Genomic DNA, 115,343 nt, shown 5'->3' on the forward strand with positions numbered 1-115,343 from the left:
CTCGGTCAGTGTCAGCTCAGGTTCAGGTATAATGACCGGTGGACGGTATATATATTGTTCCAAGCCGTGGTAACCCCCTTTAAAGCTGGTAAAAACACTGTCGACCGCGCCAATTTGTCGGCGAACAAGCAATTCAAACTGCCAATCAACCCCAGGATTAAACTCGTGCTGAGCCCGCACAATAAACAAGGACATTTCTTTAAAATGCGGCGCGCCGGCAATCATCAAATCGGTCACGCGGTTATGATCTAAATCGCGAAAGGCAAAGGCTTCATTGTTTTGCAAAATTTGAATGCGATCGAAAATACCGCCACGGACATAACCCGAGCCTTTAAAGGAATAACCGTTACCGAACACCGCAATGGCATGCTCGTTCGGTTTAAGCGTTTTCATTAACCACTGGTATTCACTGTCACCAAGCAGGTTACGACCAATGGTTGGGATATCGGCTTGGGCGTAATAAATATCGGCAAACATATCTTTTTTATTATCGATGCTCGCCTTATCAATATCTTCGGCTGGCGTACCAACAAAGGCTTCGTCAACCGCACCGCGGTTTAAATAGAGTTTGCGAATTGAGCCATCGCCCAGCAGCGTTTGCCAGTCACTGGCCTGATAGACATCTGGTAACACCGTCGACATTGGCTGAATAATTTGTTGGCCTTGTTCAATAATGCCCAAGGCTACAGCGACCTTAGTCGCCGATTTGGTAATACCGACATTCATCACCATTACGGTCACTGTCGCACCGGACAGACCATCTAAGTGAATGACACCGTCTTGGCCGTTGCCGCCAACCTTTAAACGCTGCTTAACATCGAGGTTGATATATTGATCGGTAAAGTCCCACAATTTTTTCTCAGGAATGCCCGCTAAGATAATCGGTTCGTGATGCTCAAGCACTTTAGCACCCAAGTAGATGCCTTCAGGGCTAATAGCGACCAGCATATTGACCGGTTCACCAGAATAGGCCGGGATTTTTTTAATATCGTTGGTTTCAAACGCATAACCAATAATATCTTGCTCTTGAAAGACGGTCCAAATAAGGGGCGTGCCAGTCTTGTCGGACACCTTAGTCGCCTGCGGGAAAATCTCATGAATCAGTGGCAATGGATCTCTAGGCTCACTAACAAAAAGCGCATGGGCTGGCAATTGGATTAAGCACAGCAATAATAACGCAAAAAAATTGCGCAACTTTTGGCTGTGAAAACATAAAAATAACATGGTTAGGCAACACCTTGATCTGAACGTTTTGTGTCAATCCAATCGCTGTAATTAAGGTTAAAAAGCGACCCCACTGGTGGGCGATTGGTATGAATTGAGCGGTAATTCTCTCGTGCTAAACTTCACAACTGCGACAATATGTCGCACACAATACGCGCATTTAAATCGCCAGCCTTGACTTATATCAACAGACGGATCAGCGATAGTTGCTTAAAGTCGTTAATTATCTAAGCATTGCTATTGGTTTGATTTGAATCAATTTCAATTAATAATCACTGATAAAAAAGTCGGATAAACAGGTGGGATCATGATTCAACGTTGCTGTTATTGGTGGTGGTATTGGTGTTAGCGTTGGTCAGCTTAATCGCCACAAAAAAAAGCGCTAACTGGGCAGTTAGCGCTTTATCAATCTAAATCAACGGATATTTAAACAGTAAACTGAGCCACAAGGTGCTTGAGGTTACTTGATAGGTCGATCATATTTTCACTACTGGCCGCCGCTTCTCTTGAGCCATTGGCCGTTTCCTCGGCAACCACGCCAATAGTACTTAAGCTCTTACTAAACTCTTCGGACACCGCATGTTGTTGTACCGCCGCGCTCGCCACTTCGGTATTGAGGTCGCTAATATGATTTATCGCCGCTAAAATGCCCTCCAAAGACTCCGCAGCTTGATTAGCCTGTGAAATACTCATGTTGGCTTTTTCTTTGCTTTGCGCCATGACCTGAACCGCCCGCGAAGTACCCGTTTGAATATGCTCAATCATGGTTTGAATTTCACCGGTCGATTGTTGGGTGCGTTGCGCCAAGGTTCGAACCTCGTCAGCAACCACGGCAAAACCACGGCCCTGCTCGCCGGCTCTTGCCGCTTCAATCGCCGCGTTAAGCGCGAGCAAGTTTGTTTGGTCAGCGATGCCGCGAATAACATCTAGAATCGAATGAATATTCTGACTGTCGTTATCAAGTTGTGCAATAACCTTGCCCGCTTCTTGAATTTCATCGGACAACATATTAATCGAACTTGATGTTTGACTAATAATATCTTGCCCTTTGTTGGCTTGCTGTTTAGCGTCAATCGTTGCTTTGGCGGCATTTTCAGCAATTTCTGACACCGACAGCGAGGTTGATGCCATTTCATCAGCAGCCGATGCCAGATTAACGGTTTCTTGCTGTTGTTTATCAACACCACTACGCGTTTGGGAAGCAATCACTGAAGATTGTTCGGCATTGCTAGCAATTTCATTGGACGATAACACCACTTGTTTAATCAATGGCTGGGTTTTGTCTAATAACATATTACAGGCTCGGGCTAACGCCCCGGTTTCATCCACTGTGTTGACTTGTAATCGTGGGGTTAAATCCCCGCCTGCCGCTTGATTGAGAACAGTCACTGTATTAATAATTGGCTTAACGATGCCCTGCGAGACAATCCAGATCAGTGCTAGTGCCAACACAGCAACAATAATACCGACCACAGCTTGCCAAATTCTGTCTTGGGCAGCACTAGCGCTCATCACTTGTTCTAATTTAAGCGTTTGGGCAAGTACGACTGACTTTGGAATACTGACCATCATTGACCAAGGTGTTACTGTTTTACCCAGCTTAATCGGCGCATAACCGTCAATATGATTACTCGCAGTATCAGCATCAACAACCGAAGCCGAGCTTGTCAAACGTTCAATCTTTGTTTGCCAGGTATCAGGAAACAACTGGCGTAAATGTTGACCTATTTTTTTGCCACCAGAATGGGCAACCACCGTGCCGTTAGCACTAACAATAGTCACCTCAGCTTTACCATCGTACATTGACTGGCTCATGTCCATGGCCAAATGCTGTATAAATGTCATCGCAAGATCAACACCGCTTATACCATGAAATTCGCCGTTAATTATTATTGGCACCACCAATGAGGTAATTAATGTATCAACACCGCCAACATTGTAAATATACGGATCAATAATACATTCTTGTAAACTGTCGCGAGAACACAAATAATATTCCCCAGCGCGTACCCCACCACTATCACGCGTTTGATTATCATAATCGACGAGAGGTTCAGAGACCAATTCCCCCGAGGCACTACGACTCCAATAAGGAATAAATCGACCTGAGGCGTCATAACCAGCCTGACCACTATAACTTGCGTCTAAGGTATCTAACTTGCCAGCTTCCCATAACGTATAGGTACCCAAATAATCAGCTTGAGATTGGAGGTTATCGCGTAAGATGCTATTGAAGTTCTCGCGTAATGTTAGCGACTGGCTAATATCGTTGGCTATTTTTAAGGTCGCAAAGCTTTGAGCTAAGGTGCGAGCGCTGCTAAAACCACCGTTAATGACATTTTCTAATTGCGCTACGCTGTATTGAGTCTTTGCCAACACACTTTGTTTAACTTGAGCAATGACTAATTTTTGAGTGCTGTCTTTGACAAAAACTTGCGTTTGGTTCGAGGCGTATAAAGAATAAAAAACTAGAATAGCGGCGACAAACAGAATGGCTCCGCCGGCCATTAGACTTATCCGCATTTGGATTGATTTTAGCTGCACGCTAACTCTCCTATATAATAAAATCCATTTATTGAGATCATTAATCGTGAAAAATCCGTCATTCACTTAAGATTAACAACCACACTTATAGTTAGTTTTGTTATTAAGTATTTTTCTTTTAATCGCTAAGTAAAATAAAAATAACAACAATAGATTATAGCCACTAAAATTCTTGATTAGCAACAGGTATTTTATAACGAGCATCGAGGAAAACACGGCGGGCATTGTTAAATTTTACGCAAAAAAAAGGAGCCCTAAGGCTCCTTTTTGACGCTTACGCGTCCTTAGTCCATCGATTAACGACGTAGACCAAGCTTAGCAATTGTTTCTTGGTACTTAGTAACGTCTTTACGCTTTAGGTAATCAAGAAGCTTACGACGGCTAGAAACCATGCGTAATAGACCACGACGTGAGTGATGATCATGAATGTGCTTTTTGAAGTGGCCTTGAAGGTGGTTGATTTGTGCAGTTAACAAAGCAACTTGAACTTCTGAAGAACCAGTATCGTTTGCATCACGGCCGAAATCAGCGATGATTGCAGCAGTTTGAATAGCGTTTAGTGACATAATAAACTCCAATGTTTATAAGATTTAAAAAAGTATGTAGCCGATCACTAATTCAGCTACATGTCGAGCGCGGTATACTACCAGCAAATTAACAAGATACAAGTAAAAAGTATCAGTAATGTGATTGGTATTACTCGCTGTCGTTGCTTACCACAATGCGTTTTGGCTGAACCCGCAATTGGCTATCAACAAAACCAACACCAATAAAGCGTTGACTATCACCAACGGTCATCCGCACTAACGTGCCTTCACTAAAACTAGCACCTGAACTAACAATAGTGACCGGGTTACCGTGCAGTGCGCCGACAGCCATTTCGTCTGTCATATTCGCCTCTGGAAAATCACTCACCGCGGTATCCATTGGCAATAATAACGGATCAAGGTAAACCGATGGTGCTATTTCTTCACTATTAGCTTGCGCTAGCAGAGCTTCAAGATGCTCAAGCGTGACCATTTTTTCTTGCGGGTAATTAGCCACTTCAAGTCGACGTAACATCGTAATGTGAGCGCCACAGCCAAGCATTTCACCCAAGTCATCAATAATGGTACGAATATACGTACCCTTGCTGACATGGATTTCAAGCTCTAACTCATCATTGTCATGACGAATAAACAACAACTCAAAAACATTAATTTCACGCGCTTGGCGTTCTACTTCAATGCCCTGACGGGCATACCAATATAATGGTTTGCCTTGATGCTTGAGTGCCGAAAACATCGATGGTACTTGCATGGTCTTGCCACGGAATGAATCAAGCTTGGCCATTAAATGGTCGTTACTAAATTCAATCGCGCGAGTTTGAACCACTTCACCGTCGCTGTCGCTCGTATCAGTACGCTGACCAAGTTTAGCGATAACTCGATATCTTTTGTCAGACTCTAATAGATATTGCGAAAATTTAGTCGCCTCGCCTAAACAAACGGGTAACATGCCGGTGGCCAAAGGATCTAGCGCGCCAGTGTGCCCTGCTTTTTGGGCAAAGAATATCCGCTTAACTTTTTGCAAAATATCGTTTGAGCTATGACCAGTTGGCTTGTCAATTAAGATCACGCCATCAATCGCGCGGCCTTTACGTTTTCTAGCCATGCTTAGTCCTCTACAGGATCGTTATTGCTTTTTTCTTTGTCTTCACGTACGGCTTTAGTAACCATTGACGCCATGCGAATACCTTCGCTTAACGACTTGTCATAGTAAAAACGTAGCTCTGGAACAATACGTAACTGCATTTTACTACCCATTAAAGAACGGATATAAGGTGCAGATTCGTTAAGCAGTTCAACCGCTTTTTTAATCAGCTCAGGCTCGTCGTTAAGCAAAGTGAAATACACTTTTGCGTACGATAAGTCACGTGATAAATCTACTTCGTTGATGGTGATCATGCCAAACTCGGTGGCTTTGATTTCACGCATCACGATCATCGCTAATTCTTTTTGTAGCTGCTGTGCAACACGGCGGCTACGGCTAAATTCTCTAGCCATTTTTTATCTCCTAATGCCATTGATGGCACTAATATTTAGAAACAGAGATGGGGGCTAATGCCCCCATCTATTCTTTATGCTTTTAACAATTATAAAGAACGTTGAATTTCAATGATTTCGAATACTTCGATTTGATCGCCAACGCGAACATCGTTGTAATTCTTAACACCGATACCACATTCCATACCGTTACGAACGTCTTGAACATCGTCTTTAAAGCGACGTAATGACTCAAGTTCACCTTCGTAGATAACCACGTTGTCACGTAGTACACGAATAGGTTGAGTACGCTTAATAACACCTTCAGTAACCATACAACCGGCAATTGCGCCAATTTTAGGTGACTTAAATACTTCACGAACTTCAGCAAGACCAATGATCTGTTGCTTAATTTCTGGTGAAAGCATACCGCTCATCGCATCTTTGATTTCGTTAATCAAGTCATAGATTACGCTGTAGTAACGCATGTCCAAGTTTTCATTTTGGATAACTTTACGCGCCGTTGCATCAGCACGAACGTTAAAGCCAAGCATGATAGCGTTAGACGCTGCAGCAAGTGTCGAGTCAGTTTCAGTAATACCACCAACACCACGGCTGATAATGTTCACTTTAACTTCGTCAGTTGATAACTTCGCTAGCGAATCAGCGATTGCGGCTAAAGAACCTTCAACGTCAGTCTTAAGAATAACGTTTAGTTCAGAACACTCACCAGCAGCCATGTTAGCAAACATGTTTTCAAGCTTAGCTTTTTGCTGACGTGCTAGTTTAAGGTCACGGAATTTACCTTGACGGTAAAGAGCAACTTCACGGGCTTTACGCTCGTCAGTAACAACTGTCGCTTCGTCACCGGCTTTAGGCACAGCAGACAAACCAAGAATTTCAACCGGGAAACTTGGACCAGCAGACTTAATGTCGCGGCCATTCTCATCACGCATTGCACGAACACGACCGTATTCAGTACCACACAAAATGATATCGCCGTGGTTTAACGTACCTTCTTTAATAAGAACAGTAGCAACAGGGCCACGGCCTTTATCAAGACGAGATTCGATAACAACACCAGCAGCATGACCTTCAGTCGTTGCTTTAAGTTCAAGTAGTTCAGCCTGCATCACGATAGCTTCGAGTAAATCGTCGATACCAGTACCGGCTTTCGCTGATACGTGAACAAATTGAACGTCTCCGCCCCAATCTTCAGGAATAACATCAACAACAGACAGTTCGTTTTTAACACGATCTGGATCCGCGCCTTCTTTATCCATTTTGTTAACGGCGATAATAATTGGTGCACCAGAAGCTTTAGCGTGAGCAACCGCTTCTTTAGTTTGTGGCATAACGCCATCATCTGCAGCAACAACGATAATAACAATGTCTGTCGCTTGAGCACCACGAGCACGCATTGCAGTAAACGCAGCGTGACCCGGAGTATCTAAGAAGGTGATCATTGAACCGTCAACATCAACATGGTATGCACCAATGTGCTGGGTAATACCACCGGCTTCGCCGTCAGCAACTTTCGCTTTACGGATGTAATCTAGTAATGATGTTTTACCGTGGTCAACGTGACCCATGATAGTAACAACGGGTGCACGAGGCTTAAGGTCGCCCTGATCACCACGTTCAGCTAGTACAGCGTGCTCTAGTTCGTTTTCACGTACTAGCACTACTTTGTAACCCATTTCTTCACAAAGCAGTTGAGCAGTTTCTTGATCAAGTACCTGATTAATGGTCGCCATAACGCCCATTTTCATTAAGGCTCTGATCACTTCAGTTGCCTTAACTGCCATCTTAGATGCCAGTTCAGATACTGAAATTGTTTCGCCTAAACGGATGTCAGATTTAGCAACAACGGCCGTTTTATCAAAGCTTTGCTTAAGTGCTGTTGGAGCAGAAAGTGTACCCTTACGGTTACGACCACCACGTTGTGGTGCGCCTTTTTTGCCACGTGTATCACGCTTTGCTTTTTTCTTAGGACGTTTCTGACCTTCGTCTTGACGATCTTGCTTGTCTTCAGCTTCACGTGCAGCGTTTGAAGAAGTTGTATGGTAATCAGCAGTCTTTTCAGTTGCTTTACGCTTCGTTTCTTCATCAGCCCAACGGCCTGAATTCTCTTCCGCTAATTTTTTAGCATTTTCAGCTTCTAATTTAGCTGCTGCTGCGATATTCGATGCAGCAAGAGATTGCTTACGATCATCTAATTGTTCTTGTTCTTTCTTAAGTTCAGCCACTTTCGCAATCTCTGCAGGATCTAGTTGTATCTCTGCTGCTTTCACAGCGTCGCTCTCGGCTTGTGCTTTTTTAGCGGCCGCAGCGGCGACATCTTTAGCATCACGCTCGGTTTTTGCTTTGGCTTCAAGTTCAACTTTTACCGCAGCGTCTTTTTTCGCTTGCTCTTCAGCTACTTGTGCAGCAACTGCTTGAGCTTCTTGCTCTGCTTGGGCTTGTTCAGCCTGAGCAGCCTGATCTTCAACAGCATCACGTTTAACGTAAGTACGTTTTTTACGTGTTTCAACTGCAACAGTACGGCTTTTTTCACCAGAACCAACTTTTAAGGTTGATTTACTCTTACGTTGTAATGTCATTTTAGACGGTGTAGCTTCACCACCGTGCTGCTTAGCAAGATGAGCCAATAATGACTTTATTTCTTCTAACGATACGTTATCGTTCTGGTCTTTCTTAAAACCAGCACTTGCCAACTGTTCAATGACACGCTCTACTGGCGCGCCAATTTCATCGGCTAGAATTTTAACTGTTAAGTCTGTCATAGTTGATAATTCCCCTTGACCCTAATTACTCTTGCTCGTCGCTAAACCAACAGATATTACGGGCGGCCATAATTAATTCACCAGCTTGTTGCTGGCTTAATTCTTCAATTTCTTCAAGATCGTCAATACCCTGTTCGGCCAGATCTTCAAGCGTGATAACACCTTTGCTTGCAAGCACGAATGCCAAGTGACGTTCTAAGCCTTCAAGCGCTAATAAATCGTCTGCAGGGTGTACATCGTCAAGCGACTCTTCAACTTTAAGTGCTTTAGTTGTTAAGGCACTCTTTGCACGCTCGCGCAATTCATTGACTAAGTCTTCATCGAAACCATCGATAGCGAGCAATTCGTTAACCGGAACATAGGCAACTTCTTCTAACGAAGTAAAGCCTTCTTGAACAAGTACTTGAGCGAAATCTTCTTCAATGTCTAGTGCCAGCGTTAACTCACTAATCACTTTACCGTCTTCGGCTTCGTGCTTAGCTTTAAGTTCTGCCACAGTCATCACGTTTAAGTTCCAGCCAGTTAACTGACTAGCCAAACGGATATTTTGACCATTACGACCAATTGCCTGAGCTAGGTTGTCTTCTTCAACCGCCAAATCCATGCTATTAGTGTCTTCATCAACGATTACGCTAACAACTTCAGCCGGTGCCATTGCATTGATAACGTATTGGGCAATATTGTCATCCCATAATACGATGTCAACACGCTCGCCGCCAAGTTCGCCAGAAACAGCTTGCACACGTGAACCACGCATACCAACACAAGCACCAACAGGATCAATGCGTTTGTCGTTGCTTTTAACTGCAATTTTAGCGCGCGAACCAGGATCACGAGCAGCGCCCATGATGTCTAGCATTTCTTCGCCAATTTCTGGCACTTCAATGCGGAACAGTTCGATTAACATGTCAGGGTGAGTACGGCTAACACATAACTGTGGGCCACGGTTCTCTTCCTTAATGTCATACAGTAAACCACGGATACGGTCACCAGAACGGAACGACTCACGCGGTAAACGATCATCTTTAAAAATGATTGCTTCAGCGTTGTTGCCTAAGTCAATAATCACGCTATCACGATTACTTTTCTTAACCACACCAGTAACAAGTTCACCAAGATGTTCGCGGTATTGGTCAACGACCATTTCGCGCTCAGCTTCACGTACTTTTTGTACGATAACTTGCTTGGCAATTTGAGTCGTAATACGATCGAACGTAATTGAATCAATCTGATCTTCAACAAAATCGCCTAGCTGAACTGATTCATCATCATACTGTGCTGCTGAAAGTGTCATTTCTGCAAAAGCGTTTTCAACGGCATCATCGGCTACTACTAACCAACGACGGAACGTATCGAATTCACCCGTTTTACGGTCAATATCAACACGTACTTCTATCTCTTTTTCGCTTTTCTTTTTAGTTGCACTCGCAAGTGCAATCTCTAAAGCTTCAAAAATCTTTTCGCGTGGCACGCCTTTCTCATTAGAAACGGCCTCTGTCACTAACAATATCTCTTTACTCATCTATATTGCCTCTCACCTTTATCTTAAAACCTAAGATTGAAAAAATAGTGGTTAGAACTGTGGAACTATATTAGCTTTTTTAACGTTAGCTAATGCTAAAGTAAATTCCTGTCCATCAACCTTAACTGTGATCATTTCGCCTTCAACGCTCATGACCTCTCCCTTAAAATTGCGTCGACCATTGCTTGGCATCACTAACTGTAGTGAAATAATTTCGCCAATACGCTCTTCGTAATGGTGAGGTTTAAACAATGGACGATCTAACCCAGGTGAAGACACCTCTAGGTTGTATTCATTTGTAATAGGATCTTCAACATCAAGCACCGCACTACACTGGCGACTAACTTCAACGCAATCATCAACATCGATACCATCTTGGTGATCGATATAGATCCGTAACGTTGAATGTTTCCCGGCTCGGATGTATTCAATTCCTACTAATTCAAAACCAGCAGCTTCAACCGCTGGATTTAGCATTTCTGTTAAGCGATTATCAATTGTAGACAACACTAACTCCTAAAAACAAAAAATGGGCTCGAGGCCCAGTTTAATCGGTGGATAATCAACCCACCCTATGTGAAATACTAATAAGATCAATTAACTAAACAGGTGTGAAATCTGATGATTTAATTAATCCAACTAATATTCTTACAGGTAATAAAAAACCCCGACTCAAAGCGGGGCTTAATCCTGGACCCTGTATATCAATACTACGCTTGATAGCCAATAAACCCGACTACTGTTTACTGGACTTAGCCAAAACTAAATTCGGCCCCGTAAGACATTTAATAATGATTTACGGTTAAATATTGACGCTGATTATACCCTCCAAATCAAAATATTCAAGATATTATCCATTTGTTTTGTAAAAACAGCGCGATTAGTGAGTTAGCGCCCATATTTTTTACCCAGATAAATCACCGCTCGGGTCATCGGGCCAAGCAGCTTAGAATATTGATTAATGGTATCTCTAACTTGTTCCTGCGTAAGGGGAAATATGCCCTTGTGCTGTCAAAGTAACAGTAACGGGTATTTAATACCATAATCTTATACCAATCCCATTAATTAAGTGATCACCTGTGCTTGATAAAACCCATTAATCGAGCGCCTTGTCTAAATTAATTTTCTCCACGCACAGCAAGATCATACATTTAATGTAATTGGTATTATCAATATGCTGACCTGTTATCAATAATCGAAATTGGTGGTATATGAAAATAATTCATTGCCAGCAATCAATAAATCAATTTTTGTCAGGTTACTTTCAAGTTCAGCATGAGTTTCAAACAGTGCACCGACTGCTTCACCCAATTTTTCATTCACTTGTGCTGGTGTGCTTAAATCGGTTTGCCAGATGTTTTGCAATGTGATTTCGCTTGCTTCAGCACTAGGCTCAGCCCACAGCGACGTTAGGGTCCAACCTGTTTGCGCTGCAATTAAAGGAAAAATCTCGCTGCCTAATTGCTTAAACTCAGCTTCATCGCTAACTGGAATAGTGACTTGAGCAATAAGACATATATTTTTATTATTTATTTTCATTATTTTTCCTGTTTTATGTTGATATTTTACAATTTTTTTCTTAACCGTCAGTATTTTAGCAATTACGCAGCATTAAACCAACCGGTGTTGATATTCTCTTAATACTGCCGCTTTAAACTCGTCGAGGCTATTAAACCCACTAAAATAGGCGTATGCGTTAATATCTGCTGGTACGCCCTGATTAAAGTAACAATCAAAGAACCACTGCCACAATTCATTTTGGGTTAATCCCAAACTCTCAACCGTCGCATTAGGCTTAACTAAATCGTTTGTTCTACTGTTAAGCTTTTTTTGATAGTGATTAAAATCACCGTTTAGTTTAAGCAACTCGACAATTTCTTGTTCAACGTTGGGCTCGATACTTTCAATCCAGCCAAGTGCCGCCTGCTTTTCGACTAACGCGTCAAAATCGTCAAGACTAATGCTTTGAGCATCCAGCCATTGGCCTAATTTATCGAAATCAACTTGGTTTGCATTGATACAGCGCTGGCGTTTACTTAAATCAATAAGTGCTTGTTGTTTTAACTGCTGGGGGATCAACGCATGGTGTTTTTTAACCTCTCTTAACGCCGACTGTCTGGTGAGAGCTTGTTCTTTTAATGGCATGTACTGAGCGTTGAGCTTAAGTTGATTGACCAAATCATCAAAGTTAATGCTTAATTTTTGATTAAACTGCTTAGAATCGATGTCTCTAACCAGCATGTCCCACGCGTCGGTTGGGGTAAAAGTATATTCAACTTTTTTCGGCGCGAGTGATCCAAAATCGATATTTTTAGCCAGATGACTTAACAACGCGATGGCGTCTCGTTGCTTAATATTGACCGGGGCAGTCTTAACATTTTCGGTCAACTGTTGAAGCTTTTTCTCATCTAAAATTAAAGCCGCTTGTGTTAGTAATTGCGCATAACTGCGCTTGGGATACCACAGCGACTTTATCTTTTTAATTAACGTTTGGCTTTCAAGCTCGCTAAGCAAGCCTGATTGCTGCGCCGCATCAAGGGTTGCCCGAATATTTACCATCGGCTCAGAAATCCCCTGATATCCTAATTCTTTGGGGGCATGCACCAACGCTACTTCATCATCGTCGTCTAATTTTCCCTGCTTGAAATCATGATAAACTTGACCAAAACCCTCCATTCCAAACACGTCAAGCTCAGCGGCTCGCAAAGCGCCCATGCTAGAACAACCATAAACATGAATGCCTTGCGCCATCGCATACAGTATTTCTTTATGCCAAATAGCCGGAACTCGCTCAAAGTAACCATCGATAATCACGATAGCTTGCGGCGCGTCTAAGCAGGCTAAATAGACATCTCCTTGTTGTGCCGGTGGCAAATAGGTGGCATTAAGGTAGGTGGCTGCTTGCGCTTGCGAAATAGTCGGGCCGGTAAAAACAACAATACTCATCTGCTGATCTCCTTGCTTAACTTGCGAGATAATTCAACCATTCTATGGCCTGCAATAAACCCCGGCATGTCATGAATGCCTTCAAGGCCCGGCACCACCACCCGTACTACCGCGATGCCAAATTCATCTTTGGTCAAGTCCACCACCGCAATTTGTGTTAAGCCCGCTTCAGCTAGCTTGGCGGTGATTAACGCAATGTCAGCGCTAAAGCTGTTATTGTCCCACGATTTAATGTTGGCATAATCAAGCATGGCATTAGCGCCATTGAGTTGATTTAGTTGAGTGTTTATTTCATTTTGAAAATCAATGTTTTGCTTTTCGAGATAGTCATTGGCACTGACATCGTCACGAGAGCCGGAAATAAGCGTGAGCCGAGTTTGAGCCGCTTCAGTTAATGCTCGCAATAAGGCGATAGATTTACACGGATGAGTCCCCGACCCCGCCGATGGATACAGCGTGCGTGAGCTGCTGTGTTGATCATCGCTAATCATGCAGTAAAACGTAGCAATGCCAAGATCGGATGTAATATCCCACACCCCAACGGCAATGCTAGCCGCTTTAAACTGCGCCAATATACCAAGGCAATGTTTATCGGTAATGCTCGACAAATCAACTTGGCGCTGGCCCATGTTGTTACCCAGTGCCCGTTCGGTATGCCACAAAGACATTGCATCGCGCTCTATCACTTCAGATAAACCGTGACTAACGGCTTCTAAATAATTATTGCCAGAAGCAAGACCATTAGTGCTCATTAAAAAATAGCCACTGCCCGCGGGCAATGGCAATGAGAAGTTACAATGGACCATTTCATAAGGCACAAATAGCGCGCTGTGATTAATCAGATCTGTACTTTCAATCCATAAGATCGGCAGGTCGAGACTGAACTCGCTAAATGAGGATTTTGCCAGCTGACTCACATCAACAACTTGATGCTTGGCTTTAAGTTGGTTGTAACTCGCTAAACGCAGTGGTAACTCAATATGTTCGCCATGATAAGTTTCTATCGCTTCCATTACGCCCGAAACTTTGGCTGAAATAAGATCTAAACCTTTACCTTGCGCAACAGAAACAGCGCAAGATTGCGGCCGACAAACGGTGACAACAGGTATGCCAATATGATCCAAGCCGGTGATGTTAGCAACGCGGGTAATGCCCATCGCTTGCATCATCGGGCTTATCTTGTTTAAGGTTTCTATTGGTGAACACTGGCGGTGTGAGCCTTGAAAGTGTTCTTTCTCAAGATTAGTATTCATAGGTTTCCTATAAAAGCTCACCACAAACAAACTTATGGTGAGCCAGATTAGATTATTTAAGGAAACTTTGTAAGTTAGCCACCATGCAGACGGCGCCAACTAAACCGAGCTCTACATGCACATCTTTTGGGTTAACCGCACCGACCTGTACCCCTGAATCACGAAAGTATCGCGCCAGTGACATGCCGGTTAATGACTTAACCTTTTGATGATTAAATTCTAACTTCTCTTTACCTTCATCAGTAATGGTGCGATCGAATTGTTCTTGTTCCAATTCAAAATATTCACGTAATGAAAGCAATTCAACCGCATTTAGATCAATATCACTTGGCGAAGGTTCAAGATTATATTGTTCAAGCTTATCAAGCTGTTCAGCGCTCAAATAAGTAATTTGATAGGGATAAAACTTGTCCACGTCTCGCACCAACAAGGGGTTTTTCCATGACACGATGTAGAGATTTTCTTTACTTAAATCGGTTAATTGACTTACCTTCTCCGGTGGTACATGGCCGTCGAAAGGCTTATGAACCGGGTGTGGCAATAAGTCATCTTTTGTTACAACAACTTGCTCAATCGGCGTATCACGACCTGGGGTTGGAGCGTCATGGTTAAATTTAAACTTTGGCGCATGTAATCGATTAAGTTGTAACAATCTTAAATCGAGTAAGTAACCAGGTTTAAGCATCGAGCGATCGATGCCCGGCGGATAATTAGCCGTATCGAGGTTCCAATCTATGACTTTAGTTAACGCTGGGCCCGTTAGGTTTACCGGGTAGTGACCATTTTTAGTTTCAAAAAATTGATGATTATCGTCCTCACTGCTGTGCCATTCTAATCTTAATGCTTGTTCCGATACTTGGTCGCCAGATGCTGTTACATCAGGCACATAATCATTATAATTAATTAAAGAAGCCCGCTGGCCTCCTTCTCTAATAATATATATATCTTGAGCTTTAAGCGTTAAATTGAAATTTTCATCGATATAAGATGAAGGCAGTTTGATTGACATATTATTTTCCTATTATATTTTTATAGATAACCTAACTGTTTCGCATTAAGCAATGCGTCAGTTAAGCACTTATTTATACGTAGAGTGTCCATATTGTCATCTTGATAAAAACTGTTTAAATGGTCAGTTAGCACCTCCGGTAGTTTTTGCTGCTTTTCGTCCAGTAATATTGCAACGATTTGTTTTAGTCTGGGCATATGTTCCTTATATCCCCCGTTATTGTTAGCCGTGTGTAATAAATCGAGCTCTGTCAGCAACGACAGCCACTGCAACGGAAAAGGAAATTCGTCGGCCAAGGCATTCCAAATGCTGTTGCTTAAGCCAATTAGTCGTAACGACTCAAGAGCATTGTGTTGCTTATATTCAACCCATGCCAAATTGGCATTGGCAACCGCAACATAATCGTCCATGCCAGCGGTGGTCGATATTGCAAATGACTCGCGGGCATATTTTAATGCCTGATCTTTGTTTCCTAACCGGCGATAATTCATCGTGATATAGGTTAAGCAACGCGCTTTTAGGGTGATATCATTTTGTTGTTCTGCCAACACTAATGCATTAAGCAATTCTTTTTGTGCTTGCGGGCGATCGCCATAAAAATATAATGAAAAACCAAGCACAAATGTTGAGTAAGCCTGCAATGCGAGATCGCTGGTATTAAGTGCCGCCGTGCGGGCGTTTTGTGCTAATTCAACATCATCTTTTACTAGTGCAAATCGACGTTGTCTAAATCGTAAATGCAGCACATCATCATAAAAGCGCGCTTGTTGCTCTGGGTTAGCTTTTTGTGAAACGACAGGTTCAATCTTTTCAATCAGTTCGGCCATCGCTGCGACATTGCCTTGCCAGTAATTAACATAAAGTTTGGCGCTTTGAATTTTTAGCCAACCATCCCACCAGTCATCATCTTTGTGCTGCTCATCAATATTATTAAGCAGGTTGTCTGCGTGATTATATTCACCGAGCGCTTGTTGATGGTTATGGTGTGTTTCCCACGATTTGCCTATTTTCAAATGCAACAAAGTGTCTTTAATCGCTGAATCAGCTTGCTCACTTAATGCTTTTTTATAGCAAGCTCTGGCCTCGGGGTGTTGACCTTTTTTTATTAAATTATCAGCGAGTCCAATGTAAGATTGTTCGAATTTACTTTGTTTTAAGCTGTTATTGTCGGTTTGCAGTTCAAGCTGGCTAATTGATTGACGGTAATAACCTATCGACTGGTCAATAACAAATCGCTGTGACGCTTGATCACCCGCCTCAAGGTACCATTTACTCGCTTTATCAGGTCGGTTGGCCAACGCCCAATGCACAGCCGGTATATTAGGAAAACGATTAGACTTGGCAATAAACTGGGTTTCTAACGTTTGCGCCAATTTTAAATGAGTCGATATCTTATTCGTTGGGGTAATGCTGTCATAAGCGACATCTCGAACTAATGCATGTTTGAAGATATAACTATCACCACTGACTTTACGTTGCAGATAAATGAGATCGGCTGCGATTAATTCACTGAGGTTATTTTGCAGCTGACTTTCACTTTGGTTCGAACCTGCGACCAAAAAGTCATAATCAAATTCACGACCAATCGCCGCCGCAAATTGTGCGGTTTCTTTGGCGTAAACGATGGCATCAAGTTTTTGTTGCAGCGAATCCCTTAAACTGTGGGGTAACTGCGATTTTTTATCGGCATCAATAAAATCGATAACGCCGTTAACCTGATGGATTAATTGTTTTTGCTTTAGCATATTAACCAGCTCTTCAATAAAGAGCGGAATGCCGTCGCTGCGACCCACTAACATCTCGAGTAGCTGTTCGCTAATATCTTGCTGGTCGAACAGCGCCTGGATAAAACGCTGGCTGTGAATATATTCGAGCTTGGTTAAGGCTATCGCAATAAAATCAACATCGGCTGTAAGATCTGAAATCGTCTGTCTTGAAGTACTAACACAAATGCTGTCCGACGCTTTAAATACTGCACAATCAACAAACTGACCAATAAATGCCATGCTCGTCTGATCGGCCCAGTGTAAGTCTTCAAAAATATACAAAGCAGCGAGACGCTCTGGCGTTTCTTGCAAGGTTAACAGGTTGAAAAGTATTTCAAATAATACTTGTTGTTGCTCGCTTGGCGCCAGATCAATATTTGATACATCATCGGATATCGGCAAGGTTAACCAAGAAAACAAAATAACCTTAGCCAGATTTTTTGCCTCGTCATTTTTAAAATAGCCCAGCTGGTTAATAACATGGGTTAGCTTGTCGGCAGCGGCTTGAAGTGTTAATTCATCGAGCGAAAATTTGTACTTCAATACATTTAATATCGGGTAAAGCGCATTATTTTTATGCTCAGGCAAACACTGAGAGACATAATGACTATAGCCAGTGGTCTTTTTCCTAAATTCAAATAATAAGCGAGATTTACCGATGCCCGCCTCACCAAATATATGCGCATGCTTAGGCGTTAAGTCACTGTCTTTTTGGCTTTGATTGGGTAATAAACTCAGTAACTGGGTTAGCTGCTCATCACGACCGAAAAAGCGCTTATCACTTTGCGCATTGCGTAAAAAGCCAAACGCTTCAACTTGGCGCTCTGCGGTTAATCTAAATAGCGATCTGTTTTGACGGTCAGCACCAATAATTAACGATGATGAGGGTTCAAATTCCACATAAGTGTCGAGCATATTTTTCAATGCGTCGGTGCATAGGATCTCGTTTTGCGCGGCTTTTCGGGCCAGTACCATCGCAATGCTGGCGGTGTCTCCCTCAGGAGTGGCATCTGCATAGCAGGTAATTAAACCGGTATGCATGCCTAACTGCGCTTTGGCGATAATTCCCTGAGTATGCTGCAGCAACGAGTTATGTTGTTTTAGGTTACTGATAATATCCAACGCGGTACGTGCGCTTAAACGGGTATCGTGGTCAGTGGCGACCGGGTAACCAAAATAAAATAATAGCGTGTCACCCAACGTCCCAACATGAAATGCACCGTAACGAATCGCAATATCCATGCACTGATTAATAATGTCTCGATGTAAAGCGTCCATCACTTCAAAGTCAACCAGCTGATTATTAACGCTCTCGACATTTATGCTAAGACATAAAGCGGTGATCTGCTTGCGCTCGGTTACACCGGTAAAACCAGCACTGCCCATATCTACTTGAGTCCGATCATACTCAAGACAATGATCGGTGTCGGCATGGGATTGGCGGGTCGTTGTAATTTCACCGACTAAATTAGAAAAGTTTATTTTCTTTAATTCAGTGTAAATATCTTCGGCGGTGACCATGCGCTCGTGCGCTTTTTTGACTAAAACCCGACTCAGCAAAGCCGCAACCGGGTGTCCCGCTAACGCCGGCGGCAACGGCACACTCGACTGGCTTAATTGCTTGTGAAAAATCGACGCCAAGGTCGAACCAAAAACAGCAGGCCGGCCAGTTAAGCATTCTAAAAAGACTAACGCCCACACATACAAGTCAGTTTTAGGGGTTGGTGGTTCGCCACGCAATTGCTCAGGGGCACTGTAAGACGGCGTGCCTAAGGTTTCTCGGGTTAACGTTAAGCTTTTATAATCGAATTGACGGGTTTGTTCATCCAAAGCCCCAATGCCAAAATCTAATACCTTGGCGTGGATTTTAGTGCCTGTTTTAGTCAGCATGATATTGTCAGGCTTGATATCGCGGTGGATCACTCCCTGACTGTGCGCATGCGCGAGTGCGTCGAGCACTTGAGACATAATGTCGCTGGTTTGAATGGCCGTTAATGGTCCATCAAGCGCTAGGGTATCTTTAAGGGTTAACCCTTCAACATATTCAAATACCGCATAAAAATCACCTTGACGCGTTTGACCTTTATCGAGCAAATGCACAATATTAGGGTGGTTTAAGCGACTACACAATAACGTTTCCCGTTCGAAACGCTCGACATAGCGATTGCTCTTGGCCAGATCAAATTCAGCGTTAAGCGTTAAAAATTTAATGGCGACGATTTGCGCTGTATTTATTTTTCTGGCGCGATAAACACGGCCAAAACCGCCCTCACCTATTTTTTCAAGTAGGTCATAGTCAGCGATGTCAAAAAGATCAGTTATTGCATCATTACTGATTACTGAATGATTTGTCATGATTATATACTAGTAATTACCGCATCAACTGTGAGGCTATAATTACTATTCCTCATAGTTAACGTAAAATCACTAGAGTGAGAAAAATCGAAATGTGCAATATCAATATTTAAAAACTGCAATAAAAATTAACACTGTAAACATCAAGAAGTTGACTGTAATACGTTGTTCAATAGAACCGTATTACTATCTAAATGATAATGGTTAACAAACACTAAAATCAACTAGTAATCAAAAAAAAAATCAATTACCTAGCTTATCAGTCAAGCTTGCTGTCTAAATTCAAGCTCCTTGCCTTTGTAAATAGTAAATTGATTACAACCTAATCTAATTGAACCCTTTTTTCGCTGGATCAAATCGTCAAAAATAATGCCTTGTTCAAGCGAGTCGACCAGTTGCTTTCTCGCGCGGTGAATTTGGATATTGATATGCAATTGATCAATGCCTAAATCTTGAGATAGCTGTTCTACTTCGACCCAACCTTGATTATATCCATCAATGCCTTTTTTAATATCTGCGGCGCGATATCTCGCCAGTAATAAGGTCAGGTAATGATGATTGCGAATATCTAAATCAATTTGCATGTTCTGAGACTCTAACCTAAGTTGAGTCTTTTCTTCGTCTAGGCTCAGGTAAAATGTAAAAGTATATTGCTCAATATCGGAGTCTATCTCTTGCACTGTGTTAGCTAATGCCAGATGATTTCCAAGATGAACCCGCCACTTCATTCCTGAAAACTCAATAATATCACCGTCTGTTAACGCGTTATTAGCATTATCAAATACACTTTCACAATGCCAATTAGCATTAACTTCGTCGTAAAAAATTGCGTATTCAGGCGATACTTCCGAGGGTAACAAATGGTATTTTTCGAGCTTTATCGCTTCAACAGCCGGATCGACTGCCGTAGTTCCTGCTAATAAGGGCAGCAATAAGTCTTGCGGTGGTGCTAAGTCTTCAACCACAAAGCTGGGACGACTGGTGCCAGGAAACACAATTTGGTCATTGATATTCAAAATGTACCGAGTTTTGGCTATTAGTTTCTCACCGTTGAGCCAAGTGCCATTGGTACTGACATCCCAGATATACCAAGCACCTTGGGTCCATTCGATAATGGCATGCAATTTTGAGATGTTAGAACAATTAATTAGGGTATCTGCGGTATGCTGCAAACGCCCAAATTTATGATACGCACTGAGGTAACATCTGCTTTGAGAATCATTAGAAACAAGATAGGCCATTTTTTATTATCCTTAATTTCCGATATTTCATAAAAAATATCGAATAGATTTATATAACTAGCCGGATCCTATCTAAAAAAAAATACGATTGCCAGCAAGTGCAAACCAACATAACAAATAAACAACAACATCAGACAGAACGATTATTTATACCGCATTGTAATCAACTTATCAGCTCCGTTAATCAGCTTAACCCGGCCAAAGTATCTTTACGGCTATGTCGTGGCTAAATAATCGTTTTTCGGGTTCGTAAGTGATTAAATCGGTCTTTAGAGAACTTCGATTTAATCCCTACTAACCTCTCGTAATTGTCACCAAAATAGACATGTGTAGCAATGCTGGCATCTTTAAAGCTGATGAACGCACCGCCCGCACCAGCGATTTCAATGTTACGCGCTTCACTAATCCAGTCCATCGCTCGATTTGAATCGACAAAAACATCACTGTCCTGAAATTCAATTTTATTTTTAATGCTTTCATTCCACCACGTTTGATATTGAATGGTATAAAGGCATTGCTGATACGGAAAGGCAACACCGATAGCGGACATGCCTTGTGGGTGCTTTTGATAATATTGCCCCGTAATAGCGCCGAGCGTGACATAACTAAACAGCCCAAGGTGTTCATTCTCTGGCTTGAGTAAATTTGAGGTCAAACTTATTAATAACTGTCGATAACCAGCGTCGCTTAAACCGTCTTTTTTAACCAATTTTGAGGTGATTTTATGCGGTGCAGGCGCGTCATAATCGGGTTTAAACGCAGTGCCCTCTAATAAACTTGTGTTACCTCGCCCAGCTCCGGCATAACGGCTTACTTGCGCAATCGCATTACGTGCCCATTGCCCCATTAAATTATGGTCATATTTATCATCGCTGTTACGACCACCAGCAGCAGTAATCCGGATGTTATCCTTGCTAGGCATAACCTTACTAAACCACAAATCGATAAATTCGCGCAAGGCTTTTTCACTACCTTGCCAGTAGCCAAACATGACACTGTGATGATGCAACCTTAATACCTCATCAGCAACAGGTTTGCGCGCTAATGCATTAATTTTTAAGTTGGTGCCAACCAGATCGCGCGATTGAGTCGACTTAATCACGGCTTCCCACGCCTTAAGTAGTTCAATCGTTGGGTATTGCTGCTCTGGCAATGGAATATTGTATTCAGAGTCTGTTTCTTGTGGCTGTGGTTGATTCCACTCTAACTCAAAGCGATGTATTTCTGCCGGTAGCTTAAATGTCTTGAGCCGTAATTGAGTCACTATGCCCCAACTCATGCCTCCGCCGCCGCGCAAAGCCCACAACAGCTCACTATTTTCGGTTTCGCTTACTTCAACCAAGTCACCATTGCCCAAAACCACTGTGGCGCCGACCAAATCTTCACAACACATCCCGTGTTTGCGAGTCCATGGTCCCCAACCGCCGCCCTGAATAAAACCAGCAAGTCCAACTGTGGCACAGGTACCATGAGCTATCATGCGGTCTTTCTGAGCCAGTATTGGGGTTAGTTCGTAAAATCGGTAACCCGTGCCAAGGGTAACAATGTTGGTTTTTTCACAATAAGCAATGTCCTTGATCCCCGAAACATCGATAAGTATTACGTTATTCCCGCTCGACTCCCCTTCATGATCGTGACCACCTGCGCGTACTCTAATCGGCAGATTATACCGAGTGGCCAGCTGGTATGTCATCACAACCTCGTCACTGCTTTGGCACATCACTATCGCAAATGGCTGCGCCTGAAAACGGGTATTAAACACTAAACTTTCAGTTTGGAAATTGTTGAGGCCAGCAACTGTGCTTAGGTCGTTGTTATCGTGAGTAAGTAAACGATCACGACAAAAACCACTGGCGAGCATCAACTGAAAAAACAACTTAAAGTTATTGACGGTATCAGAATATGTATAAAGTACTTCACGACGCTGTTGCAGCGGATCAGGTGTTTTTTCCTGCTCATTTAGGGCCGTTTTAGGCGCGAGAAAACTTGCGGTAATATCCACACGCTTGTTATCTTCTGACATGATGACTAACTCCTGGGCCTGATAAAATTCAGACGTAAAAACTTAAATTAATTCAACGTTGTTATCGGCTGTAACCTCAACAACTAACTGGCTCAAATCTAAGCCTTTCTGGTAACGTTGCTTGCCACCGACCCAGGTCTGCAGTACTTTGATATTTCTTATTTTGGTCGGATCTTTAATCTGTAACGGATCTTGGGCTAAGATAACAAAATCAGCTTGTTTGCCCGGCGCTAGGCTGCCGAGCCATTCATCGACATGGCATTGCCAAGCGGCATCAATAGTAATTGCCCGCAATGCCTGCTCACGGGTTATCTGTTCTGATCGGTTGAGCACCTTATTGGGGGCAGTCTTGGGCGCTCTTTCCATGATCCGAGTGACGGCTTGTTCCATCAAGCGTAATGGCCCTAACGGACTAACAGACAGGTCACTGTGAAAAGTGATTTTGACGTCGCGTTGCAACATTGAATTGCATAAATCGAGCTGCTGCGCTTTTTCTTTAAAGATCACCTCATTGAAAGCCCAGCCCCAATAGCCAACATGACCAATCAGGAAGCTTGGTGATAAACCTAGGCTTTGCACGCGATCTGCACGATAAGAAGTTAATAATGAACAATGCTCGATGCGATGGCGCTTATCTAAACCCGATTGTCCCTTGAGTGCGTTTTGATAAATGTCCAAAGTAAAATCAATTGCTTGATCGCCATTGGCATGGATCATCAACGGCCAACCTTTGGCAATAACATGGTCGACCATGGTTTGATAATCCGGCTTGTCCGAATTATCAAAATCAGCGGCGACTTGCGGGTTAGCAAAATTAAATACGCCATAATTAGCTACCGGCTCACAGCTATATTGTTCTGACTGAAAACCGGTTAAACCTTGATTTGAACCGTCTGAAATTAGCTTAACCGCCCCTTGAAAAAGTTCACCAACGCTCTTTTCATTTAGTGGGCTAAAATCTGCCATTTCCTGAGCATCAGTTACCGATTCGCATAACTGCGCATAACCCACCCGAACATTGTGTTGATTAAATAGCCGATATAGGTTTAGCATTTGTTTCATAATCGGCAACATGCCCGCGTCATACATCAACGTAATACCACGCTCATTGGCGGTACTAAAAATTGACTTAATGTGTTCGAACAGACCAGCTTCCATTTCCACTAATTGAAACTCAGGAATTGCGTTATAGGCAGGCAGCATTTGCGCGAGCTCTTGCAGCGCGCCTTGTTTGGTAATTTTAGCGATAAAGTCTTGTGTTTCTTGGTCGTTAAGGCCTTGTTTTTTCGCAATGAGCTCAAGTGCTTTGGTATTGACGTAGGCCGTGTGCATCGACGCTGCGGTCAAAAACACAGGTTGTTCTAGTGCCAGCTGATCGAGCGTAGTCACATTAATGTCAACCAGTTGCTGTGAGCCATCAAGTGCGGTTTGAAATGGCATCAGCGATGGATCAACGCCCGTTGCCAAAATCCAGCCTGCAGACTGCTTATTGCTGATGTTTTGCAATGTCTCGATAAAACCGTGCAGGTTGTAATCTGTTTTTAGATCTTGACCTTCGAATGCGCCAAAGTTATGCCAGCCCATCGTTAAGGCGGTGGGTACTATATGAACATGGGGCTCAATAAAACCAGGCAGCAGAGTTTCATCTGGTTTTAGAATGAAGTGATTTTCAGGTTGCATGCCCAGCGCTTTCATTTTTGCACTGACATCATATTTTGAACCCACTGCAGCGACCTGGCCATTGGCAAAACCAACGGCTTCAACGTTCGCTGTGTTGCCGCCAATCATCGGCCGAATCGTACCACCAGAATACATAACGCAAGCCGTTAGGATCAAACTTTCTGGTTCGATGACCGGCGCTAGTTGTTCTGCTAATTCAGCGATATTTTGTGGCGTAAATAATCGCTTAGCTAAAGCATTCCAGCCTGGATTGTGACAAGCACACTGTGCACAAGTACCGTGATTGCAATGATTAGTCATTTGGAGCCCCAAATTCAGTTAATATTTATCATCTGACTAATACCAAATGATTTGTTTAAGTAGATAACTCAAACTATAGTATTTAACGAATTTTAGGTATTACACCAATATTACACGAGCACTCACATTTGAGGGCTGACGGGCAATGTAGCCGTCTATGTTGATGATTTTTAAATAAACTAAAGCAAGTTTCTTATAACGTAATAATAAAAATATAATCTGAGTTTGTAGGTGTGTGGCTCACCTTTTTACTTACATTGTTATCACTGTAAAAATACTACGGAGAATACATCGATGAACGACATGATAAAACGAGTGTTAAAACCGATTTAATAACGTACGAAACGTTTAATAAATCACCATGGCTCGTTGCTAAAGGGGAAGAGTTTGTAGGAATATATGGCTAATAATAATCTTGCTAAATATTACGTGATTTCAAGTTGAATTAACTCGGGCAAAAGCCTGATTAAATATGCACAAGAAAGGTCTATTAGCCATGATACAGGCTCGAAATAGACCTTCCTTTGTTATTTATCTATCATTATGCTAATGATTTTTTTGCCTGCGCTTGTTTTGTTTTCGCGTGCTTTTTTGTAATCTCTGCTAGTTTAGCGATAGAAGAGGATTCCACCAATTCTACTTTTTCAAAATCACAATCTTGCCATACGCCGTCCTGTAAATATTGAAAATTAGCAACGCCAGACTGCCAGTCTTCAGAAAGAGACATTCTTAGTTTAGTGTTTTCTGCAGCATCACTGCTTGGGTAAAGACTAACACCATCCAAGACAACAAGAATATTACACGACGACATCGTGCACATATATGACCATTCACCAGATAATTTCGTTGAAACATTTAACGGTGGGCTTATCGCTTGGAACACATGCCCGACACCTGTTATCTGACGATCTGCGTTTACATGTAGATCGACACGAAATGAAACTCCACCTGACAAATGGTTGGTTATCAAATAAGAAACATTAAACACACCTTGAATCTGTTCTTGTGTACCTTGAGTCATACGAAAATCCTTTTTGTATTGTTTGTAAGTGATGATATTTATATATTCATTAACGGCGTACCAACGCCAAAATCGAATATGCATCAATCTTATCTTCAAAAATTACAGAAAGGTATTACATCAATATTACACATGACAAATTTAAACAGATCCCGAATTCATGTTCTAAGTATTAACTTGGGACAGGCATAACTATATAGTTGATTTAACAGCAACCTAACCATGTTGCTGCAAATATTACCGCTGCTTTGATGCAATCGTAGCAACAGAGGTATAAACATGACCATTTGCCGATTTTTTTAGCTGTGTGCTTGGCGTCGTTGCCAAAATGTTGAATTAAACTGCGTCACTTTCTGATATTCACTGTGACGTGTTGTTAGGTAGCTCTTGTAATTTTTATGTATTAAGCTTTGATAAACCTCAAGAAACTCAGGCTGATCATTAAAGGTTTTAACAATGGCTTTGCCGGCATAAAAAGCGCTGCCCATCGCTGATGTAATGCCATAAGAAGACAAGGGATCGTAACTGCAAGCGGCATCGCCCACGGCAAGCCAGTTATGGGCAACGCACTGTGTCAATTGCGACGAATAAGCGGGTACCACTTTAAAGTCATGTTGATTAGCCACACTACTACCGATTAAATACGGTTTTAATTGATCCTGTTGCAGTGCCAAATCCCAGAGCTGCTCCGTTGATTTTGGTAAGGCTAAATCAGGATCGGTGAAATAACATAAACTCGCATACTGCTCGCAATAAGGTGCCAAATACCACCAGCCATGTTCACTGCTTTGGATCACCGCTTGCTGGTTCTTCAGCATGTCGCACTGGTTATGATCAATCCGACAAAAACAAGCGACTAGGTTGTCTGATTTTTGCGTGACAGCGTTAAGCTGCTTGGTAATAATGCGGGAGCGCCCGGTTGCGTCAACGATAAAAGGGACATCTAGCTGCCAAGTGTTATCAGAGCCGGCTATGTCTAATAACCAAGTATTTTGATAACCCGATGTTTGGTGCGCCACCTCGCGTAACGCCGCGACTTTAGATTGCCAGTAAATATCAACCCCAGCCTGATTCGCCGCTTTAACCAGCATGGCATCAAACTTTTCACGGTTAAGCAACCAGCCAGTGCCTGCCGTCGAGGCCAGTAGGTTTCTTTCGTATAAGCCCTGGGCGTCCCAGTGCACTTTATATCCTTGTAATTGAAAATGTTGGTCATGCTCGAACTGCTCTTTTAAGCCCAGCTTTTCAAGCGTACCCAGCACTGACGCCTGAATACACTCGCCCATTTTAGATCGGTGACTATTGTGTTTTTCGATTATCGCGACTTTTAAGCCATGTTGTGCCAGCACCAGTGCCGCAGTTAACCCTGCGACACCCGCCCCCACAATCACCACATGATAATCGGTGTTGGATTTATTCATTAATTACAACAACTCATCCCGTGATCTTATTTTTCTTGGCGGTACATTGCCTTTAGCGGCGGCTAAGTCTTCTTTTTCTAGCTGCTTGATCTTGTCGTTAAACGATTGTTCTGATTTGGTTACTTCATGCACGGTTGCATGTTCAAAGCGCACTAAAGATTCCATATGCAGCATTTGACGATAACTGGGATCATTGACTAAAAATCTTTCATTAACTTCAGACTCAACCCAAAGCGTATCAATGACTGTTTTACCAAGCATTATTGGCGGAATAGTTTGCTTACTCACGATGCCGACTTTGTCCCAGTCGGTGATCATGCCGAGTCTTGGGTTGGTACTGTCTTCGCGTAAAAAACGCAGCCAGTCTTGACGATAATCAAAGTGTTTTAGCCGTTGCAGATCCGGTAATCGGGTGTCTCTGATCCGATCTAACGACCGCTGACTCAAGACCTGATTTGGTACTCTGGCCGACCAATAACTTGGCGTTGGCAAGTAATAAGCAGGATCATAATCTTGCCCAGAACGACAGCTGCCCTCATCGGTTTGCCACGGCACGCCCATAAAGCGCGTTAACGTGCCCGGACCGCTCGCATTAAACATCGACTCTAGCGCGACAGCTGGCGTTAACACTGGGCCATAAAAATCTTGCACTTGTACGCCTTCAGCCAAGATATTTAAGCGCATGGTGTCAAATGGATCTGCTATATCCCACATCGAAATTCGGCGTAAAAACCACGTTAACTCAATGCCGGGATGAAATGGCCCACCCAAACATTCCAATAAGTTAGCTTTGGTTAACGCGTGCGGTTGGCTCGCAAGCTCAATCGCGTCTAGACCCGACACGGGTTCTGGTCGCTCTGCGCAAATGAACTCGCCCTTGGCCCAATTTTCAAGATGGCGATACTGAGTTTGGGTTAAACTGAGCCCCGATAACGGTGAGTTCTCATAATCGCCATAAGCGTCACCATAAAAAGGCGGTAACTGAGCCGCTTGCAGTTGTGTTTGCACCAATTGAACGGCCGCATCAAGCGTTTTAGAAATGGTGCTATTGAGTATGCTAGCCTTAGCGCCATATTGCTCTGGGGTGGTAATTGTTTCTATTTTTTCAATGCGTTGTAGCTGCGTTTCCTCAACTGGCAATCGAAATTGTTCAAACAGTGCATTTCGAAGTGGCGCATTTTCTTGATGTGAACTAGCGAGTCTGGCAAGCAATTCGGGTTCAGTGAAGTTAGCTGGCGCATTATCGCCAAACATCATGTAAAAGCCCGAATTGACCCCCTGATTTTCAACCAAGCTATTAAATATTGGGAAAACATCACGATAAAATTCCGTGCTTGGCGGTTGTTTGATCAGGTTGTTAGCATAGAAAAGATCGGTCACGACATCATACATGGTGACAATACCACGCATGCCCGGCGCAAAATTGGGCGGTGTAACGGCCACCATCGCAGGTTTAGCAGTATACTTTTTATTATTTACCGTAACAGTCGCTCGCACGGTGCCGTCACTAACATCGTCGTGCCAGCCTTCGTTATTAGCAAAAGTAGTGGCTTGGCGACCATCAAAACTATTGGACTCACCTCGCCCGCCTAATACTATCAAACGCCCTTGCTGATCGGTTTGCAATTCACCTAAATAGACATCTCTTTGGTAAGCCGTTCCCGCATAAAACTTGCCGCTATCAAATTGATATTCAGCTTTGTTTTTTTCATTGCAGCCCTCGATTGTTCGAGTGCCCGAGTCGATTAAAAGCTTTTTAGCACGCTCTGACAAGTTCGTCATTTTAGCATTTCTCAGCTGGCAGTCTTTAGACAACTCGCCCATATCCATTGCATTATTAAACTGATAGTTAATCGATTTACGATTAGCTAAATGCACCTGCCATTCAATTTTCACATCCGGAGAATTAGTCATTTCTTGAACAACTTCACCTTGAGCATTTAGGCCATACACCCTAAAACGCGCCGCCTGACGTTTGACCTTGCCAAAGTCATCTTTATATTCAAAGTTGGTCGGGATCTGCTGCTCTGGCGCTTCAGGACCAATATAAAATTCATCGACCGAGTTACCTACTCGGGCAATACCGATCGCAGGATAAATATAATAGTGAGTGATCGTGTTATTCATAATATGCCTTGTGCTAAATGATAATCGAGTGGCGCAACTATAAAAAACAACCAACAGAAAAGGTATTACATCACTATTACAGCAAGCATCAAAACCCACAAAAAATAGACTTAACCACTTGATATTTATCTAAGATCAATTACACCAACCAGCAAACCCGCGTAAACTAACTGCTGGTTTTTTCAACTAAATTTCACGTCATTCAACCAATCAATCAAATGACACCTGCATTTCAAATAGTTAATGCTAAAAGCTGCTCCGTGTAATGGCGCTGTAATATGTATTTATCGCGATATGTTTAATACTTTTTATAGCCCGTTGGCAGTGTCTTTTTACTCTCAACAAGATTATTCGCTAAACACTCACTAACGTTACCCAACATCATTATTAACATACTGATTTTTAGTTATTAAACCTAAAATTCATCTTATGGAGAAGAACTGTATGTCTGACAATAAATATTTTAAATTGGCTGAACAATTACTTTTAGAAACACCAGCCCCAAAAAATGTAAACACAACGATCCCTAACCCGACCATAGAATTTTACGAAGATGTGCTGCGAGACGGCATTCCACAAACCGTGCAACAACAAGCAGCAATTAAAGGTAAAAAAGTGGTGGTGGTCGGTGCGGGGATCGCTGGGTTAATTAGTGCAGGTTTGTTATCTGACGCTGGGGCCGATGTTAAATTGGTTGAGGCTAATACCCGAATAGGCGGTCGAGTAAAAACATTTACTAATCAACAAAAAAGTGTTGATCTTGAGCCGTCAGATCCAAACAACAAACATTTTCACCAAGACGGTTTATACGCCGAAGCGGGTGCTATGCGCATGCCGATGACTCATCAGTTACTAAAATACTTAAGCCATGAAAAGTTAGTGCTGCCTTATCGTACCTTTAAGCTGGTCGGTATTGATCCCAATAAACCACAAGACAGCCCTTCAGTGAAAACAGATCCGGCATGGATCAGTACCAATGGCAATCGAGTACAGAAAAATTCCTATTATAATTCTAGCCAGCAAAGCGATACCTTTGATGGTCGTTTAAAAGTTAATAACGGATTTGAGGTCACCGACACACGTACGGCATCATGCCTAGTCAATCTAGCCTTTGAGCCATTACGAGATATGATCGAAGTCGGTGACACTGTCACCAACAACGATGAGCGCCGTCAGCAGTATTTGGAAAAATGGGCCGACCTCATTGAAAAATTCGATAACTACTCGTTACAGCGTTATTTACGTGAAGAAGCCACTGTACCAACACTATCAGGTACTGGTGTGCAAGTGCCGTTAACCGAAGAGCAAATAGCCCTAATTGGTACCTTGGAAAATCTAACCTCCAGATTACCATTAGCACTGCTGCATAGTTTTCTTGGTCGGTTCGATATTAGCCCGAACAATAGCTATTATGAATTTGTCGGTGGTAGCTGGCGTTTACCAGCGGCGATATATGAGCACTATAACGGTACCACCGACAAGTTAAATCTGCATAGTGGACAACGCGTCATTGCGATTAAGCAGCATGATAATAAAGTCACTGCTATCTCAGTTGACGAGCGACAATCTAGTGATGCCTCGGCCTCCAATGAAGATCTGATTGCTGATGGTCAGCAACATACCGGTGATGCCTTAGTATTAACCATGCCCTTTTCAAGTTTACGCTTTGTTGATATTGCGCCACAATTTAGTTTTGCTAAACGCCGTGCGATCACTGAATTGCATTATGATTCTGCAACCAAGGTGCTGCTTGATTTTGAACAACGTTGGTGGGAATTTGATCATGCTAAATGGCTCGAAGAAATTAACAAAGTATCTGATCCAGTCCAAAAACAAGCTTATTTGGATGAATTAACCACTTTACCGCCAACAAGCATTCAAGGTGGCGGCTCGATCAGCGATGGTCCATCTCGTTTTATCTATTATCCGTCGCATCCTAGTTACGAAAATGATTTGGCCGAACCTTATAATCCAGATGATCGCGGCGCAGAGCTCAGCGGTGGGGTAATTTTAGCCGCCTACACGTGGGCCGACGACGCTGTGCGCTGGGACGCGTTAAATAGCACAGAACGATTACGTTTTGCCTTGCATGAGTTATGTATTTTTCACGGAGAGCGGATCAAATTATTCTTTAATAATACTGGCACCACTCAAAGCTGGGCGCGCAACCCATATGCCTTTGGTGAAGCGGCTATCTTTACTCCCGGGCAAATGGTCAACTTGCACCCACATATCCCAACGCCGGAAGGTAACGTTTTCTTTGCTGGTGAGCATACGTCGCTTAAACATGCGTGGATTGAAGGCGCGATAGAGTCTGCTGTGCGGGTTAGCCTTGAAGTACATAGCGCGTTAGCGACCCAAACAACAGCTACAGCGACTACGAGCAAAAAGGAAGCGACGCTATGAACCAGATAACCGTCGCAAAATACCTCGCTATTCGTTTAAACGAGCAGCGAGTAGGCACCTTTTTTGGGGTGCCGGGCAATTACTTAGGGCCTTGCATTAGCGAATTTGCACAGCACGGCATTCGATGGGTTGGCGGCACCAATGAAATGAATATTGGTTATGCCGCTGACGCGTATGCACGCCGTCATGGTTTTGCCGTCGTTGGCGTCACTTACGGTGTCGGGGCGTTAAGCATTATTAACCCGATTAGTGGCGCCTATGTTGAAGGCGTACCAATTTTGGTTATCAATGCCGCTCCCACCTATGCCCAGCAACTTAGCTTACGTGATATTAATTTATTAACCTCACATATGTCCGATAAACAAACCAGTAATTTAGACGCTTATCATGCGGTCACTGGGGTCGCGCTTAAGATTAATAATGCACGATTAGCGCCCGCGATTATTGATGCAGCTATTGCTGCCTGTTTAACGGAATCTAAACCGGTTTATCTAGAAATTAACGAAAACGTCTTTAGTGAGCTTTGTGCCAGCCCCAAAGGTGAACTGTCAGCACAGGGTCGCCAGTTTAGTATCACTAATGCCCAAGAAGCCGCAAAAGCCACCGCCGCCCTAATTAATGATCGGGTAAATTACCCCAAGGGGCCGGTATTGTGGGTTGGGCATGAAATAAGTCATTATGCGATTCAAGACAAGGTTTCGCAGCTGATCACAAAATATGAATTACCTTTTTGTAGCTCAGTGATGGGCAAAGGGGTTATCGCAGAGAGCTCTAGTTTCTTTAAAGGTGTTTATTCCGGCGCGTCTAGTCAGTTGCCGGTAAGTGACTTTTTTGATGATGAGCAACGATGCCGCATTGGTCTTGGCTCTTGGAGTACTTCCAAAAATGTTGGCGGAACCCGGGTGATGGGCGCTGACTGGGTTATGTCGATGAAACACAGTGTGACGGTTGGGTCGCAATATTTTCCGAATGTCGGACTGGCCGATTTTGTTGAGCAACTCGATATTGAATTGGCGAATAACTTAGCCCCACTGCCTGCAATAGTCGAAGCAGAAAATCATAGCTCACTGGCGTGGAAAGTTGATGAAGACAGAGGGTTTTGTTACGACAACATATTTTCTCGCTTAAACCAATGGTTATGGCAAAGCGAACAACAACCTGACACTATTTCGGCGGATGCACCGGGTTTAGCAGCCAACCTAATATCTGATGCCGGTTTTTCTTTAATCGGCTCTCAAAATACCTATCAGCCGCAACCTAGTCGTTTTTATAGTCAGTCGACTTGGTTGTCTATTGGTTATTCATTAGGTGCGGTCACAGGGTTGCAATATGCCATTAAAGACGCTGCTGTCACGACCAATGCGACTCACCCAGAATTTACCCTTGTTTGCATTGGTGATGGTTCATTTCAAGAAACAGCGCAGGGCTTATCTGACTTAATCCGCAGCCAAACTAATGCCTTGGTGTTAGTCATGAATAACGACAACTTTTATGGCATAGAGCAAATGTTGGTCGACGCCGAATATTATGCCCCGGGCAGCGACAACCCTGGCGATATTTACAATCATGTTCAACCATGGCAATACAGTAAATTGATCGAGGTGTTCCAACAAGGCAGTGGCCCAGTCATGATTAAAGGGCAAGACATTAGCTCGAACGATGCTTTTGCTAGTCTGTTAGACGAGTTTTCAGCCAGCTTGCGACAAAACCCTGAGCAACCGCATACGTGGTTGGTGCAATGTATATTGCACCAAAAGGACTACCCGCGTGGGATGCAAAGCAAAGTAGATCAAGCGCAGCAAAAACGACAACGGCATCTAACATAGCAATTTAACACGCTCTATTTATTGCCTAATCAAACCAGGTATTTAACCATGCCTGGTTTTTTTAAGTGTTGTTATAACGCCTTTCTGTTAGCGCTCAAGTTAGAACTTGCCATTTTCATTGTTCCATTCACTGCGTGGTGGAATGGTTTCACGCGTATCCCAATGCTCGACAATTTTGCCATTCGCGAGCCGATATAAATCGTAAAATGACGTATCACGCTTATCGACAGAGCCCTCGCATACCGACAGCACAAAATTACCTTGAGCCAATACTCGGTGGCGCTTTTTGTATTCAATGCTAACGCCTTGGTCATGACTCTGAACGGTCAGAGCAGCGCGCAATGCTGGCAAGCCATCGGCCACTCGAGCATTGTGCTCGGTGTAAGAGTTTGCACAAACAAAATCCGCCAGCCGATCAATTTGACCATTGATTAGCACGTCAGCGACAAATGCTTGAATAACTCCCCTGTTGATTTCAGTTTGTTCAAGATCACAGACATTAACTTCGCCATCTACCATGCTATGTCCCGACGAGTTTGGCCCTTGGCGTGATTGAATATTGTCCCAGTGCTCAACAGTTTGCTCACCTTCAAATCGAAACACTTCAAACCCAATTTTCGAGCTAGCAAAATCATATTCGGTATGTCCGAACACGTAATCACCATCAGAAAAAATACGCACGATATTGACCTTAGGCGAGCTTTTAGCGATCCGTTTAAAAAGCGCCGCCAACCCTTCACCGCCTTCGTGAGTTAGCGGATTGTGCTGAATATATTTGTTCGGATTAACGACGGCAACAGACGCGGGATCGCCTGTTTCAATTCCTTTTAATAACGTACAGATTTGCGCTTGGCGTTTTGAGGTCATAATTGGCTCCGTTTAATCATTAAGCTGTGACACTAACCTCATCATTAACATCAAACTCAGCACACATCTAAGCATCAATTAAAATTAGACACTAAAAATCGTGCGTGTTTTATTGTTGTTAATGTGGCTTGTTAGGTTACTAAAAGTCAGACGATTAAAGGCTTTCAACCATTTTTTTAATTTTTACTGCTTTTTCAAAGTGATCTAATTTATGAGTCATAATCCACCATTGCGCGGCTTCCATTAACAGCGCTGGATCATCATTTTTGTTGGCGAAAAAAGCGTAAAATGACAAACCAACATTGGTGCCTTTTTTCTCAATTTTTTCATCACAGACTTTAATAACTTTTAATCTCAGACTTGCTCTCATACTACTCCCTCTATTTCGTTAATATCAAGTGAACGTAACTGCTAATTTAGCGGGTAAATGACTGCACTTCGCCCGGGGTTAAATAGCGCCACTGTCCTTGTACAACATCTAGCGTTACTTGGCCAATTTTTTCACGATGTAACGAAATAACCCGATTGCCAACAGCCGCAAACATTCGCTTAACTTGATGAAACTTACCTTGGGTTATGGTTAACAGCACTTCTTTAGCACTGATAATCTCTAAGGTTGCTGGCAAGGTTAATTGCTGCTCACCTTGTAATTTAACGCCCTTGGCAAACCTCGCTGCAACATCGTCGCCAATGGGCTGAGACAAACCAACTCGGTAAACTTTTTGACAATGCTGGCTCGGACGAGTGATATTAAACGACCAACGTCCGTCATCAGTTATTAGCACTAAACCTGTCGTGTCAGCGTCTAAACGCCCTGCTATATGTAATTCAGAGACATTATCAACGTTGATGTAATTAAATAAAGACGGATAAACTTCATCGATGTTTGAACAAATAGTATCGGCTGGTTTATTGAATAAAATGTAACGAAAATCGCGCGTTTTAAGCCGCTGCCCATTAAGCGTTACTTGGTTGTTTTCATGAACCTGAGTTGCTTGCGTTGTCACAACATCGTCATTAACCCTGACTTGGCCAGCATTAATCAGCTCGGTTGCTTCACTTTTGGTTAACTCGGTACTTTTACAAACAAATTTATCTAAGCGCATGGCAAACAACATTATAACGACGGGGAAAAGCAGTCATTATCCCCGCTCTTCGATAATTAGCAACAGCTAGCAAACCAGCAATAAAGCCATGCGACGTTGGATAAATGGGGCTCGTTCTACCGCGACTATGTCTTTGCGCTTGCTACTGCCCAGCTCGCTAGCAAAATGCTAGTCATAAACGCTTTTCTGATTTACCTTACACTGCCCGCCCAGTGGTTAAGAAGTGCACCCAATCTGTTCTCGCTCTTTTATTACATTCAGCCACGGCTAGCTCGACATTGTAGGGCACCTTAATATGCAGAATATTCCAGCTGCCCGACGTATTATCAACGATTGAATACGACGCCATAGGGTTAAAGCTTTCCATTGAATGCACCACAGGTTCATCGTCTGTGTATGCTTGCAGCCCAACGCTGCCAGGGTTTATAACGAGTTGCCCAGTGGTTAAACCAACCGTTCTCGGTGTGTGGGTATGCCCACAGCAAATGAGTTTAGATTGTTGCCCCTTTAACAATTGAATAATCTCACTGTCGCCACGTAAACGCGCATAACCAAGCTCAACGTTTTCGAGTAAATAGATTAAATCGTCGTCGGGTGTGCCATGACATAAATAAACATCGTCCGTTAACTGAGCATCAAAGGGTAAAGACTTCATCCATGCTATAGGTTCAACGCCGAGATCGTCAATAATAAATTTCATCGTTGGGTTTGTAGCAATTTCAGCCGCGGTCGCTTCAAATATTTGCCGATCTTGATTACCACAAATGGTCACCATTTGATGTTGCATTAACAGATCATAAGTTGCTTTAGGCGCAATGGGCCCGTAAAGAATATCTCCGAGGTTTACCATTGTATCGACACAATGTTTTTTTGCGTCGGCAATAACCGCTTCTAAGGCAAACACATTACTGTGAATGTCAGACAATACTGCAATCTTCATGCTTTCCTCTTGAGGCATCAGTGATGCTACGCAGCATCGGCTGCATTGCTATTATTAAATATAAAGTAAAACAATCGACATGGTATGCGCCACTGTCGACTCTTTATCACCGACCGGTGCTACATAATCCATTGCCGACTGTGCTGAAATGGGGCCAGCTAACTAGGGTTTAATAGTTAAAGACCATAATTGAGATTGTTCAGCGGTTCAATCATTAAGTCGCTGATCAGATGAAATATTATTTATGGCAGGTTACAAGATACAGAACGCTCAAAGGATCGCTTTGCAACTAAACGGTGCCTATTAGCCTGCACGGCAGGCAGGCAACTATCTACCGTGTAAGAAAGTCCGAACTCGAATATTCACAGACAATTTTCAGGGCACAGCTAAAACATAAGAATAACAACTTAACTGATTTGTATGCACTGAGCCTGCACATTAGTGTTTAAGCTTAAGATCATTTCATCTGCCCAAAAGACCCCACGAATACTAAAGCCAATAAAAAGAATAATTATCGATGCCAACAAAGCAGAATGTGCTTTAGCTCGCCAGCCGTAGACATATTTTGTCGGTTTAAAGACTTTTTCTCCTGGCAGCGGGCTTTGTCCAACTTTCAATATTGTATAAATTCTTGGGCCGGTAAAGGCTAAAAAACCTAAACCAGCAATGAGCGGTAAACCGACGAAAGAGAAATAAATCACAACCTCGGTCCCTGTTATAGCGCCATAACTATAACAATGGGCATTTTCTGCGTATGTTTCAAACCATGGCAAAAAAACATATTGCACCATCAAAAACAAAACAAAAGACCAAGCTAAGGTTTTTACTAATATGCCAAAGCGTTCTTCTTTGGAATACTCAGGTGCAAATTTATTCATTAGCGTTAACGGCTCTCTAGGCTGAAACATTCCGGATAGTCTGTCGGAACATTTTCAGGATATTTTTAATAAGTGCTTATTAAATACTATCAGCTGTGATTGAAATAACCAGTTAATCCAAGGCTAAGTGATAACGACTTACAGCTTTGTTATCAACGCAATTTGGTACAAAACGCTTTTTGACTTAGGCAGTTTCCATACGATAAAAACAGGCACAAAAGTAAAAATCATCAAAGCTAATTGCTCTGGCGCATTAAGCGGCAATAACTGCAACAAAGACACCACAACGGCCGCCCCGCTCATTTGAATAAATCCTAACAATGCTGACGCAGTACCTGCATTCTCGCCAAAAGGCGACAGCGCTTGCCCGGTGCAAGTGCCCATCAATAACGAAATCCCTAAACAACTAATCATTACTGGCAGCATAAAAGCAAACGGATGTTGCCATTGCAACAACGCTAACATCAGCAAACCCGCGCACAGAATAATAACCATGCCTAGCCCAATGGTTGGTCTAATGCCCAGTTTGGTTAATACCTTTGGTGCCAGAAAATAAGCAATAATATTGAGCGCGGCGTTGCAACTAAACCAAAAAACAAAACCTTGCTGACTCTCGCCTAAATGAATCATTAACCACGCTGGTGAGCTGGTCACAAAAGCCAAAATTATCGACATGGTCAACATAACCACGGTTGCATTAAACACAAATAGCGGGTTTTTAAGCATTGGCATAAATCGATTTATGCTAAGCAATTTTTTATCGAGAAGGGTATTACTTGGCCGTGTTTCAGGTAACGCAAAAACAATAATAACCACAGCAAAGGCGGCATAAAACGCCATTAACTCAAAATTACTGCGCCAACCAAAATGCTCGGTCAGCACACTACCTAACAACGGCGCAAGAGCCGGCACGCAACAAGTAATGCTGCTGAGATAACTGTAAATCACCCCGCTTTGCATTGGGTTATACCTATCTCGGACACTGGCAAAAGCAGCAACCACAATTGCACACGCACCAAAACCTTGCGCTATTCTAAGCATTAACAACATTTCAAGACTGGTTGAAAAAACACAACTCAGTGATGCGACCCCATAAATTACAATGCCGCCAATGGCGACAGGACGCCGGCCATATCGGTCGGCTAATGGCCCACTAATTAACTGCCCCATGCCCATGCTAAGCAAAAATGCGCTAATGCTCCATTGCATTTGGCTAAGCGATACTGAAAAATCTTGCGCCATTAGCGGCAACGCAGGCAAAAACAAATCGACCGCCAGTGGGCTAAAAACAACCATTATCATCAACAATGGCAAAGAACTTCGAATGGTCATCTCTATCTCCTAAAACAAGTGGCAGGAGTATATGGTATTAGCGATATGAGCAGAAATGAATTATCATCACCACGATTATTCCAAAGTGGAATACTGAATGTAACGAGGTCTAGGCGGTTATGAATAAGCTCGATTTAAATTTATTGAAAGTGTTAGAGATTTTACTTGAGGAACTCAATGTTACGGCAACCGCCAATCGTTTAAACTTGTCACAATCGGCAGTAAGCAAACATTTATCACGATTAAGAACCATGTTCGATGACCCGTTGTTTGAACGCACGGCACAAGGCTTAAAACCGACACCACGCACACTAGAACTCGCGCCACAGTTACGCCAGATTATTCAACAATTAGAGCAACTGACTCGCCCTAACGCATTCGAACCAGCGCTAAGTGAACGCCAATTTAGTTTGCATATGTCAGAAGCGGCCTACTCTTTAACGCTGCCTTTCTTTATGCCCAAGTTATTATCACAAGCACCAAACGTGCGCTTAAAAACCCAAACTTGGCACAAAACAAGCTTAAACGAACTGCAGCGATGCGAAGTGGATATGGGCATTGCCTGTCGCGAATGGGATCAGCGTTCGGCGTTACATATTAATCAAATTCCGCCAGATATTAACCACGCCGAACTATTACAAGATCACTCTTTATGCCTTGTCCGAGAAGGCCACCCTGCGTTAAGTAAACCATGGAGTATTGAGACATTTTTGCAATACCGCCATATCCAAGTAACGTTAGGCGGTGTCGAACATTGGTTGCTTGACGAAGTGCTAAAAATAAAACAATTGCACCGCGACATTGCCATAGACATGCCCGACTTTCACAGCGCAATGATCTTATGCGAGCACAGCGATTTAATCTTATGCGCCCCCGCGCGACATGTCGCCAAGCTAGCAGTCGGTTTTAAGTTGCAAGTATTACCAATGCCCATTGAAATGGCCCCAGGCGCCTATGTTTTGCTGTGGCATAAACATTATGAACACGACTCTGGCCATCGCTGGTTACGCGAACTGATTATTAATGGAGTAGCAGAGAAAACATGAGGTTGAACATCTAATACCGTTGCAAGGTGGATTGGCTTCTACACCGGTGTGGATATAAAGCGTCTTAAAAAGAATTGTGCCGATATCAATCATTACTACGGTAATTAGCCACTAAAAAATAAGCCCCGTTTGAAGTGATACCTGACTTTATTTTGTACTGTCTTCTATTTAATAAAAAGAGGTGAAATATCTAACTCATTAATTAACTAGTTATTTGTTAGCTAAATAGTTATCCGTGCCCTTTTTAATATCTTTCTTTTAACATCTTTAGACTAGATTTATTCAACGGTTAATAGCTTTCAATAAGGTAAAATAGTGCAGCTAACGCGACACAAAAGTCAGACTAATGCCTTGACTGCGAGGGAGCGTCCATATAAGTCCCTTTTTACGCTCCTTGTTAAGCCTACGACATCACTTTATAATGACCTAATCAAAGACCGATTAAAGGACTTATTATGACTACTCGAATCTTGGCAGAAATTGCCGCAAGTATCACAGAATTAAAAGCAAACCCTATGAAGGTTGCAGCTAGTGCATTTGGTGAACCTGTTGCCGTTCTAAACAGAAATGAACCTGCCTTTTATTGTGTTCCTGCGGCTGCGTATGAAATACTAATGGATAGATTAGAAGATCTAGAACTTATCGCAATTGCAGCGGAACGAATGAATGAACCAAGCATTTCGGTAAATATAGATGATCTATGATCTCGAGTTTAAAAAGAGTGCTTTAAAAGAATGGAAAAAACTGGGCGCGACTCTGCAGGATCAATTCAAGAAAAAGCTCCAAGAACGGCTTAGTTTCCCTCATGTTGTTTCTGCCAAATTGTCTGGTTCAGATAATATGTATAAAATAAAACTTCGCCAATCAGGCTACCGCCTAGTCTATACCGTCGAAGATAAAATCATCACGGTCACTGTGTTAGCTGTCGGTAAACGCGACAAAAGTGACGTGTATCGTAAAGCAATGCACAGACTCGACTAGTAGGTTTAACGCCCAAATATTGGGTAAATTAAACTTGTTGTCCACCTCAGGGCGTGTTGTTATATGGTAAACCCCAAATAGCTAAAGTTGACCTTTAAATTGCTCTTTTAGTTTTTCAACGCTTATCCAAGGCTTATATCTATGAATAACTCGATGGCAGTTAGCACATAAAAGTGCTAAATCTTCAGTTTTAGTTTTTTCTCCAACTTTAGTATCAGATAGAGGGTTTTTATGGTGACACTCAATATAATCTTTACCTCTAATACCGTATGTTTTAGTAAAATTAAAATCACAAACTTCACAAGCTAAAACCAAGCTAGCAGTCGGTTTTAAGTTGCAAGTATTACCAATGCCCATTGAGATGGCCCCAGGCGCCTATGTTTTGCTGTGGCATAAACATTATGAACACGACTCTGGCCATCGCTGGTTACGCGAACTGATTATTAATGGAGTAGCAGAGCAAACATGAGGTTGAACATCTAATACCGTTGCAAGGTGGATTGGCTTCTACCTCGCTGTGGGTATAAAGCACCTTAGAAATAGTTGTGTCGATGTCTATTTTTAGGGACAAAAAAGCATACTTTTTTAGTCTTTTTGATTGGGTAGCTACTTAGTTGCGTTTACACATTGTAAATTGGGTAAAGTATTGCCGTTATAGCGGCAATACTTGTGCACTTGCTTTGCTTCTTGTTTGAGCTAACGTTGGCATATTGTCTTGGTTAAATTGTTCAACTTCAACGTCTTCACCAAAAACTTCACTTAACATAGCCATCATGCTAGCAGTGTCGGTGTCATGCATTTGGTCGTAGCTATAAAACGGTTTAAGTGATTCTCTGTCAATACCTTTAGCATCAGCTTGTTCTTTTATATTAAGATTAATATCCACATAACCTTTTTCGTTTATGCTACCAACAATTTCACCTCCCACTTTAAATACGGCAGTTTGTGGCGCATGGTTGTATAAAATTCTTTGTTTTTCTAGGTCATCTGCTTTTTGTAAATTAAGGTAGTAACTATTCTCCATATTTAGAACTTCTTCATCAACATAAGAGCTTAAACTATAGCCATTAAAAATTTCAAACGATTCAGCTCCAGTCGGCCCTTTTCCTTGTTCAAAGGTTTCAATCGAAAAGTCTTCCCCGTATTTTTGTGTAAGTAAATTATTTAAAGTATCAATATCCCCATTAGCTTGATTAATTAAATTGCTAAAATTGCTCTTTGAAGTAACGCCGCCTGTATGTTGGAATATAGCAACAACTTCATCGCCAACACGTATTATTGCTTTGGTGTCTTGCTGGTTAGCTACATTAGAAAAATGATCTTTATATTGCTGAATATGTTGTGGTGAACCATCATGGAGAGAGATGTTTTCCATCTCATTTATTCTATCCGCCATTCCCGGTATTTTCGAAAATTCTTCAAAGCTAAGAAAATCATATTTATAAGAAAGCTCAACAGTGCCCTTTATTGAAATGCCTGTTGTTGTATTTTCGCTAGTCGAAAAATCGCTTTTGTCATTCGACGTTGCTTTTGTTTGATGGTTGCTTGTTCCAAATACACTTGAATATCGATTCGTTGAATTAGTTACTTGCATCTTCACACCTTCTCCTGTGGTCCTTTATTAAGAATACATTTCAAAAGCAAAAACTGTACCATTTAAATAAAAAAGGACTCTCAAGTAATTTAGGTGCTAAATATCTAGAAAGCCCCCTATTATTTAATCTAGGAATCCATTTCACACTATTTGTAGTGCCAAAAAATTAATTTGTCGGGAAAATATAAATAGAATGTCAAAATTTGATGCAATAAACCATCACCAGTACTCGTTACGTTATGTTACTGAAGGTAATTTATTATATGTTTACTAAAATCAGCCAACGCCTTTGTAGCAGCGGTAGTGATGTTCATTAGCACGACGAACACAGCGAGATATACCGTGGTAATAAGGCGTGGCTTCCAGTAGGCGCACTTGTTGCACCGTCTCAAGCCTGTAATGTTGTTCGAATAATATTTAAGCTCGACGTTTTTTAAACGCGATTAATCCAATACTTGAAATTGTTTTTATGACAGAGAGCCAAGTGCTCATATTTGGTTTAGGGGCTTTTTTATTGCCTATGCGACTGAGTTGATGTTCGTACCAAGTAATATTTAACATCGCCATAAAGTCTAAGGTTTTAACGCCCGTGGTTAACGTTTTCAACGATATTTTATGACATTCGTTTGCGAGTAATTTATTAGATACATTAGGATCAACCGCTAATGGTCGGGCAATACCAATCATATCTGTGGCACCTGATTTAAGCGCTTCCTCCATTGCGGGGGCCGATCTAAACCCCCCCGTTACTACCAAGGGTATTGTTAACACTTCTTTGGCTTTTTCAGCATATTCCAAAAAGTATGCTTCACGCTTTTCAGTGCTCGATTTTACATTACCGCCCATCATCTTGGGTTTTTCATAATTTCCCCCTGAAATCTCAATCAAGTTTATGCCATCATCTTGTAAGGTTTTCATCACTTGAATTGAGTCTTCAGCACTAAAACCACCTTTTTGAAAATCAGCAGAATTTAGTTTTATACCGATAGGAAAATCATTTCCTACACGTAGCCTAATCGCTTGGTAAACTTCACGAACAAAGCGCATTCTATTTTCTAAACTACCTCCCCACTTATCTTCGCGGCGATTGTGATGAGGCGATAAAAACTGATTGACTAAATAACCATGAGCACCGTGAATTTGCACCCCAGTAAATCCTGTTTCCTGTGCCTTCTCAGCGGCGAATGCAAAATCGTCAATGATAGCCAATATTTGTTTTTCACTAAGCGCTCTAGGCGTATTAAAGCTACTTTGTAAGGCTTTCGCTAGTGGAATAGCCGATGGCGCTACCGGTTCTGTGCTTAAGAACTTTGGGCTTTGTTTTCCTGGATGATTAAGTTGCATCCATATTTGGGTGTTGTTTTGTGTTCCGGCTTGTGCCCATTCTTTGAACAGTGATAATTCAGAATGTTTATCAAGCACGACATTTTTAGGTTCACCTAAAGCTGTTCTATCGATCATCACATTGCCTGTGATCAATACACCTGTCCCACCTTTTGACCAAATATCATAAAGATGCACAAGTTGAGGAGTTGGCGCAAAATTGTTGTCTCCTAGCTGTTCACTCATCGCTGATTTAAATAATCGATTTTTAGCAGAATAATTGCCGGTAATGACAATGGATGAAGTAAGTAGTCTTTTATTAGACATTAAGGTTATCCTTGAAATAATGAGAGCAGGAGGCCATCTTTGTGTGCCCTTGATCTGTTAATAACAGACGAACAAATGTAGCTAAACGATGTAAAACAATATCTGGATTATTGCTCACTTGAAATTCAAGTAAGCTACCTTGCCAATGATTATAAAAAGATGAGGCTAAGTCTTCTGCTTTGAGATCATTGCGAACATCACCTTGTTGTTGAGAACATTTTAATAATAACGTGAGAGTTGATATCCAAGCGGCTTCAACGTTAATTAAAGTACGGCGACATAACTCACTAGACTGTGCGATTTCTGATGCCATAGCACCGATTAAACACGCACCACTTTCACTGGTATTCACTTTCTCTTGAAAACACAACCAAAAAGTAATAATCGCAGATTCGTTTTTAAACGTTTTCAAAAAAGATGAAAACTCTTCGGAAATAACGGTTGAATAATAAGTAATAATTTCTGAAACAAACTGTTCTTTACTGGTAAAAAAATTGTAAAACGACCCTTTAGGTACATTCACGGCATCAAGAATTTGTTTGATGCCTGTGCCATGGTAGCCGTTATCAATTAATAAACGCATGCCTGTCTCTAGTAGCTTTTGTTTTAAATGATCATTTTTTCTAGGTCTTGCCATCGATTAATAACCTGTTGCCTTTTAACTCGAGGCAGTTTAAAGACGGTCGTCTTAAAATGCAATAAAAGATTTAACCAACCAACAATAAACGCATTACTTTGCTCAATCGAATCACAGATTTTCGATAAGAAATGGAAAGTTATTTTTGTTGAGAAATAAGGTGACTATTGATTTTATCAAGTAGTTTATGACCAAAATAGGCTGTGAATTATCACTGATTTTCTTTCATTTTCCGCATTAAAAAACATGTTGGGCTTGGGTTTAGGTGTGTCGTATAGCGAACTAAAACTTACCCACTGTTTAGCCCGCTTAAAGCCTTATTATGTTTTAAACCACGATTTATAGAGGGGGTTTGATTCTTTCATGTCCATGTACAACCAAACCATGCGATCAACGAACCATGCTTTAAATGCCATTACCCACAAGTTACCGAGTATTAAAACCCATAGATCTAAGAAATAAAGGCCATATATAAAAAACGGTAGACCCATTGCTGATAATGATTGAAGAGTACGGCAAGCTTTAAGGTGATGAATTGGTATCACTTCATTTTCACGATTTAAGTATATTCGCTCCCCAAATGTAGCCATTGATGCCCAGTTATTTGTCGTGCTGGGTGCGCCGAATATACGAGGGTTTACCCAAACCCACAAAAAAGACAGAGCAATTAATGCTACCGAATAGGCATCAATCCACTCTCTTGACCAAAAGGCTAAAGAGATCAATGGCAACGTTGTAAATCGGGTGTAGACGCTCCAAGGGTTGGAATGCCTTTTCCATGTTTCATCATCCATCGACATTGCTTTTTCAGCATACTTAATGATATCCACCAAAACCTCTTTGAAACATAACGTGGCTGTAGAATTAACCATTCTTAGCTAAATTTATAATATGTGAGAACAATAATTGAAATTATTCAATATTTCAATTATTTAGTTACTGCTCTGTGATGATTTAATTCGTAGTGGTGTAGAAGATACTGAACGCTAAAAAGGCGGTTTGCGGCTGGCGCTAATCTTTGTTTTTCTCAGTGAACCCCAAACTTTACCTGCATGATAATAAAGCGAGTGAACGAGTTTAAAAAACACCGAAAGCTACCAATTCCACTTTTTATTGTAGAGAATTTGTCGTCAATGTTACGAACTTATACCTGTTTATCTCTGTTATGCATTCCATCATAGTTACCGCCAGATAAACACTCACCTTTAAGAGTTAATTATGTCTATAACAACTGGTTTTAAACATGTCGGTCTTTTGCAAAAGCGAAAGGAAGATACCTTCGAGCAATTCGTCAGTTACTGGGAGCAAGTCCACACTGAAATAGCACTGCAATTACCGGGATTAAAAGGGTATGTACTCAACCCTATCGATCGCCGTAAGTATCCTGATTCGCCTATAGACGGCTTCTCTGAACTTTGGTTTGATTCACTAGCGGATGCCGAAAAGGCCTTTGCTTCACCAGTAGGTAAAAAAGCTTACGACGATGTAAGTAACTTCATTGCTAAGTTAAGCGTCACTTACATCACCGAAATCAAAAAACGCTAATTAGCCCCTTGAAGATCACAATCACATGATTCAATTTTGGATTAAAAATGAAGAGACGTTCCATGAGTAAATTATTAACCCATTTAAACTAGGCAGTCTGCAGCTGGCTAATCGTGTAGTGATGGCCCCAATGACACGAGCGCGTATTGCCAATAACGAAGACGCTGCAGATAGTGATACCGCGTTGTATTATGCGCAAAGAGCCTCAGCTGGGCTAATTATCACTGAAGGTTCACAAATTTCACGCCAAGGACAAGGGTTCTTATTTACACCCGGTATCTATAGTGAACGTCAGGTAAAAGGATGGAAGGCAACGACCAAGGCGATTCATGACAATAATGGCAAGGTGTTTATCCAACTATGGCATGTCGGTAGAATGTCACACACCAGTTTACAACCTAATGGACAAGCCCCAGTAAGCTCAGTGGCAGAAATTGCTGAAAACGGCACTTGCTTTGCACTTAATGAACAAGGGAAACCCGCACAGGTTCCTGTGTCCAAGCCCAAAGCCTTAACGATTGAAGAAATCGCCCTAATAAAACAAGATTTTGTACAAGCCGCGAAAAATGCCATTGAAGCGGGTTTTGATGGTGTTGAAATTCATGGGGCAAATGGCTATTTAATTGAGCAGTTTATCAATGCAACGTTAAATACCCGCAGTGATATTTATGGGGGTAAAAACATTAACAACCGTATCCGTTTAGCGTTAGAAATTGTAGACGAAATTTCTAATGCGATTGGCTCAGAACGTACCAGTATTCGACTCGCTCCTTTGGGGCGTTTTGCTGGTATGTCTGCTTTCGCTCAAGAAGAAGAAACTTGGTTACAGTTAGCCAGTGAGCTTTCTATACGAAACCTGGCTTATGTTCACTTAAGTGATCAAGAGACAATCGGCGCTCAAGCAATACCGAAAGGATTTACTGAAAAGTTTCGCGCTGCATATGATGGCATATTAATGATTGCAGGAGGCTTTGATAAGGAGAAAGCAGATCGATACCTCAATGAAGGTACCGTTGATTTGATCGCATTCGGTCGCCCCTTTATTTCAAATCCTGACCTTGTCAAGCGGATGAAAAACGACTGGCCACTCGCACAAGCCGATCGTGCTATCTTCTATGGGGGCGATCAGCGTGGTTACACCGATTTTCCCAATTATACGGTAGAAACAGCAGCAGTCAGTGAGCAAGCTTCATCAATTTAAATCACTAAATCATTTAACCAAAAGTGCCTTTACGTGCTTCTTGCAATAAGAAATCAACCGTATAGCGAGTCTTCGGCAGAAGATGGCTGCTCTTCGGCCAAAGAAGATGAATTGGCACTTCGTATCCCGCGTGTTGTGTTAACACCTCAACTAACTCACCACGGCTAAGATGATCTTCAATTAACCATCGTGGTAACTGGCTAAGTCCCTGCCCTGCTAATGTCGCTTCAAGTATTGCATCACCATATTCATGCCCAACGGGCGGCGTATACAAACGTGTGCTGCCGTCTGGCTCTTTCAATCGCCACACCACAGCCTGTTCATGACGAAAGCCCAGAACACATTTATGCTGTTGAACGTCTTCTATATTTTTTGGATTACCGTGACGTGCTAGGTAAGTTGGTGCGGCACAAATAACTAATTTTTGCGTAGTGAGCGATCTTACAATTAATTCACTGCTGTCTTTCAATTCACCTATCCGAACCACAAAATCAATGCCGTCTTCGATTAAATCAACAAAACGTTCACTGAATGTAATCGAAAGTGACAGTGATGGATGACGCTCACTAATTTCTAGTAATAAAGGCATAATCAACTTCCGACCAAAGGCGGCAGGAAGATCGACTCGGAGTCGTCCAGACGGACTCTCAATATGCTGCGTTAATACCGACTCAGCATGCTCCATTATATTTAATGCCTCACGACAGCGACTCAAATAAAACTCTCCGTCTGCGGTTAAGCTTAAACGTCGGGTTGAACGATGAAGTAGCTTTAATCCTAATTTTTGTTCCAGACGGCTGACACTTTTTGCTACTGCAGATTTTGTCAGTCCAAGACGCTCGGCAGCAGCGGTAAAACTGCCTAACTGTGCTGTGGTTACAAAGGAGTAGAGGCCATTAAAATTATCTTTCTTTGTCATAATCAATCGCTTCGCTGATGAGTGTCATTGTTTTTAAATGGTGTTTGAATTGGTGTTTGTAAACCCAAATAGCACTGTACTACCGGCTCCCAACAGGTTAAATAAAATAATAACGTTTTCAATAAATATCTGTGGGATTTTATGTTTGTGCTTACCCTCTTTTATTGCATCGGCTAGGCGAGCACAGCCTCTAACCGTGATAGCTGCTGTGGCGTATCTAGCCGTTAGATATTAAAAAACACATGCTAATTTTCTTGTTCGGGTGACATTGTTTCTTTGATTTCATCACTGGTGAAGCCTTTTCGTGACAAGTAAGCATAGGCCTTTGATTTCTCTTTATAGTCAGATAAGTCATAGCTTTTTTTGGCGAATTGATCTTTGCAGCTCTGATAAAAGTCGATATCACCAGCAAGTTCGAGTTGGTATAACGTTTCTTCAAATTCACTGACATCGATAAGGCGCTGTTTTAATTCATTGAGAATTAGCGTTTGCCCTTTACCTTTGCGGTATAGCTTAAAGATTTCCGTTGCTAGTTCGGCTTTTTCAGCTTGTATGACCATTTTGCTGCGCAGCGAATCTTTTTCAGGGTGTTGTGACAGCGCCTGATCTATTTGTGGGCGAGTAAAGCCGCGGGTTGTCATTTGGGCGTACACTTTTTCTTTGCTAATACCGTCGAATGTTATAAACCGAGACAGTAGTCGATTGCTCGCCATTTCATCGAAATTAATATCTTGTTGTTCAATGACTTGCTCTATTGCCGTTTCAATATCACTGGAGGATATTCCGCGCATTTTTAATTTGCGTTGGATGGCTGCTTTTCCTATTTCACTGCTAAATGCAGACTCGCAATAACGGATCGTAAATTCAAGGTCACTCTTTAGATAACCATGTTCGATAACTTGGGCAAGCACCTTTTCTATCCACTCAAGATTGTCTGTTTTACGTTCTAGCTTGGTACGGATTTCAGCAATCGTAAAATCTTGTTGGCTTAAGTGCCAATAAGCACTATTAAATACGTTATCGATGGTTTTTGCTTGTCGAAGTGGCGGGCGTTGCATAGGAAAAGTCTTAATTTAAAGGTCAGCGGCGCTAGTGTAACAGAACCCTAAGAGTATTAATAAATTGGAATGTATTTGTAGCCTTACACGCTTTACACAGATCTGTGCAAAAACACTTGCAAACATCACTCGATTGCCATAACATTTAATTACACCGACCTGTGTAATTATTTAATAAGGTATATTTATGGAAATCTACAGCTTCTCTTACTCACTTCCTTCGTATCGTGCTCGTCTAACGGCATCTATGTTAGGTATTAATTTTAAAATAGTTAATGTTGACCTCATGGCTGGAGAACATAAAAGCAAAGATTTTATGGCGATCAATCCATTAGGAAAAATCCCTGCACTGATCGACACTGTCGACGATAAAAAAGTGACCGTTGCTGATTCAATGGCGATCGTTCGTTACCTAGCTCGCCGTAGCTTGAACAGCGATTGGTATCCGGAAACTAAAATCGATGTCGCTGCAAAAATCGATGTGTATTTATCTCTTGTTGCTAATGAGCTCTTTGATTCTGTCGAAAAAGGACGAATTATCAAAGCTTTCAAAATGATTGATGAAACCGAGTATCCGGCATGTTCGAAGCTTGCTTACGAGCTATTTGAAAACCTCAATACTGATCTTGCTGAGTCAGCATTTTTAGTATCACAAAACATAACCATTGCTGATATTGCCGTGTTGTCGACACTAGTTTATCTGGAAGAAGCAGGACTATCTCTTGACGGCTATTCTCACATAGCACGCTGGATCAAAGACATGAAAGCGACAGCTGGCTTTATTGAACCAACATTGATGTAGCAAACCTGAGTACCGAACAACCAAATTCCCAATAAGATAATTACCCTCACAGAGGGTGATTATCCGTCCATTTGAATATTCGTATTCACGGCGCACCAAATGCCTTCCTGAACAATCGAACGGTCAAAAATCCACGTCTAAGAAGTAATAATATGAACAATGTAATTGAAACTGATGCTGATCATTATGATAGCTCGGTAGCGTATGCCGCATTGGCTGCTGCACTAACGACAGGTCGCGAAGCACTCGCCCGATGTCGAATATTCAGTGCTGTGTGTGCATGTGGGTATATTATGAAGGAGCCGGCATGTATACGTTGCTAGGTGCGATGGTATTCGTCGTGTGGGGTTTGCTGCCGATCTATTTTCATCAGCTTGGCGATTATGATCCGCTGTTAATATTAGCGCATCGAATTTTATGGTCGGGTGTCATCCTTATCATTATTGGCAGCATTAAAACTGAGCTAATACCAAGTCGTCACGAACTGACTGGAAAAAATATCATTCTGGCTGCTCTTGCGGGCATGCTAATGAACATTTCATGGTTGGGCTTTGTGTACGCCACCGTAACGGGCAACCTTATGGCCGCTTCACTTGCTTTCTATATTACTCCAATTTTAGTCTTCACTTTTGGGTTCATGCTGTTTCGTGAGCAAGTGAGTCGTCACCAAATAATCTCGCTGGTGTTAATGATTATTGCTGTCGTGGTATATGGAATAGTAGAAAATAACTTTCCGGCACTGAGTTTGCTTATCGCTTTATGCTTTGCAATGTATTTGGCAGTAAAGAAAGCGATGAATCTAAGCACTTTTAGCAGTATATTTCTTGAAACCATTATATTTCTGCCAATAGCGCTGGTGTATATTTTGTATAACGAACAGACTTTTCATTCGAATGCTGACTTTATGTTATTAGTTGGCACAGCGCCATTACAACTGCTTGCTGTATTTATGCTAACAATTTCACTGCATAAAACACCATTAAGTAAAATTAGCTTATTCCAGTATATTGAGCCGACATTGCATTTCATGTTGGCGATTTATGTTTTTCAAGAGTCAGTATCCAATGGTCAACGATATGCGCTCATCATTATATTGGCCGCTATTATTATCGCCTCTATGAATTGGGATAAGCGCAAATATGCTCACGATTGATACAAGAACTGGCGAACAATTTATTCAGGGGCATATCCCAGGGAGTATATTTGTAGGGCTTTTGGGTGGTAATTTTGAGTTTTGGTTTAAACAGGTTGTACCTGACTTAGAACAACAGTTTAGCGTAGTATCTGCCCTTGCAGATTTACATGGCATCACTGTTAAACTTGTTGAGATGGGATATAGGAATTTTGTTATCGATGAAAAGTCGCCCCACTTGTGCGAGCCATTTGTTAAATCGCATTGGTTGACACAAAGTGTACCTAATATAAAACCATTAGAGCTCAAATCATTAGTTATCAATCCATTATTTTTCAAGACATTTGCTTTAAAAAATGGACTCAAACATTTTTGCATTCTCGATGTCCGTGAAGAAGAGGAAACTAAAAAGATCCGTTGGAATGGCTCTGAAAATTTACCGCTGTCTGAGATCTTGATGGGTGCCGTGCCATCAGAAAATAGAGATTACTACGTCCACTGCGCTGGAGGTTATCGTTCCCTGATCGCGATATCTTATCTTAACTATCGTCAATTATTTAGACTGACCAACATTGAAAATGGTATGGATGCGTAGATAAAAGCCAATGTTTCAATAGCGTAATTTTGGACAGCCATCTAATAATTTCACGCGTGAACTAGTTTGACAAACACCAGTACCAGAGCAATATATAATGGCACGGCGAACAATAGCGTTATCAACAACAAGGTTAAATGATTCTCCCGCTACCGAAAGAATAGCGGGCAAAGCAGTAAGTGCCCTTACATTTAGCCTAGTTTTTCATCGATAACGCTGTAGAGTGAGTGGTACCGTGAATGAATACACAATCTCTAGGATTACTTTTGGAAGCTAGCGGTCAATAGCTCAACATTCGTTGGGTATTGTTCAAGTAGCTCAGCAAGTTTCCTTGCACCATCGGCAGGTTTAAGCGTGGTAAGTGCCCTTCGCAAGCTTCTTATATTTTCGAGCTCTTTCGAATTAAGCAGAAGCTCTTCACGGCGCGTGCTACTTTTAGCAATATCGATTGCGGGGAAAACCCGCTCATTTGCAGCTTCGCGAGATAAAACGATTTCCATATTACCCGTGCCCTTGAACTCCTCGAATATTACCTGATCCATCCGGCTTCCAGTATCAACGAGTATTGTCGCTAAGATGGTAAGTGAACCACCGTTCTCTATCTTTCTCGCCGCACCAAACAGTTTTCGTGGTATTTCGAGCGCTCTGGCGTCAATACCGCCCGACATGGTACGGCCGCTGCTTTTTTGTGTTGCATTATATACTCGTGAGAGCCTGGTAAGAGAGTCAATCACGATCATTACATCGTGACCTTCGCCAGCTTCTTTGCGAGCAATGTTAAGCACGTTGTTGGCGACACGAACATGGTGCTCATAACTTTCATCCGTGGATGAAGCGTGTACTTGGGCCGGCACGCTGCGTTTAAAATCGGTTACTTCTTCTGGGCGCTCATCGATGAGTAACGCATAAAGTTTTATCTCGGGATACGCTTTTCCAACCGCCTGACAAATATGTTTTAACATGGTCGTTTTTCCGGAACCTGGCGGAGCAACAATCAAACCTCGCTGCCCCATTCCGATTGGCGTGAACAAATCCATCGCGCGTGCAGACAGTTGCTCAGAACCTAATTCTAGGCGAATACACTGATAAGGATTGATGGCTACGCCATTTAAAAAACGTTTTTGAGGATCTTCTTCAGAGACAACCTTGGCAACCTTGATCTCTTCATCAACTGGTTTGGGGACCTTTGTTGCTTTCACCTTCAATTTTAATATTTTTCTTGTCATGATATCGGTTTGTAACCCTAGAGAATTTAGTGTTTATTGACGTATTTACAGCAAAATAACGCTGTTAGCAGCTTGTTATATGACCGTGCAAGCTTACAGCTTATGTAAAGATAGATAATAACGTATTAGAAAAACTATAGATAAGTTTTTACGCTAATTCCCCACTGCATTTTTCAAAACATAAATAGCCATGTATTATCGGTAAAGTTATGCAATGTTTTTAACCAAAAGCTCTACTAAATCCGATTTGTCACTGTCGGTCAGTGGTTCATTGTGTTTTTTAGAAATTAAAAATACGTTTTCTGAGCATTCTCCCAACGTACTAATGATGGCTGAGTGGATCGTTAGCTCCTCATTTTTAAACACACTACAAATCTTCCCTATAAACAAAGGGTCATCCAACGCGTTAATGCGTAATAACGTTTTGTTTAGCTTGGGCGTCGCTAAAAATTCCACGGTAGGGTCATTTTCAAAATTATTAACAAACCGGGGCTTTACCGGTTTTGGAACCGATTTTTGGCTAAGTAGCATGTCGTTAATCCGTTTAGTGATACGCTTTAATCGAAATGCATCGCTGATAGACTCACCGGTATGATCTAGGATCTTTATTATTTCTAAGACGTGCTCACTTTTAGTTTTTAATATTTGAGCTTCTTTAACTCTAATTTTTAAAGAAACCAGCGTATTAAACAGATCAACAAATAGCATACTTCTATCTTTTACATAAACGAGTAAGTTCGTGCAGCCATGGTTTGAGTCTTCACTTAATGATACGATCGGTTTATCACCGTCAGAGCTCAAGATTGTCATAGAAAACTCAATCAGTTCTTCAACGTGGTTCGAACTAAAAAAACTACTAGGCAGACTAACCCAAAGACTTTTGATCGTTGCTTCAGAAAACCCCTTGGATAACAGGGCTGTTAATGCCTCGGCTTTGTTTTCTCTGATGATTGTTCTCAGTTCAAAAACCTTTTCTATACCTTGTTTTAGTGCTTTTCTCAGTGAAAAATAAAGGTCGTCTAATAAGCTCTCTTGCCACTCGTTCCACAGTTGATCATTAGTCGCTTTTAAATCGGCAACAGTAAAGCAATACAGGGCATTTAGTTTTGACTCGGTGCCCACTGCTTTGGCTATTTTCTTTATAATCTCTGGATCTTTAATGTCTTGTGTTTGGGTCGTACTAATCAACAAGTCTTGGTTTTTAACCAGCCATGTGACTAATTCATTTTCAGATTTTTTAAGTTGGTGTAGCGATGAAAATTCTTGTGCGTGTATCGCGCTTAGTTCATTTGCTTCATGTGACTGCTTGCCAGATAAGTCATGGCACAACCCAGCAATGACTAAGACGTGTTTAAAAGAACTTGCTCTATAAAGACTATTTACAAGCACTTTATTTTCTTGGGCAGAGTTAAAACTATTGAGGAAATGAATTAGCTTACATGCGTGTTCGTCAACTGTATAAGCGTTATGCATATCAAACTGCATTTGCCCTTCAATCGTTTTCCACTGCGGAAAGTACGACGCTAAGATCCCGTATCGGTGCATTAAACTGAACGCGAGTTTTAACCCATTTGGGTGTTTTATTATTGCTAAAAATTCTGTTCTGCACTCTTGGTAGTCCTGAAACTCTCCAAGTAAACGCCTGCGGGTTTGTCTGATCAATCTCAAGGTCTCAGGGGCAATGCTTTTTATTTGTTCGTTTTCAGCAATTAATCGAAAGAGCTTAATAACATTTGCTTTGTTATAGAATACTTCATCGTAATTTACTTGGATCATATCGTTGCAAATTGAAAATTTGTCATCAATGTTAACCGTGGTATTTTTGTTATCCGCCTGAAGTATTTCTCTTTTAAATATATCAGTCATCATTTGATTTAACTCACGAACCTGCGCCATTGCCCTAAAGAGCTGACGCATCATTTTTTCAACCGCGAGTTGGCCATTGTCGCCATGTCCAAACTTCATGAATTTGGCAACAGCTAATTGATGATCGAACAGTAGTCGCTCTTCTGGCCGTTTGGATACCGTGTGCAGTGCCCATCTTATGCGACAGATAAAGTCGTGAGATTCAATAAGTTCTGAATATTCGTCTGGTTTTAAGAAACCTAACGATTTTAGCGACCGGACATCAGAAACATTAAAGTGCTTACTGGCAATCCAAACAATAGTCTGAAAATCGCGCATACCGCCTGGATTATTCTTAATATTAGGCTCGAGGTATAAGGTTGTGTTGTTCGCTTTTAAATGACGATTTTCTTGCTCTTCTATTTTGTGTTCAAAAAAGGTTCTACTGGTCCAAATATCACTGCTATATAAAGTAACTAAAATGTTGTCGGCATGACTGCTGGCGCCCGACAATGTTCTAATGTCGAGTAAATTGGTTGCAATGGTAATGTCATCACGTGCGGCATTAATATTGTCTTTTTCCGATCGGACGGCGTAGCCAATATCAACACCGAAATCCCACAAATGGGTCAAAAATGTCGATAAGTTTGTTTCTTGTACTGGGGTTAACTGCTCAGTAAATATTATACAAATATCAATGTCAGATTTCGGGTGTAAAGTAGAGCGACCATAACCACCCACGGCATTAAGTGAAATGTTAGGGGCTTCAAGATTATAAAAAGACCACAACCGAGCGAGTAACTCGTCGAACAGAGCTGCTCGCTGATTTAGTAATTCCTCAATTGAAGTTTCAAAAAACTGAGAATTAAGGAAGGCCTCGTTGTATTCCACATATGCTTTAATTTCTGACAAATTAGATAACTCTAACTCTTTGATATTCATTTGGTTCCCTACCGTTTTTTAACTCTTATTTAGTGTTAGATCCATTTAATCTATGGTCTACTTTAGCATGGTGTATCGACTAAAAACTTTGATGCTAGCCGTGTTTAGCATCAAGAAACTATTTACTTTTTTTAACGTCCGCTACGATTAATAATAATTCAAAATCGAAGATCCAATTAGGCTAAGCGCCATAATATTTACACGAATAACGAAGTATTACTGTGCCGTTAAATTATGTGTTTCGGCTTTAAATCGGTATGAATGAATAGGAGGGCTGTAACAATGCAATGATACTAGAGGTGAGTCTTTTTAGAACTTTGAACACAAAGTTAACCCTGTATTTTGTCAGAAGAAAAACAACACTATACTTTGTACTCTAACTAATTAAAAGGTCTTCTTAAGATAGATTGGAGTTAACTGAGTATTGCGGCTTTAATTTCCCTTGCTTTAAACGTTGATGTAAAAAACACTAAACCGATCTACCACACTACCCCGCAGGCCTTATGTGCTGCTGTTTTATTTACGTTACCTATGTTTTATGGGTGATGTGAAACGCTATCAAAGACCTAGTTTAGGTGCGGATCATGGTATTAACACAAAATTAAACGTTGAGATAAAAGTAACTATAATTGTTCGATCACGAAGTAATATTTCTCGGGTTTATGTTCTAATACGAACAGGATCGCGATTATTATAGATAAATTACTTTACCTACTTTTTTGATACAACCGAGAATAATGAAGTGATAGTTTACGTCGTAGCCTAGCAATCAAGAGGATTTACGAGTACCAAAATGAACGGTTTAGCAAAGGTGGGACTCTCATAAAAACCAAAGATGGCACACGCATAAAAATACAATTTATATTCAATTGGTTGTAGTTTTAAACGCATTTTATTACCTGAAAATATCCGCCTAATACAGACTAATTTCTTTTGGTTTTAATCATAATAAAACTGACCATCAAGGTTATCGTTATCACGTTGTGGGCACATGATTTGATTATCAGGAATAATATCTATATTTAGTCGGCTATTTCACTATAAAGCTTGCCTATAACAGCGTAGGATCAAGCTACTTTAGATAAACACTAGGTTTGCACTCACGTGCACTAACATAAAAAATTATGCAACTAACAGAAAAACCATCACTTAGTCACGCTTTACTTATTTCTATTAGCACTCCACAGTTTAAAGGTGATGAGGCCACTGAATCACTTGCAGAACTTGCGCGTTTAGTGACTACCCTAGGTTTTAAAGTCGTAGGCACGCAATCGCAAAAGCAAAATTCAACCCAAAAAGTTAACGTATTGGGTGAAGGAAAGCTGGTTGAAATAGCGCGCCTCACGGGTAATAAAGGGGTGGTTGATGACGAATCTGACGGTCAATACACATTAGATGACACGCCATTATCCCAAATCCCTTCTGACAACCTGCCGTTTGACTGTGCTGATGTGGTAGTGTTTGATTGTGATTTAACTCCCTCTCAACTACGTAATCTCGAGAACCAGTTAGGCGTAGAAGTGTTTGATCGTACTGGTATTATCATTGAAATATTTAGTCGTCATGCCCGCACTAAAACAGCGAAATTACAAGTTGAAATTGCTCGCCTTAATTATGTAGCGCCACGACTTCGTGAAACATCATGTGGTGACAGAGAGCGTCAAATGGGTAAAGGCGCGGGCGAAACAACGCTAGAGCTAAACCGCCGTAAAGTACGCGACCAATTAGCCGAACTAAAACGCGAGTTGGTGAGTGTTCAAGACGAAATGAAAGGACGACGTACCCTACGTTCGGATCTTTTTAGCGTCGCTTTAGTTGGTTATACCAATGCGGGCAAGTCATCTATGATGCGAGCGATTACCGGTAGCGATGTTGAGGGCGAAAACAAACTTTTTGCGACGCTTGATACCACTGTTCGTGCGCTGTATCCAGCCACTCAACCTCGAGTATTAGTGTCAGACACCGTCGGTTTTATTAAAAAATTACCGCACGACTTAGTTGCCTCATTTCATTCAACCTTAGCTGAAGCGCAAGATGCTTCATTACTGTTATATGTAGTAGATGCCTCGGATCCTTCGTTTCGTGCGCAACTCGATGTAGTTCATGAAGTATTGGGTGAAGTTGGTGTTCAGGACAGTAAAAAATTATTGGTACTGAACAAATCAGATCAACTTAGTGTTGAGCAACAACAAGCATTAATGGAAGAATTTCCTGATGCCATGATGACATCAACGCGTAATCCGGCTGATGTCCGTAAATTGCATCAATATATTATTGAGGTGACACAGCAGGATATGATCGAAGAAGAGATTCTTGTTCCTTATACTGCCAAAGGTATCGTTGGTGAAATTAGATCGAGCATGAGTGTCACTAAAGAAGAATATGAATATGAGCATGTGAAACTCACGGTACGCGCTAACGCAATTGATTTACAAAAATTGAAAAAGCGGATGCTAGCTTTATAAAACGGTATGTTAGGTCCATCACTTTTGAGATGCACCTGCATGTTGAATTAGTCGGTTAATTCAATTAACCTGTGTTTTTATTCATTCGATCTATTTTACTGTCGCAACTCATACTAAGTGGTTATTAACGACCTTCTTAGTATGTGTTACGACATTATTTGAGCCTAAACTGAGCCAACGATGCTTGCATTTTCTTGACTAACTGTTCGAGATTTTCACATTCTTGGGTATTATTCTTCGCATCTTGATATTCCGTGGTGGCGGTTTCAGCAATATTGGCTGAGCTAAGTTGTATTTCATTTAGCACCATAGTTTGCTCTTCGGTTGCTGTCGCTATCTGATCAGAATTTTCCGAAACCACATTGATCGCATTGGTGATTAGCTCTAAAGATTCAGTACTGCGCGCAGTTTGTTCCACACAAATATTGGCGGTCTCTAACCCTTTTCCCATCGCCAACACAGCATCTTTAACCCCTGATTGGATCTCAGTAATAATGTTTTGGATCTCTTGAGTCGAACTTTGAGTCCGCCCCGCGAGAACTCTGACTTCATCTGCGACAACGGCAAAACCTCGACCTTGCTCACCAGCTCGGGCAGCCTCAATAGCCGCATTGAGTGCCAGTAAGTTGGTTTGCTCTGAGATGGCCTGAATAACATCAACAACACTGCCAATACTCTCACTGCTGTCTTGCAGTTTAATTATAATGTCATTAGCACGGGTAATTTCACTGGATAAGTTTTTAATATAATCATTAGCTATCGAGACTTGTTCACTGGCACTCATCGCTTCTTTGTCTGCATCTTCGGCCTTATTTTTAGTTTGCACAATATTTTTCGCTACTTCGGTTAACGACGTGAGTGTTTGAGTAATTGCCGTAGCCATTTCTTCGGTATTTACGCTTTGCTGTTGTGATCTAATTGTTGCCCGTTGAGACGACGCTAATAATAACGCGGTAGTAGTAGAGACATTGTTGGAAGATGCATTAACTTCTATTAATGTATTACCTAAAGATGCCGTAAACTTATTCACACTACGTGAAATTTTCCCAGCTTCGTGTTGCCCCTCTTCTCTTAGTCGGTGAGTTAAATCGCCACTGGCCAATATGGCCGATGATTTAACTATCGCCATTAATCGGTGACTTATCCTTTTTTTGTAAATGATAGATAAGAAAACAACCAAAATAATTGAAGAAATTATAATAATGCCAACAATTTTCAAGCCTAATGCAGAACTAGCAGCTAATTGATTGTCCATGTTTATTTTCACTTCCAAAACGCCACGAACATCACCTAGACGCCAACCTACTTTAGGGGTGTCAGGGTGGGAATTATGGCAATCAACACAACCTTGAGCCACTAATTTGTCGGCAACAGCAACACGGATATAGGTGCCTTTTGGAGTTTCTTCAACTAGAGTAAATGGCTTGTCTGCATTGATATTTAATTGCTTCCATGCCTGTTGTTGAAAGGTGTCTAAACGCCGAGAGGCACGATTTGGAAATGGAAAGGCACTGTAGAGGTTAAGGTTAATATTTTCTCTTGAAAGTAATTTACTCATGTCATGGATCATGGTTGCTGGTAGAGGAATGGCATTTTCGACACCTTCATGTTTTACCATTACTTTCATGCCGCCCGCTAAGGCTTTACTTATCACGTTTTTATTGTAATAACCACGTAACTTGGTGAACTGATTAACGATACTGACACCTGTTTTAATCGCTTCTTGTTCGACATTTTTATTTATCATAGTAGGGATAAGAAAATGTATAACAATAGTTAAAATAACCAAAAAAGAAATTAACGGGATAGTTAACCGCCAGAATAAACTGGCCATAAAATCTTTATTCACAACAAATCCCCTATTTTAAATCTCACGATTTAAATTAAAAAATCATTTTTACTCAAAAAAGTATAGACCAGAAAATAATAATACCTCATACAAAGGTTGTATTATTTGGTGCTAAAAGTTTATTCATTGATAACAATACAAAGATGGGTTACAAATAATTTGTTACTGGCTTTAATAACACTCGCTGCTGCCATTTTCCATAATTCTTTGGGTCTCGCCGCTATTTTTAAATTCGTATAATGCTGTATTGATGTCTTTTAATAATGAACTAACATCTGGATTTTTGGCGCTCAGTGCGTAATAGAGTGCGTTGTATTTGATTGCTGGTTTTACTTCTTCAATGCCTTGCTTCAATCTTGCTTTATCACTCGCTGACAGATCTGAATAGTTAATGGTAAAGCGTAATACTTTAGGATCGCCAATAATTAAGTTAACCCGTTTGGCCATTAACAACTTTACTAGCTGTAAATCATTGACTGCTTTAATTATTTTGAATTCGTTGTTGTCCATCATCGCATCAAATTCGGGGGTGTTTTGATAACCACGAACAACACCGATAGTTTCGCCTTTTAAGTTTTTTAAATTCCCGTTAAATTTATCGTCTTCACCTTGGCGTTTCAAAAACGTGATTTCTCCGCCAGGGTATTCATTAGATAACATTAAGGCATCGCGTCGACGCATTCCTTTCACGTAGTCAGATGGCGCCGAGTCTTCAATGTAATATTCAGGAAATAAAATATCACTAAAACCTAATTCAACATTTCTGACGGCACGAGCCCAAGGTAAAAAATCAATTTGTACTTGATAACCTTTACTGACTAACAACGCGACCGTAAACTTGAATACCCAGCCTTTATTACATAATTTCTCACCGATATATGGCGGCCAGTCTAAGGTGGCTAGTTTTACTACTTTGTCCGATTGCTGATTAAATACGTAACTTGCATTTTCTTTACCTCCGTTTATAACCGTATATTTTCCTTGATAAAAATATCCAACAGAGAGTTTTTCAGTAGCAGGTACCGCAGAGTTAATATTAATGCTGAATAACACAACAGCCGACCAAAACAGAACTTTAAACGATGAAAATTTAAGATGAGACATAAGTAGCACCAATAAGGACTGTGGGTATAGTGTAGTCGTATAAATTCAATAAGTAGTCGATACTAGTGCGGTAAATTACCGACTAAGGCTGAAGCAAAAGAGCAGTATTGTTAAGCTTGAAAATTAAAGACTTTATGCACCATATAGTGGATTGGCCTTAGCGGGTCTTATCTTTACTCTGTATCTGTGCGCTTTATTTTTAGCCTACTGTCGAAGTCTCAAAGACAACAAAGATGGGGCAAAGATGGGACACGCATAAAAATATCATTAAGACGCAACAATTTTAATTTCGACAACTGCAATGTCACTGCACCCCGCACAATGTCTTGTATCTTTACTTAAAATAGCGTCTAATTTAACAACCGACTGACTAGTCGGTTTCTAGGTATTAGGTATTAGGTATTAGGTATTAGGTATTAGGTATTAGGTATTAGGTATTAGGTATTAGGTGTTAGGTGTTAGGTGTTAGGTGTTAGGTGTTAGGTGTTAGGTGTTAGTAGAATGCCGCAGCCAAAAATACACTAGAACAGCAGAACAAAAATGTCGTCAAACTATTCATGGTGGAGTTCCAAATGAGCATGTCAATTGATCCCAATAATATCGCGGTTTCATTACAGTCGATCCTTGCTGCGCAAAGAGCGGCTTATGCCAAGAGTCCGGCCCCAACTTATCAGCAGCGATGCCAACAGTTAACCGCACTTAAACAGGCTTTGATCGACCACCAGCACCAGTTAGTTAGCGCTTTAAATCAAGATTACGGCCAGCGACCTGAACAAGACAGCTTAGTCGGCGACATTATGCCTTGTGTGATCAATATTAATTACACCCTAAAGCGGCTCAAAAAGTGGATGAAACCGCAACGACGCTCAGCAGGCTTATTACTGGCACCCGCCACAGTACGGGTTGAGTATCAACCACTGGGCGTTATTGGCATTATGGTGCCATGGAATTTCCCAATTATGTTATCGATGGGTCCGCTGGTATCGGCGCTTGCCGCTGGTAATCGGGCGATGATAAAATTTTCGGAGTTTACGCCCAATACCAATGCAGCATTAATCAAGATGTTAAGCGACGTATTTGAAAACGATCAAGTGGCCTCTATTGTTGGCGAAGTCGATGTTGCAGCGAAATTTTCAGCACTAGCATTCGACCATCTCATTTTTACCGGCTCAACCACCGTTGGCCGTCATGTAATGCGCGCAGCGGCTGATAATCTAACACCAGTGACTTTGGAGCTGGGCGGTAAGTCGCCAGTAATCATTGCGCCAGATATGCCAATGGCCACCGCGGTTGAGCGTTTAATTTACGGTAAATGTTTAAATGCTGGCCAAATTTGTGTCGCGCCCGATTATATTCTGTGCCCTAAAGACCAAGTAAATCAATTTATCGCGCAGTATCAGCGCCAATTTCAAAAGATGTACGGCACCAGTAATAACCGCCCAGATTATGCCAACATCATCAACGAGGCGCAGCAGCACCGCTTAATCAGCTGGCTCGAAGACGCCAAGCAAAAAGGGGCGCAGGTAGTGTCGGCCAACGGTCAAGATTATGATCCGCAATCAGCCAATTTGGCGACCCAGTTGTTGACCGAGGTTAACGACGACATGTTAGTTATGCAGCAAGAGATATTTGGCCCAATATTACCAATCATTGGTTATGACAATTTAGATCAAGCACTGACTTATGTTAACGACCGCCCTCGCCCATTAGCGCTTTATATCATGAGCTTTGATAAACCGACCCAAACTAAGATTTTGCAACAAACTCACTCAGGCGGCGTTTGCATTAATGACTCTGTATTTCATGTCGCTGCCGACGACGCGCCTTTTGGTGGTGTTGGTGCTTCAGGCATGGGCCATTATCATGGCAAAGAGGGCTTTTTAACCTTCTCGAACGCTAGAACAGTATTGGCGCGTGGCAGCATCCTAAATACCGGTAAACTAGTGCATCCTCCTTACGGTGGTTTGATTGGAAAAATGCTGATTAAGATATTTTTACGCTAACAGGCCAGCCTAAACATAACGACACTTAGCGAACATAATCGACGGTGTCGTTAACAAGGATTTAAAGTGAATACTATGATTAAAGGGTTAAAGGATTAAAGTGAAAACAAGCAAGAAACAACAAATTCTCGACAGTGCCTTAATTTTATTTAGCGAGCATGGCATTGAGGCAACCTCTACCGCGTCAATTGCTAAAGCGGCAAATGTCGCAACAGGCACTTTATTTCATCATTTCCCCAATAAAAAGGCTTTGGTTTATCAATTATATTTAGCGACTAAGCATGATTTATCCCAGCACCTTAGCACCCAGGTGAACGAGCAATCTTCACTTAAAGAGCTAACGCAAGAGCTGTGGAACAATGCGCTGACTTGGGCCATTAAGCACCCTGACAAACTTCGATTTTTCCAACTGGTTAGCGGCTCTAAATTACTCAGTGCACAAGAAAAAGCCAATGCGATGGCGCAAGAGCTGGGCATGATCACCCGCTTAATTAGTGCCGGCCAAGCCAGCGGTATCTTTGCAAAGCACCCGATTGAATTGGTGGCGCTGAACTGTCAGGGTCAGTTTAATGGTGCGGGTATTTTTTATATTGAAAATCCGCAGCACATTAACAATCAATTGTACCGCCAAGCTTCGTTTGCAATGTTTTGGAATGCGCTTTGCCCATTAGGCTAATTACTCCCTGTACGATAGCTATAGGATCATAACCTGCTTATTCAATACCAAACCTGACTTAAGGATTATCCTGATTTGAACAGTGGCTGGTTATTAGATTATACTCAGCTAACTTTATCATTCTAAATAGCAATGACTTATGACCCAATCGTTCATTTCGCTCTCTGATACCAAGCAGCTATACAACGCAGCGCAAGCTTTGCCGTTAATTGTCGTGACAAGCCCAAAGTGTTATGCCGTCATTTCACTTTACGGTGGTCAAATTATTGAGTTTAAGCCAACGGACAAACCGGCCTTGTTATGGTTAAGCCCTCTTGCATTATTTGAACCGGGCAAAGCTATTCGTGGCGGTGTACCTCTTTGTGCGCCTTGGTTTGGCCCTCATCGCAGCAAGCGTGAGAAAAACTCTGATACGGGCAAAGCCTACTCTAATCATGGTTTCGCTCGGACCAGTGTTTGGACTAAAACCAGCGCCCTAGCTAACCAAGACGACAGCGTAACAATCACGTTAGCGTTAAAGCATAGCGAACAAAGTGAGTTAGTTTATCCTCATCAATTTACGATGGAACTCGAGTTTACACTTGGTGACGAACTAGCGATTGAGTTTGCAATCACCAATCATTCAACAGCAACTATCGAATGTGAATGGGCAATGCATAGCTATTTTGCGATAGAAAATATCGCCACTGCCGCCGTTAACGGTTTAGACGGTTATCAATACGTTGATTCGGCAAATAATGCCAACGTTGAACAGTTAAATGGCGCACTAACCTTTAACGGTGAAGTTGACCGTTATTTTATTACTGGTAGCGCCAGTCAAACCATTGAGAATTCCACACCAATCTCAATCAGCGGCACCAATTGTAATAGCGTTATTACTTGGAACCCCGGTGCTGAGCTAGCGGCAAAAATGCCTGATATTAGCGACAGCTTTTACCAGCAGTTTGTTTGTGTGGAGCGTGGTGCTATTTTTGATAATCAATGGCAAATAGCCCCAGCGCAAAAGCAGTCGGCCCGCATGGTGTTAAGTAACTGTACCACTGCAAACTAGAGTACCGAATAAGCGCTGGGTACACGCGCTTTCCCCGCGGATAAGCGCTGATGTTAGATTACTGTAGATCGCGCCACCATGGCGCAGTTTTGTTTACAGTGTTGGCTGACACACTTTGCCCCATCACGGGAGTCAGCAATGGCACACCCGATGCTTGCGCCAATTCGCTAATACGTTCAAGTGGTTCATACCAACTATGAAAAGCTAAGTCGAAGGTGCCGTTATGAATTGGCATCATTTGGCGTCCTTGCAAATCAACATGTGCCTGCAGGCTTTGCTCTGGGGTCATGTGAATGCTCGCCCAGTCTTTATCATAAGCACCAGTTTCAATCATCGTTAAATCAAACGGCCCTAAACGCTCGCCTATTTGTTTAAAACCATCAAAATAGCCAGAATCACCACTAAAGTACACATTGCTGTTCGCTGACTTTATAACGTAAGACGCCCACAGCGTCTCATTTTTGTCAAATAACCCGCGCCCTGAAAAGTGCTGGGTCGGTGTCGCCGTAATGCTAACATTATCTATTGTCACCGACTGCCACCAGTCTAAAACGTGAATGTTTTTTGCGGCAACTTGCCATTTTTTCAAATGTTTATCGACCCCGACAGGCACAACAAAGTGCTTAACCTTGCTCGCCAGATACTCGATAGAAGCTTGGTCGAGATGGTCATAATGATCATGAGATATTATGACACCATCGATTGGTGGCAACGACTCAAGCGCAATCGGTGGTTGATGAAAGCGTTTAGGGCCAGCAAAGCTAAAGGGTGATGCTCGCTCACTAAAAACAGGATCAATCAACCAATTATTACCGCCGGTTTTAATAAAGATGCTCGAATGCCCCAACCGAATAACACTGTCTTCATGTTGCGGTAATTGCTCGAGCTGCTGCGCCGTTATTGCAACAACAGGAATGTCATTAACGGGTGACGAATCAATACGCTTTTCGGTAATGTAACGCATAAGCAGCGGTAAAATACTGGTGTCATCGCTAAAGTCAGCAGCGGTATTAGCAAACTTTCCATCGGATTTATGATGCGATAATCCATTTGGGTCTTGTTTAACCACAGATTCTGATTGTAATGACGTTATTCCCAGCATAATGCCTCCGACGAGTATTGTTAAAACAGTAAGTGTATTTCTTTTCATATATCCAACAGCATAAGTAAACTACACTGTGCAGTCTACTTATCTAATTATGAAAAGTAAACTCGGTAGTGTAAAATAAGCGACATAATTATTAGATAGTCAGAGCAAGAAGCTGAAAATGAAAGAAAAAAACTTATCACGTTCCGAGTTAAAACGAAGCGCTATTATCAATGCTGCGATGCAAGAGTTTCAGTTAAAAGGCTTTAAAACCGCTAGCATGGACGATATTGCTAAACGAGCTGAAGTGTCGAAACGTACTGTTTACAATCATTTTTCTAGTAAAGACGTGCTATTTAGCTCGATTATATCTGAGATGTTTTCCATGCTCTGTACATTTGAACCTGTGCCCTTTTCTCTCGAGATCCCTATCGAGACGCAATTAAAACAACTGGCGGCGCACGAAATTTCATTGCTCAGAAAAGATGGTTTTATCACTACCGCTAAAGTAGTTATCGCTGAGGGTATTCATTCGCCTCATTTACTCACAGATGCAATGGAAAGTTTTAGCAACCAAGAGACACCGTTAACCAGCTGGTTTAAAGCCGCCTGTGCGGCTGGGGTACTAAAAACAGAGCACCCTGAGCTCGTCGCGACCCAGTTTATTGCTGTGATTAAAGCATTTTGTTTTTGGCCGCAAGTGACTCAGTGCATTGAGTTTCCTGATGACACCACCATTGCACTCGTCTCTGATACCGCTGTGCAAATGATCTTAAAGCAATACACTTAGCAAGACACCCAATGATATACCTAGTGAAACTCTTAGTGATACTCCTAGTGAAATTAGGGCGTTAAATTCTTTAATATTTAAGTATCCTCATTAATACCGTGAACACTGACATGCTAACTTGGCAACATATAAGCTCAGCATAAGGTTCACACTACACGTTAGGCAGGCGATAGATCATGCGTAAAACAGATAAAAAAATAGATAACCAACTACGACTCGAATTAACCGAGGTTTGTGACATTGCGTTAAAGGAAATTGATGGTTTTCAATGGTTAACCCACACGGTTAATTATGCCAACTTTCCTAAAAGTTTAAAAATAATCTGCGTATTTGAAACCAACCAACAGCTTGCTAGTTTTACCGCAAGTAGCAGTAAAAAAATGTTGAGTTCTTTAATTCAAAGCATGCTCAGTGGCATGGCTGTTAAGTGTAAAAATGTAGAAAGTTTTATCTTGTATGACACCGAGCAAAACTGTGACCAACAACATAATGGCAATTGGGCGAGCCGCTTGGGTTAACTTCAGCCTTGCGACTGCGGATCACTATTTTAATCTTCGTTTGGTTGAACTAATAAAAATATAACTGGTCAGTCAATTTGTTACATAACAAATTCGCCCATTTGGTTTAATCGTGACACACTCTCATTATTAAAACTGACCAATTATCAGCCGTTAGAGATTACAATATGAAATGGATATCATCGCCCCTTCTAGTACTAATTTTAAGTTTTAGCCAAGTAGCGCAAGCGAGTTGGTTAATGGATTATTATAAAAATCCGACCCCTGACAAGTTTGTTGCCCAAGTTATAAAATTCAGTGAGCAAGGGGTTTTAGCTAACCCGAAACATACGCAAACACTCTCGGTGTTCTTAAGCCGTATTTTGGCCGACAACCCCGAGCGAATCGAAGAATGGATGGCGGGTCTGCAAGGTTTAACCCAACAAGACATGAAAATAGTTTTTCTTGCCGTTTGGTTATCCGATACCGAGCAATCGAAAAAATACCTAAGGTCGATTGGCGCAACAACGTCTTTGGCAACTAAACCAACCGATATTTTACAAGCAACGTTAAATCACCCTGCGGTGTTAGATGGCCTATGGGGTTACTTTTTTGCGACAGGCAGTAAGGAACCCATTCGACGAATTATTACGGCCTTTAATTATGATGGATACCTTGGCTCAATAGATGCGTATAAAACCTCACAACAAACAGAACAAGACAAACAGAATGTCTTAATGGAAGCCGTTTTTGCTGCTGCGCGTTGGTCTTTAGCAAGCAACATAAAAAAACATGCTCGGGTGGCACAATTGTCTAAAACTATCCTCAATGAGCCGGGATTATCAAAATCTGAAAATATTTGGCTAGCAATGGTATTAAGTAAAGAGCCTATTAAACAATAACAACCTCAACAATCGACACGGCTTAATGTAGAACTAATATCAATATCACCAAAGCGCTCTGCTGTTTTGGCCAGCTAATAAAAAAGCCCGTCGTTCATTGAGCGACGGGCTTTATATATTTGGCTTATTGTATTTGGCTAATTGGTTCGTTAGCAACCAATTAATCACAATAAACTTAGCTGTTTTTCCAACGCTTGAAAATTAGCGAAGTATTAATACCACCAAACGCAAAGTTATTGCTCATGACATAATCGGTATTAATTATCCGTGCTTGATCTTTAATGTAATCAAGTGGTGCACATTGTGGGTCAACCTGCTCAAGATTAATCGTTGGCGCAAACCAGTTATCTTGCATCATATGCAACGACGCCCAAGCTTCAATCGCACCACAGGCACCTAATGTATGGCCTAAGTAGCTCTTTAATGAACTAATTGGCTTAGGGCCTAAAGCATCATACGTTGCAATTGATTCGGCGATGTCACCACGTTCGGTTGAAGTACCGTGGGCACAAACATAACCAATCACTTGCGGATCAATATCTGCATCTTTTAGCGCTAATTCAATCGCAATTTGCATGGTCGACGCCGTCGGCTGTGTCACATGTTGACCATCGGAATTACAACCAAAACCAACCAGCTCAGCGATAATATTGGCGCCTCGGGCCTCGGCATGCTCTAATTCTTCAAGAATTAGGGTACAGGCTCCCTCGCCAATCACTAAACCGTCGCGCGACTGGTCAAAGGGTCTTGGCGTCGTTTTCGGCTGATCGTTTTTAGTGCTGGTTGCATAAAGCGTGTCAAACACTGCAGCTTCAGAGACACACAACTCTTCAGCGCCACCAGCAACCATAATTTTTTGACGACCAAACTTTATCGCTTCATAAGCGAACCCGATCCCTTGAGATCCCGAGGTGCAAGCAGAGCTGGTTGGGATAACGCGCCCTTTCAAGCCAAAGAACACTCCAATATTCACGGGTGCGGTATGCGACATCATTTGAATGTAACTGGTTGCTGTAACCCCCGACATATTGCCTGTGTCCATCATCTTGCCAAAAGCAATCAGCGGTGAGGTAGAACCGGTCGATGAACCAAAGCTAACGCCGGTATCACCATTGGTTAAACTTTCATGGCCTAACAAATTGGCTTGTTCTAATGCTAACTCAGTAGTGCGAGTAGACATTAACGAAACTCGGCCCATTGAACGCACTTGTTTACGGCTATAATGTTTCGGCTTCTCGAAATGAGTTACTGGCGCGGCCAAGCGAGTATTAAGATCTGGCAAATAATCCCAAGACGGCATATTTTGCACCGCATTAACACCTTGCTCAAGTGCGGCGCGAAAATCAGGCCATTGGTCGCCAAGCGCCGTGATGGCCGACATACCAGTAACAACAACGCGTTTCATTAAGCAATACCTCCATTAACCGATAACACTTGGCGGGTAATATAGGCTGCGTCATCCGACATTAAAAATGCAACACTGCCAGCAACTTCCTTAACCGAACCCATTCGACGTAGCGGCACCATGTTGAGTACTTCTTTAGGAATATCTTGAGTCATTTCAGTTTCGACCAGCCCAGGAGCAACACAGTTAACCGTAATTTTTCGTTTGGCTAATTCCAGTGCTAACGCCTTGGTGGCACCGATAATTCCAGCTTTAGCGGCACTGTAGTTCACCTGACCACGATTACCAATCACACCAGACACTGAGGCCATAGTAACAATTCGACCACCTTTACGGGCCTGTACCATTGGCATCACCGTTGGGTGAACAACATTATAAAACCCGTTAAGTCCTGTTTGGATCACGCTGTCCCAGTCGTCGCCATCCATCGCAGGAAATGCCATGTCACGGGTAATTCCGGCGTTACAGATCACGCCGTAGTAGGCGCCAAAACTGCTAATGTCGGCTTCTATTTGCGCTTTCGCTAATTCTCGGTCGTTAACATCAAATTGTAAGATATTTACTTCGCGCCCTAGTGCACTAATTTTCTTGGCAACTTCATTTGCTAACTCAATGCCCGAACGGCAATGCAGCGTAATATCAAAACCATCTTTAGCTAAACGTAGCGCGATAGCCGCGCCGATTCCGCGACTAGAACCAGTCACTAATACTCTTTTACTCATGTGTTTTCCTTTAAAAATTGCTCTGGTTCATCGGGCTGAAATACATTAATTTTAGCTTGGGCTACCACTTGTTCTGCACGCTTAATGATGCAATCAAATACGCTAAGCCCTGACTCTTCTTGAATTAACTCAACGACTGTTATTTCTAACTCGTCGCCGAGATCAAATAGTGGCGTAAATGTTTCGTATTTTCGGGTGCCCAGTAAAAAACCGATCTTAACTTGTTTATCGTTGTCTAACGCTAACGCCCCGGCATAAGCGGCAATCGTTTGCGCCATATATTCACTGCCGATATAACTTGCAACACCCTTTGAATCAGTATCATAAAACGCACTTTGCGGTGTAATAGTTACTCGACAACGGCCACCTTTGGCGTGATAGTCTAAGAGTTGATCCACTAAAATCATTGGTGGACGATGTGCAAGCACATCGGCTATTGCATATTGATTCACGTATTTTTTCCTAAAATTAAACTGATATTGTTACCACCAAAAGCAAACGAATTTGAAAGGCAATTGTGCAAGGGTTTATTTAGCGGCTGTTGCACTAACGCAATCTTGGCTAACGACTCGTCGCGCGCAGTAACACTGCTATTAAGCGGCACCATATTGTCCTGATTAAAATCACTGAGCAATAACCAACAAATTCCCGCTTCAATCGCGCCAGCAGCGCCAAGGGTGTGTCCGGTTAAGTGCTTGGTCGAGCTGGCGCTGACTTTATCTTTAACCACTTGATAAACGGCAGTAGACTCCATTTCGTCGTTCTTTGGCGTCGCGGTACCGTGTAAATTGATATAATCGAGCTGCTCGGGCTGTAATTCTGCCTGTGAAAGTGCTGCATTCATCGCACTAATGGCGCCCGCGCCTTGTGGATCTGGCGCTGAAATATGGTGAGCATCTGAGCTCTCACCCGTGCCCTTTAGCGCTATTGCCCCGGCCTGCTTGCTCATGACAAAGAGTGCTGCGCCCTCGCCAATGTTTATGCCATCGCGTTGCGCTAAAAATGGGGTACAAATACCGCGAGAGGTCGACTCTAATGCTTTAAAACCATTAACGGTTAATTGGCATAAACTATCAACCCCACCACAAATGACCACATCGGCTAGGCCACTTTCAATTAAATTACGACCACTGGCTAACGCCTTACCACTTGAACTACAGGCGGTAGAGATACTATAAACCGGACCTTTCGCGCCGCACAGCTGCGCTAAATAGTCGGCTGGGCTGACCATTTCTTGCAACCGATAATGAAAGTTTTCTGGCCAACTGTCTGTTTCGCCATGTACTTTGCGCGCAATCTCGCCTTCACTGATGCCAGACGTGCTGGTGCCAATGATCACCGCTATTCTGCTTGGCTCGACATCCGCCGCTAATTGCAAGTAGCACTGCTCTATTTGTTGATAAGCTGCTAGCGCGAGTTGATTATTACGTGACTGATATTGCGCCTGTAATTGAGTGAGTGGCGGTAGCGCTGAGCTGACCTTGCCAACATAAACATCAAGATCAGCAAAGCCTAGTTGGGTATCTAATGTCAGGGGGCTTGGGCTGGTATCAGCCTGTTGTAAACCTGACATAACTTGTGCCTTGTTGGCCCCTAGCGCACAAATTATGCCTAGATCGATTAAATTAACACTCATCTCTATGCCTTGGTTATCGTCAATTGGTAATCACGTTGCAGGTGATTTAATTGGTAGGTATTCGCTGACGCTTCAATATTAATGACGGCTTCGTTGGCCACCATAATTTGGCGTCGACCTGTTTTTGGTTCAAATTTAAGTGTGGCGCCGTCAAGGTTAGCCATTAGCGTATCTACTGGCCAATGGGTCAGTTGAATGTCGGCAAGAATATAAATAGGGTCAAAGCCTGGTAGCAGCACATAACTTTTGGTTTTTAGCGGCTGCTGATATTGGTATTCTAATTGAAACACCGGGATCCCTTGCACTGTCATTGCCACTAATACCAAGCCATTTTTAGTAAAGGCTAATTGACTAACCAGTACATCTTGTCGTGACGGGGTTTTAATCGTTAATATTTGATTAAAACTTTTACCCACTAACGCTTGTGGCGGTGGCGTTAAGCTTAAACTAACACCTTGTGCAATGCTTACCTGTTGCCAGATCATTGACCCCGTTGTGGTACACCCAGCCAAAATTAGCAGTAATAGGCTGCTGATGTAAATAGCGAGTCGCTTGATTGGCGTTGTTTTAAGCATGATCAGCACAAAGCTCGGCCAAGACATTGAGTCGACGTTCACTCTGGGCAACATAGGGGTTTTTAGTGTCCCATGCGTAACCCGCCAAAATAGAGCTGATCATTTTGGTGACGCTGTCATCTGCTTGCCCTTGGTGAAATACAACGTGTTGAAAACGGGTGTCGTACCATGCCGTTACAAAGGTTTTAAAGCAATTAACGCCTAATTTTAGCGGGTCACTATATTCCAACTCAAAGTCGACGGCTTCATTTTTTAGATACTTGTCGAGCAAGGGTGCAATCAGCGCCGCTGATTTTAGCGCAATGGTAACACCTGAAGAAAACACCGGGTCTAAAAATTCACCAGCATTGCCTAATAGCGCAAAACGCTCACCATGCAAGGTAGTAACATTGGCTGAATAGCCTTTAATTGAACGCGTATCTTCTTTGGGCGTGGCCGACTTTAATAACTCACGCAGGTTCGGATCTTGATTGATAAAATCGAACAATACTTCTTGATCACTGCTGGCGCTATATTGACTAAACTGTTCGGGTTTACCGACCACGCCAATGCTCGCGCTACCATCTGAAAATGGGATCAGCCAATACCAAATATCAGGGTGGTGTGGGTGAACCGTGATCAGTATTTTATTGCGGTCAAACGACAAGTCACTAATATTATCATTAATATGGGTAAAGTAAGCTTGGCGCACCGGAAACGTCGATGGTCGTTCAAGGTTTAATAACCTTGGCAGTACACGACCAAAACCACTGGCGTCTAACACATACTTGCCACGTACCTGATAACTCTTTTTGGCAGGATCGAGTACCGTTAGCGCAACGCCATCAGTCTCAGTAACCATCGCGGTTACCTGATGTCCGTAGCGAATTTCAACGCCTTGCTCGGCAGCGCCGTCGGCTAATAGTTTGTCAAAAACATCGCGTTTTACTTGATAGGTAGTGCCATGACCGGGCGAGAATTTTTCAGTGAAATCAAAATGACTGTCTTTGCCAGCGTGGTGAAATGCCGCACCATTTTTAAATTGAAAACCTAACGCTTGAGCATTTTCGGTTAACACTGGCAATAGGCCGGCTTGTTCAATATATTCCATACATTGTGGTAGCAGACTTTCACCAATTGAAAAACGTGGGAAGTATTCTTTCTCAATGACCAGCACCTTCCAACCACGTTGTACCAACATGGCCGACGCCACGGCACCAGATGGACCAGCGCCAATCACGAGCACGTCAAATTCATTTTCTGTCATTACTACATCCCTATTAAATAAACCTAAAATCTACAATTTGTTTTTATTGATGGTTATCGATAATGGCGCGATAAAATACACTGCAATAATTCCACACATTACGGTGATGCCAAAACTAAATACCGCTGGGGTCTTTGACATTGCAAGCATGCCAAACACCAACATTGAGGAGATTGCCGATAATAAAATTGCCAACACGTTTTTATGGCTCAGACCTTGGCTTTGATAAAAAATAAGATAATCAATGCCCAAGGCTATGACTAACAGCAAGGCCAGCATGTTAAATATATTTAGCGCGCCGCCAATCCAACTGGCGGAAACTAAGGCCACCGCAGCCGCCAGCAACAACACACCAATCTGTTTAAGCGCGATTTTCAATCCATATTTGAGGGTAAATAACACCAAAACCAATAATAACGACAAACACTGTAAACCAATTATTTCACTGCGATACGTTTGTAATGACGCTGAAATGTCTGTGGCCTTATCGATAAAGAACACATTGGGCATCGCGGGATCAACCAGTGCCGCAATATGCGCTGGCGCTAATCCTTCAACACTTAACCAACTAACATAACCTTGCTCAGTTTTGGCAATTTTAGTGACAAATAGCGCGTTAAGCGGCGATGAAAAGGCCAACGTTTCGGTTAATAGCTTGGGGGCTGGAATAGTGACCGGTAAATTCAATACTGCAGAAAGAGGCCCAAATAGCTGGTCTTTTTGTGCTTGGCGTAGCCGCGCGTCGTTAATTTTTTGCTGTTTAATCGACGGCAACCACTGACTTAAGGCGTCAATTTTGGCGCCCGGTTGTAGCTGCTTAATTTGCGCAATCAATTGCTCTTCGCGAACCATCAATTGCTCAAAGTCAGCTGCGGTAATATAAAATCGGCTTTGGTCTATTTTGCCTAAGCGCTGCAAGTTAATCCGTTCATTTTGCATTAGCGCCGCACTGCTGGCATTTAATAGGCGTATATCGTCATTAAAGGTTAACGGCTTAAACCACAACGCGCTGCTGATGAGCGCAATAGTAATAACAATGGTTAACTTACGATGCGCGTTTAACCAGATTAAAGCGCCTTGTACGCGAGCGACTAGCAGTAAGCTAGATTGGGTTGGCTTGATTTTTTCGGTGCTTAAAAACAGTGGCGCTATCACGACCACAAACAACAACGCGCCGACCAAACCAAAAATAACAAATACCGCGACTTGGCTCAGCAGCTCAAGTGGCGAGCCAAGCAGTAACGCATAACCGACCACAGTGGTAACGCATCCGAACAGCAAAGCATTAACCACTGACGGTGATAAATTATTATCACGACCTTGGGCAAAACCGATGTCCGTTAAAATATGAAAACAGTAGTCAATTGCGATGCCGATTAGGGTTACTGCAAACACCAAACTCAGTAAATGAATTGACGAAAACACACTGCATATTGCCGCAAAGCCAAACAACAAGGCATTTAATACGGTTAACGAGGTTAGCACTAAAGGTTTTAATGAACGAAACACTAACCAAACCATTAATGCCAACAGCAACATACTGATGCCGCCAAACACGCTCATTTCAAATTCGGCTTGCTGTGAATTCTCGGCGGTGTGAAACACAAAACCTGAGTGGGTAATGACCACGTCTGGGTATTGGCTGGTTAGCGCTGAAATTTGGTTAATAATTTGTTTACTGACAACTTGCGCGGCTTTAATGCCTAATTGCTCGGGTGGCAAGGTGACAAAAAGCAAATAGACCGACTGGCCATTGCTTTGTGTTACAAACCGCCCTTGCTGCTGGCCAAGTGACGACAAACCAGTGAGCCGCTCTTTAATAAACAGCGCTAAATTTAGGCTTGGATCAAGTGAAAAACTGCTGCTGACAAAAGGATCGGCCGCTTGAGACAACGCTTGCAAGGCATGGTCGAGAATAGCTTGACCATTGGTTAAGTTATTTTGATAAAAATCACTTAAAATTGCGCCATTATGATCATGATAAAACGCGGCGACATCCGCTATCGACGGCGCAATAGCCCCGCCAAGTTGATAGTGTTGTTGCTTAAAAAATTCGACCATTTGATCATGAGCTAAGACACTGTTGCCGCCAGTACTTTTCCCAGTGCTGTTTTTTCCAATGCTTTCTTTCCCAGTGCTGTTTTTTCCAGTGCTGTTTTTTCCAGTGCTGTTGTTTCCAATGCTGATAGTGCTAAAAGACAGCACAATTTGGGAGCGGCTTTGATCAAAGAAATATTTTTCGCCACTGGCCACTAACTGCGACTGTTGCGTTTGAGGTAACAACGCTAAAATGTCGGCATTAAAAGACAAGCGCTGGCTAAACAGCGACAGCGCTATTATTAGCGCGACGGTAATATATTGAGCAATAGCAAAATACCAGCGCGTGCGCTTATGCCAACTCAAGTGAGATAATATCCATTGCCACAAAATAGCTACCTGTCGCTGCAAAATTTATTGGTCACTCGCATAATCAAAGTCGATTTCAGTACGGTTGCCCGTTGCTTCGAATAAGCTCACTTGCGTAATTCGCTGCTGGCCACACAAGGTTACAGCACTAAATAGCTGCTCAATATTGTGATCAAGCGGGCTCATATCCACACAATCAGCTTGCGCGCTAGCACTAAAACTAAATGCCTGACCTAAGCGATTAAAGTCGCCGGTGATCATTGCTTGCAATAATTGCACAAAATATTGTGCTTGTGGTTGTTCAACCTTATTACCGGTCGCATCAACGATAAAAGCAGTGCCCTGTTCAATCACAAAAGCGCTTTTAATCGGCGTTAAGGTTTGCCAAAGAAATTGATTGTCTTTGTATTGATAATGACCCGTCGACTCAAAAGGAGTCGGCAAAATTTTAAAATACTTACGCTGATTGAACCGCGCTTTATTGGGCAGATCATCGGTTAAGTTTAATAACTGCTGAGCTTGCGTCGCTGTTAGTGTTGATTCTTTTATTGCTGCTGCAGTTGATGCTATTAGTGTTGCAGGTTTATCACTGGCGAACGCTGACGCGCCCGACAGTAAACCAGCAGTAACAATAATTAACGCCAGTCTCATGATCATGTAAGTACCTTATCTATTACATTAGGAAGCAGCTTATCAAGCTTTTCAATCAGAATTGGTGGGCTAACAAATTGCATTTCCTGATCGCTAATCTTAACCGCAACCTGCACTGTGCTCGCTTTGGTTAGGATTTTATCAGTAGCAGCATCGCTTATTACATAATCAAGTCGTAACCGTTGTTCGTATTCTTTAAGGTACGCGCTTACTTTAATCTTTTGGCCAAACAACGCCGAGGCAACGTACTTAACTCGCATATCAACAATCGGCCACATGTAACCTGATTCCACCATTTGCGGATAGTCATAATCAAACATCCGTAATAGTTCACAGCGTGCTACCTCTAAATAACGAGGGTAATTACCGTGCCACACCACTTGCATTGGATCGCAATCATGAAATGGGATCTCAATTTCGACCGATTTAGTTAATAAAGCGCCTTTACTATTCATAGAGTGACCAACGTTTTTGCTGAATCGCATGCACGGTAAATCGTAACACTTGTTCCAGTGGGCGATCTTCAGTTAAGTTTTCAAAGTAGCCACTGATATCGTCATACATAGATTTCATGCCAGCAGACAGCGTGTCGTAGTCGAGCTCATTTTGTTTTATCCGAATTCTTAGCGCTTGCACTGTCGCCAGTAAAGTACTTGCTAATACTTGTTCGGTTAATTGCATCACCCGCATTGCGTCACGCGCCGCTATCGTGCCCATACTAACTTTGTCTTGGTTATGACATTCAGTTGAACGAGAGAACACACTCGCTGGCATGGTTAATTTCAATGCTTCGGCCGTGTAGGCAGACGCACCAATTTGTACCGCTTTAAAACCATGATTAATGTAACGACGTTCTGGCGCGCTATCACTTAAATTAGATGGCAAACCGTGGTTGAATTTTGTATCAACCAGTGAAGCTATTTGACGATCGGCCAAATCTGCTAAGTTAGCAACAGCGGTTTTCATGCTGTCCATTGCCATGGCAATGTGACCACCGTAGAAATGACCGCCGTGAAGTACGTGCTCACCTTCACCATCGATAATCGGATTGTCATTTGCCGAATTAAGTTCGTTTTCAATCATCTGTCTAAACCAAGGTAAGCTATCTTGTAATACCCCGATAATGTGCGGAGCACAACGGATAGAATAACGATCTTGTAAACGCGACGAGTTACGAGGATGTTCATGATGGTTTAAGTCATCACGGATCCACGACGCAATTTGTTGCTGGCCTGGGTGTGGTTTAACTGAAAATAAGATTTCATCAAAATGATGGCTATTACCTTTTAAACCAAGGCTCGCCATAGCGGTGATCCGGGTTGATAATTTAGCAATATATTGCGCGCGGTCAAACGCTAAACAAGCTAAAGCTGTCATTACCGCGGTGCCATTCATTATCGCTAGCCCTTCTTTAGGACGCAGTTTTAATGGCTTTATGCCAAGCATGTTCATTACGTCTAAACTATTGCTAATTTCGTCTTTATAGAAAACATCGCGCTCGCCAATCATGGCACCAGCAACATAAGATAATGGGGTTAAATCGCCACTTGCGCCAACAGAGCCTTCTTGAGGTACCACTGGCACAATATTATGGTTTAAAAACTTAACCAGTAACTGCAGCAGATCCCAACTAACGCCAGAATAACCTTGCGCTAACGAGGTTAAACGCGTCGCCAAAATTGCGCGACCTTCGGTAAGTTTAAACACGTCACCCATACCACAGCCATGAAAACGGGTTAAATGTAGCGGCAATTCGTCAACCAAGTTTAAAGGGACGTTAACCGTAACCGAATCGCCATAACCTGTGGTTACGCCATAAATTACGCCATCTTCTTTTAATAAGGCGTCGAGAAACTCAACCGCAGAGTCGATTTTTTTAGCGAAGCTAGGATCTCCACTCAACTTTGCATCACAGTGTTGTCCAGCAATTGCGACAATATCTTCAATGCTGATTTTCTTACTACCAAACTCTAACGGTGCTAACTTAGTCACGATCTCTTCCACTCCAGTATCTTTTATTGCAACAGCCTAAGCTGTCGTTATATATATAACGTTTTAGTCACGCGTGATTTGATCATCGCGGTGCCAAAAATTGAAAAAATTAAACCATTGATAAGGGTAAAGCGCGGCATAATGCGCTAATCTGCTCGCGTATAAATCAATAATTTGTTGTAATTTTTGCTGGCGCTCTTTGCGCGGCAGGCTTAGTTTATGAGATAATAATTCAAATATTATTTTGTATTTGCCCTGATCTTTTAAGCAAAAAAGCATATAAACCGGGCATTCCAGCACCGCAGCAAGAATAAAAGGCCCTTGCGCAAATGAGGCTGTTTGGCCTAAAAACTCACAGTTTACTGAGCGTCCTGATGCACTCGCGCTGGTGCGGTCACCCACAATCACCACAATTTCGCCGTTATCGACTTTCTCTTTAAGCAATATCGCAAGACCAGGCCCCATATCTGTCACCTGAATTAAATTGACACTGGCGTTGGGGTTAATCTTGCGTAACATTTTATTAAATTCAACGGCATGGTGGGTGAATACCAAGACATTAATGACGGTTTTGTAACGCCCTTGGCTGAGCGCGCGGCACACTTCAAGGTTACCTAAGTGCGAGCCAATAAAGACCGCGCCCTGCTTACGCTCGATAAGCTGTTCAAACAATGCGTAATTAACGTATTCAACATTCTCATTATTGATTCGACCTAGCCATGCGTCGATCTTGTCGAACGCTGAATTAGCAAAGGTGCAAAAATGTTTAAAGCCATCCCAGAAACCTGCGATTTTACCGTCTTGATTGGCACGATTAACTCGATTAAGAAAATCCACCGAGGCTTGTCTTGCAACCTTGCCATTGCAATAAATGTAAAGCACCACCGGAAACATAACGATCCATAAACCAGCGCGCCCAAACAAGCGGTAGCTCCATAGCAACGTTTGCATGCCTAGGTAATTGCCACGCTCTTGAATTTTTGACCAATGCGCTGCTTCACTCATGACCGACTCTTAATATTTTGAGAGATTAATTTCGGGGCGCGAATTAACATGCCAAAGAACAAACGGGTATGTAACCAGCTAATGCCGACATTGTCTTTAAAAGGTCTAAAATGAGAAATGCCATTTTCTGGGTAAATTACCTTCGTTGGCACAAATTCAATCGCCATGTTGTTCCAATATAATCGCACCAATATTTCGGTATCAAAATCCATTCGGTTGCCCAAATTAACTTGCGAGATAAGTTCAGTGCAGGCTTTAACTGGATAAACCCGAAAACCACACATTGAGTCTTTAATCGCAAAGCTTAAGGTTTCAACCCACACCCAAAAGTGGGTAATATAACGGCTCCATAAACGGTGAGTAGGCACCGAGTCGTCATAAACTGGCTGGCCACTAAATAATGTATCTGGACGTTGCTGTGACAGCGACAACATGGTGGCAATATCAGTTAAGGTATGCTGACCATCGGCATCAACCTGAATGGCGTGACTAAAGCCAAGTTCGTCGGCCTTAAGTAAACCGGTTTTAACCGCCCCGCCCTTACCTTGATTAACCTCGTGTGTCACCAAAGTTAATGATGCATGCTTTTGCTCAAGCGCCTTAAATACTTTTTTGGCGGCGTCATCACTGCCATCATCCACTAAAATTAGCGGCAGCTTAAATTGCAGTAATTGATCGATCACCGTGTCAATCACCACGGTGTGATTATAATTTGGAATAATAATGCAATAACTCATAATAGCTGTGTCACCACGCGCCCAGAGGCATGAATGCCTCGGTCTGAACTATAAGCAAAACCAAACTTATTTTCCGACTTCTTGGTCAGCGTTAACACCACATCCATGCCGGGGGTCATCACCAGTTTAAATTTCAAAATTTCGACATTTTTTACGCTATGGTCTGCTAATGATAAATATTGCTTGGCGTATTTGACCGCCCAATCTAACTGCACTACCCCCGCAAGAATAGGCGCTTGAGGGAAATGGCCGTTAAAATAATCTAACGTCGCCGGAATATGTAATGAAATACTCACGCCGTCTTCAATATATTCAACACCAGTGACTTGCGCGGTGGTGTTCTTGAGCTTACTCAAATATGTTCTCCAACTCTTTGTACAACAATTTACCTTGTTGATTATAAGGTAACTGTTCGATATATCGCCATTTTCGCGGTAAACACACACGCTCAAAATATTGCAATAAATACTGCTTAAACTGCTCGTTCAGCGCGCGTTTGCCAAGGTTAATCAGCGCATCGTCACCAGCGGCTGTTAAGACCATCGCGACGCATAACGTCTGTCGATGTTTAGCGATGACTTGCGTCCGAGCCTGCTTAACGAACGGGTGACTTATTAATAAATGCTCCATTGCATCTAAATCTAAGCGCTTTTCTTCAAGTTTTATCGTGCGATCGGCCCGCCCCAGCAAGGTGAAATCGCCATTTTCGCCAAGACTTATCCGATCATCTAACAACACGGTTTGGTTATCAAGATAAGGAGAAGTCAGCAATAGACACTGGCTAGCACGGTCAATGTCGACCGATATGCCAGAAAATGGCTGCCAAGGTTGAGCGCCCGGCGTGTGCAGTTGCCGTGTTGCGATGCCGCCAGTTTCAGTGCTGCCATAAACTTGCGTCACGGCTAAGTTAAATTGCTGATACAGCGTTATCGCGTCTTGATCTGGCAGTGGCCCACCCGATGATACAACCAATTCGAGCTGACAATTTGCTTTGGCCACCACGTTATCATCAATCAAACGGCTAAGTTGCGCAGGACTGCTGATAAAAACAACCTGAGCTTGGTTGGCTAAACTAGCGGCCAAATGTTCAGGGTATTTATAGGTATTAAAGTCAATAAAACAGCCTTGCTGTAACGGCCATAACACCCTAAATAGCAAACCATAAATATGCTGATGAGATACGCCAGCATAAACTTTCGAGTCTGTTGTTAAGCCAAAATGAGATTGTAATTGTGTTAGTTCTAAGTTGATCTGACGCCAATTTTTAACAATTTTCTTGGCATCACCGGTGCTACCTGACGTAAAGAAAATTAACTCGCCATCTTGTGGCCAAGTTAGCTGCTGATGACGTTTAAAGTTTTCACCAACGTTACAATCTTCAATGTTATTCGCTGTCGGTACTAATTCAGGTGCTAACTCTGGTACTAAAGGTACTGGTGCTTGACCAAAGTAAGCTGGATATTGGCGCAATAAAGCGTTTAGTGTCTCGGGCTGGCCATTGGCTGGCAACACAACATGCTTACCAGCCAGTGCTAATGCCAACAAACGAACAGTAAACTGATAGCTGTCAGTGTGATATAAAATGACGCCATCGCTGTTATTTCTGCTGCTTAACGTTGCATCACTTAATTCGCTAGTACCAACAAAGTATTGGTCAATTTTAGCTAAAGCTCGTGACACATCTTCGATTAAATCATTGGCAGTTTTATTACCTTGTTCGGTTTTAAACAAGGTGACCTCACTTGCTGCCGTCCAGCCAAAACACCTAACATTAGTTGATGAAGACTTATTTAATAAAGGCATATTTAATGAAGAATTAGTCATTAAGCTTATTTTTCCTTCGTACGATATGACGCACAATAAACTCGCCGCCCATTAACGATCCCATCAAGATGTACGAAATAAATCCGTTGTACAGTGTCCAATCGGCTAACGATGCAAACAGCGCCGTATAAAGGGCTATACTGGCATTAATGATAAAAAACATGCACCACACGATAGTCACTTTACGGGTATAACGCACACCGTGGGCATCTAAATTAGGTTCAGTTAACCGAGCGAACGTTTCAATTACCGACGGTCCTTTAATCAAGGATCCTGCAAACGTCACTAACATCACGCTGCTTATAGCAACGGGATAAAATAATATGCCAAACTGCTGCTCAAAAATAATGGTCAATGCCAAACAACCTACCCCGGCAATCGTCGAAGGCAGCATCCATGGCATTTTTTTTGACAGCTCACGGCTAATCACTAGCCGCAATAAAACAATTGCCATCACAACGATGGCAACATATCTTGGCTCAAATTCACTTAATCCGTAATAAATAATTACCGGATATAGCAGCAGAAATAACCCTACGATTGCCGAAAGTATCAACTTCATTTGGCGATTAAACTAGTTTTTCTACTTCAATAACAACATCTCTGACCGTGCGCACTAATTTAAATGCTTCTGGTTCCATTTTCTTACCGGTTAGTTCTCTTAGCTTCACCATAAGATCAACAGCGTCGATACTGTCTAAGTCCAGTTCTTCATATAAGTGAGTGTCCATTGAAATGTCACCACTGTCTATCTCGAACTCTTCAACTAAAATGTCGGCTAATACTTGGTAAATCTCTTGCTGTGTTTTCATGTTGATCCTTTCGCGCTATTTAGCTTGTTCGATAAATGAAACTAGTGAATTAATCGATGCGAAATGCGCTTTGGTTTGTTCTGAATTTGCATCAATTTTCACTTCGAAGGCTTTCTTAATAGCTAAACCTAGTTCAAGAGCATCAATACTGTCTAAGCCCAAACCATCAACAAACAGTGGCTCATCATCGATAATGTCGTCGACCGAGATATCTTCTAAATCAAGCGATTCAATAATTAGTTTTTTTATTTCGAGTTTTAAATCACTCATTTATCTTCATTTCCTGTGTGTATAAACTTTCTAAATTCTGGGTATATTCTCGGGCCATAATAGCCAACTTGTCCGAACGACCAGCAACAAAATTAGCTTGATTAGTGACGAGCTTCATTTCGAAATTTGCTTTAATTGGTGCAACCTTATACCAAGGCTCGGCCTTAGTTAAGCTTGACGGATTCATTGAGATTAACGCCAAAGTAACGGGTGTATTACAGCGCAGTGCTATGTTTGCAGCGCCGCGCTTAAAAGCAAGCTTCTGCCCTGGCACGCTGCGAGTGCCTTCAGGGAAAACAATCAAATTGTTACCACGTTCAAGCGACTTTTTACAATCTTCGAGCAAGCCATCCGGATCTTGGTTGCTGATATAACCTGTGTTGGTGATGACGCCGCGCATAAAAGGGTTTTTAAACAAATGAGCTTTGACGACACAATCTGCCCGAGGGATCATCGATATCAGCACCACAACATCAATCAGTGATGGATGGTTTGCCAGCACCAGTTGGCCGCTTAAATTTTTAAACTTTTCTTGGTCATGTAAATTGAATGAAAACACGCCTACTGCAGATATCGTTTTGACAAAAAATTTAAAACTGTAATGTACCAAGCGCCGCGCTTTAATTTTTCGTACTTCATTGTCTCGGTAAATTAAACGCTGGAGAGGGAATACGAAAAGCGTGAAAAAAACACCACCTAAACCAAAAATACTAAAACAAAATCCGGTCGCAATGACGCGCCACAAATAATTAATCTTAAGCCACATATTTTTTGACTATCCAATCATGGTGCTGACCAGACAAAATGCACTGCTGAGCATCACCTTGCAATAACCCGATAAAATCAAGTGCCATCGGCCATGCTTTTGGTTGGTTTTCGATACCACGCGCCTGTGGTGAAATAGATATTATTGCTTGAGCGTTATCGTTTTGCTCGTCAACCAGCGATAAAATCATTGCGATACTGTGGTCTATCTGACGCTCGTCGGCAAACTCTTGATAAGGGTTAGGCAGCGCTTGATCGCTATGCACTAATAATATTTTTTCGCACTGGCCCGTTTTTAATTTTGCGTAAGCGTCGATTATGCCCATCATCAAGGTATCTTTACCTGCTGATACCGCATTCATGCTTTGCATATTGTTATGTAATATCGAATATAAGCCAGACACCGCATTGTGTACCGACAAACCAAATGAAGCTGGAGACAACTCTTGTGAGTTAGCAACACAAGCTAATAGTGCTTGGGTCTTATGTAAATCGCCGTGACGAGAGCTAAAAACAGCAGGAATATCAGCGTTAATATCTTGAGTAGTATTGTGAGTAGTATTGTGGGCACAATAAAGAGAAATTTTGGCCAATGGGCTTAAGCGTCGGCGCTGCATTGCGGGCACCCAATCAAGCTTAGGAAACATACTAAGTTCTATTGGTAGCTCAGAATAATCATCGCTAATCACATAATTTGTCTTCGATTGATTAGCGTACCAAACGCTTACATTTTCTACTCTGAATTTCATTAAAACCAATATAATTTATTCGGACTTTAGGATGTCGAAATTAAAAAAGCTAATAGTAAGTAATTACTCAAAACAAATCAATAACTGCGGTTAATGTTTTTTGTTGATTTAGGCTCATAGCTTTGATTTATATATGTTATTACTGAAGGGGTTTGCAATACAGAGATCAATTAGCCATAAGTAGCATAACTATAACGTGACTATAACGTAACTATGGCGTAAAAGAAGACCGTTAACTTTTGATGTGACAAATAATGATTTGTTATGCCTAGCGGCCATAGCGGTAACTTACATCAAGGATATCCCACCGGACACAAGTGCTGGCCCAGTAATCAGAATCAATATGGTAAATTCGTGGATTAAATAGCGGAATCTGTACAGGCGACTTAAACGATAATAACTTATTGTAGTAGCAATAATCACAGTACCGAGACTGCACAAATTAAATTGCTTGGATCAATGTTGCCATGTTTGTTAACTAGTATTTTTGATAAAAACTACTAGTATTAAAGTAGAGCCATTAATAAAAAGTAAACTAACATGGTCAACAGTAAGCTCGGCACATTTACAGTCATATACTCATGTGAAAATACTCTAGAGTTAATGAGTGAGGTGTGTCAATTCCCAATCAGTTCTCACAGTGCCAGAGTTATAATCCCCAATTCATTTAAAAGCGGTAAGATCATCATTGCAGTATGTGATGGTAAAGTTAATGTTCTTAACAAGTTAGGTGACCGAGCCTTTTCAACTAAGTAATACCTATCTCGTTTAAATTTAGTTAAATCTCAGGCGCTATCGCCCAATCTATTTGCGCATTGCTCTTGGCACGAATTGTCTTCGATTCACTCACAAACCATGCAGTTGAATCTTTAAGAACATTGGCTGTAAAAATCCAACTATCCCACCTTATCAAAGTAACTGCAATATCTACGACATGGCAAGTTAAATCCTAATCATTTGAAATATAACCATTTTTATTGCCTACTTAAAATAACCCTGTATAGTCAGGCGCTTACAAAAATACTTGATATACCAATGTTATGTATTCACTTCGTACCTAACCATATTTATAGAAAAGGCTCAATGTTAGTAAATGAATAGATCTAAAGGTTTTACATTAATAGAATTAATAATTGTCATCATCATTTTAGGAATTCTTGCGGTTACAGCAGCCCCTAAATTTATTGATCTAAAAAGAGAGTCCATTATCAGCACTATGCAGGGTATTACTGCTTCGTTAAATAGTGTTGCTACACTGGTACATACTAAAGCGCTTATTAAAGGAATTAATAATCAAGAAGCAGCGACGATTGATGTATTAGGTCAAACGATAAATATTGCCTATGGTTATCCCGATGGAACTGTGGATGGCATTGTAAAACTTATAGAACTCTCTGGTAATTGGAAGCAAAGAAAAAGCTCTTACACAGGAGCTTGGGTTTATTGGCATGGCATTATTCACGAAGATGCACACCCTGCACAATGTTATATTCGTTACGAACGAGCGGTTAATGCGACGACCCGGCCACATATAACATTTCAAGACAATGGCTGCTAATTACCTGCCCGCTGTTTAAGAACGCTAAACTGCTCGCTCTTCTATCTGCTTTACTGCAATAGCTCTGGTGGTAATGAGCTTAACTGATTATTGGATAAATCAAGAATCTCTAAGCGGTTGGCCAATGATAAGATTACTAATGGGAATGACGTTAATTTTTCAGATAAGACCAAGCGTTGAATACCTGCTAATTCGTCAGATTGTAGCTGAGAAAGTGCCTACAAAATAATTAATCCATAGTGAGTGTGGCAGTAAAAGTCAGGCAGAAAGGCAGTTGCGAGCTTACGTTACTGCCTAGCGGCTCAACGCCTTAAAAGATCAATCTTAAGACTTAAATTCTAGATAGCAAAAAGCCCGTTACTCTTTCGAGTAACGGGCTTTTCTAATTTGGTGCGGATGGGGGGACTTGAACCGCCTATAGAGCATCTAAAATCAATAGCTTACAAACAGCAAACTACGCGCCCTATCAAAATAAACCACAATGTCTACGTCCTGTGTAGTCATTTAAAGCTATGCTTACTTATTTATTGTCTGCTTAAAATAACCCTGTATAGTCAGCTAGTTACAATTCGACAGGCCGACAAAGTAGGCATGCTCGTTTTTCCGGCTTACACTACACACGAAAATCAAGTTAATACGTTGTTTTTAAATGTATTATTAAATAAACTTTTGTGATGGTATGACCTGACAAACGGCATGCTTGATATACAAATGTTATGTTTATCTTGAGTTAGGGGTATTATCAAACATGGATTACGTAATTGAAAATATGAATTCGATTTTAGGAGCCATATTATTAGCGTGTTTTTCCGCATGGCTTGCCTATCGGACATATCTTAAAACAAGAAAAATTAGCGCATCAGATAAATTTAAATCTTCGTTACTAACTGAGTTGCAGGAGTTATTCCCTGAAGGTATACAGTCTAAAAGTGGCAGAGAAGTGAAGGTCATACTTCGATCAAAGCATAACCAGCTTCAATCAATCGTTTTTGAGTATGGTGAGTATTTAAGCAACTCCGAGCCGCTAAATAAAGCATGGTATGAATTCTCTGGTGTAGGGGAACTAAGAGAGGTCGGTGAAGAGGCTAAGTACAATCACTATAGTTTTACTGCTTTAACAGATGGAACACCTTTTTCTAAAGATCCAAAGGCGCTATTTATCAATAATGTAAACAGGCTTTTGGTGTGTGCTAAACAAACATAACAAGAAACTGAACGCAGATTCGGTTTACAGTCACGCGTTTTGAAAAAAGACGCAAAAAACGCGCCTACAAACCTCACTGGTTAGTTGGGCGTTAAAACTATTGGAGAGTGTTGTGAAAAAGTTTTTCGCATATTGGATTATTTCTTTAGTATTTTCTTTGTTGGTGGGGTTAATTACCGCTGGTATTGATTATTTATTTGGTACTTTAAAAGAAGGATATTATGGGGAATGCTTAGATACACTTTTGGGTGGTTGTTTTTCTGAACCTACTGATATGCTTGGTATATACCCAGCATCGGCCTTCGGAATGATGATATTAGCCTATCCCATTTTTAGAGCTGTTATTGGCTCGTTTAAGACGGTCTTTTCTAAAAATACAGATAACAACGAGGCTTAACAAGTTTGTCAACAAGGACAAAGGCGTTATGTGTACAGGAGAGTATGGTGAAATTTTTCATTGCTTTAATTTCAATATGTTACATGTTTACTGCTTTAGCTAGTGACCTTCCAAAGTACAAAACGGGAGATTGCATAACCTCCATAGATAAAAATTACTCATGGTTTGATTATGTTGCACGGGTTGAAGCTGTTTCTAAAATTGATGATTTGACTTCAAATAAAAGTTACATACTTTTGTTTCCCAAATACCGCTCTACTACTGTTATCTTTTCAAGAAATATTGAATTTAAAACGGCAAAGGTAGACATGGTTTTGTGTGAAATGTAAACAGAATAAGCCCATAAAGTCCGGTTCGGCAACGCTATCACATTGGTTGCAAAGAGAAAATGCGCAACAAATTGTGCCAACATTGCTCACGACTTATGGCGGCGTTAAATGCCATAGCAACCACACTTTGCCTAACCCATGTAGTCAAAGTGTAGTCATTATTGACAGCCTGAACCTCGACAACCTGCTGATTTAATAGCCAAAAGTGGCCCCTACGGATGGGGTTATGGGCACCCCGTTAAAATACCTGCTTTTGAACCTTATTTACACTATCTCACCCCTAGTCCCTTGAATTTTATACAATAAGCACCATGTCTATTAATAGCTGTGTAATTGTTGTGCAGTACATTTAATTTAAGAAGGAATTGAAATGTTTAAAATTGGCGATGTAGTAAGGCTAAAAAGTGGGGGTCCACTCATGACCGTTCAATCAATTTGGGAAGATGGCCAATATCAGTGCGCATGGTTTGTTGACAGTAAAAGCCCTTTGCTTTCATCAGAGATGTTCCAACCAGAAACCCTTAAGCAAGTAAATTTGAACTAACTACTTGTGACAGAAAAAAGGGACACCCATAAAAATATCATTGATATTTAACAATTTTTGTTATTAACAATTATGGGGGACCAAATTTTCGCTAATTACTTACTCGCTGCTTAAGAACGCTAAACTGCTCGCTGCCCGAATTCATGTTCTAAGTGCACCACTTACTAAATGATTAATTCATAAACACTTCTTCAGCGGTCTGGTAATTTAGTATTTTTCTAGGGCGACGATTGATTGTATTTACAACGTTTTGTAGCTGTTCATTAGTTATAGACGAAAAATCGGTTTTCTTAGGGAAATATCGCCTAATAAGACCGTTAGTGTGTTCATTTGTGCCTCTTTGACACGAACAATAGGGATCTGCAAAGTAAATGTTGAAGCCTAGTGGCTGCTCAAGCGCTTTAAATGCAGAGAACTCTTTCCCATTGTCTAGCGTTAGGGTGAGCTGTTGATGGGCTGGGATGTCTTTAAACATGGATATTGTCGCAGCATTGAATAGTCTAGCTTGTTTTGTTTCAATCATGTGTGCGAGTAAATATCGTGAGGTGCGATCAACATGGGTAACAATAAAACCTGAGCCTTTCTTTCCTTCAATTAGGTCTCCTTCCCAGTCACCAATTCGACTTCTTTCTGCTACGATTAATGGGCGTTCTTTTATGCTTACTCGATCCTTTATTTGACCGCGTAAGTCACCATACTTTCTCTGTTTTTTTCTTTTCTTATGACGCTTAGCTAAGTCCTTATAAATCACACCACCGGCTTTGAAGTCTTTGATTACCCATTGGTAAATAGTCTCATGGCTTACGTGCATATCGTTATTCAAAGGGTTATCTTTCTTCAATCGGCCTGCAATAGCATCCGGTGACCACCCTTGTGAAATTTTATGAACAACGAACTCATAAAGTTGTTTGTTTTCCCACTTTTTAGCATGCCTAGGTTGCGATCTTCTCAGCATTGCTTTTTCGTGTGCTGACTCATCAAAATAATCATAATAAGGCGGTTTATTTCTTCTAATCTCTCGCATGATAGTCGTATGGTGGCGGTTCAGAAGCCTTCCAATAGAACGGCAGCTTTCGCCACTGTTAAAGCGATAATAGATGGCTTTCCTCTCAAAACTGTTAAGATGATCATAAGGCATTCTGAAGTCCCTCGCTAATGAGTTTGGTCGCACTTACTACATTAGCAAATACTTCAGAATGCTTTCATTTAGAATATCTTACTGCTTGTGGTGCACTTGCATGTTGAATTCGGGTACTAGGCTAGAGTCCTACTAAATGAGAGTGGGAGTAGCATCATGGCTAGAGCGGGATTAAAAATTTGGGATGAAAATGGTTAATTATACAGCCTCTTTATATTTTTAATGTTGATCATAGTGCCCGCCGATCGCGAATATATAGATACACTCTTCATCGAACTTATAAATTAACCTATCTTTTTGAGAAAATCGCTTTGACCATAAACCTGCTAAATTATGCTTCAGAAGTTCTGGTTTACCAAGACCCATAGAAGGGTTTGAGCGCAACATTTCTTTTAGAATCTTACAAAGTGCCTTGTGTAATTTGTTATCTTTTTCTCTTAGTTTCTCATAAATGAGCCAAGTATTACCTTCAAAAACTAGTGATCTCATTCAACTGCTCTTCTGTTGGTTTATAGCCGCTTTTTTTGTTGTGAGTTTCCATTGAGTCAGCCAATTGCTTCATCAAACTGGTATTTTGAAGAATGTGCAACGTTTCTTGTTCTCTATCCCAATCTTCAGCACTCATAACGATAAAATCATCACCAGCACGGCGTGTCACTTTAATTGGTTCATGCTCACTCACTGTTTGCTCGACATATGCCTTTAGGTTGTCTCTAAACTGATTTACGCTTATGCTATTCATCATTACGCCTTCACTTATGTACGGTATAGTCGTACTATTGTAGGCTAAAGAATATAACAAGTCCATAGAGTCAGCATTCGCAATGTTGTCACAGATTATGTGGGAGTTGAAGCTGTCAGATTTATCCCAAAAGGACGTTGTTGGGAAGGAAGTTATTGCTCCCAAGCGTTATTAGATGAACAAGTCTTTGCTGAGTTGCATAAACCCTGTTCGTGCCGGTATGTGCGATGACTTAGAACAAACCCCCAGAACAATCCCTTGATCAACCACGCTATCTAATGCCCTTTGGCTCAAGTGAAGACAACAATGCTATCGCGTTTACACTGTACGACTATTTAGAGCTTGCCGATTGAGTGGGCGAGCGATACACCCCAATAAACGTGGTTCGATTGACGATACCACCCCAAAACTTATTGATAGGCTAGGGATTAGTCCAGACGATTGGATAGAAGTGATAAAGAACTTTAGGCGGCAATATGGTCACTTTGCTGGTAGCGAATACGCGTTGCGCCAGTGCGCAAACGACCACGGGCAGTGTTGGCATAAAGGCGTCGGTTAAAATACTAAGATATACACCACAGTAAATACAACCTCCAACAGCCTTAAGGCTGGCTTTGTCATGCCTGCGATTCAACAATTGTGAGTAAATTAGGCATGAGTTACCTAACAAAAAATAAAATCTAGTAAAAACATCAATACAGAGACCAAAAGAGAGCAGTTAGTAATCAATTGACTCAAGACGTTTAGCGGTCTAAGTTATGTGGGTGTCTAGATTTTCGTTAGATTTGTGTTTTAAATTAATGATTTAGTAAGTGGTGTACTTAAAACATGAATTCAGGTTTATCTCCATGCATTAATGATTAGCTTGAAATTTCGGCTGATGTGAATATGGAAAGTCTTTTAAGAAGGATTAAAATGAAAAGGTTATCAGGGAAATCTGCATTAATCACAGGTGCAGCAAGAGGGATAGGTAAGGAGTTCGCTAAAGCATATATAGCCGAAGGCGCATCCGTTAAGATTGGCGATATTAATTTTGAAATGGCTTTGCAAGCAGCTAATGAAATAGGGGCTAACGCGGTACAAATGGATGTTACCTCACAAAGTAGTATCGATGCTGCAATTGCGAAAACTGTCGCAGTGCAAGGCCGTTTAGATATTCTAATTAATAACGCGGCGTTATTTGATTTATCACCTACTGTCGATATCACGCCCGACAGTTACAATCGTCTTTTTTCAGTTAATGTGTCAGGAACGTTGTTTACTTTGCAGGCTGCTGCAAAGCAAATGATTGCACAAGGTCACGGTGGTAAAATTATCAATATGGCATCGCAAGCGGGAAGGCGTGGAGAACCATTAGTTGCTATTTATTGCGCGACAAAAGCGGCGGTAATTAGTCTTAATCAGTCAGTAGGGTTGGATTTAATTAAGCATGGTATCAATGTAAATGCAATTGCTCCAGGTGTTGTTGATGGTGAGCATTGGGAGCATGTTGATGCTATGTTTGCTAAGTATGAAGGTTTAGAGCTAGGAGAGAAAAAGAAAGAGGCAGCTAACTCAGTTCCATTTGGAAGAATGGGGACCGCAAAAGATTTAACTGGAATGGCTGTATTTTTGGCTTCTAGTGAAGCTGATTATATTGTTGCTCAGACATATAATGTTGATGGTGGAAATTGGTTAAATTAATTTTCCCAGAATTGATGTTCTAAGTACACCACTTACTAAGTGACTAATTCGGGTTTGGGTGTCTAGATTTTGCCGTCTTACCGATGCTTATGCGGCTAATATTATGTTCATGAGTTTTCTGGTGATAGCCAGCCACGCCTTATTATCATGTTATTTCTCGCTGTGTTTCGCCTAACTTACTTGTGCAGTGAAGAAAGATAAGGATTGATTCGAGAACAATTTAGACTAAAAAACATTCAAGTTCCTTTGATGCATGCCGTTATTATATAGTTGAGGATTATGACTATATTTCAGTATGCTACGTTATATTTCACAATGTTTTTAGGCTGTTTACAAGGACAGAATTATGGATATCAAGTCTTCCGCAAGTGCAACTATTAAAGCGATGCTTACAAGCGCCAATACAAGCAACCGTGTTACTGCAAGTGGTTTACCAATTCAATCGCAACAAGCTGCCGTTATTACTGAAAAGAGCCAGTTAGTTTTATCGGAAATATTACCTGGGGCAATTTATCATGCCGACGACCCTGTAACCGCGCAAACGGTAGATGTCGATTACTCTAAAATAACCTTAAGCCGCAGCCGATTAAATAAACCAAATCACGATCGCCACGTCATTGATGCCATGGTAAAAGTAAACGACGTTTCGGAGCGAGCAAAACCTTTGTACGCCGACTTTAAGCAGCAATTAGAAAAAGCTATTCCTGAATTGGTAGGAAAGGAGTTTGGCTTTTCGGTTCAACAAAATGGCAATTTTACCATTATTAATAATCATGGCGATCTCTCTGAACCAGAGCAAAAACAACTAACAGAATTTATTAATAATTTTAGTGGGGCAAGTGCCTTAAGCGCACAGTCGTTAAAATTTGCGAAAGCGAGCTTTGAATTACTAGAAGCAGACAGAGGTTATAGAAACGCCAGCAGTGAAATAGGGAAATTTAATCTAACCGTGGCTAATTTTAGTGACTTTATCGATTTGTCGGAGATATTCGGGCGAGCACCAAATGCTAACTGGGCGACTGTCGATCTGGAAAATCAATTGAATGACAGTAAGGCTGATATTAAATATAATCGAGATGAATCAGAGACCTATATCGATGGTGAGTGGGTTAAAGATTTTGACTGGTAATGATTATTTTGAGAGCTTAACTTTTAGGGAAAACAAAAAAGACATTCAACGGTTTTAGACGGCTAATTATCATTTAGTGCTGGGTGTTAATCGTGAAGCAGCATTGGCTTGGTCAACGGATGAAGTGATCTATCGCTGGTATCACTGTAGCACAGTAATCCGATGGTTTATGCGTAACCTAAATGCAACGATAGCTCATGAGGCTAATTTGCAAAGGGCGCTTAAAATCACAAGCACTGCTCGATGAAACCGCCATACTTAGCTGAATAATGTACGTTGATTTAAACCCATTCCTGACATATACGTTCCTCAATAACCACTGCAAGCATCGAAAACACTGATGAAATCACGTTTAGCTAGTTTGATTATTTAGCACTAGCACAATGGATCGAACGGTATATTACAACCCCTCGTCAAATTACAGCAATAGTTCAATTTTTAATCCTTAATATCAACTTGAGTTATAATTGTTTAAAGAGCGTTATTGGGGGAATTCGCTTGTCTGGCACTCAGGATTATTATTTTCAATGACAAAATGGGTTTTAATCATGGCTAAAATACATGAAAAATTAGATTCAATGATTATTTCAAAAGGTTCGCGTTCACGCTTTTTAGTCGAAACTATCTGCATTGTGGTCGTGGCATGTGTTATTTTTGGATTTGCACAGGAATACGACGCTTTTGAGTATTTAGTTGAAATATCTCGTCAACACGAAGATTGGGAGTTAGATGAGGTATTTACCTTATTAATGGTTGGTGCCGTTGCTTTAGCCTTTATCAACTTGCGCAATGCGAAATACTTAAAATTGGAAATCAAGCGGCGACGTAAAGTTGAGAAAAAAATTAACAAATTGGCTTTTTTTGATAGTTTAACGGGGTTACCTAACCGCGACCTTTGTAATAATCGCCTAGAGCATATCTTAGTCCATGCTAAAAGATTCAATACGTTAGCTGCAGTACTATTTATCGATTTAGACCATTTTAAAGCAATTAATGATACCTACGGTCATGATGCGGGTGATGAAGTACTAAAGCAAACAGCCTCTCGATTATTAAGTAGGCTGCGCAAGGACGATACGCTGGCAAGAATTTCGGGTGATGAATTTATTGTCATTTTAGAATCGGTAACCGATCCAAATAATGTCAGTACGCTAGCGGAAGAATTACTGACTACCATTCAAAGCCCATTTATTATTAATGGTCAAGAAGCACATATAAGTTTAAGCGTAGGAATAGCAATTTATCCTAACGATGGCGAACAGCCTACTGTGTTAATGAAAAATGCAGATACTGCGATGTATCACGCTAAAAGTGAAGGTAAGAATACTTTTAGATTTTTTTCTAACGAACTCGATCAACAAGCAAAAAATAAATTAAAAATAACAAATCACTTGCGCCAAGCACTTCAAAGACAAGAATTCACTCTTGATTACCAGCCAATTATTGATCCTAAAACCAATAAAATAAAGGGAGCAGAGGCTTTGCTTAGGTGGGATAATCCTACTTTAGGAAAAATATCACCTGCTGTTTTCATTCCTATTGCCGAAGAAATTGGCATGATTATACAAATTGGCGATTGGGTGTTGTTACAAGCTTGCCATCAAAATAAAGTATGGCAATTAGCGGGCCACCAAAAACTGGTTATGTCCGTTAATATGTCGGCAAAACAATTAGCAGACGACAATTATATTAGCACTGTTGAAAACTGCCTTAAAGAAACAGCATTAACGGCGAACTACCTTGAGTTAGAGTTAACCGAAACCGCTATTATGAAAGATATTAACGTCGGGGTAAAAAAGGTCGCACAATTAAAAAAATTAGGCGTTTCTATTGCACTCGACGACTTTGGTACGGGTTATTCATCAATGAGTTACTTATGTAAACTTAAAATAAATCGTATTAAAATAGATCGTAGTTTTATTCAAAATATCCCTCAAAACAAGGATGATATTATTACGGTTAAGGCAATAATATCCCTAGCTAAAAATCTTGATTTAATGGTTACAGCTGAAGGCGTTGAAACACAAGAGCAGCAAGCGTTTATTGCTGCAACGAGCACCGATTCTGCACAAGGTTTTTATTATTTCCGGCCTATGTCTGCAGATAAATTTGAGTTATTAATCAATAAGCAAAGAGATTAAAACAAAGAAAAGATGAAAATATTAGACAGCCATAACTTTTGAGACTGTAAATAATTTTGTGTAACTACCTTTCAATCAGTACCTAGTTGGGTCAAAGAAGGTAAATCGTGAATAAAAAAGCACTAGAGTCCTATGCTCTTTATCCTTAGAAGAAAACTAGTCACTATAAGCACTGTACTTGCAACAGTTAGTAAATGCATGGGGCCTTACGTAATCTAGAACGAGCCTTGTAAAATCGGAAAGACTCAGCATATGTATACGGACCTGAATCATTTGCAGTTGACGAACTCGTGTAATTGAAGGTTAATCTTAAGTAATACACTAAAATTAACCTCCTTATTGGTCCAAAATTTAGAGCCAGGTTGATTCCGAGTTGGTGTTAATTAGAAATTTTTTAACTTATTGCTATTTCTAATGCCTATCATTCCTATTAATGCTGAGATCAAAAGAATGATAGAAGAAGGCACAGGAACTGGAGTCGCATCTCCTGTGCCAGTTCCGTCTACAGAGTCTAGATCGACATTTTCTGAATCAACTCCGAGCATAAACTTGGTGAATTCCCATTGATTAGCTCCGTTATATATTAGCTCGAGGTGAAAGTCTTTAAACTCCATAAAAATATCACCTGTAGGAATAAGCGCGAAGTCAAACCCGGCTAAAAAATTGCCATTACCACTACCTGGTACTGTTAGTGTTCCTTCAATTGTGTCATCGGTGGTATCTTTTAATACACCTATGTCAACTATAAGGTCGTTACCGTCTTTGTCTTTACCTTCAGTAAACCAAAATTTAAAATCTGCTGCGTTGACTAGTCCCCCTGGCGCTAGGCCTTCAAATCCAAAGTGAATGGATTCTGAATCATCAAAGTTCATATCTCTCAACTGAACATAACCATTTAAGGTCATATCAATAGTTACTTTTTTCTGTTCTTGTGACAATGTTACTGCAGGAAATGTTTTCCAAGGTGACCACCAAATATCATTGGCGATAATATTCTCTTCAATTTGCTCCGGCTTTAGCTCAATGGTCAGATCTACTGAAGCGATCGGACCGGCTTGAGTACTTGAGATTAATAACGATAATAGCGTTGCAGTGATGATTTTTTTCATATTTCGCACCTTTATATTGAAGTTACGTCAGTTTTATGCGAACTCTTCGTTACAGTAAAGTACTTATATAACAATTTGTTATATGTTTTTAATGTGTTGTAGAGTTTTTATGTAAAATAATTGACGATAAAATTAGGTGGGCTGCTTGAATGTGGTAGCTAGTACCTACCTACCACAAACACCTCTCAATAGTATAGCCCACATATATTAAGGGGCTTCTTAGAGCGTCCATATAAATCGACCGAGTTAAGCTACTTTTCCGTTTCTTTTCAATCGATATTGCGGTGTATGTCATCATGAGCAACCAGTAAAATAACGGGACTATTTTACAACAGCTTTAGCTGGCCAGAAGGGCGAAAGGCAGGATGCCTGAAGTATTATCATTTGGTGTTTCGTGTTAGCCGTGAAGCAGGACAGGCTTGGTCAACGGATGGAGTGATTGAGCACTGGAATCGACTGTATCACGGTAACCCGATGGTGGATTTGTATCTTCGTGGGCAAATAAAAGATGAATGTCGATTACAACGTATTGAAGAATATGCCGGACAGTGGCGGCACGCTTATATGACATTAGCTGGTTTATGCACAACCTAAACGAAACGATAGCGAGAGAAGAAAACAAAGAAGATAATTGCAAAGGGTGGTTCAAATCTCAAGAACTAGTCGATGAAATCGCCATACTGGTTTGCATGATTTTCGTACACTTGTAAAAGAGCAGCAGCTACAAAAAATAAAACCATTGAACGTCGCGCATCCAATGATTTTATTGATGATTTACTAAGTATGTGTGCTAAAGAGTATTTTCAGATCGAGCTATTTAATATTATTAAGCAGTAGGTTAGCAACTAACCAACACTTTCACGCTTTTTCAATGTCATGGCACGCCGACTTTGCACTAAGGTATAACCGCCACTAAGAACCACGACTATGCTGCCGATAATAGTCATTTCATCAGGCTGTTCGCCAAATACGGCGATGCCTAAAATCATGGCAAATAGTAGCCGGGTATAGCGAAAAGGAGTGACAACAGACACCTCACCAGTGCGCATGGCAATGGTGAGCGAATAATAAGCAGCAACGCCAAAGATAACCGCGCCCAAAATCTGTAGGCTGGCGCTGGTATTGAGTTCTATTGTATCGCCGCTATACCACAACATCACAAGGCCGGTTGGAATTAAGACAAAAAAGCCATAAACACCCAGTTGCATGTTTGACAATACTGGTGGCGCAGCGCGGGTTGCTAAATCGCGGCCTGCAAAACCTAAAGTACTGACAAGAGCAAACAACGACGCTGCCTCAAAACTGTCAAGGCCAGGGCGGATAATCATTAATACACCCACAAAACCTGCCACAATCGCTAACCAGCGTTTTAATCCTACTTGCTCACCAAAAAATAGCGCAGCGCCGATAACAACCACCAATGGCGTTGCTTGCAGCAGTGCTGAGGCACTCGATAAAGGAGTGAGGGTGATCGCCAGCGCAAAGGTTAAACGCCCCAACACTTCACAGCTTGCACGCAATAAAATGGGCCGAGACAAAATAGCACGATGCAGTACCACTTCGCCGCGTTGCCAGGTAAGCACAATAAAAATTAGCATGCCGCCCAAACCAAAAATCGTTAGCACTAGGCCTATAGCAGCAGTATTTGCAGCGGCTTTGATAAACATGTCTTCAATGGCAAAAGCTGCCATGGCCAGCACCATAAAAAGGCTGCCTCGGGTATTATTTAACACCTGCTTTGATACTCCTGTTGTGATTCCGGCTCTAATGGCGGCGATGAATCGTCACTCATGAATAAGACTAGGCACTATGGCACATTTGTCGTGCTCACACTTGTAAAATCAGCTCGCTAGATCAATGGGCTGGTTAAATTCACTAAAGCAATACTTAACGCAAGCGCCGCCCAGTTGCCATCGTGTTGCTGCTGACAATTTTTTTCGCTGCCCTAAGCGAGATGATTGCTGATGTTATTTTACGATTATTGCTAAATACATTGATCATTCACGTTGTGATCTAAATCGCTTCTCATTACTTTGGTTATGTTATAACATAACACTATGTGAGTTTAATAATAAAATCCCAAACTAAAATGCAATCTATAAACAACAATAAATTACCCGTTACTGTGCTGTCTGGTTTTTTGGGGGCAGGAAAAACCACGGTGCTGCGCCACATTTTAAATAATCGCCAAGGTTTGCGCATCGCGGTTATCGTCAACGATATGAGTGAAGTAAACATTGACTCGGCGACTGTGCGAAATGACGTTACGTTCAATCACAGTGAGCAAAAGCTGGTTGAAATGAGCAATGGTTGTATTTGTTGCACCTTGCGTGAAGACTTACTTATTGAAGTCGCTCAATTGGCCAAACAAGGGCGTTTTGATTATTTATTGATTGAATCAACGGGGATCTCTGAGCCATTACCGGTCGCAGAAACCTTTACCTTTGCCGATGACGATGGCCAATCGCTGGGCGATGTTGCTCTTTTAGACACCATGGTCACTGTGGTTGACGCGGTGAACTTTATTAAAGACTACGATGACGCTGAGTATTTAGCCGATACTGGTGATCAAAGCGATGATGAAGATGAGCGCAGTGTCGCAGATTTGTTAGTTGATCAAGTAGAATTTGCTGATGTGTTGCTGATCAGTAAAACAGACTTGGTCACAGCATCTGAGCTTGCTCGTTTGACTGCTATTTTAAAAACGCTTAATACCACGGCAAAGATCATCCCGATTAGCCAAGGCGAGATTGACGTCAAGCAGGTGTTAAATACTGGGCGTTTTGAGTTTGAGCGGGCGCAGCAAGCTCCAGGTTGGCTAAAGGAGTTACGCGGTGAGCACATTCCTGAAACACTAGAGTACAACATTGCCAGTTTTAGTTACCGCGCACGTCGTCCTTTCGATCCTGCAAAATTTCATCATTTTTTGCACAATACTGAGACCTTTGGCAAATTAATTCGATCGAAAGGCTATTTTTGGTTGGCGACGCGTCCTCAGTTTGCTGGTCAATGGAATCAAGCGGGTGGCATAGCCCGTTATGGTTTTGGCGGCATGTTTTGGCAGGCTGAGCCGAAGACAAACTGGCCGACCGATCAAGAAACCCTAGACTCGATTGCGAAAACTTGGCAAGAACCCTTTGGCGACATGCGTCAAGAGCTGGTGTTTATTGGCCAAGGTCTTGATCAAGACGCGATGACTCGCGCACTTGACGCTTGTTTGCTCGACGATGAAACGTTGCTTAAAGGCCACTCTTTTTGGCGCACACTGCCTGATCCTTTTCCATTATGGGAGGAGGCTGAAGTCGACAGGCAAGAAGAAAATCAAGCAGATTCAGCGCATTTACCAGCAGAGCAGGCACCAGAAGCACAGTTACAACAGGAGGTGCAATCATGAGTAGCGTGATAAGCCCATCGCAGCCAAATATTGTGTCTGAAAACAAGCAAGTAACGCAGGAACTTTATCGTCGCGTGGTTCAAGGTAACAGTCATGAAGTGTTTGGCGACATTTATGATCCGTTGACCAATATGGCCGTGTGGCAGCGTCAGTTAGCGCCATCTTTAGCCCAAGCATGCGATGAACTAATGATGGTGAGTGACAACTCTCTACAACTGGTGATGTCGGTCACGCCAAGTAATGTGCAAGCAGAAGTAGAGCAGCAACTTGGTGGGTTTTCTCACGCAAGCGCGTTAAGTCAAGACATCGCGCTGCTGGTGGAAATGTTTTGCTGCTTGTTTGAACTTAAACGGGTCGGCCTGCGCTTAACCACGTTAGATCGTGCGATGTGCCCGCGATTTCATGTCGACAAGGTGCCGTGCCGTTTGGTAACAACTTATAGTGGTGTTGGCTCCGAGTGGCTCGAACAGCAAGATGTTAACCGCACTAAACTTGGCACTGGCAATCAAGGTTTATCAGATCAGCAATCGGGGTTATATGAGCACGAGCAGCAGATTGGGCAACTGGCCAGTGGTGATGTTGCGCTGCTTAAAGGTGAAAAGTGGTATAACAATGAAGGGGGCGGTTTAGTGCATCGCTCGCCACAAGTTGCACAAAACCGCCGATTATTACTGACGTTAGACTTTATGTAGCCTACCAGAATTTAGTTAGCAGCACTGAATCTACATGGTATTAGCCTGCGCCTTTGTCTTGTTACAAAACTGCTGAGTTAAACTCAGTTTAATAAAGGGCCAACAGTAAAGGACAGTGATGAACAAAGCGGAACAACGTTTGGCCCATACCCAGCAACAACGCCCAAGCTGATTTTCATTTTCTCAGCCCGCAACTAGCAAATCAATGACGTGTGCACCGACTGCATGCAACTGGATTAATGTATTGGGAACGCTAAAAACCGCATTAAATACCAAGCCTACAATTACAGACAAACAAGCAGCTAAATTAACAGCCAAATCAGCACATTAATATACACAGTCAAGGAAGTATCTTCGATGATCAGAAAGAATCCCGCAGGTTACAGCCCGGTGATATCACCGCACGCCTTTGTTGATCCCACCGCGATTATTTGCGGTCATGTCCATATTGAGGCCAATGTTTTTGTTGGCCCCTATGCGGTGATCAGGGCCGATGAAGTCGATGAGCAAGGGCTGATGGAGCCGATTACTATCAAACGTGACTCTAATATTCAAGACGGGGTAGTGATCCACTCTAAAGCGGGAGCCGGGGTGACTATTGGCGCGAGAACATCCATTGCCCATCGGGCTATTGTCCACGGACCGTGCTCGGTCGGCGATGATGTTTTCATTGGCTTTAACAGTGTAGTGTTTCAAACGAACATTGCGTCTGGCTGTGTTATTCGCCATAACTGTGTGATTGACGGCTTATATTTACCCCGCAATTGCCACATTCCACCGATGAGTAATATTAGCGCCGGATTTGATTTAGCATCGATTGAACAGGTGCCGGTAGAGTTTTCACAATTCTCAGAATCGGTGGTCAGCGCTAATCACGACTTAGTTAAAGGATACAAAAGGTTAAGTAATGAACTCTAATGATATATCTGCTGTGCCAACCAATATCATCACTGGCTTTTTAGGGGTAGGTAAAACCTCAGCCATTTTAAATCTGCTTAAACACAAACCCGATAATGAACGTTGGGCTGTTTTGGTCAATGAGTTTGGCGAAATTGGCGTCGATGGCAGTTTATTTCAGGGCCAGAGTCCGGCGCAAGATGAGGTATTTATCACGGAAGTGCCCGGTGGTTGTATGTGCTGCGCGGCAGGGTTGCCGATGCAAATTGCACTCAATCAATTGCTTAAACGTGCAAAGCCTGATCGTTTGTTGATTGAACCAACGGGGTTAGGGCATCCGGTTGAAGTATTACAAGTATTAAGCTCTGAGTATTATCGTGATGTGTTAGCGCTTGAGAAGATTGTAACCTTGGTTGATGGCCGTAAACTCACCGATCCCCGTTATACCGAGCATGCAACCTTTAACCAGCAAATTGAAATTGCCGATCTGGTGGTTGGCAACAAGCGCGATCTGTATCAAGGCGAGGAACAGGGCCTGCTTGAGCAATATGTTGCAGAGCACTGCGCAGCATCAACCGAGTTGGTATTAACCGAGCACGGCGTATTGCAAAGTGGCTGGTTAAAAGGGCCAACGCAAGCAACTGCCGCAGCGCCGCATCACCATCATCATAAAGTCCATTCTCGCACCGATGAAGCGTCGCGTACTGATGACGTAAATACCATGACCCTGCCAGCATGTGGTTATGTTAAAGCCGAGAATCAGGGGGAAGGTTATCGCAGTATCGGCTGGCGTTTTGAAGCGAGTCGAGTATTTGACCATACTGCACTGATTGGCTTTTTAACCCGATTAAAGGTTGAGCGAATGAAAGCGGTGTTTATCACCAACAACGGGATTTTCGGTTACAACCTCACCACCGATGCGTTAACTGAAACTGAGCTTGACGATGTGATGGAAAGTCGGATAGAAATTATTTCACCTGATATTAATGACGAGTGGCAATCAAAGTTATTAGATTGCCTTGTCGTTAATCATCAGCTTAATCTGCGGTTTTAGCCGCCACACTTACCGCCAGACTTAGCGGCATGATGTACGTTGATTTAGACCTTGTTAGCGCCAATACGCTAGCTCGCCATGAACTTTTCCAATTTAGGTTTTATCGTTAAGGTCATTAAGACACTAAGTACTAACCCTATTGGTAATGCCGTCAATAAACCATTACGCCAAGCGACAAAGTAGAGCTCTAATTCTGCAAAGCCAATAGTATTAGCGGCTGTGCAGGCTGCCATGATTGATTCCATGATTAGCGCCATCATCAGCCCTATCATAATATTTTGTTTTAATTGGCTAAGCGATGAAAATGCTTTAGCGACAAGTGCACTAACGAGTCTGATCATCACATAGCCTGACGGCAACATAACGCATACAGCTAATGCAAACGAGGTTAACCAGTTTAGGTAAAATTGCGCAGTAAATCCAAGATTTACATAGGTCATAATGCCCGTTAATGATCCCGCTACCACGGTGATAATCGATGCTATTACCAATATTTTTTGAATGAGAGGGGTTCTTTTTAAGGGCTGACTGGGCATGGTTATAATTCCTAATAATTTGTCGGCAGTGCTAAATTGCTATATGATTGACAAGGTCAACTATATGGCAATTTAGTTGACCTTGTCAATCAAATTGGAGGTATTATGTCTGAGGTAAACCCTGTCGAAACCATTTTCAACTTAGTTCATGCGTTAAAGAAAAACATTACTCACAAAATTGAAAGTTTAGAGTCTCGCCTCACGCCAATGCATGTGCAGGTATTAAAGCTTATAGCAGCAAGCACCAGCCGCATAACGGCTAACGATATTGCCAACACGTTGCAACGTGACAAGGCACAAGTTACTCGATTATTAAATACCTTGATTAAAGAGGAACTCATTGAGAAACAAGAGAATCCAAAAGACAAACGTAGCCAATTTATTGTTGCCACGTTAAACGGTAAACAAATTTACCAGCAAGTGATTGAGGTTGACCGCTATATTTTAGAAGGCTTAGCCCAAGGGTTGTCATACGACGAATTAGCGCAGTTTCAACACCTGTCAGAAAAAATGATCAAGAATCTTGAAGCTAATCAGCAGACCTAAGCCTATTCCTGTCGCAGCAAGCGTGTTTTAAAAAACGTCAAAAGTCGGAGGGGCATTACTTATGAAAATTAAAAGGACAAAACAGTTGGGTTATGCTCCTTTGTTACTTATGTTAACTCATTATATTTAGTCTTTTAATCAAGCGTTAGCGCAACAAGGATAGTTATGCACAAAACTAAAGAATGTATTATGTGTTTTAGTGAAATAGACGCACGAGCACAAAAATGCCCTAAATGTACCTCGTTACAGGCAAAATTTTCTAATTTAGAAAATAGCCCTATTCTGCTTGGGATCGCAGGTCTGTTGATGATCGCGATTTTTGGTTTTATTTTATATAAACATTTTTATGTGAGCACGCTTGAACAACAAGCTATTGAAGACTTAAAGCTTACTGTAACGGACGTAAGCACCAAAGTTGAAACTGAAGGCCTTTTTGTTGCGTGTATTGGCAATATTAAAAACGAGACTGAATTTAAGTTTAAAGAACTCAAATACCAAGTAGATTTTATTGCTCAAAACAACGAGTTAGTTGATACATTCTCTGTTACTGATGAGGATATTAAGGTACTTGCTCACGCATCAACTCATTTTAGAGTAAGAGGTATTGGCCAAAAAGAAGCTGGTGATTATAAGCGCTGCGTTGTAACAATTACTGATGCGTGGGCATACTAGCCACGATATCCTAAAGTAGTGCGTTTCAGGCGATTTAGAAAGGAGAGCTATGATGAATCAAATTGACAGTAAGATTGTTTTTCAGCGTTGTGGGCTGTGGTCATGGTGAATATGCTCAAGGCTGATGCTGGGTGGGGCGGTCGTGATGGAGTTTCCCATCTTGATGATTGTTCTTTCCCTCGTTTTGCCGTATCAATTAAACCGTTGGGCAAACTTGATACTGAGTATTGTTGTTGTCATATTTATATGGGCTGGTGGATCATCTTACCCACACTATGTATTTATTGCGTTAATTGAAACTGTCTGTTTATTCTTTATTCTTTATTCTTTATTCTTTATTTTTTACCGTGCATGGCGGTGGTCAGAGAGTGACATACAAGAACGCTTAATCGGACGCGAATAAATGCATGTCGCTGAGTTTGGCTTTAGCTGGTAATTATGCTGTGAATTAGTTATTGCCAGCGCTGTAGCATGCTTAGAAGGTTCCTCTGCATGCGCCATATGGTTGTTACAAATTTAATAGCAAAAAGCTTTTATGGATCAGCAGAAAGCCGAGAGCTCACTAAATTAAGCAATGAAGCCACAGAGGGGCTGCAGTTTTAATGCCGTAATATGAAGCAGCCTAAGTAATGAGCGTGAACCCATACCAACCTACGCGCCAGTTAACGAGGCGTATAAACTCGCAAACCTTGGAGTTAATTATGGAAATAGACGAAGATAAAATCGATGAGGCAGCTCTCGCATTAATGTATATGACATTGCATGATAAATGTCGTGCATGGAAACAAATTGATTGGGAAATCACTAATCGACTTTACGAAAAAGGCTTGATTTGTGATCCTGTAGGGAAAACGAAATCGGTTATTTTTACTGATGATGGACTCAAAAAATCTGAAGAACTATTTGCTAAGTTATTCTCAAAGTAAACAACATAGTTGCTCCAACATGAGTTTGTAACAAAGTCATCAAGTTCAATTTTCAACGCTAGCACATTGGTTGCAAAGAGTAATGCGCAACAAATTGTGTCAGCATTGGCCACAGCTTATAGGAGAGTTGAGGCTGCTTTAGCTTATTTCAGTCAGCATTTACTTAAGGAAATTTAGGTGCATAAACTTTTTATTTTTTTACTTATTGTCTTGTCTGCTTTGCCATATTGTAATGCGCAAGAAATGTTTTTTGAACATAAACAGACTAGATTGTCTGGGCATTACCTTGAAGCAACTAATGGCAAGCCAGCAAAAGCTGTTTTACTTTTTGTTCATGGTGATGGTGCAATGCCATACGATGCAGAAGGTTATTATAGCTTTATATGGGAGCCTTTAAGACAAAATGGTTATGCCATTTTTAGTTGGGACAAACCAAATGTAGGTGATTCTTCAGGAAATTGGCTTAATCAAACGATGGCAGATCGACAATCTGAGGTGCTAGCAGCGATTGCTTTTGTTCAAAACAAATATCACTTTAAACCTGTTAATACTGGGCTAATTGGATTTAGTCAGGCTGGCTGGGTATTACCTGGCATAGCCAATAAAAATTCACAATTTGGTTTTTTTATTGGTGTTGGCTTTGCGACAAACTGGATTGAGCAAGGGCGGTACTATACAAAAATAAAACACCAATTAGCTGGCGAAAATGAAAATCAAATCACTCTGGCTTTGGCTGAGTATTCTAAGCAAATTTTATTTTTTGAAAAGGGTCGATCATTTAAAGAATATTTAAGATTCGCTGGAAGAGATGCAATGACAAAGGACCGTTATCAATTTGCGTTAAATAATTTTAGATCAGATTCAAATCACGATTATTTAAACATTAAAGTGCCAAGCCTATTTCTATGGGGTGAAAACGATTTAAATGTAAATGCTAAACAAGAGTTTGAATCTTGGAAAATAAAAAGCAATGCTTTCGTTACAACAAAACTAATAGCTAATGCGAGTCATGGCATGCTTAATGCAAATTCCTTTAGCACTCAGACCATTGGGGTACAACAATGGATAAAACTCATGTGGTTAGAAGAAGACGCTTTTGTCCACGAATTTATACCAACAATTTTGAGGTGGTTAGAGCAACGTAATATTAGCAAGTTAAAGTAATCAAACGGTCTTGTAAGACTTAGCGCACGTTGTGCCTCTTTTCCGTAATAAGAAGCAAACCTGATTATCTTGTTTACATAATTCATTGCCATTGATTTCTCCCTGCAAATTTAACCCAGTACATTCGAGTACGTATTAACTCATATTCTCGAGGATAGCCGTGACCTTTCTGATTTTGAACGGTGATGCTAGCCTCACTAAATTGTAACTAAACGATTGATATATTAGATAATCTAAATTATTGTATTTATATTGAAAATTTGGCTGATAATCATTACTTATATGAGTTTTACGGCTTAAACAATTTCTGGGAGATTGCATGAAATTAAGAATTAACATTATTGATGCCTTTACACAAACAAGGTTTAAAGGAAACTCAGCGGCTGTAATTATTACTGATGAATGGCTCGATGATGATTTAATGCAATCAATTGCCACTGAGAATAATTTGTCAGAAACGGCCTATCTGGTGAAAAGTGAGGATCAATCATATGAAATCAGATGGTTTTCTCCAATCACCGAAATTGACTTCTGTGGTCATGCAACATTGGCGTCTGCTTATGTGATCTTTTCTGATTTTCCTGATAAAAAAGCAATAAACATCATCGCAAAGTCAGTTGGATTGATGAATATTATCAAAACAGAAAATGATGATATTCAAATGGACTTTCCAAATCGAAAACCGTCGATGGTAGAAGATATTCCAGCAAGCTTACTCAAAGGGTTATCGATAAAGCCCACTAAGGTACTGATAAACAACCAAGCATATTTTGCGGTATATGAAACCGAAGAAGATATTCTTAATGTTAAGCAAGATAAGCAGCATTTAATTAAGCTTGCTCCTCATGATGTTGTGGTAACCGCCGCGGCATCATCAAAAGAGTATGATTTTATTTCGCGCTATTTCTGGCCTGCCAATGGTGGTGACGAAGATCCTGTGACTGGATCAATTCATACCGGACTTGCTCCTTTGTGGGCAGAACATCTTAATAAAAACCAGCTTGTTGCCTATCAAGCATCAAAGCGAGGTGGGCATCTAGTGTGTGACGTTACAGCTGATAGAGTTTATATTTCTGGTAAAGCTATTTCATATTTAGAGGGCTATATTGAAGTTTAGCGCTGTCAGCTCATATTCATTAGTATTGTGTGCTTACATTATGCGGTTATACGATGTCTGATGAGTCAAGATTGCCTGTAGCAGATAATGATCAAAACCAGACTGAGTCGCTAAGGTGGCGTTGTTATTTATGCTAGTACCTGTGGGCAGTTATTCTGTTTATGTATGCATGAGGCAAGTTATGAAAAAAATTATTGGTCTAGTTCTAGCTAGTTTTTCGTTTATGGTCGTGGCTACGGAGCCTGTTGCCGATTGTAAATATGCTTTAACGACGCTTGAAATTAACCACTGTGCATCGATCGAGTTAGCGTTGGCTAACACTGAGTTAGTTAAATATTTGGAAGTGAGCGTCGAGCATAATTCTTATGATCCTGAACTGATCGCGTCAATTAAGGTGGCTCAAAATAATTGGCAGGCTTATATGTCATCTCACTGTGACTCTGTTTATACGCAATGGCGTGAAGGTACAATTCGAGGTGTAATGGCCCTTTCTTGTAAAACGAAGTTAACCAAGCAAAGAACCCATGAAATTTGGGATAATTTCTTAACTTACATGGATAGCACGCCCCCTGTATTACCGGAACCCCAAAAGTAGCCTAATCAGACGGACCTATCACGGATTACCAAGGTTGAAGTTGGCAGGTAAATTTCATTAATGTGGCTTTTCATTTTATGATTCTTTTAAAAATGAGGTTATGCTAAATGGCCTTTTAGGTATAGCCATTAAAGATTCTGAAATTCATGATCAATAAGCTAAACCAAACTTAGCCGGTGTTAGCTGGTTAGGTTGGCGAAAGACGCCAGCGTTAACATAGCCAAATTCATGTGCCATTGATTAGCAGTTGACATTAATATGGGCATCTATCAGTATAAATTTATGAATATAAATATTGCGCAACAAATAGTCCGAATTATCATCATTGCATAGCAATGGTGGGATTTTTGATGCGTTTTAACATTGTCAAACCCGCCCAAGAGGCGGGTTTTTTTATTGCTGCCTTTTGGGATTAGTCTCAGTTATGGAGTTAGTATGAAAAAAATAGCAGTTTTTGGTAAGCCGGGCAGTGGCAAGTCGACATTAAGTCTAAATTTGGCATCAGTAACCGCAATACCCTTGCATCAACTAGATTCAATGGTCTATAAAAAAAATGGCGAACAGGTCGATCGTAAAACCTACGATGATGAGCATCAACGTATAGTCTCTGGCGAGTGTTGGATTATTGATGGCTTGGGTCCAATTAGCTCGTTTTATCAACGACTCGCTGCAGCAGATACCTTGGTCTATATAGACTTACCTTACGCAGTCAGTTATTGGTTGGTGACAAAGCGCTTTGTTAAAGGCTTGCTGGTTCAACCAGAAGGCTGGCCTGAGGGCAGTTCGGTGTTAAAAGGAACGATACAAAGCTATAAAATGCTAAAACTGAGTCCAAAGTTTTGGAATGATGAGCTGTTACAAAAACTAGCAGCATTATCGACTAACAAGTCGTTATATGTGATTAGTTCGATAGCTCAATTAAATGAGTTTGTTGAAAAACATGCAGAGCCTGCTGCATGAAACAAGGTATTAAAACACAATTTAAAACAGTTAATGTTAGCTGCGTTACGCTACACAATTAAGCGGCTTCGAGGGTTGCATGAATATTAAAAAATTCTCAAATATAACCAATATCTCGTGTTACACGATTAGGTATTACGAAAAAATTGGTTTGCTAAAAAATGTTGCTAGAAATTCTAGTGGCCACCGTTGGTTTTCAGAGCAAGATATTATCTGGCTTGAATTTATCAAGCGTTTAAAAGAAACCGATATGCCGCTGGACAAGATCCTTAAATATGCGAATTTAAGAGATGAAGGGGCGTCAACATCGCAGTTACGCATGCAAATTTTGCAACAACATGCGGTGATGTTAGAAGATAAAATAACGGCAGAACAATTTCATTTAAAAAAGTTAAAAGAGAAAATTGGCTATTACAGTGAAATTGCTGAGTTAGAAGTTAGCTCTTGACTTAGAGTTAGCTCTAAGTTGTATCGTTGATGGTGAATTACACAATAAACGATAACCGGAGTATTAATGAATAATCAACGTTATGAATCAGGACTTAAAAAACTTAATGAAATCGATGGCGAGGCTGGGCAAAAAGTTATTGATAGTTTAGCCAAAATTTCACCTGATTTAGGAAGGTATACAATTGAATTTCCTTTTGGGGATATTTATCAGCGACCAGGGCTTGACTTGAAGAGTCGAGAGTTAGCAACCGTTGCCGCATTAACGGCGTTGGGCAATTGTTCACCTCAGCTAAACGTACACATTCATGGCGCTTTGAATGTTGGTTGCAAGCCTGAGGAAATTACTGAGGTGATTATCCAAATGGCGGTGTATGCAGGTTTCCCTGCGGCTTTAAATGGTATGTTGGTGGCTAAAGAAGTATTTATCGAGCGGACAATAATCAAAGCTTAACAAATGGCATATCGGTGAATAGTTACTACTGACATCCATTGGAGTAAAACAGAACAAGCGTTACAAAAAATGGTAGAACACTGCTAGCAACAACATGAACTTAGCTACGTTGGTGTTGGGGCTTTGCCTTTAATTGGAATGTTATAAAGTGATAAAGTAGGCTTAATAAACGCCTATTTCCTAGAGCGATAAGTCGGGCGTCAGTTGCGATGTCGCGTTATAAATTAGAGTAGTGTTAATGGAATCAAAAGTTATAAAATTTAGAGCATTGGAAGTAGACGATTGTAATGAGTTCTACGCGTGGTCTTGTGATAAAGAAGTGACTCAGTACAGTTTGTCATCTTATGCTTACCCGCAGTCAAAAACAGACATTTCCAAGTGGCTTACAGGCATAAATGACTCACCTAAAACCGTATCTTTTGGGGTTTGTTGTCAAGAAACTGGCCAGCTTATTGGTTATGCCGGTATTGCTTCAATCAGTCAGTTAAACCGCTGTGGTGAGTATTTTATCCTGATTGGCGATAAAAAATACTGGGGCAAGGGTATTGGCACGCAAGTAACCAAGTTTATAACTGATTATGGTTTTAATACGTTAGGCCTACACCGAATTGAATTGACCGCTTACTCAACCAATTATGGGGCGATTAAAGCTTATGAAAATGCTGGTTATCAACATGAAGGCATTAAAAGACAGGCTGGTTATCGCAATGGCAAGTTTGTCGATAAAGTTCAAATGGCGGCACTTTCGCATGAGTGGTCGGATATTTAACCAATGATTAAATGATATATTTTAGTTTGTGGTGTGTTGCTTGGCAGTTTACTGTTGGTCAGGGGAGCATATTTTAAAAGACCATTATACCCTGCGTGAATTACTCAGATAACAAAAATAAGCCAGAGGGTAGGGCTACAGTAACTTTAAGATATAGTTGGTGTTCATTTACAGGTGGGAGAGAGTATGAGTCGAATTAACATTGAAGAATTTAAGGTTGATATTACTGGTGCAAATGTTTACGTAAGAAAATGGACGCCAATAATTACTTTAACGGATTCACCCATCTTTTTATTGCATGACTCGCTGGGCTGTGTTGATTTATGGAAAGATTTTCCATCGTTCTTGGCTGAAAAGCTATCTCGACCTGTTATTGCCTATGATCGATTAGGCTTTGGTCAATCGGATCCGCGTGACGAATTACCTTCAATAGAATTTATAGCAGAAGAAGCGATAAAGTATTTCCCTGCGATAAAACACCACCTCTCTATTCAGCACTATGCTCTTTTGGGGCACAGTGTTGGTGGTGGCATGGCCATAAATATTGCTGCGCGCGATCCTGATTGTGAAGCTGTCATTACGGTGTCGGCTCAAGCATTTGTTGAAGACCTTACAATTAAGGGGATAGAAGATGCTAAGAAAAATTTTGAGCAACCTGGGCAGCTATCACGGTTAGAAAAATGGCACGGGTCTAAAGCAGCATGGGTCTTGCGCGCATGGACGGATGTTTGGTTGTCAGCCGAATTTGCCAATTGGAGTTTACAGCCGTCTATTGGCAAGGTGCGTTGCCCAGTTTTAGCTATTCACGGTGAAAACGACCAATACGGCTCGTCAGCCTTTGTTGAATTTATCTCAAAAAATACCGCTGGGCACTCTAGTATGTTACTGCTTAAAAACTGCGGTCATATACCCCACAAAGAACAACCGCAAGCAGTGCTCGGTGCTATGCAAGCGTTCTTTCGCTAAGGAAAATATCTACCTATCTACCTATCTACCTATCTACCTATCTACCTATCTACCTTTTAGGCTTAAAACTATTCGGCGCAGAATAGTTTTATATACTACGCTTCATAACTGCTATTAATTTAGGGAGTAATCGATGATCAATTTATTAAATAGAGCGTTGCTGGCCTGGATTATCGTCGCATCGAGTCATGTTAACGCTGAAAGTTATGATTTTAAACTTGGCTTATGGGAAACCACTTCCACAACTAAAATACTTGAAATAGATGCTGCTCCTGACATTGAAAAAATGATCCGGGCGGTATCTAACATTCCGAAAAATACGGAAAGAGAATGCATTAAGAGCATTGACTCGTTATTTGATCCTGAGCCTGATGATACCGAACAATGCAAATGGCAAATGAAACGTGTCAGCGCTAACGAAATCGCGATCGCAGGAGCATGTTCTGGCCAAGATGGATCCTCTAAGGGGGTTGGCGAAATGCATTTAAATGGTAAAACGTTCACTTCTTGGTACGAAATAACCAGCACCGAAGGTGACATTAAAATGAAAATTAAAGTCGTGGCAAATGGGGAGTATATTGGGGCTTGTAAATAAACACCAACTGAAACTAAGTGGCATCAGCATGGCGATGATTCTATTGTTGGCTCGTTGGGTTCGAGCACAATGTAGTTATTTTTTTTCGGTGTGACTTAAGGTAAACGGCGTTAATTATTGCAACTGGATAACGTGTAATATAAATCTTGGCAAGTGATCAATTAAATAGGATTTATATAGTTACTCTGTTGCCTGACTCGCCATTAAGGACAATTTTAATTAGCTAACCTAATCAATGAAATTTCATGTGTTTTTTTCTCAATCTAATCTGCCATTTTATTGCAATATTCATCAATGGTGACAAGCCAGGTAAGCTCCTATCGTTAAACATCTAATCTGACGGTTGCGTCGCAGTGGCTAAAAATATTTCTCTGGTATTTCTCTGTCTGCTTGATAGTAGAAAAGGAAGCAATTTTTTGTCCTGTGTTCCCTCGATTTATAGTTGGCACAATAATGATATATCGTAATGGTATGTTATATATGAAAATAAAAGACACTCAGTAATACAAGTGATTATCATTTGTGATACTGTTCGCGCCTATTTTTTGGTTTATGTTTCTTTTGGAGTATTAACGTGAAGTTTAAATATCTTCCTCTTTCAGCAGCTGTAATGCTGGCCCTCAATCCATTATATGCAGTAGCACAGCCTGAAAATGTCAGCTCGTCTCAGGAAAATGACAACATAGAAGAGATTACAATCAGCGGTAAATACAGTGTTTCTCAATCGTTAGACACTGCTACTGGCCTTGGTTTATCACTGCTAGAAACACCACAATCGGTGTCTATTTTAACGCATGAGCGTATGCAGGATCAGAATATTACGTCTATTTTGGATGCTGTAAATAATGCCGTGGGTGTCACTTCTGAAGAAGTTGATAATGTTCGTAATTCTTTTTCTTCGCGTGGATTTAGCGTTGACAGTTACCAAATCGATGGCGTGCCAACGTCTTGGAGTTTGGGTGGTGATTCCGGTGAAACGGTTGCTGATACCGCTATTTATGAGCGGATCGAGTTTGTACGTGGGGCAACGGGTTTATTAACGGGGGTCGGTGACCCTTCAGCGTCGATTAATTTAGTACGAAAGCATGCTGACAGTGCAGAGCTAACAGGTTATGTCGATGTGGCGACTGGCAGTGGGGGGCTACAACGTCTTACCGCTGATATTTCATCAGGATTAAACGAAGAAGGCACTATTCGTGGTCGTGTTGTTGCTAGAACCCTCACTAGGGAGTCTCATGTTGATTATTATGAAGACAATAAAGAGATTTTTTACGGTGTTCTAGAAGCTGACGTTACAGATTCAACATTATTGCGTGTCGGTGCTAGCTATCAGCACAGTGATCCGAAAGGAGCCGTATGGGGGCTGATGCCTGCCTTTTTCTCGGATGGCACTCGCACCGACTGGGATGTATCAGATACTACAGCGATGGACTGGAATCGCTGGGAAACAACAAACACTAATTACTTCGCTAGCGTCAATCATATATTGGATAACGGCTGGGAAATTATTGCTAACTACAACGCAATAAAATATGAAAAAGATACGCGCTTATTGTATGTATCAGGCAGTTTAGATAAAGACACTGGCGCCGGGTTACAAGCTCAGCGTTATCGCAGTGATGGGGAATCAAAGCAAGACAGTTTTGATATCCAATTAAAAGGTGATTTTACACTATTTGATCAACAGCATGAGTTTGTTGTTGGTGCGTTACATAGCCAGCATGACGCAGACACCTTCACGCAAAAACCAATCGGCGGTTTCACGAGCGCATGGGGCTATGACTATGTACTAGTTGATAACTTCTACGATTGGGGTAGCTTACAAGAACCTGAATGGGAAGATCAAAAAACTCAAACTCAAGATATGTCAACAGAGCAGCGCGGTTATTATGCAGCAACTCGTATTGCTGCTAGCGACAACTTGAAATTTATTGTCGGTGGTCGATTAGCAACTTGGTTACGTAAAGGTTTTGACTGGGGCGGCGACGTTGATTATGGCGATAAAAATGAGTTCATCCCTTATGTAGGTGCTTTGTATGATATTACTAGCCAACATCGGGTTTATGCCAGCTACACCGAAATTTTCAAACCACAAAGCGAGCGTACTGCGACTGGTGAACTTATTGAGCCTTTAGTTGGTAAAAGTGCTGAAATTGGTTTAAAGAGTTCATTCTTAGACGACCGTTTACATACGACTGTTTCGATATTTAATCTTGAACAGGATAATGTCGCTCAGATTGATACCGACTTTGTGGGTACTCCAGTGCAAACTACCGCGTATATCACTGCGCAAGGTACAAAAAGTACAGGTTTTGAAGTTGAAGTGGTTGGCCAGCCAGTTGATGGCTGGAACATTACTGCCGGTTACTCACAGTACAATGCTGAAGATGCTGACGGTAACGATATAAATACTGACAATCCAACCAAACAGTTTAAATTGTTCAGTACTTACCAATTTAATGGCGACTTAGCTGGGCTTACTATTGGTGGCGGACTAAATTGGCAAAATGAAACCTATTCAACGGGTACAAACCCTGTTGGAGTTACGGGGCGATTCACACAAGACGCTTATGTGTTAGCTAATTTAATGGCGCGT

Annotated in this window: 106 protein-coding genes (2 of these 106 cut by a window edge); 44 read left to right on the forward strand and 62 right to left on the reverse strand. The window is 41.5% G+C overall.

Features of this window, described 5'->3' with window-relative positions; all coding sequences use genetic code 11:
• From HRU23_02280 to HRU23_02370, 19 genes are all read right to left on the reverse strand, one after another.
• Nucleotides 1-1,224, reverse strand: the 5' portion of a protein-coding gene (locus tag HRU23_02280) for a regulatory protein NosR (GenBank protein NRA52947.1). 906 nt of this gene lie to the left of the window's left edge; the window shows 1,224 of its 2,130 coding nt (coding positions 1-1,224); the start codon lies at nt 1,222-1,224; its stop codon lies beyond the left edge, outside the window.
• Nucleotides 1,225-1,650: 426 nt separating this feature from the next.
• Nucleotides 1,651-3,768: a methyl-accepting chemotaxis protein gene (locus HRU23_02285; GenBank protein NRA52948.1), complete on the reverse strand. Its 2,118-nt coding sequence runs from the start codon at nt 3,766-3,768 to the stop codon at nt 1,651-1,653.
• A 296-nt stretch (nt 3,769-4,064) separates the two neighbouring features.
• Nucleotides 4,065-4,334, reverse strand: a complete 270-nt coding sequence (rpsO, locus tag HRU23_02290) for a 30S ribosomal protein S15 (GenBank protein NRA52949.1) — start codon at nt 4,332-4,334, stop codon at nt 4,065-4,067.
• Between the two features lie 130 nt (nt 4,335-4,464).
• Nucleotides 4,465-5,421 (reverse strand): tRNA pseudouridine(55) synthase TruB, encoded by a 957-nt coding sequence (gene truB, locus HRU23_02295; protein ID NRA52950.1) that lies wholly within the window; start codon nt 5,419-5,421, stop codon nt 4,465-4,467.
• A 2-nt stretch (nt 5,422-5,423) separates the two neighbouring features.
• Complete coding sequence (gene rbfA, locus HRU23_02300) at nt 5,424-5,813, reverse strand: 30S ribosome-binding factor RbfA (GenBank protein NRA52951.1); 390 nt, start codon at nt 5,811-5,813, stop codon at nt 5,424-5,426.
• 89 nt (nt 5,814-5,902) lie between these two features.
• Nucleotides 5,903-8,578 carry a translation initiation factor IF-2 gene (gene infB, locus HRU23_02305; GenBank protein NRA52952.1) on the reverse strand — a complete coding sequence of 892 codons (2,676 nt, stop codon included), beginning with the start codon at nt 8,576-8,578 and terminating at the stop codon, nt 5,903-5,905.
• Nucleotides 8,579-8,603: 25 nt separating this feature from the next.
• The gene (nusA, locus tag HRU23_02310) at nt 8,604-10,100 is read right to left on the reverse strand and encodes a transcription termination/antitermination protein NusA (protein NRA52953.1); all 1,497 of its coding nucleotides are present in this window, start codon (nt 10,098-10,100) and stop codon (nt 8,604-8,606) included.
• A 51-nt stretch (nt 10,101-10,151) separates the two neighbouring features.
• On the reverse strand, nt 10,152-10,607 hold the full coding sequence (gene rimP, locus HRU23_02315; GenBank protein NRA52954.1) for a ribosome maturation factor RimP: 456 nt from the start codon (nt 10,605-10,607) through the stop codon (nt 10,152-10,154).
• Nucleotides 10,608-11,288: 681 nt separating this feature from the next.
• The gene (locus HRU23_02320; GenBank protein ID NRA52955.1) at nt 11,289-11,639 is read right to left on the reverse strand and encodes a hypothetical protein; all 351 of its coding nucleotides are present in this window, start codon (nt 11,637-11,639) and stop codon (nt 11,289-11,291) included.
• A gap of 72 nt (nt 11,640-11,711) precedes the next feature.
• On the reverse strand, nt 11,712-13,046 hold the full coding sequence (locus tag HRU23_02325; GenBank protein ID NRA52956.1) for a hypothetical protein: 1,335 nt from the start codon (nt 13,044-13,046) through the stop codon (nt 11,712-11,714).
• Entirely contained in the window at nt 13,043-14,299 is a 1,257-nt protein-coding gene (locus HRU23_02330) for a YcaO-like family protein (GenBank protein ID NRA52957.1), read from the reverse strand. The genes HRU23_02325 and HRU23_02330 overlap by 4 nt, the downstream gene beginning before the upstream one ends.
• A 52-nt stretch (nt 14,300-14,351) precedes the next feature.
• On the reverse strand, nt 14,352-15,308 hold the full coding sequence (locus tag HRU23_02335; GenBank protein NRA52958.1) for a hypothetical protein: 957 nt from the start codon (nt 15,306-15,308) through the stop codon (nt 14,352-14,354).
• 20 nt (nt 15,309-15,328) lie between these two features.
• The gene (locus HRU23_02340) at nt 15,329-19,429 is read right to left on the reverse strand and encodes a TOMM system kinase/cyclase fusion protein (protein ID NRA52959.1); all 4,101 of its coding nucleotides are present in this window, start codon (nt 19,427-19,429) and stop codon (nt 15,329-15,331) included.
• A gap of 263 nt (nt 19,430-19,692) precedes the next feature.
• Nucleotides 19,693-20,670 carry an FHA domain-containing protein gene (locus HRU23_02345; GenBank protein NRA52960.1) on the reverse strand — a complete coding sequence of 326 codons (978 nt, stop codon included), beginning with the start codon at nt 20,668-20,670 and terminating at the stop codon, nt 19,693-19,695.
• 226 nt (nt 20,671-20,896) lie between these two features.
• Nucleotides 20,897-22,693: an FAD-binding protein gene (locus HRU23_02350; GenBank protein ID NRA52961.1), complete on the reverse strand. Its 1,797-nt coding sequence runs from the start codon at nt 22,691-22,693 to the stop codon at nt 20,897-20,899.
• A 42-nt stretch (nt 22,694-22,735) separates the two neighbouring features.
• On the reverse strand, nt 22,736-24,673 hold the full coding sequence (locus HRU23_02355) for an amidohydrolase (protein NRA52962.1): 1,938 nt from the start codon (nt 24,671-24,673) through the stop codon (nt 22,736-22,738).
• A 541-nt stretch (nt 24,674-25,214) separates the two neighbouring features.
• On the reverse strand, nt 25,215-25,694 hold the full coding sequence (locus HRU23_02360) for a DUF1842 domain-containing protein (protein ID NRA52963.1): 480 nt from the start codon (nt 25,692-25,694) through the stop codon (nt 25,215-25,217).
• Nucleotides 25,695-25,993: 299 nt separating this feature from the next.
• Nucleotides 25,994-27,115, reverse strand: coding sequence for an NAD(P)/FAD-dependent oxidoreductase (locus HRU23_02365; protein ID NRA52964.1), 1,122 nt, complete (start codon nt 27,113-27,115; stop codon nt 25,994-25,996).
• 3 nt (nt 27,116-27,118) lie between these two features.
• Entirely contained in the window at nt 27,119-29,242 is a 2,124-nt protein-coding gene (locus HRU23_02370; protein NRA52965.1) for a hypothetical protein, read from the reverse strand.
• Between the two features lie 444 nt (nt 29,243-29,686).
• Here HRU23_02370 and HRU23_02375 point away from each other — a divergent pair, with 444 nt between their 5' ends.
• On the forward strand, nt 29,687-31,648 hold the full coding sequence (locus HRU23_02375; GenBank protein NRA52966.1) for an FAD-dependent oxidoreductase: 1,962 nt from the start codon (nt 29,687-29,689) through the stop codon (nt 31,646-31,648).
• Entirely contained in the window at nt 31,645-33,474 is a 1,830-nt protein-coding gene (locus HRU23_02380; protein ID NRA52967.1) for an alpha-keto acid decarboxylase family protein, read from the forward strand. Before HRU23_02375 ends, HRU23_02380 begins: the two co-directional genes overlap by 4 nt.
• 99 nt (nt 33,475-33,573) lie before the next feature.
• Here the strand turns inward: HRU23_02380 and HRU23_02385 are convergent, their stop codons facing one another.
• The 6 genes from HRU23_02385 to HRU23_02410 all read right to left on the reverse strand — a co-directional run bounded on the left by HRU23_02385 (nt 33,574) and on the right by HRU23_02410 (nt 38,597).
• Nucleotides 33,574-34,341 carry a hypothetical protein gene (locus tag HRU23_02385; GenBank protein ID NRA52968.1) on the reverse strand — a complete coding sequence of 256 codons (768 nt, stop codon included), beginning with the start codon at nt 34,339-34,341 and terminating at the stop codon, nt 33,574-33,576.
• Between the two features lie 154 nt (nt 34,342-34,495).
• Entirely contained in the window at nt 34,496-34,711 is a 216-nt protein-coding gene (locus HRU23_02390; protein NRA52969.1) for a hypothetical protein, read from the reverse strand.
• Nucleotides 34,712-34,757: 46 nt separating this feature from the next.
• Entirely contained in the window at nt 34,758-35,447 is a 690-nt protein-coding gene (locus HRU23_02395; protein NRA52970.1) for a pseudouridine synthase, read from the reverse strand.
• 196 nt (nt 35,448-35,643) lie between these two features.
• On the reverse strand, nt 35,644-36,387 hold the full coding sequence (locus HRU23_02400; GenBank protein NRA52971.1) for a metallophosphoesterase family protein: 744 nt from the start codon (nt 36,385-36,387) through the stop codon (nt 35,644-35,646).
• 407 nt (nt 36,388-36,794) lie between these two features.
• Nucleotides 36,795-37,265, reverse strand: coding sequence for a hypothetical protein (locus HRU23_02405; GenBank protein ID NRA52972.1), 471 nt, complete (start codon nt 37,263-37,265; stop codon nt 36,795-36,797).
• 138 nt (nt 37,266-37,403) lie between these two features.
• Entirely contained in the window at nt 37,404-38,597 is a 1,194-nt protein-coding gene (locus HRU23_02410; GenBank protein NRA52973.1) for a multidrug effflux MFS transporter, read from the reverse strand.
• 119 nt (nt 38,598-38,716) lie between these two features.
• Here HRU23_02410 and HRU23_02415 point away from each other — a divergent pair, with 119 nt between their 5' ends.
• The 3 genes from HRU23_02415 to HRU23_02425 all read left to right on the forward strand — a co-directional run bounded on the left by HRU23_02415 (nt 38,717) and on the right by HRU23_02425 (nt 40,624).
• Nucleotides 38,717-39,643: a LysR family transcriptional regulator gene (locus HRU23_02415; protein ID NRA52974.1), complete on the forward strand. Its 927-nt coding sequence runs from the start codon at nt 38,717-38,719 to the stop codon at nt 39,641-39,643.
• 455 nt (nt 39,644-40,098) lie between these two features.
• Nucleotides 40,099-40,347 carry a type II toxin-antitoxin system Phd/YefM family antitoxin gene (locus tag HRU23_02420; protein ID NRA52975.1) on the forward strand — a complete coding sequence of 83 codons (249 nt, stop codon included), beginning with the start codon at nt 40,099-40,101 and terminating at the stop codon, nt 40,345-40,347.
• Nucleotides 40,337-40,624, forward strand: a complete 288-nt coding sequence (locus tag HRU23_02425) for a type II toxin-antitoxin system RelE/ParE family toxin (protein NRA52976.1) — start codon at nt 40,337-40,339, stop codon at nt 40,622-40,624. Before HRU23_02420 ends, HRU23_02425 begins: the two co-directional genes overlap by 11 nt.
• An 81-nt stretch (nt 40,625-40,705) precedes the next feature.
• Here HRU23_02425 and HRU23_02430 read toward each other — a convergent pair whose 3' ends face one another.
• The 5 genes from HRU23_02430 to HRU23_02450 form a co-directional block, all read right to left on the reverse strand.
• Nucleotides 40,706-40,981, reverse strand: coding sequence for an HNH endonuclease (locus tag HRU23_02430; GenBank protein NRA52977.1), 276 nt, complete (start codon nt 40,979-40,981; stop codon nt 40,706-40,708).
• A 295-nt stretch (nt 40,982-41,276) separates the two neighbouring features.
• Nucleotides 41,277-42,218 carry a hypothetical protein gene (locus tag HRU23_02435; GenBank protein ID NRA52978.1) on the reverse strand — a complete coding sequence of 314 codons (942 nt, stop codon included), beginning with the start codon at nt 42,216-42,218 and terminating at the stop codon, nt 41,277-41,279.
• 417 nt (nt 42,219-42,635) lie between these two features.
• Nucleotides 42,636-43,868, reverse strand: a complete 1,233-nt coding sequence (locus HRU23_02440; GenBank protein ID NRA52979.1) for an NADH:flavin oxidoreductase/NADH oxidase family protein — start codon at nt 43,866-43,868, stop codon at nt 42,636-42,638.
• A complete protein-coding gene (locus HRU23_02445; protein NRA52980.1) occupies nt 43,861-44,505 on the reverse strand; it encodes a TetR/AcrR family transcriptional regulator in 645 nt (214 codons plus the stop codon). The genes HRU23_02440 and HRU23_02445 overlap by 8 nt, the downstream gene beginning before the upstream one ends.
• A gap of 320 nt (nt 44,506-44,825) precedes the next feature.
• Nucleotides 44,826-45,335, reverse strand: a complete 510-nt coding sequence (locus HRU23_02450; protein ID NRA52981.1) for a hypothetical protein — start codon at nt 45,333-45,335, stop codon at nt 44,826-44,828.
• Nucleotides 45,336-45,723: 388 nt separating this feature from the next.
• Here HRU23_02450 and HRU23_02455 point away from each other — a divergent pair, with 388 nt between their 5' ends.
• Nucleotides 45,724-46,050 (forward strand): EthD family reductase, encoded by a 327-nt coding sequence (locus HRU23_02455; protein ID NRA52982.1) that lies wholly within the window; start codon nt 45,724-45,726, stop codon nt 46,048-46,050.
• Nucleotides 46,051-46,171: 121 nt separating this feature from the next.
• Nucleotides 46,172-47,251 (forward strand): alkene reductase, encoded by a 1,080-nt coding sequence (locus HRU23_02460; protein ID NRA52983.1) that lies wholly within the window; start codon nt 46,172-46,174, stop codon nt 47,249-47,251.
• A gap of 13 nt (nt 47,252-47,264) precedes the next feature.
• Here HRU23_02460 and HRU23_02465 read toward each other — a convergent pair whose 3' ends face one another.
• Complete coding sequence (locus tag HRU23_02465; protein ID NRA52984.1) at nt 47,265-48,170, reverse strand: LysR family transcriptional regulator; 906 nt, start codon at nt 48,168-48,170, stop codon at nt 47,265-47,267.
• Between the two features lie 245 nt (nt 48,171-48,415).
• Nucleotides 48,416-49,228 (reverse strand): RecX family transcriptional regulator, encoded by an 813-nt coding sequence (locus HRU23_02470; GenBank protein ID NRA52985.1) that lies wholly within the window; start codon nt 49,226-49,228, stop codon nt 48,416-48,418.
• Nucleotides 49,229-49,415: 187 nt separating this feature from the next.
• Here HRU23_02470 and HRU23_02475 point away from each other — a divergent pair, with 187 nt between their 5' ends.
• From HRU23_02475 to HRU23_02485, 3 genes are all read left to right on the forward strand, one after another.
• Nucleotides 49,416-50,030, forward strand: a complete 615-nt coding sequence (locus HRU23_02475; GenBank protein ID NRA52986.1) for a glutathione S-transferase family protein — start codon at nt 49,416-49,418, stop codon at nt 50,028-50,030.
• A 307-nt stretch (nt 50,031-50,337) separates the two neighbouring features.
• Nucleotides 50,338-51,183 carry an EamA family transporter gene (locus HRU23_02480; GenBank protein NRA52987.1) on the forward strand — a complete coding sequence of 282 codons (846 nt, stop codon included), beginning with the start codon at nt 50,338-50,340 and terminating at the stop codon, nt 51,181-51,183.
• Complete coding sequence (locus tag HRU23_02485) at nt 51,170-51,757, forward strand: rhodanese-like domain-containing protein (GenBank protein NRA52988.1); 588 nt, start codon at nt 51,170-51,172, stop codon at nt 51,755-51,757. Before HRU23_02480 ends, HRU23_02485 begins: the two co-directional genes overlap by 14 nt.
• Before the next feature lie 260 nt (nt 51,758-52,017).
• Here HRU23_02485 and rho read toward each other — a convergent pair whose 3' ends face one another.
• Both rho and glnD read right to left on the reverse strand, forming a co-directional pair.
• Entirely contained in the window at nt 52,018-52,983 is a 966-nt protein-coding gene (rho, locus tag HRU23_02490) for a transcription termination factor Rho (protein NRA52989.1), read from the reverse strand.
• 207 nt (nt 52,984-53,190) lie between these two features.
• Complete coding sequence (gene glnD, locus HRU23_02495; GenBank protein NRA52990.1) at nt 53,191-55,770, reverse strand: [protein-PII] uridylyltransferase; 2,580 nt, start codon at nt 55,768-55,770, stop codon at nt 53,191-53,193.
• Between the two features lie 1,124 nt (nt 55,771-56,894).
• Between glnD and hflX the strand changes: the two genes are divergently transcribed.
• Nucleotides 56,895-58,235 (forward strand): GTPase HflX, encoded by a 1,341-nt coding sequence (gene hflX / locus HRU23_02500; GenBank protein ID NRA52991.1) that lies wholly within the window; start codon nt 56,895-56,897, stop codon nt 58,233-58,235.
• Between the two features lie 154 nt (nt 58,236-58,389).
• On the opposite strand, the gene HRU23_02505 is transcribed toward hflX, so the two are convergent.
• Nucleotides 58,390-60,084, reverse strand: coding sequence for a methyl-accepting chemotaxis protein (locus tag HRU23_02505; protein NRA52992.1), 1,695 nt, complete (start codon nt 60,082-60,084; stop codon nt 58,390-58,392).
• Nucleotides 60,085-60,255: 171 nt separating this feature from the next.
• Nucleotides 60,256-61,188 (reverse strand): transporter substrate-binding domain-containing protein, encoded by a 933-nt coding sequence (locus HRU23_02510; GenBank protein ID NRA52993.1) that lies wholly within the window; start codon nt 61,186-61,188, stop codon nt 60,256-60,258.
• A 572-nt stretch (nt 61,189-61,760) separates the two neighbouring features.
• Between HRU23_02510 and HRU23_02515 the strand changes: the two genes are divergently transcribed.
• From HRU23_02515 to HRU23_02525, 3 genes are all read left to right on the forward strand, one after another.
• On the forward strand, nt 61,761-63,191 hold the full coding sequence (locus HRU23_02515) for a coniferyl aldehyde dehydrogenase (GenBank protein NRA52994.1): 1,431 nt from the start codon (nt 61,761-61,763) through the stop codon (nt 63,189-63,191).
• A 100-nt stretch (nt 63,192-63,291) separates the two neighbouring features.
• Nucleotides 63,292-63,867 (forward strand): TetR/AcrR family transcriptional regulator, encoded by a 576-nt coding sequence (locus HRU23_02520; protein ID NRA52995.1) that lies wholly within the window; start codon nt 63,292-63,294, stop codon nt 63,865-63,867.
• 139 nt (nt 63,868-64,006) lie between these two features.
• Nucleotides 64,007-64,918: a D-hexose-6-phosphate mutarotase gene (locus HRU23_02525; GenBank protein ID NRA52996.1), complete on the forward strand. Its 912-nt coding sequence runs from the start codon at nt 64,007-64,009 to the stop codon at nt 64,916-64,918.
• A gap of 58 nt (nt 64,919-64,976) precedes the next feature.
• Here HRU23_02525 and HRU23_02530 read toward each other — a convergent pair whose 3' ends face one another.
• Nucleotides 64,977-66,068, reverse strand: coding sequence for an MBL fold metallo-hydrolase (locus HRU23_02530; protein ID NRA52997.1), 1,092 nt, complete (start codon nt 66,066-66,068; stop codon nt 64,977-64,979).
• A gap of 118 nt (nt 66,069-66,186) precedes the next feature.
• On the opposite strand from HRU23_02530, the gene HRU23_02535 reads away from it, so the two are divergent.
• From HRU23_02535 to HRU23_02545, 3 genes are all read left to right on the forward strand, one after another.
• Nucleotides 66,187-66,795, forward strand: coding sequence for a TetR/AcrR family transcriptional regulator (locus tag HRU23_02535; GenBank protein ID NRA52998.1), 609 nt, complete (start codon nt 66,187-66,189; stop codon nt 66,793-66,795).
• A 176-nt stretch (nt 66,796-66,971) separates the two neighbouring features.
• Entirely contained in the window at nt 66,972-67,313 is a 342-nt protein-coding gene (locus tag HRU23_02540) for a Fis family transcriptional regulator (GenBank protein ID NRA52999.1), read from the forward strand.
• Nucleotides 67,314-67,480: 167 nt separating this feature from the next.
• Nucleotides 67,481-68,194, forward strand: coding sequence for a hypothetical protein (locus tag HRU23_02545; protein ID NRA53000.1), 714 nt, complete (start codon nt 67,481-67,483; stop codon nt 68,192-68,194).
• 175 nt (nt 68,195-68,369) lie between these two features.
• On the opposite strand, the gene HRU23_02550 is transcribed toward HRU23_02545, so the two are convergent.
• From HRU23_02550 to HRU23_02640, 19 genes are all read right to left on the reverse strand, one after another.
• A complete protein-coding gene (locus HRU23_02550) occupies nt 68,370-69,599 on the reverse strand; it encodes a beta-ketoacyl-ACP synthase (GenBank protein ID NRA53001.1) in 1,230 nt (409 codons plus the stop codon).
• Entirely contained in the window at nt 69,599-70,321 is a 723-nt protein-coding gene (gene fabG / locus HRU23_02555; GenBank protein ID NRA53002.1) for a 3-oxoacyl-ACP reductase FabG, read from the reverse strand. The genes HRU23_02550 and fabG overlap by 1 nt, the downstream gene beginning before the upstream one ends.
• Entirely contained in the window at nt 70,318-70,728 is a 411-nt protein-coding gene (locus tag HRU23_02560; protein NRA53003.1) for a 3-hydroxylacyl-ACP dehydratase, read from the reverse strand. Before HRU23_02560 ends, fabG begins: the two co-directional genes overlap by 4 nt.
• A gap of 41 nt (nt 70,729-70,769) precedes the next feature.
• Complete coding sequence (locus HRU23_02565; protein ID NRA53004.1) at nt 70,770-71,957, reverse strand: beta-ketoacyl-[acyl-carrier-protein] synthase family protein; 1,188 nt, start codon at nt 71,955-71,957, stop codon at nt 70,770-70,772.
• Between the two features lie 2 nt (nt 71,958-71,959).
• A complete protein-coding gene (locus HRU23_02570; protein ID NRA53005.1) occupies nt 71,960-72,532 on the reverse strand; it encodes a DUF3261 domain-containing protein in 573 nt (190 codons plus the stop codon).
• Nucleotides 72,525-73,778 carry an NAD(P)/FAD-dependent oxidoreductase gene (locus HRU23_02575; protein NRA53006.1) on the reverse strand — a complete coding sequence of 418 codons (1,254 nt, stop codon included), beginning with the start codon at nt 73,776-73,778 and terminating at the stop codon, nt 72,525-72,527. The genes HRU23_02570 and HRU23_02575 overlap by 8 nt, the downstream gene beginning before the upstream one ends.
• A 30-nt stretch (nt 73,779-73,808) precedes the next feature.
• Nucleotides 73,809-76,205, reverse strand: a complete 2,397-nt coding sequence (locus HRU23_02580; GenBank protein NRA53007.1) for a hypothetical protein — start codon at nt 76,203-76,205, stop codon at nt 73,809-73,811.
• A 24-nt stretch (nt 76,206-76,229) separates the two neighbouring features.
• Complete coding sequence (locus HRU23_02585) at nt 76,230-76,841, reverse strand: outer membrane lipoprotein carrier protein LolA (protein NRA53008.1); 612 nt, start codon at nt 76,839-76,841, stop codon at nt 76,230-76,232.
• Nucleotides 76,838-77,290, reverse strand: a complete 453-nt coding sequence (locus HRU23_02590) for an acyl-CoA thioesterase (protein NRA53009.1) — start codon at nt 77,288-77,290, stop codon at nt 76,838-76,840. The genes HRU23_02585 and HRU23_02590 overlap by 4 nt, the downstream gene beginning before the upstream one ends.
• A complete protein-coding gene (locus tag HRU23_02595) occupies nt 77,283-78,827 on the reverse strand; it encodes an aromatic amino acid lyase (GenBank protein ID NRA53010.1) in 1,545 nt (514 codons plus the stop codon). The genes HRU23_02590 and HRU23_02595 overlap by 8 nt, the downstream gene beginning before the upstream one ends.
• A gap of 63 nt (nt 78,828-78,890) precedes the next feature.
• Entirely contained in the window at nt 78,891-79,832 is a 942-nt protein-coding gene (locus HRU23_02600) for an acyltransferase (GenBank protein NRA53011.1), read from the reverse strand.
• Nucleotides 79,829-80,572 carry a glycosyltransferase family 2 protein gene (locus HRU23_02605; protein ID NRA53012.1) on the reverse strand — a complete coding sequence of 248 codons (744 nt, stop codon included), beginning with the start codon at nt 80,570-80,572 and terminating at the stop codon, nt 79,829-79,831. Before HRU23_02605 ends, HRU23_02600 begins: the two co-directional genes overlap by 4 nt.
• The gene (locus HRU23_02610) at nt 80,566-80,925 is read right to left on the reverse strand and encodes a thioester dehydrase (protein NRA53013.1); all 360 of its coding nucleotides are present in this window, start codon (nt 80,923-80,925) and stop codon (nt 80,566-80,568) included. The genes HRU23_02605 and HRU23_02610 overlap by 7 nt, the downstream gene beginning before the upstream one ends.
• Nucleotides 80,918-82,393 (reverse strand): AMP-binding protein, encoded by a 1,476-nt coding sequence (locus HRU23_02615; protein ID NRA53014.1) that lies wholly within the window; start codon nt 82,391-82,393, stop codon nt 80,918-80,920. The genes HRU23_02610 and HRU23_02615 overlap by 8 nt, the downstream gene beginning before the upstream one ends.
• Nucleotides 82,386-82,955, reverse strand: a complete 570-nt coding sequence (locus HRU23_02620) for a hypothetical protein (GenBank protein NRA53015.1) — start codon at nt 82,953-82,955, stop codon at nt 82,386-82,388. The genes HRU23_02615 and HRU23_02620 overlap by 8 nt, the downstream gene beginning before the upstream one ends.
• Nucleotides 82,956-82,962: 7 nt before the next feature.
• Nucleotides 82,963-83,205, reverse strand: coding sequence for an acyl carrier protein (locus tag HRU23_02625; protein ID NRA53016.1), 243 nt, complete (start codon nt 83,203-83,205; stop codon nt 82,963-82,965).
• A 15-nt stretch (nt 83,206-83,220) separates the two neighbouring features.
• Nucleotides 83,221-83,475, reverse strand: a complete 255-nt coding sequence (locus HRU23_02630) for an acyl carrier protein (protein NRA53017.1) — start codon at nt 83,473-83,475, stop codon at nt 83,221-83,223.
• Nucleotides 83,468-84,241, reverse strand: coding sequence for a 1-acyl-sn-glycerol-3-phosphate acyltransferase (locus HRU23_02635; GenBank protein ID NRA53018.1), 774 nt, complete (start codon nt 84,239-84,241; stop codon nt 83,468-83,470). Before HRU23_02635 ends, HRU23_02630 begins: the two co-directional genes overlap by 8 nt.
• Complete coding sequence (locus HRU23_02640; GenBank protein ID NRA53019.1) at nt 84,231-84,887, reverse strand: beta-ketoacyl synthase chain length factor; 657 nt, start codon at nt 84,885-84,887, stop codon at nt 84,231-84,233. The genes HRU23_02635 and HRU23_02640 overlap by 11 nt, the downstream gene beginning before the upstream one ends.
• A 642-nt stretch (nt 84,888-85,529) precedes the next feature.
• Here HRU23_02640 and HRU23_02645 point away from each other — a divergent pair.
• The 6 genes from HRU23_02645 (at nt 85,530) to HRU23_02670 (ending at nt 89,021) form a co-directional block, all read left to right on the forward strand.
• Nucleotides 85,530-85,745 (forward strand): TIGR02922 family protein, encoded by a 216-nt coding sequence (locus tag HRU23_02645; GenBank protein NRA53020.1) that lies wholly within the window; start codon nt 85,530-85,532, stop codon nt 85,743-85,745.
• 337 nt (nt 85,746-86,082) lie between these two features.
• The gene (locus HRU23_02650; protein NRA53021.1) at nt 86,083-86,547 is read left to right on the forward strand and encodes a prepilin-type N-terminal cleavage/methylation domain-containing protein; all 465 of its coding nucleotides are present in this window, start codon (nt 86,083-86,085) and stop codon (nt 86,545-86,547) included.
• A 748-nt stretch (nt 86,548-87,295) separates the two neighbouring features.
• Entirely contained in the window at nt 87,296-87,751 is a 456-nt protein-coding gene (locus HRU23_02655) for a hypothetical protein (protein ID NRA53022.1), read from the forward strand.
• A gap of 112 nt (nt 87,752-87,863) precedes the next feature.
• Nucleotides 87,864-88,148 (forward strand): hypothetical protein, encoded by a 285-nt coding sequence (locus HRU23_02660; protein ID NRA53023.1) that lies wholly within the window; start codon nt 87,864-87,866, stop codon nt 88,146-88,148.
• A gap of 47 nt (nt 88,149-88,195) precedes the next feature.
• A complete protein-coding gene (locus HRU23_02665) occupies nt 88,196-88,477 on the forward strand; it encodes a hypothetical protein (GenBank protein ID NRA53024.1) in 282 nt (93 codons plus the stop codon).
• A 370-nt stretch (nt 88,478-88,847) separates the two neighbouring features.
• Entirely contained in the window at nt 88,848-89,021 is a 174-nt protein-coding gene (locus HRU23_02670) for a DUF2158 domain-containing protein (GenBank protein NRA53025.1), read from the forward strand.
• A 172-nt stretch (nt 89,022-89,193) separates the two neighbouring features.
• Here the strand turns inward: HRU23_02670 and HRU23_02675 are convergent, their stop codons facing one another.
• The 3 genes from HRU23_02675 to HRU23_02685 form a co-directional block, all read right to left on the reverse strand.
• Complete coding sequence (locus tag HRU23_02675) at nt 89,194-90,159, reverse strand: IS30 family transposase (protein NRA53026.1); 966 nt, start codon at nt 90,157-90,159, stop codon at nt 89,194-89,196.
• Nucleotides 90,160-90,378: 219 nt separating this feature from the next.
• Nucleotides 90,379-90,648: a Txe/YoeB family addiction module toxin gene (locus HRU23_02680; protein NRA53027.1), complete on the reverse strand. Its 270-nt coding sequence runs from the start codon at nt 90,646-90,648 to the stop codon at nt 90,379-90,381.
• On the reverse strand, nt 90,629-90,901 hold the full coding sequence (locus HRU23_02685; protein NRA53028.1) for a type II toxin-antitoxin system Phd/YefM family antitoxin: 273 nt from the start codon (nt 90,899-90,901) through the stop codon (nt 90,629-90,631). Before HRU23_02685 ends, HRU23_02680 begins: the two co-directional genes overlap by 20 nt.
• Nucleotides 90,902-91,816: 915 nt before the next feature.
• Here HRU23_02685 and HRU23_02690 point away from each other — a divergent pair.
• The 3 genes from HRU23_02690 to HRU23_02700 all read left to right on the forward strand — a co-directional run bounded on the left by HRU23_02690 (nt 91,817) and on the right by HRU23_02700 (nt 95,854).
• Complete coding sequence (locus HRU23_02690) at nt 91,817-92,584, forward strand: L-iditol 2-dehydrogenase (protein NRA53029.1); 768 nt, start codon at nt 91,817-91,819, stop codon at nt 92,582-92,584.
• A 346-nt stretch (nt 92,585-92,930) separates the two neighbouring features.
• Nucleotides 92,931-93,713: a hypothetical protein gene (locus HRU23_02695; protein NRA53030.1), complete on the forward strand. Its 783-nt coding sequence runs from the start codon at nt 92,931-92,933 to the stop codon at nt 93,711-93,713.
• Between the two features lie 548 nt (nt 93,714-94,261).
• On the forward strand, nt 94,262-95,854 hold the full coding sequence (locus HRU23_02700) for an EAL domain-containing protein (GenBank protein ID NRA53031.1): 1,593 nt from the start codon (nt 94,262-94,264) through the stop codon (nt 95,852-95,854).
• 383 nt (nt 95,855-96,237) lie between these two features.
• Here HRU23_02700 and HRU23_02705 read toward each other — a convergent pair whose 3' ends face one another.
• The gene (locus HRU23_02705; GenBank protein ID NRA53032.1) at nt 96,238-96,963 is read right to left on the reverse strand and encodes a hypothetical protein; all 726 of its coding nucleotides are present in this window, start codon (nt 96,961-96,963) and stop codon (nt 96,238-96,240) included.
• 384 nt (nt 96,964-97,347) lie between these two features.
• Here HRU23_02705 and HRU23_02710 point away from each other — a divergent pair, with 384 nt between their 5' ends.
• On the forward strand, nt 97,348-97,557 hold the full coding sequence (locus tag HRU23_02710) for a hypothetical protein (GenBank protein NRA53033.1): 210 nt from the start codon (nt 97,348-97,350) through the stop codon (nt 97,555-97,557).
• A 251-nt stretch (nt 97,558-97,808) separates the two neighbouring features.
• Here the strand turns inward: HRU23_02710 and HRU23_02715 are convergent, their stop codons facing one another.
• Nucleotides 97,809-98,666 (reverse strand): DMT family transporter, encoded by an 858-nt coding sequence (locus tag HRU23_02715; protein ID NRA53034.1) that lies wholly within the window; start codon nt 98,664-98,666, stop codon nt 97,809-97,811.
• A 386-nt stretch (nt 98,667-99,052) separates the two neighbouring features.
• On the opposite strand from HRU23_02715, the gene HRU23_02720 reads away from it, so the two are divergent.
• From HRU23_02720 to HRU23_02735, 4 genes are all read left to right on the forward strand, one after another.
• Nucleotides 99,053-100,357: a GTP-binding protein gene (locus HRU23_02720; protein ID NRA53035.1), complete on the forward strand. Its 1,305-nt coding sequence runs from the start codon at nt 99,053-99,055 to the stop codon at nt 100,355-100,357.
• The gene (locus HRU23_02725; protein ID NRA53036.1) at nt 100,354-101,049 is read left to right on the forward strand and encodes a DUF1826 domain-containing protein; all 696 of its coding nucleotides are present in this window, start codon (nt 100,354-100,356) and stop codon (nt 101,047-101,049) included. The genes HRU23_02720 and HRU23_02725 overlap by 4 nt, the downstream gene beginning before the upstream one ends.
• Nucleotides 101,050-101,406: 357 nt before the next feature.
• Nucleotides 101,407-101,967, forward strand: a complete 561-nt coding sequence (locus HRU23_02730) for a carbonate dehydratase (protein NRA53037.1) — start codon at nt 101,407-101,409, stop codon at nt 101,965-101,967.
• The gene (locus tag HRU23_02735; GenBank protein ID NRA53038.1) at nt 101,957-103,000 is read left to right on the forward strand and encodes a GTP-binding protein; all 1,044 of its coding nucleotides are present in this window, start codon (nt 101,957-101,959) and stop codon (nt 102,998-103,000) included. Before HRU23_02730 ends, HRU23_02735 begins: the two co-directional genes overlap by 11 nt.
• A gap of 68 nt (nt 103,001-103,068) precedes the next feature.
• Here HRU23_02735 and HRU23_02740 read toward each other — a convergent pair whose 3' ends face one another.
• A complete protein-coding gene (locus tag HRU23_02740) occupies nt 103,069-103,536 on the reverse strand; it encodes a DUF2798 domain-containing protein (protein NRA53039.1) in 468 nt (155 codons plus the stop codon).
• Nucleotides 103,537-103,641: 105 nt separating this feature from the next.
• Here HRU23_02740 and HRU23_02745 point away from each other — a divergent pair, with 105 nt between their 5' ends.
• The 13 genes from HRU23_02745 to HRU23_02805 form a co-directional block, all read left to right on the forward strand.
• Complete coding sequence (locus tag HRU23_02745; GenBank protein NRA53040.1) at nt 103,642-104,082, forward strand: MarR family transcriptional regulator; 441 nt, start codon at nt 103,642-103,644, stop codon at nt 104,080-104,082.
• Between the two features lie 165 nt (nt 104,083-104,247).
• Complete coding sequence (locus HRU23_02750; GenBank protein ID NRA53041.1) at nt 104,248-104,754, forward strand: hypothetical protein; 507 nt, start codon at nt 104,248-104,250, stop codon at nt 104,752-104,754.
• Nucleotides 104,755-105,455: 701 nt separating this feature from the next.
• Nucleotides 105,456-105,680, forward strand: coding sequence for a hypothetical protein (locus HRU23_02755; protein ID NRA53042.1), 225 nt, complete (start codon nt 105,456-105,458; stop codon nt 105,678-105,680).
• A gap of 177 nt (nt 105,681-105,857) precedes the next feature.
• On the forward strand, nt 105,858-106,844 hold the full coding sequence (locus HRU23_02760; protein NRA53043.1) for an alpha/beta hydrolase: 987 nt from the start codon (nt 105,858-105,860) through the stop codon (nt 106,842-106,844).
• A gap of 319 nt (nt 106,845-107,163) precedes the next feature.
• Nucleotides 107,164-107,961, forward strand: coding sequence for a PhzF family phenazine biosynthesis protein (locus HRU23_02765; GenBank protein ID NRA53044.1), 798 nt, complete (start codon nt 107,164-107,166; stop codon nt 107,959-107,961).
• A 181-nt stretch (nt 107,962-108,142) separates the two neighbouring features.
• Nucleotides 108,143-108,556: a DUF1311 domain-containing protein gene (locus tag HRU23_02770; protein NRA53045.1), complete on the forward strand. Its 414-nt coding sequence runs from the start codon at nt 108,143-108,145 to the stop codon at nt 108,554-108,556.
• A 435-nt stretch (nt 108,557-108,991) separates the two neighbouring features.
• On the forward strand, nt 108,992-109,516 hold the full coding sequence (locus tag HRU23_02775) for an adenylate kinase (GenBank protein NRA53046.1): 525 nt from the start codon (nt 108,992-108,994) through the stop codon (nt 109,514-109,516).
• A gap of 79 nt (nt 109,517-109,595) precedes the next feature.
• Nucleotides 109,596-109,964: a MerR family transcriptional regulator gene (locus HRU23_02780; GenBank protein NRA53047.1), complete on the forward strand. Its 369-nt coding sequence runs from the start codon at nt 109,596-109,598 to the stop codon at nt 109,962-109,964.
• Nucleotides 109,965-110,030: 66 nt separating this feature from the next.
• Nucleotides 110,031-110,417: a carboxymuconolactone decarboxylase family protein gene (locus tag HRU23_02785; GenBank protein NRA53048.1), complete on the forward strand. Its 387-nt coding sequence runs from the start codon at nt 110,031-110,033 to the stop codon at nt 110,415-110,417.
• 232 nt (nt 110,418-110,649) lie between these two features.
• Nucleotides 110,650-111,186: a GNAT family N-acetyltransferase gene (locus HRU23_02790; GenBank protein NRA53049.1), complete on the forward strand. Its 537-nt coding sequence runs from the start codon at nt 110,650-110,652 to the stop codon at nt 111,184-111,186.
• A 186-nt stretch (nt 111,187-111,372) separates the two neighbouring features.
• Nucleotides 111,373-112,152, forward strand: coding sequence for an alpha/beta hydrolase (locus HRU23_02795; protein ID NRA53050.1), 780 nt, complete (start codon nt 111,373-111,375; stop codon nt 112,150-112,152).
• A gap of 133 nt (nt 112,153-112,285) precedes the next feature.
• Nucleotides 112,286-112,747, forward strand: a complete 462-nt coding sequence (locus HRU23_02800) for a DUF3617 domain-containing protein (GenBank protein ID NRA53051.1) — start codon at nt 112,286-112,288, stop codon at nt 112,745-112,747.
• A gap of 574 nt (nt 112,748-113,321) precedes the next feature.
• Nucleotides 113,322-115,343 carry the 5' portion of a TonB-dependent siderophore receptor gene (locus HRU23_02805; protein ID NRA53052.1) on the forward strand. 144 nt of this gene lie beyond the right edge of the window, so 2,022 of the gene's 2,166 nt are visible here — the first part of the coding sequence; its start codon is at nt 113,322-113,324; its stop codon lies beyond the right edge, outside the window.

It is taken from the genome of Gammaproteobacteria bacterium (assembly GCA_013214945.1).
GTDB lineage: Bacteria > Pseudomonadota > Gammaproteobacteria > Enterobacterales > Psychrobiaceae > Psychrobium.

Bases quoted from the DNA above. Each gene is read 5' to 3' on its own strand.
- rpsO (NRA52949.1), bottom strand. From the start codon at position 4,334: ATGTCACTAAACGCTATTCAAACTGCTGCAATCATCGCTGATTTCGGC.
- truB (NRA52950.1), bottom strand. From the start codon at position 5,421: ATGGCTAGAAAACGTAAAGGCCGCGCGATTGATGGCGTGATCTTAATT.
- rbfA (NRA52951.1), bottom strand. From the start codon at position 5,813: ATGGCTAGAGAATTTAGCCGTAGCCGCCGTGTTGCACAGCAGCTACAA.
- infB (NRA52952.1), bottom strand. From the start codon at position 8,578: ATGACAGACTTAACAGTTAAAATTCTAGCCGATGAAATTGGCGCGCCA.
- nusA (NRA52953.1), bottom strand. From the start codon at position 10,100: ATGAGTAAAGAGATATTGTTAGTGACAGAGGCCGTTTCTAATGAGAAA.
- HRU23_02320 (NRA52955.1), bottom strand. From the start codon at position 11,639: ATGAAAATAAATAATAAAAATATATGTCTTATTGCTCAAGTCACTATT.
- HRU23_02325 (NRA52956.1), bottom strand. From the start codon at position 13,046: ATGAGTATTGTTGTTTTTACCGGCCCGACTATTTCGCAAGCGCAAGCA.
- HRU23_02330 (NRA52957.1), bottom strand. From the start codon at position 14,299: ATGAATACTAATCTTGAGAAAGAACACTTTCAAGGCTCACACCGCCAG.
- HRU23_02335 (NRA52958.1), bottom strand. From the start codon at position 15,308: ATGTCAATCAAACTGCCTTCATCTTATATCGATGAAAATTTCAATTTA.
- HRU23_02340 (NRA52959.1), bottom strand. From the start codon at position 19,429: ATGACAAATCATTCAGTAATCAGTAATGATGCAATAACTGATCTTTTT.
- HRU23_02345 (NRA52960.1), bottom strand. From the start codon at position 20,670: ATGGCCTATCTTGTTTCTAATGATTCTCAAAGCAGATGTTACCTCAGT.
- HRU23_02350 (NRA52961.1), bottom strand. From the start codon at position 22,693: ATGTCAGAAGATAACAAGCGTGTGGATATTACCGCAAGTTTTCTCGCG.
- HRU23_02355 (NRA52962.1), bottom strand. From the start codon at position 24,673: ATGACTAATCATTGCAATCACGGTACTTGTGCACAGTGTGCTTGTCAC.
- HRU23_02360 (NRA52963.1), bottom strand. From the start codon at position 25,694: ATGACTCAAGGTACACAAGAACAGATTCAAGGTGTGTTTAATGTTTCT.
- HRU23_02365 (NRA52964.1), bottom strand. From the start codon at position 27,115: ATGAATAAATCCAACACCGATTATCATGTGGTGATTGTGGGGGCGGGT.
- HRU23_02370 (NRA52965.1), bottom strand. From the start codon at position 29,242: ATGAATAACACGATCACTCACTATTATATTTATCCTGCGATCGGTATT.
- HRU23_02375 (NRA52966.1), top strand. From the start codon at position 29,687: ATGTCTGACAATAAATATTTTAAATTGGCTGAACAATTACTTTTAGAA.
- HRU23_02380 (NRA52967.1), top strand. From the start codon at position 31,645: ATGAACCAGATAACCGTCGCAAAATACCTCGCTATTCGTTTAAACGAG.
- HRU23_02385 (NRA52968.1), bottom strand. From the start codon at position 34,341: ATGACCTCAAAACGCCAAGCGCAAATCTGTACGTTATTAAAAGGAATT.
- HRU23_02390 (NRA52969.1), bottom strand. From the start codon at position 34,711: ATGAGAGCAAGTCTGAGATTAAAAGTTATTAAAGTCTGTGATGAAAAA.
- HRU23_02395 (NRA52970.1), bottom strand. From the start codon at position 35,447: ATGCGCTTAGATAAATTTGTTTGTAAAAGTACCGAGTTAACCAAAAGT.
- HRU23_02400 (NRA52971.1), bottom strand. From the start codon at position 36,387: ATGAAGATTGCAGTATTGTCTGACATTCACAGTAATGTGTTTGCCTTA.
- HRU23_02405 (NRA52972.1), bottom strand. From the start codon at position 37,265: ATGAATAAATTTGCACCTGAGTATTCCAAAGAAGAACGCTTTGGCATA.
- HRU23_02410 (NRA52973.1), bottom strand. From the start codon at position 38,597: ATGACCATTCGAAGTTCTTTGCCATTGTTGATGATAATGGTTGTTTTT.
- HRU23_02415 (NRA52974.1), top strand. From the start codon at position 38,717: ATGAATAAGCTCGATTTAAATTTATTGAAAGTGTTAGAGATTTTACTT.
- HRU23_02420 (NRA52975.1), top strand. From the start codon at position 40,099: ATGACTACTCGAATCTTGGCAGAAATTGCCGCAAGTATCACAGAATTA.
- HRU23_02425 (NRA52976.1), top strand. From the start codon at position 40,337: ATGATCTATGATCTCGAGTTTAAAAAGAGTGCTTTAAAAGAATGGAAA.
- HRU23_02430 (NRA52977.1), bottom strand. From the start codon at position 40,981: ATGGGCATTGGTAATACTTGCAACTTAAAACCGACTGCTAGCTTGGTT.
- HRU23_02435 (NRA52978.1), bottom strand. From the start codon at position 42,218: ATGCAAGTAACTAATTCAACGAATCGATATTCAAGTGTATTTGGAACA.
- HRU23_02440 (NRA52979.1), bottom strand. From the start codon at position 43,868: ATGTCTAATAAAAGACTACTTACTTCATCCATTGTCATTACCGGCAAT.
- HRU23_02445 (NRA52980.1), bottom strand. From the start codon at position 44,505: ATGGCAAGACCTAGAAAAAATGATCATTTAAAACAAAAGCTACTAGAG.
- HRU23_02455 (NRA52982.1), top strand. From the start codon at position 45,724: ATGTCTATAACAACTGGTTTTAAACATGTCGGTCTTTTGCAAAAGCGA.
- HRU23_02460 (NRA52983.1), top strand. From the start codon at position 46,172: ATGGCCCCAATGACACGAGCGCGTATTGCCAATAACGAAGACGCTGCA.
- HRU23_02465 (NRA52984.1), bottom strand. From the start codon at position 48,170: ATGACAAAGAAAGATAATTTTAATGGCCTCTACTCCTTTGTAACCACA.
- HRU23_02470 (NRA52985.1), bottom strand. From the start codon at position 49,228: ATGCAACGCCCGCCACTTCGACAAGCAAAAACCATCGATAACGTATTT.
- HRU23_02475 (NRA52986.1), top strand. From the start codon at position 49,416: ATGGAAATCTACAGCTTCTCTTACTCACTTCCTTCGTATCGTGCTCGT.
- HRU23_02480 (NRA52987.1), top strand. From the start codon at position 50,338: ATGTATACGTTGCTAGGTGCGATGGTATTCGTCGTGTGGGGTTTGCTG.
- HRU23_02485 (NRA52988.1), top strand. From the start codon at position 51,170: ATGCTCACGATTGATACAAGAACTGGCGAACAATTTATTCAGGGGCAT.
- rho (NRA52989.1), bottom strand. From the start codon at position 52,983: ATGACAAGAAAAATATTAAAATTGAAGGTGAAAGCAACAAAGGTCCCC.
- glnD (NRA52990.1), bottom strand. From the start codon at position 55,770: ATGAATATCAAAGAGTTAGAGTTATCTAATTTGTCAGAAATTAAAGCA.
- hflX (NRA52991.1), top strand. From the start codon at position 56,895: ATGCAACTAACAGAAAAACCATCACTTAGTCACGCTTTACTTATTTCT.
- HRU23_02510 (NRA52993.1), bottom strand. From the start codon at position 61,188: ATGTCTCATCTTAAATTTTCATCGTTTAAAGTTCTGTTTTGGTCGGCT.
- HRU23_02515 (NRA52994.1), top strand. From the start codon at position 61,761: ATGAGCATGTCAATTGATCCCAATAATATCGCGGTTTCATTACAGTCG.
- HRU23_02525 (NRA52996.1), top strand. From the start codon at position 64,007: ATGACCCAATCGTTCATTTCGCTCTCTGATACCAAGCAGCTATACAAC.
- HRU23_02530 (NRA52997.1), bottom strand. From the start codon at position 66,068: ATGAAAAGAAATACACTTACTGTTTTAACAATACTCGTCGGAGGCATT.
- HRU23_02535 (NRA52998.1), top strand. From the start codon at position 66,187: ATGAAAGAAAAAAACTTATCACGTTCCGAGTTAAAACGAAGCGCTATT.
- HRU23_02540 (NRA52999.1), top strand. From the start codon at position 66,972: ATGCGTAAAACAGATAAAAAAATAGATAACCAACTACGACTCGAATTA.
- HRU23_02545 (NRA53000.1), top strand. From the start codon at position 67,481: ATGAAATGGATATCATCGCCCCTTCTAGTACTAATTTTAAGTTTTAGC.
- HRU23_02550 (NRA53001.1), bottom strand. From the start codon at position 69,599: ATGAAACGCGTTGTTGTTACTGGTATGTCGGCCATCACGGCGCTTGGC.
- fabG (NRA53002.1), bottom strand. From the start codon at position 70,321: ATGAGTAAAAGAGTATTAGTGACTGGTTCTAGTCGCGGAATCGGCGCG.
- HRU23_02560 (NRA53003.1), bottom strand. From the start codon at position 70,728: ATGATTTTAGTGGATCAACTCTTAGACTATCACGCCAAAGGTGGCCGT.
- HRU23_02565 (NRA53004.1), bottom strand. From the start codon at position 71,957: ATGAGTGTTAATTTAATCGATCTAGGCATAATTTGTGCGCTAGGGGCC.
- HRU23_02570 (NRA53005.1), bottom strand. From the start codon at position 72,532: ATGCTTAAAACAACGCCAATCAAGCGACTCGCTATTTACATCAGCAGC.
- HRU23_02575 (NRA53006.1), bottom strand. From the start codon at position 73,778: ATGACAGAAAATGAATTTGACGTGCTCGTGATTGGCGCTGGTCCATCT.
- HRU23_02585 (NRA53008.1), bottom strand. From the start codon at position 76,841: ATGATCATGAGACTGGCGTTAATTATTGTTACTGCTGGTTTACTGTCG.
- HRU23_02590 (NRA53009.1), bottom strand. From the start codon at position 77,290: ATGAATAGTAAAGGCGCTTTATTAACTAAATCGGTCGAAATTGAGATC.
- HRU23_02600 (NRA53011.1), bottom strand. From the start codon at position 79,832: ATGAGTGAAGCAGCGCATTGGTCAAAAATTCAAGAGCGTGGCAATTAC.
- HRU23_02615 (NRA53014.1), bottom strand. From the start codon at position 82,393: ATGACTAATTCTTCATTAAATATGCCTTTATTAAATAAGTCTTCATCA.
- HRU23_02620 (NRA53015.1), bottom strand. From the start codon at position 82,955: ATGAAGTTGATACTTTCGGCAATCGTAGGGTTATTTCTGCTGCTATAT.
- HRU23_02625 (NRA53016.1), bottom strand. From the start codon at position 83,205: ATGAAAACACAGCAAGAGATTTACCAAGTATTAGCCGACATTTTAGTT.
- HRU23_02630 (NRA53017.1), bottom strand. From the start codon at position 83,475: ATGAGTGATTTAAAACTCGAAATAAAAAAACTAATTATTGAATCGCTT.
- HRU23_02635 (NRA53018.1), bottom strand. From the start codon at position 84,241: ATGTGGCTTAAGATTAATTATTTGTGGCGCGTCATTGCGACCGGATTT.
- HRU23_02640 (NRA53019.1), bottom strand. From the start codon at position 84,887: ATGTTTCCTAAGCTTGATTGGGTGCCCGCAATGCAGCGCCGACGCTTA.
- HRU23_02645 (NRA53020.1), top strand. From the start codon at position 85,530: ATGGTCAACAGTAAGCTCGGCACATTTACAGTCATATACTCATGTGAA.
- HRU23_02650 (NRA53021.1), top strand. From the start codon at position 86,083: ATGAATAGATCTAAAGGTTTTACATTAATAGAATTAATAATTGTCATC.
- HRU23_02655 (NRA53022.1), top strand. From the start codon at position 87,296: ATGGATTACGTAATTGAAAATATGAATTCGATTTTAGGAGCCATATTA.
- HRU23_02670 (NRA53025.1), top strand. From the start codon at position 88,848: ATGTTTAAAATTGGCGATGTAGTAAGGCTAAAAAGTGGGGGTCCACTC.
- HRU23_02675 (NRA53026.1), bottom strand. From the start codon at position 90,159: ATGCCTTATGATCATCTTAACAGTTTTGAGAGGAAAGCCATCTATTAT.
- HRU23_02680 (NRA53027.1), bottom strand. From the start codon at position 90,648: ATGAGATCACTAGTTTTTGAAGGTAATACTTGGCTCATTTATGAGAAA.
- HRU23_02685 (NRA53028.1), bottom strand. From the start codon at position 90,901: ATGAATAGCATAAGCGTAAATCAGTTTAGAGACAACCTAAAGGCATAT.
- HRU23_02690 (NRA53029.1), top strand. From the start codon at position 91,817: ATGAAAAGGTTATCAGGGAAATCTGCATTAATCACAGGTGCAGCAAGA.
- HRU23_02695 (NRA53030.1), top strand. From the start codon at position 92,931: ATGGATATCAAGTCTTCCGCAAGTGCAACTATTAAAGCGATGCTTACA.
- HRU23_02700 (NRA53031.1), top strand. From the start codon at position 94,262: ATGGCTAAAATACATGAAAAATTAGATTCAATGATTATTTCAAAAGGT.
- HRU23_02705 (NRA53032.1), bottom strand. From the start codon at position 96,963: ATGAAAAAAATCATCACTGCAACGCTATTATCGTTATTAATCTCAAGT.
- HRU23_02715 (NRA53034.1), bottom strand. From the start codon at position 98,666: ATGGTGCTGGCCATGGCAGCTTTTGCCATTGAAGACATGTTTATCAAA.
- HRU23_02720 (NRA53035.1), top strand. From the start codon at position 99,053: ATGCAATCTATAAACAACAATAAATTACCCGTTACTGTGCTGTCTGGT.
- HRU23_02725 (NRA53036.1), top strand. From the start codon at position 100,354: ATGAGTAGCGTGATAAGCCCATCGCAGCCAAATATTGTGTCTGAAAAC.
- HRU23_02730 (NRA53037.1), top strand. From the start codon at position 101,407: ATGATCAGAAAGAATCCCGCAGGTTACAGCCCGGTGATATCACCGCAC.
- HRU23_02735 (NRA53038.1), top strand. From the start codon at position 101,957: ATGAACTCTAATGATATATCTGCTGTGCCAACCAATATCATCACTGGC.
- HRU23_02740 (NRA53039.1), bottom strand. From the start codon at position 103,536: ATGCCCAGTCAGCCCTTAAAAAGAACCCCTCTCATTCAAAAAATATTG.
- HRU23_02745 (NRA53040.1), top strand. From the start codon at position 103,642: ATGTCTGAGGTAAACCCTGTCGAAACCATTTTCAACTTAGTTCATGCG.
- HRU23_02750 (NRA53041.1), top strand. From the start codon at position 104,248: ATGCACAAAACTAAAGAATGTATTATGTGTTTTAGTGAAATAGACGCA.
- HRU23_02755 (NRA53042.1), top strand. From the start codon at position 105,456: ATGGAAATAGACGAAGATAAAATCGATGAGGCAGCTCTCGCATTAATG.
- HRU23_02765 (NRA53044.1), top strand. From the start codon at position 107,164: ATGAAATTAAGAATTAACATTATTGATGCCTTTACACAAACAAGGTTT.
- HRU23_02770 (NRA53045.1), top strand. From the start codon at position 108,143: ATGAAAAAAATTATTGGTCTAGTTCTAGCTAGTTTTTCGTTTATGGTC.
- HRU23_02775 (NRA53046.1), top strand. From the start codon at position 108,992: ATGAAAAAAATAGCAGTTTTTGGTAAGCCGGGCAGTGGCAAGTCGACA.
- HRU23_02780 (NRA53047.1), top strand. From the start codon at position 109,596: ATGAATATTAAAAAATTCTCAAATATAACCAATATCTCGTGTTACACG.
- HRU23_02785 (NRA53048.1), top strand. From the start codon at position 110,031: ATGAATAATCAACGTTATGAATCAGGACTTAAAAAACTTAATGAAATC.
- HRU23_02795 (NRA53050.1), top strand. From the start codon at position 111,373: ATGAGTCGAATTAACATTGAAGAATTTAAGGTTGATATTACTGGTGCA.
- HRU23_02800 (NRA53051.1), top strand. From the start codon at position 112,286: ATGATCAATTTATTAAATAGAGCGTTGCTGGCCTGGATTATCGTCGCA.